Here is a 115,343-nt window from a genome sequence, read left to right as displayed (position 1 = left end):
CAGTGTAAGTATAACACCTATAAAGTGTGTAAAGGTAAGTATAGCATGTGTGTGTAAGTAGGTGAAACCGAGAAAATTGATATCATTGGAAACGTTGATACTATCAACATATCACGGCACGTGATATCAGTTTCCCTTATGCTCTTTTCTACCACAACACACCTAAAAAGGACCTTAGTCCCTCTGTGTGTGTTAGTGTGTTGAAAAACCGCAAAAATAGAACCGAATCGGTTCGTGATGTTGCGAGGTTGAAGTTTTCTTTTTTGCTTCTTTTTGCTTTTGCTTCGACAAAAGAAAAAAGAAGTCCTGCTTTTAGGACAATAAATAATAAGATGGAGGATACAGATGAACCTTCTCATTAGAGGATTAACACAGGAAGAGGTTAGCTATCTAAAAGCTCTTGCAAAAAAAAATAAAGCCAAATCATTAAATGATTTTCTGCTCTCAATCTGTCGTGAAAAAATTGAGTACGGAAAATTTAATCGTGCTCAAGATTTGTATGTGGCTCATTTAGAAAATATGAAATTAGCTTCTGACCATGTTCTGGAACAAATGAAAAAACAGACAAGGATACTATCTGAATTTGAAGAAAAAATGGATTGCTATGGTGATCATATTTCACGCTGGTTAGAGTATGAAGGAGAGGTGGAAAGTGATGACTAAAAATTTTTTAATTCGAAATGTTCCCGACGATATGTTTGAACAACTTCAGGCTATTTCAAAAAAATATAACTATCCAAGCTTTAATGAATTTATGTTGTCGCAAGTTCAAAATATCGTAATGAATGACGGATTGAATTTGTACGATAATCAATTTTCGGAAACATTGTCCGATATCAAAAAACAACAAAGTCAGATTTTAGAATTGATGTTGAAGAATGAAATTTCTCTTTCTGCTTTAAATGTTAAACAAGATATTGTAAATGAACTAACCACAAATTGGTTACATTTTATGGATGATGTATCTGCACTTGAAGCTGAACGACGGTCAGGTGGTGTTTGAAAATGAAGAAGAATAAATCTCTGTTCATCATTCTCATTTTTCTTGCCATCTTTATCGTACAACCCAACAATTTTAATGCTATCAAATCTGGCTTGACACAAAATGATATCCCGAATCAATTGAATATAGCCGATTCAGCTGAAGAAAAAAATCCCAACTCAAATTTGAATTCTACTCTGAAAAATGATGATTTGAAATCGAAGGAGTATGACGGAAAAAATCAAGTGATTATCGTCAATGAAAAATCACAATTTACAAAAAGCGAATTGAGTTTAGAAAGTGGCAGCTGGGAAAAATATTCTGATCTAGATTTTTTAAATCGTGTAGGAATTGCTGAAGCGATGTTGGGAAAAGATTTGATGCCAACTGAAGATAGAGAATCTATTTCGTCTATCACACCCACAGGATGGAAAAATAAAAAAATAATTTTCAACGGGAAAGAAGATTATTTATATAATCGTTCTCACTTAATCGGTTTTCAATTAAGTGGAGAGAATGCGAATGCTAAAAATTTATTTACAGGTACACGTGCTTTAAATGCAAATTTTGAAGACGAACAATTATCAATGGTTTACTATGAAAATAAAATTGCTAACTACATAAAAAATACGAACCACCATGTTCGCTATCGAGTAACTCCTATATTTAGAAATGTGGAATTAGTTGCTAGAGGAGTTCGTATGGAAGCACAGAGCATTGAAGATGATGAGATCTCATTTGATGTATATATCTTTAATATTCAACCAGGATATAAAATCAATTATTTGACAGGATCATCTCAGAAAAATTGAGGAGGGAAAAATGAATCCAAGACTTAGCTTATATTTTAGCGAAGAAACACATGAAAAATTTAAGGAAATAAAATCCTACTTGAAAGAATCGTCTGCTTTGCAGAAACAATATCGAAATAATTCAGCAACGCTTGTCACTTTGATTGAAGTTTTTTATAAACTCTTTATTGAATTAGGAGAAGGAAAAAATTTCTATGAGCGACTGACTCAGCTGGAAAAAAATTTGGGGGATGCCTTTGATTCTGGAAATGACAACAAGGCAATTCATCGTCAACTTGATCAAATTCTCTATTTAACACTAACCAACTTTCATGCTATTACGAAAGATGATTTTGATGTTCAAGATTTGGAATCTATTCATTCACGACTGGATCCTACACAGCATGAATTAATGGCACGGATTAACGATGTTATTCAAGAAGATGTTGCACGTGGTCAAACAATTAAACATTCTCATTGAGGTATAGTAAATGGTAGATGTTGTTAAGATCTATTTAGAAACAGGAGATTTTCATGAAGCGGTGAGACAGTCAGGGCTGCCTACTCATATAGCTCATTTGAAATTGATTAAGAGCGGTTGCCTGAAAATTCAAGATAAAATTCAATATGGTTCTAGGACAGCTAAACTCGGGGGAATGGCCGAGGAGCTTTTTCAAAAGTATGTTCCAGATGCAACGGATGCGAATAAGTATTTCAAGAAAAATAATCCAGTATATGATTTTTGGCTAGATGGTCTAACGATTGATGTAAAATATAGCTCATTATATAAAAGGAAAAATGGGAACTCCCATCACTGGCAATTTAGGACAAAAGGGAATCAAGATTTTATTGTCGCCTTTTTAGAACGAGAAAGTGGTTCAGAGTTAGAAAAACCAAATATTTTATTGATACCCATGCAATTTGTTGAAGAGCAAAAAGAATTACATATTTCTCAATCAGGACGGTGGATTAATGATTTTCAAGTTGAACCTGAAGAATTACAACCGTTATTAAAAGACTACGCTCTTTTAAGGAAAAATGGATTATTTTAATTCAAAGAGAGGAAAATAATGAACGTATCTTCTAGTCCAAGTATTACTTTCATGCTGCAATACACTGAAGCAAATAGTGGCTTTGTAGACTACACCAATAGAGACGAAGCTGTTGAGGTTGATAATGAATTAAATTTAGAAACACACAGACAAAATATTGAATCTCTAACTGAAGATGAACTACAAAAAATCCAAGCTGAGGTTCCAGAAACAAAACTTAATTTCCAGGAATACATCAATTATATGAATCGCTCTTATGCTACTGAAAATCAAAATGAAGAGATGACAGCTATTTTTACAAAAGAGGCCAATTACTTGCAGCGTAGCAAAGTAACTGAATTGAAAAGTAAGTTAGAACAGGCTTATCAAAATGGCTCTCTTCTATGGCAGGGTGTTATCTCTTTTGATAATGATTTTTTGGCTAAGGAGGGATTATATGATCTGGAAACTGGGAAAGTCGATCAGCAAGCTATCAAGTCTGTCATACGTGAAGCATTGCCAAGGTTGATTGAAAAAGAAGGCTTATCTGATTCATCATTTTGGTGGGCTAACATTCACTTGAACACGGACAATATTCATGTGCATTTTGGTTTATCTGAAGTTGAATCTGCAAGAGATAAATTTTTCTATCGACCTCGTGGAAGAATGGAATATAGAGGTAACTTTTCCCAGAAAACCATTGAGCGTTTTAAAAGTGATGTTTTTCATGGTCTGTTGAATGAACAGACTAGAGGAATAATTGTTCGACGAGAACAAATCTTGGCGAATATCAGAAGTGAGTTGATCAATTCTGTATTTAGAGATCAGAAGGTTCGTTCTTCGGCTGAAAAAAATTTTTTGGAGCAGGCTTACAACCATTTGCCTATGGATAAAAAATGGCGCTATGGCTCAAATGCAAGAGATTTTGCAGTCAGTAAATTCTTCATTGATCGCTATCTGGATTCCTATTTAGAAAATGATGGGAAAGAGCTCTATCAAGAATTCCTGAAAGAAACGAAGGACTTCCTAGAAACCTATAGAGGAGCTTATTCGGCTGGAAAAAAATCAACCTACGAAAAGATTCGGAAACTTGATGGTCGTGTTGAGAAAACACAACAGGAGGCTGCAGGCTATCATCTGCAGCAATTAATAGCGAGTCGAGAGAAGGAATTGAGAGAACGACTAGCAAATAAGATCTTGCACCTATTTCGTGAGAATGCTCCTGAAATAGCTGACGTTCGGCTGGAAAAAAATTTGGCCAATTTCTCAGTAAAGAATCAAAAATTAATTTTAGCCCAGGATCCTAACGCAAGTGTCATCAAAACACTAGATGCCTGGAAAAAACTGGGTTATGATTTGAAAGATGGAGCAAAACCTATTGAAATCACAAAACCAGTCTATACTGCTTATGATAAACACGGAACAGGTTTGGGACGTCCTGAATATGTTAGGGAATTAGTTTATGATGTGAGTCAAATGAAAGAAGACTTACTGGAGAAGCAACTTAGTTTAAGAGACTTGTCGCTATTTTCTTCAGCTGATTTGAAAGATCTTGTAGAAGCGGCTAAAAAGAAAAGTGATCGATCATTAAGAGAGCGGAATGAGTTAGGAACATTCCGCTATGCTTTAAAATTGAGCTTATTGGAGGAAAAACAGAGTAGTTTATTAGTTCGTAAAACTCTTTTTGATCAAATTCAACCACTTGAAACCGATAAGCCATTTGTTGAATTGAAAAAGCAGGAGATTCTTCAAAGACTGAAGCTGACTGAATTGCAACTGACTCCAAATTATAAACTAGGTGAAGCAGACCAATCTCTAAAACAATCTCTTGCTAACCAGTTAGAAGATAGTGTTTCATTTTCAGTAGAAAAGGCTGATTCATTAGCAATTCAAGCACCTATCAAACGTTTGAAGGGAGAATTAGCGGCAGTTCAACCTCTTCAAGATGAAGGAGTGCTGACTATTCTAAAGGGCTATCCTGTTACGAAAGATAGCTACATAGAAGAGCTACAGACCCATATCTCAATTTTTCAGCTGAAACATCAGATTTACAGTCGAAACAAAGAAATTTCACAAACGACTGATCAAGTGACTATTAAAAAATTAAAACAGGAGAATGCGAAAGGATTTTCTGAACTCAAATCACTCTATCAAAAATTATTGCCGGAGGAGGAAAGTAATCAGAAAAGTCAGTTGGCTCAAGCTGTTTCACATAAAATGCAAGAAAGGAAGAATCTGCAAAGAAAAAACGTCCAACAATCGCAAGGTAAAGCAATCATCAATACAGATTTTATGAGAAATTTGACCAATTCTCTTCAAAGGGCCCAACGTGCAAATAAAAAAGCCCTCATGGAACGTGAGAGAAGTGATGAGAGACAAGATCTGGAGGAGAAGGGGCACAGTATATAAGAGTCATTGTAAAAGCAATGACTTTTTTTGTTGAAAAATGGAATTATATTGTCCCTTTAACTGGGATTTTTTGGTTATTGAATAGAATAGAAGGATAAAAAGAGAAAGGAGAAGAAAAATGAAGCTATTATTTCCAGATGTTGCAGTTGAAGACTTTGATTTCTCAGCTGAATGGTTAATTACGGCAATGAATGCTGATAACAAGCAAGTGCATTTTGAGGGTCAAGGAAGAAATTCTGATTTAGAAATGGTTCTAGATTTTAAGGAAAATTCTGAGCTATTTGAATCTTTTTCAGTAGGGGAATTGGTTCACTTAGATCCAGAAACGTTTCTACAAGCAGAGAAAGAGCCGTATAAACCACAGTATGAAGGATTTTAAGGAGATTTTATATGACAGAACAAGAATCAAGACGTGGGAAAACTCGTAGAGAACGTGTTGAATTTGCACGTTCTAGAGATATTTTGGATGTTGCAAACGAGCTCCAGATGGAGCTGGTTCGATCTGGACGAGACTATCGATGGAAAGAACATGATAGCCTAGTTATTTCACCTGATAAAAATTTATGGAAATGGTTTTCTAGAAACACAGGTGGAGGTGTGATTTCTTTGGTTGAGACAATAAAGGAAGTAGGATTTAACCAAGCTGTAGATTTTCTAAACGATGGAAAATTTAAAGAATTTCAAATGGTTGAAAGACCTCAAGAAGATTTTAAATACTATCTTGAGAAATACGAGAAGCCGTTATCAGCTGGACGAGACTACTTACGAAATCAACGTGGTCTATCAGATGAAACGATTGATTATTTTTTGGAACAGGGTGTTTTAGCTCAAGCTAACGCCAAACTTGACTACTTTGCGGAAGGCACTGCTGGAGTTACGACAAATACGATTGAGCCAGTTATTGTATTCAAATCCCTTTCTTCTTCAGGTGAAGTTGTTGGAGCCTCTTTACAAGGAATCCAGGAGAATTGGGAGAAGTGGCCAAAACATGGATATGCTAAAGTGATTATGAAAAACTCCGATCCTATGACAGGTATTCATGTCGATATTGGCAGTCCAAAACGATTGATTTTTACTGAGAGTCCAATTGATTTAATGTCCTACTATGAATTGCACAAAGATAGTCTTCAGGACGTCAGATTAGTTTCTATGGATGGTTTGAAAGAATCGACTATTGGCCGTCATTTATCTCAAATTCAAGCTGAAATTTCAGGACAACCACTAAGATGGACACCTGAACAAATGGCAGATGGACTTCAAGTGGCTATTGATCATCACTTTTTTGAAGATGGGAAAAATGCGGATTTAATCACCCTAGCTTTAGATAATGATAAAGCAGGTAGAACATTCATTCAAGAATTGGAAGCAAAAGGAGCCGTTATCAATTCGGATCTACCAGAACTAAGACCAGGGCAAGATAAAACGGACTGGAATGATGTTCTCAAGAATCAACAGGAAGAAAAGCCTGACAACAGTCGTCTTGCCCAGGCACGTCGAAAATTGGAAAGACTAAGGGGTGAACAAGACGAGGCCATTTCAAGAGCTTATTCCCACCAAGCAGTGACAAATGGGCAACCTATGAATGATAAGCGAGGCGGTGCTAGCTTTATGCGTAGGCAAGAACAAATAGAAGGTCAAGTCTTCTCAAAGATGGATGAGATTAGGCAACAGGAAGAGCGAGTAGAGCGCCTGGAGCACCAACAACATTTGAAAGAAATGGGGTTGAATCGTCAGGGAAGTGGTCTGGAGATGAGTGTTCAAAATATACCTAGAATCCGTGAAGAGTTAGAAAAGGCTAAACGTGGGGAGTCGTTCTTTACCAAAGCTACTCTCAAACGCTATCAAGAAGAGTTGACTAGACTTGAGGCCATATCTGAACAAATGGGTAAAACGAGCATTCAACCAGCAACTCAAGCCTTAATTGATAAGGGGCTAGTGAACCAGTGGCAAAAACAACCAAATACGTATTTTGTAAAAGGGTTACGAAGAGTTGCTCTGGAGTTGACTGAAGAAGGAGAGTTTCAATTATCTTCACAAATCAAGTATCATCCGAAAACAGATGAGGAAAGACTGAAGGTGGATGAATTACTTGCCAAACAAAGGCAAGAAAATGTAGGATTAACGCCCTCGAATCAGGAAAAATCAATCTCACCACAACCAGAGCCTATTGAAAAAAATCAAGGCGAAGCAGGGTGGTTAGAAAAAAATTGGGACAATCTCACATTTTCGATAGAAAATAAAAAAACAGTCGTCATTGATTCGACTAGTATAGATAAGACGGTTGAAGAAAAACAAACTCCAGATAATCAAGAATCTATTACCACTACAGAGGAGAATGCTGGAAGATTGATGAGCTATGAAGAGGTAAAACGGGAAAATGAAGCATTAACAAAGAGTTTAAATAATCGGATTCAATCTGGAGAATTATCAATCGAATTTGCACCAGATTTCTATCTGTATGATGTCTTTGCAAAGTTAGGAAATAGCCATCCTACAAAATATCTCAGCGATAAAAAAATGGAAGTGTTGTCTCCCATTCATTCACTTTTGACCTCTATTGATGATCAAACGATTGATTTATACAAGAAAAAAGGGACTCCTGAGCAAGATTCCTTGTATCAAGCATTGAAACCTCATCAGAGAACTTTGGGAGTAGATATTTCAACCCGATTTATTGGTGAACTTGCTATAGCAGCCTACAGTACCAACAAGCAGATAGAAAGCCTCTCAAGTGACAGTTTCGGCGTTTATTTTGGTGAAAGAACCCTTGATAATCTATCACAATCGGTTGAGCGAATGCTGGAGTATCCATTGATTGAATCGGGAACAAGAGACTTTGCCCATGGTTTTGTGACAACACCAAACACATTGTTCCACTATTTGGAAGAACAAGAGGGAGAAGTGGTTTTAAATCGAGAATTATTGGATAACTTGATGTCACGTCTTGAGACTCATCCTATTAAGATAATGGAGGATTCAGAAGAAGTGGAGCCAGTTAGACCAGTGATTGTTCTAAAACAAGATGAGCTATACAGCGATTATTGGCGTGTTTATCAAAGCGACGGTGAGCTTGAATTCTATTTATTTGAGGATGGTCAGTTTGGCTATCGCCAATATGGTTCACTTAGCCAGAAAGAAGATAATATTGTTTTTAAATACCATTCAGAACCAGGTAAAACGGAGTTTCTAGCTACTCAAATGGGTTATGATAGTTTAAAATACATTGTTGTTAAAGATTGGGAGTCTCTTTTTGATGAAAATAAAGCGTTACTGCGAGAAAACTACGTTTTTGACGACTTAGAGAACTTCTTGAAAAAGTCGAATTATTTTGAACTAGATTACTGGACTTTCAATAGTGGATTGAAAGAAGATGAAGAGTTTTTAAACGAGATTACAAAAAAAGCTCATGATCAAAATCAAGAGCTTTCTAATAACACTGGGGGCGAACTATTGAATCGCAATTCCAGTTTTTTAGGAGTGGAAACTCCAGGGACAGCACCGCAGCCCGTTGAGAAAAATTCTCAACCTGATTTTCCTGCCAATGTTCATCTTCATTTTACCATCGATGAGGATCGAATGTCAAATAAAATATTCAGAAAAAACATGCGGACGTTAAATTTATACGCAAACGCAATGAGAGACTCGGCTCAATGGTATCTAAAAGAAATGTCAGGGACAAGTATCCATTATGTTTATAAGAATCCAGAAGAAAAGCAATTCCAAATTCTAAATGTTAAATTTGACAAGAAAAATTGGATGCACTTAACTGGAGTAACACCTGTATATAATGAGTGGGTAGAACATTTGTCTGAGTCATTTGTTGAAGATGTTGCAGCTGGAAAAGGGCATTTCAAAGATTTAAAATTTGCGCAGGGAATGTCGGATAAACTAAAAGTTTTGAACTTATTACCTGAGGTGATAGAGTCAGACTCCTTTGTGTTTAACGATCTTTCATCTGTAAAGAAATTTAATAATCTGGATCTTTCAAAAGCAATTAGACCAGAAGATACTGATTTGTTATTGTTATTCAAAGAAAAGGAATTTACTCATGTCCCTGCATCTTTAATGAGAGTGAAGGGTGATTTAAGTAAGCAACTGGAAGATATAGATACTGGCACAATTCTCGGTGTCTATAGAGAAAGAGATGGTCACATTGAGCAACTGTCAATTAATGAGGAATATGTTAAAGATGGTGGCGAGGAAATGTTATCTGTCTTAAAAAATAAACAGTATGAGGAGGTTTCTGAAGAACCTGAACCACCAGCTCCAGAGAATACACTGAATAAAACCTCACTTGATTCAGCTACCTTTACTCAAGTCTTAGATACTGTCTATAATTTAGGTGTGCCTAGTGATATCTCAAAAACGCCAGACGAATTTCATCAAGCCTGGAATCAATATCTTGACTATGCGAAGAAATACAATGATGAATTTGATCAGATTGTCACAGCAGCTGGAGAAGATCATCTCCTAGATACAAATTCAGATTTTTATAAAGAATGGCAACAAGACCATATTTATAAGGAAAACTACCATGTACGTCTCCAATGGTCTGAGGATCGCCCAGATGGGCCGAAATTGCCATTTAAAGAGACAGAGCTGATATCTTATCAAGATTTCGCTAGGGAGCTATATAAGGCCAATCAGGACTTTTATCCAATTCATCAAGAAGGAATGAAACAAGTAACTGCAGGCAATACTGAAGACTATATCCCTCCTACCAAAATTAAGTTTGATGTCTATGCTCCAGGTGGTGAAGTGATTAAGGAGGGAATTCGTTATGATATTGGAGATGAGACTACACCAATTTCTCAAATGCTAGGGTTAGGCTATCGTCGACTCAACGGTCAATCTGAACTAGCATCGATGGATGAAGAAATTCTTTCTCAGCTGGAAAATAGAGTGGTGAATAAGGAAATTTCCCAGGAAGCAAATGAATCATCTCGATTGATAGAAGAAGGAGAAGGTCAAACTCCTGACACTAGAAAAACGGTAGCTTTTCAATCTTCTAAGCAAGAAACTAAAACTAATTTGCTTCAGCGTGTAGAGGAGATTCTGAAAGAGGAACCTATTTCGGATTTGGAGACTCCTGAAGTAAATTCAAGTAGTATTGATTATGCTGCTTTAACGCCTCATGAATTGAGTGAGGTTGCTTTTCAAAAAGTGAGAGAGTACACAGAAACGCCAGAACGGTTAGAAGAGTATCTGAATTTTATGAGTAAGTTTCCAGAACTCTCACCTAGAAATGTCGCTTTGATTCAGGAACAGTGGCCAGGAGCGAATGCAGTCGCAACCTATAATCAATGGCAATCGATGGGGGAAGTTCTTGGAATTACTTCAGATCAGGTATTTGAAACTAGAAATACCTATACCAATAAAAAAACAGGTCGAACAAGAGAAGTTGTTCATAACAATCTTTCGGTTAAGACAGGAGAAAAATCGCATATTACCTTGTTTAGACCTATGATGGTTGAAATGATTCCTGTATTGGATGAAAATGGGAATCAGGTGAAAAATGGAAAAGGAAATCCAAAATATAAAAGACTTTCTGAAGCGACACCTGAAGAAAAGGCTTTGAAGAAGGAAGGAAAATTGAAATCTCGCTTTTTCCATGAAAGAGATTCAAATACTGGCTTAGCTAAATTCGCTACGTATAAGGTATTTGAGTTGTCTCAAACAACCTTGAAGCCTGAATTTTATCCAAAAGCGATGCCAAATCGTCATTATGATTTTAATATGGATCATGTTCGTACTAAAGAAGTGCTAGAAGGACTTTCCGATTATGCAAATAGTATCGGTGTAACCATCTATCAAGACGATGCAAAAGAGTTGAGGAGTGCGAAGGGAGCTTTTTATCCAGATGAACAAAAAATACTTTTGAATCCAGATAATACTCCTGGAGAAGTCGTTGCAACAACCATTCATGAGTTGGCGCATGCTAGTCTACATAATCCTAAACTTGCTAACTCGTATAAGGAGGATGTCTCAAAAGATCGTAGAGAACTTGAAGCTGAGATGACAAGTTATCTCGTTTCTAAGCATTTTGGGTTAGATACCTCTGAGAAAGCCATTCGCTATATGGCAATTTGGACTGATAATTTGACCTCTCTTGACGATCAACAACTAGCGCAATCTATGAAACGGATTCATGGAACAGTATCTAAGATTGTAAAAAGTGTTGAACAACATACAAAGCCTTACCAGTTAAACAGACAGGTGGTACAAAATCAAAATTTTATCCAAAGCCCAAATAAGGGGCTTAAAGTCTAGAAAGAGTGCTCTTTGTGAGCCTCTTTTTTGTGTAAAAAGTTATATAACTTTATGTGCTGTTTTTTGATACCAACTCGTTCTATTCTGTGTCAATGTCCCTTTACAAAATATTTTTTAATTATAGCTTACAATGACAGAAAATGAAGTAGAAGGAGAATGATATGGTTATAGTTATTCTGGCTGAAAAAGAGAAACAGGCAGAAGCTTATGCTACAGCTTTGGGAGAATTTAGTAAAAAGAAAGGTGTCTATGCCATCAGGCAGTCACTCTATTTTCCAGCTGAAGTACATGTGGTGGCTGCTGAAGGGCACCTATTTGAATACAGCGAACCAGACAACTGGTCACTTGATAAATTACCTCTTACAAATGTTTCATTTAAGCAACATCTGAAAGAGGACAAGGGTTCCAGAGAAAAATTTAAGAGAATCTATGATGAAGTGGTAGCAGCGGATCAAGTGATTATTGGGACGGATGCTGATAGAGAAGGAGAGCGGATTGCGTACTCTATTTTATCGCACATACCAGGAGGCAAGGAGAAAATTTGGAAACGGCTTTGGGCAAGCTCCATGACGAAGAAAGCTCTTCAAAAAGCTTTTCAGGAATTAAAGGAACCTTCAGAAACCTACAATTACTATTTAGAAGCTGAAGCACGTGCACAAAGTGATTGGTTGGTAGGAATGAACTTATCACCTCTTGCAACGATTGATCTTCAAGCAAGAGGACAACTCCCTCGAACAAAAGGTAGCCATCTATCGGTTGGTCGAGTTCAAACACCAGCGGTCAGACTAGTTTGTGAGAATGATTTAGAGATTCGCAACTTTACTCCAGAAAAATATTGGAAACTTCAGCTGGAGGATAAGGAAAATGGGGTATTCTTTACTACCAAAGATAAAACTAAAGATAGTGAAGCTATTTTAGCCTCTTCAAGGGGATTATCAGCCACCTCTATTATTTCTTCAGTTGAGGTAGAAAAACATCAGAAATCAGCTCCACAACTATTTACCTTGTCTGCATTACAAAGTTTTGCAGCAAGCGCCTGGAAATTTGACTCAAGTAAAACAGAGAGTATTGTAGAGGGACTGTATTTGAAAGGTTTTCTCTCCTATCCACGACCAGACTCAGAATACATCAGTCACTTTGAATTTGATGATTTAAAAGAAAATCTATCTGTCTATCAAAGGGCCATTAATTGTCATTTTCAGCCAGCGTTTTTGGAGCCTAGAGAAGATTATGTTAATGATGAAAAAGTATCTGGTACAAGCCACTCAGCCTTGATTCCGACTGAAAAAGTTCCAAACCTTTCAAATTTAAAAACTGACCAACGACTGATTTATGAAGCAGTTGTGAAGCAGGCAATCTTGATGTTTGCGGATGATTGTTATTATTCAACCAAAACAATTGAAGTAGAAAATAATGGTTTTGTTTTTAAAACAAAGGGTAGAACGCTTCATAAGTTGGGATGGGCTGAATGGAGTTCACGAAAGGTACGAGGTCCTGTTGAAGTTCCTGATTATCAAGTGGGAGATAAAATTGAGACGAAAGTTCAGATTATAGAGGGTGAAACAAAACCACCCAAAAGATTAACAGAAAGCCAATTGATTGGCCAAATATTTCCTAAATATGGCTTGGGAACACAAGCCACTAGAGGAGAAATCATTAAAAAAATTCAAAGTAAGGGTTATGTTGTTAAAGATAAAAAAACAGGTCAACTAACGCCTACCAACAAAGCCTATCTACTTATCAATTATCTCTATGACAATGAGTTTTCTGATCCAGGGACAACAGGAGGCTGGGAAATGTTTCTATCTCAGATAGGAGAAGGGAAAATTAATCCAAGAGAATTTGTGGATGCGATAAAAGATAAGCTCACTCTTCAAATCAAAGAAGTAAAAGAAAGAGGTGATTAAGTGTGACTACTGAAGAAAAGAAAAAAACACCCTATTTAGATCGTTATACAGATAATTTGACAGAAAAAGTTTCAAAAAAAGCAGAAGATTATCAGGTGTACGGACGTGATAAAGAAGTAGAAGCTGTTCAGACCTCTCTTCTCAGGAGAACCAAGAACAATCCAATTTTAGTGGGAGAAGCTGGAGTTGGTAAAACAGCCATTGTTGAAGGATTTGCTTTGGCCATTTTACGAAACCAGGTATCTCCAAAATTAAAAAACTTGACAGTGCGATCTTTGGAATTATCTAGTTTAATGTCAGATGAGGATGGAGGATTTATTGTTAAGTTTAAAAAAATTATTGAGGAGATGGTAGAAACCAAAGGAGAAAACCTTCTCTTTATTGATGAAATTCATACAATTGTTGGTGCTGGAGGTTCAGATAAAGGGGCTCTGGATGCTGGAAATATTATTAAGCCAGTTTTGTCACGTGGTGAGATTCAATTGATTGGCGCAACTACTTTAGATGAATTTCATGAATATATCGAAACGGACCGAGCGCTAGAGCGAAGGATGCAGCCAATTATGGTTTCTGAACCGACAACTACTCAAGCGATTGAAATTCTTGAACAAGCTAAAACTATTTATGAAAAATTTCACCAGGTGTCTATTAGTTCCGACGCTGTAAAACAAGCTGTACTTCTATCTGTTCGCTACATACCAGATCAATTTTTACCTGATAAAGCCTTCGACTTAATAGATGAAGCAGCGACAATTTGTTCTACAAATGAATTAGCCCATGTCGGGAAGCAAGAAATTGCAGAGGTGCTGAAAAATAAAACAGGTATTCCTGTCACGACGATTTTGAAAGGTGACAAGGAAAGGCTAGATGGTTTAAAAGAAAAGCTATCACGACGTGTTAAAGGCCAAGATGAGGCTGTAGATGCTGTTGTGAACGCTATAACTGTTGCACAAGCTGGTTTACAGGATCAAAGAAAGCCCCTATCTTCCTTCATGTTTCTAGGCACTTCAGGAGTTGGGAAAACAGAGCTTGCTTTGGCACTAGCAGAGGGAATGTTTGATGATGAAGAGGCAATCATTCGTTTTGATATGTCTGAGTATAAGCAAAAAGGAGATATTACAAAGCTGATTGGCGATCGTCAAACTAGAACGAAAGGTCAATTGACTGAGAAGGTTAAACAAAAACCTTATAGCGTTATCCTGATCGATGAAGTGGAGAAAGCACACTCAGAAGTTGTAGATTTATTTTTGCAGGTGCTTGATGCAGGACGTTTGACTGATTCAACTGGAAGGCAAGTGAGTTTTAAGAATACGATTATTATTATTACTACGAATATTGGTTCTCAAAAAATTATTAAGCAGTACGAATTAAAAGGGAATTTTAAAAAGCTAACCGACAGGGATAAAGTTCAGTTTGAAAAGAGCATGACGTTGGAGTTAGAAACTAGGTTCAGACCAGAATTTCTCAATCGAATTGAATATAAATTGATTTTCAACATGTTAGACGAGGAAGTGAATAAGGAAATTATTGTCAAACATCTATCAGAAATCGAAGAAAGAATGAAGAATCAAAGGTTGACTCTTTCTTATGAAGAAAGTTTGGTTACTTATTTATTGGATATAGGAACAAATATAAAAGATGGTGCACGACCACTGGAAAGAGTGATTAAACATAAGGTTCTCCCTTTAATTTCTAAAGAGTTTCTGAACTTATCTGATCACAACCAAGAGTATCATTTTCATCTTTGGGTAGAAGGTGATTCGCCAGATGAACACCATCGTGAAGATAAAAGAAAAATATTATTCGATGTCGAAGCTGAAAAAACGTCATTTGGTGAAGCATTATTTTCTTAAAATTCACCTTAAAAAAATGATTGTCCCTTTAAAAAATTTTTTTCAATTATCTATTATACTAACGTTGTCAAAAAAACAAAGGAGGATTTCTATGAAAAACTATTTGACAAGACAACTTCAGCAAGTAAAAACAAAATCACAGATGTTTTTATTGAGCCTTTCCCTATTCCTAACAGGATCTACAATCTATGCGGACGATCCATTTGCTAAGTCGGATAACTTGGCAAGACAAGGAATTACAAAAGTTCAGCTAGTCAGTGTTGCGCTATTTGGTCTAGCTGCCGTTGTCACTTCGCTCATTTATGCGTTTGGTGGACGGGAGTTAAAAGCCTCAATGAAAAAAAATTGGGTGTCTATTGCAATTGCAATTATTGGTGTTTCAGCGGGACCAAGTATTATTGAATGGATTTTTGATTTCGTGAAAAGTTAAGGGGTGGTGATTTATGGCTTTTTCACTCTTTAATAAAGGTTGCTGTACGATTACAGATGATCTATTTTTAGAAATCACCTGGGAAGATGGAAGAGGTCCAGAAGATGATAGTGAATTACTTGATATCATTGAGGGATTGGATCATCTTTCTGATTATTCTCAGCCGATTTCAAAAAGTTTACCCTACCTAACATTTCAACAGGCCGAGTTGTTATTTAGAGAGTTGAAACAGATGTATGGTCAGTTTCAGCTGAAAAAAGTGGCAATCGCCCATCTAGAAGGGAAAAGCGTGGTGACAGAAGGGGAGGTTTATGCTAGTCCATTTCTGATTACTGAAGACTATGAAAATCTCCTGCTTCCCCTCATTCAAGCGATACTTACTCGCTCTGAATTTGCAAATTACAGCTATCAAGAAAAAAGGGAGTATTTTGAGAACCAGATTTATCCTGTATATAAACAAAGTATGGGATTGTCCAATTCTTCTCTTCCTCTTTTCCCAGCTGAAGGTGAGACGATGGCTGTTTCACAACCAAATCGTCCATCACATGATCTAAAAGCAGGAGGTCAAATAACTGTTGCCCCTCCTATTGTTCAAAAGCAGTCAGTTTCCCTGAAGAAAATTTATCTATTTTTAGGTGGTTTGGGAGTGTTGTCAGTAATAAATATCATTTGCGTATTTTTTGCTTTCGCTCAACTATCAAGCCAGTCCGAAAAAGTAAATTTCTTATACCAGGAACAAAAAAATACCCAACTTATCATTTCAACGAAAAATGAGGTTGATGTATTTAGCCGTTATTTCTTACCTTCTTATTACTCGGGCAAAAAAGAAAACCTAGTAGATTTTCTTTCTGAAGGTGATGCAAAATTTACCAAACCGAAAGAAGGAATTTTACAGTCCGTTATTTTAGAGAAATTGAATTATGATTCAGAAACTCAAAGATATACGGTTTCCTATATCCTGTCTGTCAAAAGAGGGGATAAATCATCTAGCGTTAGATTAACTTTTGATGTAAAAGCTTCTGATTCTTCAAAATATGGATTTGTTGTAGAAACAGAACCAAAAGAATCAAATTATCTTAAAAATTAGAAAAGGAAAAATCACAATGAACAAGAAACAAGTATTAGCTACATTAGCACTTTCAACTATCGCACTTGCACAAGCTGGTGGATTTGCATCGGCAGACGAGCTTGCACCAATCGATTCTTCTGCTCCAACGACAGAAATCGTTTCTCCAACAAAGCCAACTACAACACAGACTGAAGGAACTGCAGATCAAGCAACGGCTCCTTCAGTTACTCCAGTTGATCCAACAGCTCCCTCAGACAAGGATAACGCAGGAAGTCTTGACGGAGTGCCAGCTGATAAACCAGCACCTTCAGATAAGCCACAAGACAAGGATAATGCAGGTAGTCTCGATGGTGTTCCAACACCATCAGATAAACCACAAGACAAAGACAACGCAGGTAGCCTTGACGGAGTGCCAGCTGATAAACCAGCACCTTCAGATAAGCCACAAGACAAGGATAATGCAGGTAGTTTAGATGGTGTTCCGGATGAAAAGCCAAAAACTACTGATCAAGCGAACCAGCAAGGGAAGTCACAAATTGGAACCACTTCAACCTCAACAGGTCAAGTAGTTCATGATGTGACAAAAGAGCCTGTTGAAACAAATACAGGTGCGTCAATTGTTAGCACCCAAGGCGGAAACGTAGTTCTTTCAGATGGTTCAGTGGTTGCTCCTGAAGAGGTCGGAGGTACTGTCAATGAAGATAAGACTATCTCTGTTACTGATAAAGATGGGAAGTTAAAAACACTTCCAAACACAGGAACGGCAGAAAGCATTCTGGGTGCTATTGGGGCTATGTTGTTGACGGCAGTCAGCTACGTCTACAAGAAGAAAATGTTTTAAGGTGAAATGGAAAGGGAAACAATTAAATGACAGAAAAAACAAAAGGACACGGATATTTCCGTAAGAAAAAATGGGCTAAAGGCTTAGTATCAGGAATTGCAGTTGCAGGTATTGTAGCCTTCTCTGCAGGTTCAGCATTTGCGGATGAAGCAGTACAGCCTGAAACTAAAAACGACAACAACGCATACGCTAAACAAGCTGGCAAAACAACAGGAAGCCAGTCTGTAGCGATTGATAATGGAGCAGTCACAAAGGCTGCTGACAAGGCCAAAAAAGCTGGAGTAGTTGTATCTGAAACATCAAGTGTTGATAAGGGAACAGATACCACTGCTCCCAAACTTGAACAGTCTAAGTCTGAGATTAAACAAGATCAGGACAAGCAAGTCAAGGAACTGGAAGAAACGACTACAAAACAAGTCAAAAACAATGAAGCCTTCCAGGAAGCACAGGAAGCTATTCACGCTAACAATCAATTTGTAGCTGATGAAAAAGCCAAGCATGAAGGGGCAACAACTGTCACAGTGACGAATGAAGGTTCGACTGCCACAGATGGTTCAGCAGACCAAAACAAGAAAGCTACTCAAACAGCTAAACAGGTCTTGTCAGATAACCAACAAGCAGTAACAAAATACCTGGGTGAAAAAGCTAAGTATGATGCTACTGTTGAACAAGCTACTGCTCTAAACAAAGCGGTAGAAAGCGTATCTGAACAGCTGAAGAAAGAAAAGGTTGACGTTAAAGTCGTTACACGTACGGTCTCTTCAGTCGCAGAAGTAGAAGCATTGAAGAAACAAAATGACCAGGCTATTGCGACTGCAAAAGGCAAAGTGGAGCTTAACAAAGCCCTGATGGCTGCCTACACAGAGAAGAAGAATGCTAGTGATCAAGTCAATCAAGATGCTGATCGTAAGTCAGCAGATTTGAAAAAATCTGGTGTACTTTTAACTTCTAAAACACAGGAAGTTTCTTCAGTAGATGAAGCCAACAAAATTGCCAAACAAAACCAAACGGCCTTTGATAAAGCTAAGCAGAACCAGGCTGAATGGCAGAAGAAATACAATGAACTTCAATCTAAAACAAGTACGGAAGGGTTCACAAAAGAGGTTGTCTTACAGGCTCTAAGTCTTGCAACAGCTAATCCTGAAGCAACAGTAGAATCCTCTGCTTCAGGAGCGCAGGTAACTACCAAAGATTACATCGCTTCATCAAATGGAACATCAGGCTATACTCGTGTTCTAGACTCAACCAAAGTCTTGAAATACAAAGATGTGGGCAATGGTTGGACAACAGAAATTGATTATACTGGGTTAAACGGCTTAACAGTCACAACCGAGGATGGGAAACAACACAATATTTCTCGTATCCATCGAAAATTTCAAATTGTAAACCAAGGTAAAACGGGCCTAAATGATGTCTATGTCTTAAATGATCCGACTGAGGGCTTTGTAGTAGCTCGAAACGATGGAACAGGTGGAGCTGCGGACTACATGAACTTCCTGGTTACAGATACCTACTACTACAACAATGAGGAAGGCCAAGAAGTAGCTTTCAAGGCTTCTGAAAAGACACCTGCAGCCTTAACCTACTCGTCTCTAAACCACAACCCTATCGGGTGGGAAGGTGCAAAAGCCATCAATGGGACACATGTTGAAATCAATGGCTCAACTGTTACTCAAAACAAGGATTATGGCTATGTTTATGCAGAAGACTATAATCGTGAGGAAGAGGTAGGTCATCTTTGGGATACTTCCTCTTCAGCATATCAGTACAAGGGTGCTGCTCTTGGAGTCTTTAAGGAAGGGACAGCCTTCACAACCGAATTCATTCAATGGGATGGACCAGAAAGTCCAAATGGCCAAACCTATTGGTTTGCTTTGAATACAAAGGTTGTAGCGCCAGTCGTTGAAGTTCCAGCTACTGCAACTATCACAAAAACAACCGTGAAGCCAGTTCAGACTGAACCTGTATCAGCTGAATTGGTTAAAGCGAAAAATCCAGCTAAGCCAACCTTGGCTCTTAAAACACTTTCTGAGACGAAAAATCAGAAGTTATCAGCAAACTATCACGGCTATAAATTGCAGTATAAGCCAGTTGTCAGCAAATCTGTAGCAGATACAGATAAGACCAACACAAACGGTCAAACAGTTGTTAAAAATGCTACTCAGACCTACACCTTGAATCATGACAATATCTATGCGAACCTGAAAAAAGGGGACAAGATTACCATCATTGATCCACTTGAAGCTGGAGCAGTTCCTGATGTAGCTGTTACAAAGGCAGCTGCAGAGAAAGCAGGGTGGGGCGTTATCTATGATGCAGTAAAGAATACGTATACCTTTACTGCGACTTACGAAGGGAAACGCTTAGAAGCTCCTGTGATTACCTGGAAGCCAATCTATGATAAAGGTTTCTATGATAACACCTATAAAGTGTTAGTGAATAACTACGAAGTTTTCTCAAACACTGTTACGAACTACACACCGAAGCCACCTAAACCAGTAAAATCGGTTCTGGATCGCTCTGGTAAGGATATCAATAATGCGACAACATTTGATCGTAACGTGACCTTCCGCTTAATGACAGATTACAGCCCATACACCAAAACTCTTGCTTCAGCGCAAGCACTTGGTAAGAAGTTTGCTATCCTGGATGATGTTCAAGACAATGCCTTCACAGTTGACCACAGCAATATCAAGATGACTGCTGCAGGACAAGATGTGAAAGATCTCTTTGAGATGCATCACGTCCTTTCAGACAAAGGACGTACAGATGCAATCAATAAGATTCTGAAAGAATTAAACTTTAACCCTAAAGGTGAGTTCTATCTTTGGACACCGAAGAACTCTCAGAGTTTCTACCAAAATTACGTGAAGCAAAATAAAAACGTGACGATTGATCTCCCAGCTAAGCTCCTGGTTAAAGCAGGGGATAAAGTTGAAAATAGCTTTAAGCAAATCGACTTTGGCAATAGCTATCAATCAAACCTTGTCACTGTCTCGGTTCCCGATGTGAAGCCAGAGAAACATGCCCTGGATCAAAAAGATAATAAAAAAGTCTTGGATGGCCAAGAAGTACAGATTGGCCAATACATCCGCTATCTACTTGACGGTGTAACCGTTCCAACCAAACATGATGGCCTCTTCCAATATGATGGTAGTGACCAGTTGGATGTGGTTCATGATCGATTCACAGGTAAGTGGTCAGGGATTTTCAAGGGGACAGAGTATACAGCTGCTAAAGACCTTATCTTGCCATATGATGTCATCCTGAAGGATGGCAAAGTAGTCAAGGCTGGTGACAAGATTGCCAAAGGTACAGCTTATGCCTTCTTGTTTGAAGTGAACCAGGATACAAATCCTGACTTCCTCAAGAAGATTGTAGCCGTCAAATGGGACGAGAAAGCAGGCAAATGGTCTTACGTTATCAACCAGGACTTCCTAAACTCTTTAGGAGTTAAGGGTAGCTTCGATGCGGACTTCACAATCGAAGTACAACGTATCTCGGCTGGAGAAGTTGAGAATACCTTTATCAATACAGTCAATTTACAAGAGATGACGGCGAAAGTGACAACCACAACGCCAGAGCCTCCAAAACCAGAGCCTAAAGAACCAGGCAAGCCACAACCGCAGCCATCACTTCCAAACACTGGAACAGCAGCAAGCATGCTTCCAGTTGTGGGAATGATTTTGGGATTGTTGAGTCTTGCAGGCTTTCGTAAGTCGAAAGAAAACTAATTTGACGAACTAAAATGAAATGATGACCACAAGTTGAATAAAGACTCTCTTGTGGTCTTTATTGAAAGGAGAAAAAATGCAAGTATTTATCGCTTCTGGACGTGTTGCATTCATCCCAAGTGATGCAGTAGGTCAAACTAAAAATGGTCATGCCAGTTTCAAATTTGAGTTTGTTTGTGATTCGAGTATGAATGATGATACAAATAAACCAATTTCTAGTTTCTTCCATGTGCAAGTATACGGAAAACAAGCAGAATTGATGGCTCAGAGCCTATCTAAAGGCTCTCCAATCCTCTTAAAAGGAGAAATTATCCAACGACCTTATAATGATGAACAAGGTCAACGTCGGACGTATCAGTTTATTTCCCCAAATCAACAAGGAGGAATTTCTTTCCTTGAAAATAGGGAAGCATCTAACCGACGTAAGCAGGACCAACAGGGCTTTTCTCAGCCGATACCAAGTTCTATTCCTCCATCTTATCCTGAACCAATGGATGTAGAATCCCCATTCTAAAGGGATTGAAAGCATACAAGAACACTTGTGTGCTTTTTTGTTGTACAAAAAGTTATATAACTTATGATATAACAATATCTTTTGTCCCTTTAACAAAGAATTTGATATTATCCCTTAGAATAGAGGGGAATTAAGAAATAATAAGAAAGGAGTGCAACAATGGCAAGACAAAAATACAATTATCTGTCTGATGAATTGATTGCAGAATCTCTTCAGGTGACCAATTACTTAGAACAAAGTCGATCTAGTCGATTGAATGTTCTACAGTTGGATGGGGAGAAATGGTTAGAAAATTACTTTAACCGTTATGAGAAAGCCTCTCCAAGGCTACAGTTTCACATATTTCTCTTTTCGAGCTTCTATACTCGAAAAATGGAATGGTTCTTGGAAGGTGTAAGGGGGTAGTCGCTTGTTTGAGTTATTTGAAGTAGTATTTTATACCCTTATCCAACTGATTCGAGCCAGTTGGCTCAATACCTTCCTTTTTCTAGGGGTAGCAGGTTATTACCTATTCAAACTCTTCCAGCCGTATTTTTTAAGAAGCTATCAAAGGTTATTAGCAGGAAAGAGTAGTCTAAGGCAAGCAATAAAAAGAGGTTGGAAAAATCGTAAAGGAATTGATTGGAAACAAGTATGGTTCAAATCAGTTAGAGGGCTGCTCAATGGAATGAAGTCATTCTTACCTAAAATCTTTGCGCTTGTCTCTCTCATTCTTTGGAATGTTTTCTTCAGGATATTCTATACCCTCCCTTTTGTTAAACGAGAACGGAAACGTTTTGATAAAGAAATGAAACCCATTCTTTATTTTAAAAGTTACCGCAGCTTCGTTTATATGGGATTAGGTTTTAGCTTTATTGCTTTTATCTTAACCAATTACCTGGTTACTGTTTTGAGAGCTACAATCCGCTTTCTCTATTTTAGTATTTGGTCGTTTAAAGATGCTAGTAAGGCCGTAAACTTTGACTTAAACAGCCTCTTATTTCAAAGTTTATTGAACGCTAAAGTCTTCTTGATAGCACCGATTTTAGCATTTCCAATCTTTCTATTGGGCTTAGTTATCGCCTGGAAATCTGCCTGGATAAACTTCGAGCAGTTTCGAGACTATAACAATAATGAAGAGGGAGATGACCGATTTGTGACGATTGATGAAATTCGTCGTCAATACAAAAAGATTCCGAATAAAGCTTTAACTTATCCAGGTGAAGGTGGGGCTCCAGTATTTCATGAGCTGACTCATGATTTAGCAGGGCAAACACTCAGAACCCAAATCTTATGGCAAAATAGGAAAATCAGTCGATATGTGACCAATGCGGAACGGATTTTAGGCATGTTAGCTTTTCCTTCAGGTTACTACTACATTGAAGATAAGCCAACGAATCTGTTAGGGATTGGGATGACTCGTTCAGGTAAGGGGGAAGGTCAGATCACTCCAGCCATTGAAATCAATAGTCGTGCGGAATTGCAGCCATCGATGGTTCTTGCAGATCCGAAAGGGGAGCATTATCAAGCCTCCTATAAACTCATGAGACAACGTGGCTATGAAGTTAATGTTCTTTCTTTCCAAAATATGGATTGGTCTATGTCTTACAATCCCCTAGCTTTGGCCATAGCAGCCGCAAAGAAGGGTTACTATGAGAAGACTCAAACCTATGTCAACGCAGTCGCAGAATCCATTTATCCCAAACAAAAGGGAGGAGAGAAGGGAAATGCGGAATACTTCCGTAAGTCTTCTATATCCCTGTTTAATGCTCTGACAATGGCTTTGATGGATCGAGCTAATGAAACCTATCAAAATGGTGAAGATGATGCCTGGGATACCATTACCATCCCTAACGTTGCGAAATTCTTGGCGACAATGGGATCTGAAGAAGTTTTTGTGGATGGTGCTGGAGAAATCGTCGAGAATCCAAGCAGAGAACAACAAGTGTCGAAGAAGTCAAAAATCACAGTCTATTTTGATAATTTGAGACAGGTCAATCAAAAACAATTCTCGAAATTTAGACAAATGGCGGATATTGAATTTCGTGCTTCAGATTTTGGTGGTGATGAGACTAAAGGTAATGTCTACTCTAGCATGATGACAGGGATCAACTTGTTCTTACAAGACAATGTGGCCAAACTGACTTCTAAAAACTCTATTGATTTAGAGTCTGTTGGCTTCCCACGTCGATTGTCTGTCAAGCTGAGATCAAGCACCAATAGCCAACTCAAAAACGAGTTCAAGCACAAGACTGCTAAAGTAACGATTACAGGATTGAAGAAATGGGGGAAAGTCGAAAAGAAAGTTGACTATGTGAAGCAAGCTACAGCTCTTGTTGATGGGGAAGGATATCTGACCTATGCCATCGAGCCTAAACTTCCAGATCAGTTTACGGTAACGATTGATTTCAATCATAAGAACAATGGTCAGTCTTCAGTTCGGGATCAAGTCTTTCAATTCTCAGCTGAGAAAGTCTATCGAAAAGATGGAGATAGTCTAGAACTAGATGAGTATACCAAGAAGCCGATTTTAGATCATATCGATATAACCGTCTTAAAGGATAAAGAAGATACCCAAAATCTTCTTCAGGAGTCGGATATTGAACTGGTCTATTCAGATAAACCCAAAGTCATCTACCTGGTAACACCGCCAAACCGAACAGAGTATAATGGGATTGTTTCTTTACTCTTAGATCAGCTATTCAATGCTAACTATGAGCTTGCCTTATCAAATGGTCGGAAATGTATCAATCGCATTCTCCATATCTTGGATGAGTTTACAAACATGCCAGCCATTCCTCACATGGATAAGAAAATCTCCATTGGATTGGGGCAAAACATTCTCTATTACCTATGGATTCAAAACCTGGAGCAACTATATGATGTCTATGGTCAAAATGTTGCTCAAACGATTATGGATAACTGTTCGTTGAAGGTTTACATCAAAACAACGTCTCCAGATACCAATAAGAAATTTAGTGCTGAGTTGGGTACACGTACCATCACCAGAAGACGGCGTTCCAGCAATATTCTGGACGAAGCCAATCCAAACGTAGCTGTCGAGAATCCAAAACAAGAATTGTTGACACCAACGCAATTGGCCAAGCTCCAGGAAGGAGAAGCGGTTATCTTACGTGGGGTCAAGGGACGGGATAATGTTGGACGTAAGGTCACAACGGATCCAATCTTCGCACATGATAAGAACAGCTTCCCTTACAAGTACATGTTCTTACAAGAGGAGTTTGATACATCGATGACTCTTGCGGATATTCCAGTCGAAAGTGCACACCGTGAGCTAGAGCTTCAGGAGATAGCAGTTGATGCTGGTACAGCCTTCAACAACATCATAGACTGGAGGCAACGTTTGACTATGCCTCTCCTCAGCAACAATGGCGAAACTCCTAAACTATCAGGTCGTCACAGTAAAGGACAAAAGGTACAATCCCAATCATTTACATCTACAGATGAATTATTCCAGGCAGCTGCAGCTAGTGTTATTCACGGTGACTATGATTATTATGATGACGGAGATGATTTCTTTGCAGATGAAGTTATCTAAAAAGATGTACAATAAGTTATATAAACACTTGCAAGAAAAAATGATGTTTGTTATAATGAGGTAAATAATGATTAGGAGAAAAAATGATGAAAGCAAAGCACTTTTTAAGAATTGTTTTAGTAGGGTTAGCCTTGATTTTACTAGGAGCATGTGGTCAAAAATCACCTGATTCTATTGCTAAAAATGTGCTAAAGGATAGCTATACAGGCTCTTCTCCAGAAGATGGTTATGAGAGCGGTGTTTTTACGGGTGGAGCAGGATCTACCGTAAAATTTGATAAAGAGAATAAGACAGTCTCAAATGGTGATGATAGAGACATTAAGTATAGTGTTCTTTCAGAAGAACAAGTGAAGAGGATTCCAGCCGCTTTCAGAGGGACTATTGTTAGTTTAGAGAGTCAGCTGAAAGGAAAGGATAACTTTACAATAGCTGTTGATTATAAAGATATAGATAAACCTGAAGAAGCTCGCTCTTATTATCAAGTGGTCTTGACCGAGGGTGGTAAAAAAATCCGAATCATTGAACTACGTCGTGGCTACAAAGAAGACAATGCTTTCTATGATTTCAATGGAATCGCAGATTAACTTACAAAAGTCTCAATTACTTGAGGCTTTTTTTCTTGTCAGAATTTCATTGTCCCTTTAAAAACGATTTTGCCATTATCGAATATGATAGGGGTATCTTAAAAAGAAAGAAGGTACCTTTAGTGCACTATCAAACCTTTTCAGATTTGGTGAATGAGGTCAAAGATCTCAATGGCAAGATTACTGGTGAGAATGCAAAAAAGCTGGCAGAGTTCTATTCCTATTGGAATAACTATTTAGAACCGACTCCTGCATTTATGGCATTTCTCACCTATTTACCAGGAGGGATTGCGAAGGCTCTTTATCAAATCACTTCCAGCCTAGAACATGTTTTTAATAATATGTTTAAGCTCTTTGGCCTCTTCGGTTATCTGGGCGACCAGAAGACGATTATAGGCCAGTTCTTTTACTGGTTTCAGCTATTGGGGACGTCCTTGTTTACTCTGATTTTGGTCGTGTCGGCCGTCGCAGGAGTTTTTACAAAGCCAGTCAAATACAAAGGAGTCATCACGAATTTCCTTTTGGTAACGGCTGTAACTGCTGTATTGCCACTAGCTTTGACCACTATCTCAACAGCAGTGGCACAGGATGCCATGTCTATCCAGACGGTCACTAGTGAAGCGCCATCTGGCAGTCAACCGACTTCCTCCTTGGCTCTTCAACCCATGAAAAATAATGTGGTAGACTTAAAAGTCTTGATCTACAAGGATTTTTCTACGGAGTTGTTTCCAATGGATGACTATGGCTATATCAAGCCTGTTCAAGAGGGCTCTACCCCTGTCAATAATATCACGGATAACCCTGAACAGCGGGACACGACTGATTTTGCGACCAAGATTGATTTTGGGGCAAACTATGGTACAACAAATCCAAAAATGTTGGAGGATATAGAGGGCGAAGACAAAATACCTGGTATTAAAGGCTTGTTCCTCCATAAGTTGAATTCCAATAATACTGGAGTTGAAAGCATCACAGAACATCGCCTCATTAATCAATTGAGTGCCTTTGAATCCGTTTATATGCGCTATAAAGTCAACTGGATAGGGATGTTTCTTCAGTACATTATCCTGATTGTTCTATTGGTCAGCATGATCATCAAGCTCGTCAAATCAGTTTTTGATATTCTGATTGAAGCAATGATTTCTCCGATTCTTGGTTATAGCTCCCTATCAAACTCAAAGAAATACAAAGAGCTGTTAAGAACGATTGGTGGTGCTTTAGCAGGAATTTTCTTTGAAGTTATCATTATGCGTGTAACACTTGAGATTTTCAGAGATTTACCAATCCTTTCTGTTTCAGCAGTATCTAAGCTTTCTGGCGGATTCTTTGATGGACTCAATATGTGGGAACAGTGTCTCGCCGCTGCCTTTGTCTATGTTGGAGTATTCTTTGCAGCAATGCAAGGAGTGGCCATGATCGAGCGCTGGCTTGGAGTTTCGACTGGTCATAGTGAAACAGCTCAACAATTGCTAGGTGCTATGATGATGGGGAATGCCTTTGCGGCTGGAGCAGGTGGTCTCTTTAATGGTGGTATGGCACTTGGCCAATTTGGTATGGATATGGCTAAAAAAGCTCCAGATGCCTTGTCTAAAGGAAGTCAGATTCTAGGAAATAGCCTTGCCAGAACTGGAGGTGGTATTCAAGGTGCTTTGAACTCTGTAAAAGACCAGGGCTTGATGAATGCGGCCAAAGGTGGTGTAAGTAATATGGTTGATTTGGCAGAATGGAAAGCTTTTGAAGCCATGCAAAATACGAAAGGGGCAGTTGGTAGCGCTTTAGATAAGCTGGATGATAAAGCTGCCTCTGCTCAAAATGCGACCTATAACGCTCTGAAAAATGATGCTGTTCCTGGAATTGATCAGCAGCCTGGACCAATTGATATTCCTGAGCCTCCAATTGATCCAGGAACAACAGATGCACCTATTGTCGATCCAACTCCTTCAGCTGAAGAAATGGAGTCCCCAATTCAAGATCCAAATCCACCTGCAGATGCACCAGTTTCAGAATCACAACCACCAGCACAGCCTGATTCTTCTCAACAAAAATTTCAACAGAGCATGAATCAAATGAATTACATGAACCAACAAATGCAACAAGCAGGACAGCGTATGCAGGGAGGACGTCATATAACAGGTGCTGAGAGTGACGATGAAGAAGAATAGGCTGAACTATGGATTTAACAGAAAAGAACATTGTTATCACAGGAAGCCTACGTCCTCTAACTCGAGAAGAAGCCATACGATTTTTAGAAAGTAAAGGAGCTGTCGTGCAAAGCTATGTATCTAATAAAACAGATATATTGGTTTTAGGACACAAGCAGTTGGATCTTTTTGATCCAGATAAACGGTCTAAAAAGCATGATGCAGCGCTTAGAAGAATATCAGAAGGTCAATCCATCACTTTCCTTTCTGAAGAATCATTCTTTGATTTAGTCAAGAAGTCTCAAGATTGAGGCTTCTTTTATTGTTCAAAAAAGTATATAACTTTTTGTACAATTCTTTCCTGAAGGATGATGGTGAAAATGCTATTGTCCCTTTAAAAGATATTTTCGATTATTCATTATAATGTGAGTGTCAAAACAAATATAAAGGAGAAATTAATGTACGATGAAAAATACGGTGTACCTAGAGACATCTACGCTAAAGTCAAGATTATAGGCCTTCTTATCCTGGATATTGCTTTTGTAGGAATTACTGGAGTAATCGCTTTGAGCGTTGGCTTAAAAATCTTTCCCAAAAGCCAGTGGATACAGATGTTCGCATTCATTTTTTTAACACCAGTTCTGAGTTTGTATCTGGTGTTACCAGCTAACGGTGGCAAAAAGAATTGGCACAGCATGTTTCTTTTCTTCAGACGAAGAAGAAAACGTTATATTAGCTTGAATTATATCAGAAGGAGAAAACCATAATGGCGATTAAACAAATTCAACCCTCAAAAAACGAGAAACGCCCTCTGGGACGTCTTCAAGAAACAAAGAAACAAACGCAGGAATATTTTGATTTACATTCTTGCGTTGAGTTGTTAGATGTAAAATCAATCATTCCGAACAGCCAGGCTTATATCCAGTTAGTTGATTATGGCTACTTGCAGCTGATGGAGATACCAGGTAAAGATTTAGGATCGATGTCTTATAACGAGGTTATGAGAACCATTGAAAATTTTGAAACCTGGTTGACTCGATTTGGATCGAATATCCAAGTGGAGACGACAACTTTACCAACAAATACAGATACGCAAATTTCTGACTTACGCCATCATTTGGATTTAGTGCGACAAGAAATGTCTAAGTTATCAATAAATGATAGACGTTTTTTACAACTCAAGGATCGTGAAATTTGGCTTCAAAGCCAAATTAAAGTTGAAGAAAGCATCCGACAAGAAGTCTATAATACAGAGTTCATACTGTGGCTATTTGCACCTACAACAACCGAATTGGACGAATTGGTTCGTAAGGCTAAAACCTATGGAAATAATGATTTTGTTCCACAAGATATCAGCTACAGGAAGAAAATTCAGATTATAAAGCAATACAACAATATGAATGAGAAAGTGTAGGAGAGATAGCATGCCTGATTTATCAAAACGTAGACAAAGACAATTAAAGAATGAAGGATATGACCTTGCTTTCCTTAGCCAGATTCAACCGCAAGGAAATATTGATTTTAAAAAGGATGATCGTTTCTGGATAAGTGGAGATGGATGCCATACGGTCTTACACTATTATGAGTATCCAACTGAAGGAATGGATCGTTTTTGGCTTTCTGAATTGTTGTTGCTTCCTGGAACACGTTCCTTCCTGTCACTGTACAAGGAGGATAATAGACAGCTTCAAAAAGAGATTGAGGACTCTATTGAAGAGAAGTCAACACGGATTACAAACAATAGCAAACTAACCAATAATCGGAAAGAACTAGATGAGATTGACAATCTTAATAAACTAAGCCGTGAAATTGATAAGCGGAATATAGCTATGTATGGGATGTATATTCGTGTCTTTGTGTTTGCATCAATCAAAGAAGAGTTATTCAAGAAGGTTGAAGAAGTCAAAGACAAAACGTCGAAATTCAAATCCACTATTCTGTCTGGAGAATTAGATTTTGAATACCATGCTCCATTTATTCCAGCCGAATATCAGATTGATTTGCCCAATCATCGAAGAGGGATACCGACTCCAGCTCACTCAATAGCTGGTGGATATTTCTTTAATCATACGAAGCTAGAAGATGAGAAAGGCTTCTATCTTGGATGGACTCCAACGAACGGAGCGGTAAATTTCAATTTTCTAGAACGTGACGAGAAAAGAACACGATCCTTTATGATCCTATCTGGAAATCCAAAGATGGGACAACGATCTTTTCTTATGAAACACACAGACGGTCTCTATGCGAAGGGGCATTATATTCGTAACTTTGATGCTACTGGCCAGTTTCTTGATCAGACACGAAAACAACATGGATTGATTCTTGATTTATCAGGTGAGGCTAACCGTATCAATATCTTCCAGGTATTTCCAACAGTGACCAATGAAGCAGGAACTGAAATCGATAAGAAGAAATCCTACAACCTTCATATCGAGAAACTGAAGAGTATCTATAAACTCCTGAATAATGAAGTGACAGGAGACGATTTAATCACATTTGGAACTCTCCTGAATGAGTTTTATATTGAGGGAAATATGTGGGCTCGAAATCCTTCATTGAATCCAGAAAAACTGAAAGCGACGGATATTGTGAAGGAAGAGTATCCTATTCTGTCTGATTTTATTTTGTTTGTTGATGCCTACAAACGTCGACTGGAACAAACTAGTACGGATAAAGCCGAACACAAGGCTGTTAAGCGTATTTACAACACGTTTAACGAACTATTGACAACAAACGCAGAAATTTTCGAGGGGACAACCAAATTTCAAGATATTTCTTCAGAGCAAGTTGTGACATTTGACTTCTCAGGTTTGAAGAATGCCCCTCATTTGTTAAATGTTCAAATATTCTCTGTTCTTTCACTTGTCTCGGCTGATATTGTCAATAACGGAAAACGCTGTAAGCAATTACTGAAGAGACGTCCTGACTTAACGGAGATGGATATGCAGCACTATATTGTCAATATTAGTGGGGCACAGACACTCATTGACCCTAAGCATGAAAGTAGTGTCAACCTTCTGGCTGATATGATTGATACAATGGGGGAAAACTTTGCTGGTGTTGTATTGTCTGTTAATTCACTGCGAGGGATTCTGTTTGAGACGGGGATTGGCACTCATAAGGATCCGTACGTAACGGCAGTCCAGAGGATTTTTGGTCTGATGCAATATAGAGTTTTTGCTCAGACGGACGAAACCAGTGTTCCTCTACTAGCTAACGCCTTATCTGGATCAATGAACCAGTCTGAACTAGAGACTTTGCCTCGTCTGAAGAAAGGACAGTTATTCATGAATATTGCAGGGGTAGGAAATCTGGTCTTTAACCAACAGCTGTTAGCCCCTGAAGTTGAGCGCTATGGCGGTATTGAGTAAGAAAGGAAGGTAAACCAGAATGGCCAAAAATAAACTAGGAATGATTGCCAGGACTAAGCAGAGATTTGATCAATACGTATTGATTCGTAAATATCGCATGCAACAAGAAAGAGATTATTTCGCTTCAGAGGGAGAATCTGATCCAAAACGACTGGAAGCACAAAAAGAACGAGATAAGGAGTTTTTGAACGGTCTCAAGAAGATTGGAATAGGATTTATTGTATTTTTAGTTTTTTATGGAATTTTGCGAACAATATTAGGATTGTGGTAAATAAGCGAGGTATCCATGAAAAAAATATTTAAACTGAAGATCCTCATTCCTTTTGTGGCTCTCCTATTAATTATCAATGTTGGGATAACCATGTTAGTTGGGATAATGGGAGCTGTAACTAATAATGGAAGAAATGATTGTGGTGCTGTAGAAACAACATCTTCAACTGGCGACTCCACAGTTTCTTCAGCTGATGGTTCCATCGATGAATTTGTAAAAAAGCACAAGGAAGCCTATATCCTGTCTTGGAAGGCAGGAGGTTTCCTACCTTCAGCTTCTATCACTCAAACAATGATAGAGAATGGCTTCAATTTTACGAATCCTAATGGTACTTCCTTCTGGAAAGCTCACAATATGGGAGGTGTTAAAACCTCTAGTAAAAGTAATTTTCCAGTTACTCTTGCGACGTATGGTGAAGATAGTGTTGATTTAAGTGGGACAAAGCCTGGAGCGAATGTCGGAGACGGTACAGGAGGAGCTTATACTTGGTTCTCTAGCTACGATGCAGGGATCGTAGGGAAAGCTGAGTTTATGGCTCACCAGACACTCTATAAAGGGGCTATAAACAATACAAATGGTATTGCTAGCCTATCTGCTATAGCAGATGGTGGATGGGCCACAGATGGCACTTATAAGAGCAAACTAACTGATATGTATCAAAAACTAGGTACGAAATATCAGTGGCTTGATAAGGAAGCCATTGCTGCTCATGGTGAGAAGCCCTATGAAGGATCCAGTACACAAGATGTTAGTTCTTCAGATAGTACGGTGTCTTCTTCAGCTGAAAAAAGTGGATGTGGTGAGTCAGGTAGCAGTGCCGATGGAACGGGAACTGTCCCTTCAGATGCGACTGCATGGGGGTATAAACCAGAAGACTTGCCAGATAGCTTGAAACCATTCATTATTGATCCTAAGAGCTTAGGCATGGATTATGCCAAGTCTACAGGATGGTATAATCCTGGAAGTGACGAGTATGCTGGACAATGTGTGAATCTTACAATTAGCATGGGAAATCACTTATGGGGTCATTCTGGCTCAGTACAGGGAGATGGGAAAGATCAAGCGGCGGCATGGGCTGCAATATTTGGAAATTCGGTTAAGACTACACCTAAAAGAGGCGCTATTTTCTCTTCACAGGTAGGAGGCGGAGGATATGGTCATACTGGAATTGTATGTCATGTTTTCGAGAATGGCTCTATCTTATTTGTAGAACAAAATACACCTCTGAGTGGTTGGGATCAGTTCAAAACTCCATATACATGGAATTATCGTATTTGGACTAAATCACAACAACAAGAACAGGTAATCTCTTTTGCTTATCCAGATGACAGAGAAGCTAAATTAAGTTCAAATTAAAAGGAGTATATAAGATGATTGATTGGATAAAGGAGAATATGGTTGCATCGATTGTAGTAGGTATTCTATTGGTTTTGGCAGGGATAGGGATTGTATCGAGTTTCAGGCCGTCTCAACAAACTAAAATAGAAGAAGCTGCCCAGGTGAGTTCTTCAGGAACCGCACAAAACGAGCCGTCTTCCAAAGAGGAAACAGCAGACGAGAAGCATTATCGGACAGCTAAGCTAAAACTAGAACGCCCCTATGCAGAGGCAAGCCCAGAAGACAAAAAAGAAGTGTTAAAAGCCTTTGAAGAAGCAGTAGCAGATATAAAAAAGACGAATTTTCTGCCAAATGTCAAGGGAACAATCGAAAATCATTTATCTATGACACAGAATGCGATGGTTCAAACTTTCGCGATGGCTCTTCTGACGAATCAGTATGATTTTCAACCTAAACAATTGGAAGTGATGCCAACTGAATCAGATGACGTGATTCAATTTTTAGTTGTTCTAACTAAAAATGGAGAAGAGAATAGCTATTTCGTTGGAAATTTCAATACTACGGTTCAACAAATCCAGCTAAAAGCCTATGTTGGCGGAAATATAGGTGGTACATACGGATAATAAGTTGCACAAAAAGTTATATAACTTTTTGTGCTTTTATATTGACAAACAAAGTTGTTTTAGATATAATTAAGTATATAAAAAGTTATATAACAAAATATACAATTATCTAAGGAGGGAATCATGAAGATTCAGACTACAAACTTAGGAAAAGGTGGCGGTGGTAAGACTACAGATACCTTTAATGAAGGGGATTGGTTGGCACGTGTTAAGGGGCTTAGAACACTACTCATTGATGGAGCTTGGGAATGTAATTTGACAAGAACATTTGATGTAAAATGTGAGAAAACCGTCTATGATATATTTACGACTGGAGAGTATGAGATTGTTCCGATATCAGAAAATCTCAGTTTGATTTGTGGTGATGAGCGTTTGACAGATGAGCAGTTAGATCTTGCTAGTCGAAACAACAAGTATCTCCAGTTGTTTATGTGGTTTAGCGAACATTACGAAGAGTTAGAAGCACAATTTGATGTCATTCTGATTGATACGCACAATGATGAGAGTTTAGTTACAGCAAATTTTATAGCTGTATCAGATATTGTCTTGGCTGTTTCTGATGCCTCTCTAAATGGTTTTCGTGCCTGGTTATCTTTGAAAAATTTTGTAGACTTCATTAAGAGCGAAGCTATCGAAGTTATTACCAAGAAAAGCTATGTTAAAGCAGAACCTTATCTTATTGGAAATAAGATTAAGTACGTTGGAAACAATGTAACAGACACCTGTAAACAATTTTTAGAAGTTGTTGAAGAAGATCAGGCTTACCTGGGATCTATCCAGGAGAAAGAGCTCATGGCCAAGAGCCTTGTGATCAGTCAGAGTGTCTTTGAGCAGCGTGAAGAGATGACAGCTAACCAACAAGAGACACATCAGAAGTTTTATGATAATATAAACTACGTATATGAAAATATTTTGAGTGTGTTAGAAGGAGAGGTAGCATGACAGAGAATCGATTCGCACAAGTAAAACAAACGTTCCAGAGTACACCAAAGAGAGAAAAGACTCCTTCGTCGAGAAAACAAAATCAGGAGGCTAGAAAGTCTCCTGAAAGCTATAACAAAAAGCAACGTTTCCCTTTCTCTCTGCATCATAATGTTCGATACGATATGCTAGATGCTTTAGTAGAGTATCACGGTGAAAAATCAGCTTCATCTTATCTCGAGAATCTGATTATAAGAGAATGGGAAAAGATGGAGCGAAAGAAAAAATAGCGTTCCATAAGAAAGGAAATGTAGCATGGTTTTTACAGGGATGCCGTATTCTAGTTGGAAAAGGCAATCACAATATAACGAAGAACAGGAGCGGATTTTTTGGGAAAAAGAGTCAATGAAGAGAAAGCGAGAAAATGATTTCATCCAAGAGCGTATAAAGTGTGATTTAGAGTTTGCAAAGAAACACTATCAGACAACTGGAAATACTACTTATAGTATTCCTGTTAATGATTTGCCAAAGGATTTCAATAATCTTGAAGTTAATCTTGAAGTTAATCTTTATAACCTCATTCATTATGTTTATTCTGATGATGAATTTAGATTTTTTTATAAGACATCTAAAATCAGCTTTATCTCAAATTTAACGGATGTTCTTAATATCTCTGAAGACATTGCATTACAGATCCATTCTTTATTGTCGGACGAAGAGTATATTTTTAAATCACTTCACGAAAGTTGGTTTAGATTATATGAATTATATGAGTATAACAAACTATTCAAATCCAAATATGGATCTTACGCCCCATTTTATAAGATGGCTAACAATTCCCTTTTGGGAGAAATTGAAAAGTTGAAATCAAAGAGTAATTTTATAAAAAGCTGGAGGAATAATCGTTTTTGGAAAAAGAAAGGATTATCGCGAAAAAGTATTTCAAAATTGTACTCGCTTGTAGGTTTTTTCTACTTAGAACATGATTGGGATAGAGTGTCTTATCAAAAATTATTTGGTATCCAGACACGAGGAGATAATAAATTTTAAAATATTACTGATGAAGTAGGAGGAATCTATGATGATTTTCATTGATATTAAAAGACTTGTTCAGCTGTTCTTTATTTTTATCGGAGCTATAGCAATCTATGTGTTCTATAAAACATTTGGACTTAGTACGGTGTTTATAATTGTTTTAGGGTTGGCCGTTTTGAAATTCGCTCCAGCTTTCCTTCCAGTTGTATTATTACTGTATTTGGGACTTCACTTTACAGGTGGTTTTTCCTTTATTGCAGATGGAATTGTGACGGTTTTATGGAGTATTATTTTGATTCCTATGGGGATAGCTACTATTGAAATGAGCAAATCCTATTTGAGTAAGAAAGAGAAACCCTGGTATGACAAGTAAGAGTTTATCTGAAAAGATAGGCTCTTTTTTTGTCAGAATAAAGGATTATTTGAACATTCAGGTCAAAATTTATTAAAATAAGCGTAATTTTAATAAGGGAGGATTCTGAATGGCTTTCTTTGATGAGAGAGAACTAAAAAATAAATTGCTGTTTCAAAATGCAAAAGAATTTTATAATTTTGTTTCTAGGTATGATGAGGAGATGGTTCCAGTCATGAAAGCAAAGGGCTATACCTGTATTCATTCAATGGAGCGAACCGTCGCTTTTACATTTGGTGAGTTTACTTTCAGAAGAAGACGTTGGAAAAAGGGAGATCATTGGGTCATTCCAGTAGATGAAAAGTTAGGGCTTCAAAAGAACGTCCGCTTCTCCTGGGAATTTATGTATCAGGTGGCCAAATTATCTACTTTAATGCCATATGATAAAGTAACTCAGGTGATCCAATTGACTTATCACATCTCTATCACAAAGCCAATTGTAGTAAAAGCTGTAAAAATCTGTGAGAAGTTATTGGAGGAAAGGGAAGGCTATCGATATTATGAGGAGAATAAAGAGGTTAGCAAAAGAAAAGCCCAGGTTATTTATATTGAGGGTGATGGTGTGATGGTTAAAGCACGTGACACACAGAAGGATAATAAACATTATGATTTATCCCATTTTGTAGTTCATACAGGAAGCCAGAAAGTTGGCAGCAATCGATTTGAACTCCAGGACAAAAAGGAATTTATTGGTCTTGACAATCGCTTAGTGAGGGAGCAGGTAATCGATTATCTATTCAATAATTACGAAGTTACGGATCAGACTTTATTGATTACGAACTCTGATGGGGGTCATGGATATACACCCTATGTTTTCAAAGAAATTGCGAAGGTTTTGCGAATTAAACGACACGAACATTTTTGGGATGAGTATCATGTAAATAAGGAGTTGAAGAATTATTTAAAATTTTACTCTGAAGATCTATTGGATAGAGCTTTCCAGGCGATTAAGCAGCATGATAAACAGTTAATGAGAACTGTCCTAGATACGACAGAAAGTTATATCGAGACAGAAGAAGAACAAGAGTTATTTGAGAAGTTCAAGAGTAAAATATTGAGAAATTTCCAATACACCAAACCAGCCGAACAAAGGGGATTCAGTCATGCAGGAATCGGGATAATGGAGAGTCAGCATCGTAAGGTCACTTATAGAATGAAAAAAAGAGGAATGTACTGGACACTTGCTGGAGCTGAGACGATGAGTAGGATAATTGTTTTGAATTATGAAGATTCTTTGAGGGAGCTATTCTTTGGCAACTGGAGAGAAGATTATGAAAAATTTATTTCTTTAGAGGAAGTTTCTGCTTATACCATTAAAAAAAGAATGAGTAAAACGGATAAAGAAAATACATCTAGATATCAATGTTACCCTGATAGTAAAAGATTATCTTACTTCCGAAAACAATAGAGGTACATAATAAAGTATATAAAAAGTTATATAACAAAAACCTTTGTAAAAAAAGGTCTTTTTGTGCTACAATCAAGCATAAAATGCTTGCACGGTATGTAAAAATGTGTTATAATTTACTTAAATTAATCGAATAAAAAAAGACGAAAAGTGCGCTAACACTTCTCGCCTTACCGAGTAAGAACTCGTCCTTCTTACTCAGTCTTTAATTAATGATACCTGATAAGTGTATCAATGTCAAGACTGAGCAAGAAATTTGTTCAGTCTTTTTTTGAAACTCGGTGATGTTCTCCTAAAAAATGTATGAATTTAGGCGTTCTAAAAAATTCTACCGCATACAATCTATCAAAATCACTTGAAAATATGGCTAAAATGTGGTAGAATGAACCTTGTCGTGTAAACGATAATACTCATTCTTGATGAATTGTGAAACTGTTGCCCTCGGGTCGTTTTGCAAGTTGAAATCGAGAAGAGGAAAAAAACAAAAAGGAGAAATACTCATGGCAGTAATTTCAATGAAACAACTTCTTGAGGCTGGTGTACACTTTGGTCACCAAACTCGTCGCTGGAACCCTAAGATGGCTAAGTACATCTTCACTGAACGTAACGGAATCCACGTTATCGACTTGCAACAAACTGTAAAATACGCTGACCAAGCATACGACTTCATGCGTGATGCTGCAGCTAACGATGCAGTTGTATTGTTTGTTGGTACTAAGAAACAAGCTGCTGATGCTGTTAAGGAAGAAGCAGAACGTTCAGGTCAATACTACATCAACCACCGTTGGTTGGGTGGAACTCTTACTAACTGGGGAACTATCCAAAAACGTATTGCTCGTTTGAAAGAAATCAAACGTATGGAAGAAGAAGGAATCTTCGACGTTCTTCCTAAGAAAGAAGTTGCACTTCTTAACAAACAACGTGCACGTCTTGAAAAATTCTTGGGTGGTATCGAAGACATGCCTCGTATCCCAGATGTAATGTACGTAGTTGACCCACATAAAGAGCAAATCGCTGTTAAAGAAGCTAAAAAATTGGGTATCCCAGTTGTAGCGATGGTTGACACAAACACTGATCCAGACGATATCGATGTAATCATCCCAGCTAACGATGACGCTATCCGCGCTGTTAAATTGATCACAGCTAAATTGGCTGACGCTATCATCGAAGGACGTCAAGGTGAGGATGCAGCAACAGTTGAAGCAGAATTTGCAGCTTCAGAAGCTCAAGCTGACTCAATCGAAGAAATCGTTGAAGTTGTAGAAGGCGACAACGCTTAATTCAAATAAGTAATCATTACCTAGGAGGGCGGGGCTTAGCCCGGCTCTCCTATTTTTAAAAAATATAGGAGAATCAAAATGGCAGAAATTACAGCTAAACTTGTTAAAGAGTTGCGTGAAAAATCTGGTGCTGGTGTTATGGACGCTAAGAAAGCATTGGTTGAAGTTGAAGGTGATATCGAAAAAGCAATCGAATTGCTTCGCGAAAAAGGTATGGCTAAGGCAGCTAAGAAAGCTGACCGTGTTGCAGCTGAAGGTTTGACTGGTGTATTTGTTAACGGTAACGTTGCAGCAGTAGTTGAAGTAAATGCTGAAACTGACTTCGTTGCAAAAAATGCTCAATTCGTTGACTTGGTAAATGCTACAGCTAAAGTAATTGCTGAAGGAAAACCAGCTAACAACGAAGAAGCTCTTGCTTTGACAATGCCTTCAGGTGAAACTCTTGAAGCAGCCTATGTATCTGCAACAGCTACAATCGGTGAAAAAATCTCATTCCGTCGTTTTGCTTTGCTTGAAAAAACAGATGCACAACACTTTGGAGCATACCAACACAATGGTGGACGTATCGGTGTTATCTCTGTCATCGAAGGTGGAGACGAAGCGCTTGCTAAACAAATCTCAATGCACATTGCTGCGATGAAACCAACAGTTCTTTCTTACAAAGAATTGGATGAGCAGTTCGTTAAAGATGAGTTGGCACAATTGAACCACGTGATTGACCAAGATAATGATAGCCGTGCAATGGTTGGTAAACCAGCTCTTCCACACTTGAAATATGGATCAAAAGCTCAATTGACTGATGAAGTGATTGCTCAAGCTGAAGAAGATATCAAAGCTGAATTGGTTGCAGAAGGCAAACCCGAAAAAATCTGGGACAAAATCATCCCAGGTAAAATGGATCGCTTCGTGCTTGACAACACTAAAGTTGACCAAGCATACACACTTCTTGCACAAGTCTACATCATGGATGACAGCAAGACAGTTGAAGCTTACCTTGAATCAGTAAATGCTTCAGTAGTTGGGTTCGCTCGCTTTGAAGTTGGTGAAGGTATCGAAAAAGCTGCAAATGATTTTGAAGCTGAAGTTGCAGCTACAATGGCAGCAGCTTTGAATAACTAATCAAATTATGTCTAATCATTTTATTCTTTGAGGAGTCTCTAAGAGACCATGTATGAGAGAAATGTGATACTTCTTCTTGCTGACATTGCTTGTTTTTCTTTTTGTGTTATAATCATTGCTATTTTAAATGTTTAAGAAGTAAGATTGCATTCTCTAAAAATCTCATTACACCTTTTCGCAGTATTGTAAACGTCAATAATCTGCTGTTTTCCCCCTCTATAGGGTTGTGACAAACTTTTTAGGCATATTTGTTATAGCTTTTATTTACTGTAAAATACATTATAAATTCTGTTTACTTGAGCGTAAATTACCCAATTATTAAAATCAGAAGGATATATAACCAAGGCATAGATATCCTAATTCTACAAGTTGAAAATCAGATATAAAAGAACCCTTACTAGGAAAAATGATAGAAGGCAGAAACTGTAGTAAAAGGACAAAGGTGGTTTATACGTTCTTTATGAATTGTGTCAAATCACTTTATTTTTGTTTATTTATATGTTGAATCAGAGAACACGCCACTTTAATGTACTAGAGAGCTAAAAAGTATATGTTTTTAAGTGTTTTCATGACATTTTTTACACAATCTTTAGATAGGGTACGTGTTTAATTTGACAAATTATAAAAATACTATTATTATTAAAGTAAGTGATATTTTATACTGTTACTGTAGTAATGTATATATCTATTCTTGAAAATAGGGGGGATGTTTTATGATGAGAAAAATGATTTTCTTCTAACCATGACAAGGGTTTTGATGTTTGCAGTGGGAGATAGTCCTCTATTGGCTCGTAATGTGGGGGACTCAAGCAATTTGGAAACAGTGAACAATGAGACGATCTCTGCGTTATCAAACAGTCAGAAAATGCCAGCGACCTAGTACAAACAGGTGTTGCGTCGATAAAACCAGCATACCTATAGAAGCTAATGCCGGTTCTTTCTGGTGAGAGAAAGACTTTCGGTTTTTATGTGTCAAGATTTCGATGTCATCGAAATCTATAAGGATTGTGCTACTGTCTAAAATTTGATGGTTCTAAATCAGTCGTTCTACTAGCACAAGTGGCTGGTTAAGTCGATAATGTTGGGGCTGTTAAGTTTATTGGTGAAAAATTTGTATTATTGCAAAAAAGAGTCGTTGGCTCGACAATCTCTTTTTTGCAATAATCGGTCTGTTCGTTTTATCATTATTAGGGTTAAATGAATCAATCCTTTGAGAGAACAATGAATAATACGTTAATTATAAAAATGAAGGAAGGAACGCGCATGTTCAATCACAATAGCGAGACAAAAGGTCACGGTTCTATTCGTAAAAATAAAGTATATGGCACAATTGGAGTCATTGCTCTTGGCGCCATTGCTATGTTTAGTAATAGCAAAACAGTATCGGCGGATGAAGCATCATCCTCTGATCCAACGGCTTCACAGCCTGCAGCGATAGATAGTAGGGTGGCAGAAGGAATTCAAGGCGCTTCAACTGTGACTATAGTCCCAGCTACCCCAACATCGGAAACGCCAGCAACTTATACTGCTCCAGCATCTGAAACAACTCCAGCTACAGTTGCTTCTTCGGCTAGTGATACAACTCCAGCTACAGCTGCTTCTTCGGCTAGTGACACAACCCCTGTAACTTACACTGCACCTGCAGCAGCACAGGCCGCTCCAGTTGCGTCGGCCGAAGCCACAGAACCAAAAGTTACTGTGGAAAATCAAAAGTTGAAAGACGCTGTGTCTGAAGCTAAGGGTTACAACATTGATATAAAACAAAATCCAACAGAAAATATTGGAACAGCAAATAACCAAATAGAGTCAGATGCTAAAAAGGATCTTGCCAACACTCTTGAGGAAACACAAGCAACTCGTATCAAGACAGGGGTAGATGCCTACAAACTTGATTTGAAAAAAGCTCAGGAGAACGTAGGTACTGACGGTTATCTGAGTGAAGTAGTTAGCCAAGGCTTGAAATTTGAAAGCGAACCTAATGGAAAACTATCTATTAGTGGTGCTACAGAATTTGGACAAAAGGATATGCCTTCAGCACAATCTTATGAAGAATATGTTCAAAAAGGTGGGACATTTGGTTCTAACCCAGTAGCACCATTTACGACGACGCTTTCAGGTGGTGGAAGTAATTTTGTTATTCCGAAAATTGAAAATGGTCAAACTATCACGGCTACCTATACTAATCTTCAAAATTCAACATACAATGGAAAGAAAATTTCTAAGGTAGTCTATGAAGTTACTAATATAAGTGGTAGTACTGGTATCGTGGGCTTTGCAGAAAAAGATCCAACAAAAGGAATTTATACTTTTTACAAAATTAATGCACCGTCTAGATACCGTGTAAATATTCGTTTTTACGATTCTGATGACAATCCAATTCAATTCACAAAGACGAATCCAGCTATTTTAGCTATGACGAGTCTAACAAAAACAGAGCCTACTTCTGGAGTGAGAGCTGGTCTAAAGCATGAAGAAAGTATAGCGGATTATAATTTCCGTCCAGTAAAGATTACCGGTTCTTTGGTTGAAAAACAAGCCGATGGACGTTTGGCGGCAACTAGTCCAACTCATGCCATTAAAGATAATTATGATGATCCAAATTTCTATAAGATGGGGATTGCTGGTGTAGCAGAAAGCGGAGATACCATCTCTTTTGTGATGCAACGGAAGTCTCAATGGGACAGAGGTTATTGGCTAGCTCTTACAAGTAAATTACCATCTCGCTTTACACTTGTAAAACCAGATCTTGAATACAATCTAGTTGAATATAATCTTGCAGGGAATGTCGTGCTGGATAACTATATTCAAGGGACAACTACTAAATTAACTAATACCCAAACAGTTAAACCTACAGGAACTCCTGTTGGTGAAGAGTACACAACAACACACCAAGACAGAATTACAACAGCGGATGGCAAAGTCTATAAATATGTGTCATCAACTAATAATACAACAGGTAAAGTTAAATTAGGTACGACAAACGTAGCAAACTACTATACCGAAGTAAAAGGAAATGTTGTTGTTGATTACCAAGATAAGCAAGGCAACACCATTTCTCCACGTATTGTGGATACACCTGACACATCAGTCGGAACGGCTTACGACACGACTGATCACAAACCGTCTACAATCACTACAGTCGATGGAGCAAGTTACCGTATTGACCCTACAGCTACACAAGGTCAAGAAAGTGGTAGAGTTGTTGAAGGGACAACCCGCGTTATCTACGTTTATGATAAACTTGAAAAACCAGTAGAGAAGTATGGTAATGTTGTCGTTGATTACCAAGATAAGCAAGGTAACACCATTTCTCCGCGTGTCGTAGATACACCAACTTCACGGGTTGGTACTTACTATGACACAACTGATCACAAACCAACTACCATTACGGCGGATGATGGCACAACTTATCGTATTGATACCAATGCTACACAAGGTCAAGAAAGTGGTCAGGTTGTTGAGGGAACAACCCGCGTTGTCTATGTTTATGACAAAGTTGAAAAGCCGGTAGAAAAAAAATATGGTGATGTCACAGTTGAGTACAAGAACAAAGATGGTGTGACGATTGCACCGAAAGTGACGGATACACCACGTTCTGAAGTGGGAACTGCTTACGATACTACGGATCAACGCAAGGACACTATTACTACTGTAGATGGTAAGAAGTACAAGCTGGATTCAACCGCAACTCAAGGAGCGGAAACTGGTAAAGTGGTAGAAGGCAATACCAATATCGTTTACTACTATGATCTTGTTCCAGACACACCAGCTAAGAAATATGGTGATGTCACAGTTGAGTACAAGAACAAAGATGGTGTGACGATTGCACCGAAAGTGACGGATACACCACGTTCTGAAGTGGGAACTGCTTACGATACTACGGATCAACGCAAGGACACTATTACTACTGTAGTAGATGGTAAGAAGTACAAGCTGGATCCAACCGCAACTCAAGGAGCGGAAACTGGTAAAGTGGTAGAAGGCAATACCAATATCGTTTACTACTATGATCTTGTTCCAGACACACCAGCTAAGAAATATGGTGATGTCACAGTTGAGTACAAGAACAAAGATGGTGTGACGATTGCACCGAAAGTGACGGATACACCACGTTCTGAAGTGGGAACTGCTTACGATACTACGGATCAACGCAAGGACACTATTACTACTGTAGATGGTAAGAAGTACAAGCTGGATTCAACCGCAACTCAAGGAGCGGAAACTGGTAAAGTGGTAGAAGGCAATACCAATATCGTTTACTACTATGATCTTGTTCCAGACACACCAGCTAAGAAATATGGTGATGTCACAGTTGAGTACAAGAACAAAGATGGTGTGACGATTGCACCGAAAGTGACGGATACACCACGTTCTGAAGTGGGAACTGCTTACGATACTACGGATCAACGCAAGGACACTATTACTACTGTAGTAGATGGTAAGAAGTACAAGCTAGATCCAACCGCAACTCAAGGAGCGGAAACTGGTAAAGTGGTAGAAGGCAATACCAATATCGTTTACTACTATGATCTTGTGAAATCACCAGAAGAATACGGTGATGTCGTTGTTCATTATGTGGATGAATCTGGTAAGAAGATCAAGGAAGATGTGACTGATACTTCTCGTGGTAAGGTTGGCAAAGACTATGACACAACAGATCATAAGAGCATCTCTATCAAGCATGGTAACACAGTTTACAACATTGTACCTGAAAAGACCAAAGGTCAAGAACGAGGTAAGGTTGTGAAGGGTGTAACAGAAGTTACCTATGTCTATAAGGCTGTTCAAGCAGAACCTAAGAAGCTAGGTACCAATGCTAAGGGTGAAGATGTTAATGGTAAGACGATGTTGGCTGGTTCAACAGAGGTTTACACAATTAACATTGACAACGACCAATACAAGGGCACAACAGGTCTGGTTGACCAAGACAAACAAGCCGGCTTGATGGTAGTTGAGAAATACGATAGCAAGTTTGTAACACCAAATCTTGATGCAGTTCGTATGACGACAGAAGATGGCAAGGTTGTCAGCGGCTTCACGACTAAGATTTACAAGTCTGTTGCAGAAGCTCCACAAAAGGTTCAAGATTATATCAAGGCTAAGGGCTTGACAATTGATGGTGAGTTTGCGGTAACAACTTCAGATGATCCAGCAGCCTACACGAATGACTATGCCTTGAAGGGAATCAACCTGAAATTGATCTTCCCAACAACTGTGAAGAAAGATATTAAGGAAGCGAGCAAGTACGAAAACAAGGCTTATCAAATTGACTTTGCCGGTATTGCAGAAACCAATGTCGTAACGAATAATATTCCGAAGATTAATCCGAAGAAAGATATTGTAGCGACAGTTGAAGATGGTCTGAAAGATCAAAACTCTTTGGATGGCAAGACGATTAAAGTTGGCGCTGTCTATAACTTCGAGTTGAACACTTCTTACTTGCCAGCGAAACGTGGCCAGTCTATTGATAAAATTGAAGTGAAGGACACTTATTCACCGCTTGTGGAATATAATGGTGTTCACAAATGGATTGCCAATACAGATATTCTCTTGAAAGATAACACGAAGATTGCCAAAGGAACTGATTTGACCCGCTATGTCAACCAAGATATTGATCATCAGGCTAGAACAGTTGTCTACAGCTTCTCTAGTGACTTCTTGAGCAAGATTTCTGATGACAGTGAATTCCAAGCGATTGGTTACATGCAAGTGAAACAGCTTGACTATGGTACAGTGAAGAATACCTTTACAGAAATCATCAATAATGTTGAACACGATTCGAATACGGTAACACTCGTATCTCCAGAAGAATACGGTGATGTCGTTGTTCATTATGTGGATGAATCTGGTAAGAAGATCAAGGAAGATGTGACTGATACTTCTCGTGGTAAGGTTGGCAAAGACTATGACACAACAGATCATAAGAGCATCTCTATCAAGCATGGTAACACAGTTTACAACATTGTACCTGAAAAGACCAAAGGTCAAGAACGAGGTAAGGTTGTGAAGGGTGTAACAGAAGTTACCTATGTCTATAAGGCTGTTCAAGCAGAACCTAAGAAGCTAGGTACCAATGCTAAGGGTGAAGATGTTAATGGTAAGACGATGTTGGCTGGTTCAACAGAGGTTTACACAATTAACATTGACAACGACCAATACAAGGGCACAACAGGTCTGGTTGACCAAGACAAACAAGCCGGCTTGATGGTAGTTGAGAAATACGATAGCAAGTTTGTAACACCAAATCTTGATGCAGTTCGTATGACGACAGAAGATGGCAAGGTTGTCAGCGGCTTCACGACTAAGATTTACAAGTCTGTTGCAGAAGCTCCACAAAAGGTTCAAGATTATATCAAGGCTAAGGGCTTGACAATTGATGGTGAGTTTGCGGTAACAACTTCAGATGATCCAGCAGCCTACACGAATGACTATGCCTTGAAGGGAATCAACCTGAAATTGATCTTCCCAACAACTGTGAAGAAAGATATTAAGGAAGCGAGCAAGTACGAAAACAAGGCTTATCAAATTGACTTTGCCGGTATTGCAGAAACCAATGTCGTAACGAATAATATTCCGAAGATTAATCCGAAGAAAGATATTGTAGCGACAGTTGAAGATGGTCTGAAAGATCAAAACTCTTTGGATGGCAAGACGATTAAAGTTGGCGCTGTCTATAACTTCGAGTTGAACACTTCTTACTTGCCAGCGAAACGTGGCCAGTCTATTGATAAAATTGAAGTGAAGGACACTTATTCACCGCTTGTGGAATATAATGGTGTTCACAAATGGATTGCCAATACAGATATTCTCTTGAAAGATAACACGAAGATTGCCAAAGGAACTGATTTGACCCGCTATGTCAACCAAGATATTGATCATCAGGCTAGAACAGTTGTCTACAGCTTCTCTAGTGACTTCTTGAGCAAGATTTCTGATGACAGTGAATTCCAAGCGATTGGTTACATGCAAGTGAAACAGCTTGACTATGGTACAGTGAAGAATACCTTTACAGAAATCATCAATAATGTTGAACACGATTCGAATACGGTAACTGTGGTAACACCTGAAAAACCTCAGACACCGCCTGAAAAACCTCAGACACCGCCTGAAAAACCTCAGACACCGCCTGAAAAACCTCAGACACCGCCAGTAGTTCCAACTACACCTCGAACTAATTTGCCTGAAACAGGTGAAAAAGACCATGGTGAAGCAACTGTTCTTGGTTTAGCGATGATGGTATCAGCAATGTCACTCCTTGGTTTCAGTAAGCGCAAAGAAGAGAAATAATCATAAAGTTTATTTCTCGCTTATACCTAGGAACGTTGACTTCGTAGGCTCCTTGTCAACTGTAGTGGGTTGAAGTCAGCTAAGATCGAGAAAGGACAAATTTTGTCCTTTCTTTTTTGATGTTCAGAGTGATGAAAATCCGTTTTTTGAAGTTTTCAAAATTCCGAAAACCAAAGGCATTTCGTTTGATGAGTTTAATGAGATTATTAGTCACTTCTAATTTTGCATTAGAATAGGGTAACTGAAGGGCGTTGACAATCTTCTCTTTGTTCTTGAGGAAGGTTTTAAAGACAGTCTGAAAAAGAGGATGAACCTGCTTTAGATTGTCCTCAATGAGTCCGAATAATTTGTTAGGCTCCTTATTCTGAAAGTGAAAAAGCAAGAGCTGATAGAGCTTATAGTGGTGTTTCAAGTTTTCTGAATAGCTCAAAAGCTTGTCTAGAATTTCTTTATTCGTCAAGTGCATGCGAAAAGTAGGGCGATAAAATCGTTTATCGCTGAGTTTACGACTATCCTGTTGAATGAGCTTCCAGTCGCGCTTGATAGCCTTGTATTCATGGGATTTTCTATCGAACTAATTCATGATTTGAACACGCATACGACTCATAGCTCGGCTGATATGTTGTACAATGTGAAAACGATCGAAGAAAAGAGTTTCTTAGTGATGACCGTCAAGTGAACTTTCTTGATTAATTTTTGAGTAATTTTCTGGTTAATAATAGATGAGATTTGAGGGCTCTTCTTGACTAAGGAAGTCCCAGCAATACTCACTTTTCTACAGGCTTTACAGTGGAAGCGCTGTTTTCTTAGGCGAATCAGAGCCTGGTATCCCGCACAGTCTAGATAGGGGGTTAGATTCTTTTTAGAAATCATATTTATCCATTTGTCCTTGGCAGTTGGGAACATTTAGAAGTAGGATAATCTAGTTTAGCGAAGATTTCTTTATGTGCATCCCTATTGATGATATCTAGAATTTTGATGTTTGGGTCTTTGATATCGAGTAGTTTTGTGATAAAATGTAATGGTTCCATATGATTCTTTCTAATGATGGTTTGGTCGCTTTTCATTATAGAACTTATGGGATTTTTTTCTACCTTGAATATACAATATAAGTGCACAATAAAAACTCATAAGATTTTCTAGTAAAATAGAATTGAACGAACTAGTTACGAAAGGAAATCTTATGAGCTACCATCATTTTACCATAGATGAGCGTGAGAGTATTCTCATTTACCGTATGCAAGGCCTAAATTTTTCTCAAATTGCTAAGTTGCTTCATCGTCATCCGTCTAGTATTAGTTGCGAGTGGAAACGATATCTAAGAGAAGGACGCTATTCTCTAAGGGTGATAGACTTGACCTGCTTACAGGCTTTCAAAAGGTATTTTAAAAAGTAATCCCGAGTGGATGTTTGACAGTAGTTATCTAGTTTTGTATAGTGAAGGTAAGGTCCTATCTTCTAAATTTAAACTCACCCCATGACGTTATCGTTGGCAAGCTATTAAAGTGGTTTTCTAATGTAAATTACAGTTCTCTGAAAACAGTGGAAGTAGAAACATAAAGTTTTTGAGCGGTATTCGTTAAGGAACGTTTTTAGTAAGTAGTTGAGTCATGTTTTGTTGAACAAGGTTTGAAATCTGGTAATTTTTCTTTACAATAGGAGTACAGATACAAGAACCTATTGTTAGGTGCGATCATTATAGTTCTTATGAGGTTTTGTCTACAACAAAACGGGCTCCATTATATCCGTTATCTGAGTTGATGCTCTTGCCGTGCCAGTGATGGTTGATCCCCCATATACTTAAAAAATTGATGAAAAGAAGCATGTTGATACTCTCATAGTGTTTCTCTGTAAATGGCTTCTCCAATACGCTCTTCTCTTGTTCGAAGTTCGGTAAATAAGAAAGATTATAGGAGATGATTTCATAGTTAAATTCTTCTAAATTTGTGCAGCATTTTTCCATTGTTTTTGACATCTTAAATTGGTGTTGAAATGGTCATTGCTTTCTTACTTAAGAGAGAAATACTGATGTCTGCGACGAATACGAGCTATTAGACACATAACTTTCATCTTTTCATTGTTCACTATAAAACTGCGATTTTTAATTCGAGAGTGGCTCTACAATAGCCGTAATTTCCTTTATGTTCGGTATAAATAGCTTGTATTTCAGTTTTGATCATTAATCTTATCAAGCTCCTTTAACTGGTAGCAATATGTCGAATGAGTACGTTTGATAATCTTTAGAAGAATATCAAAATGAAACTCCAAGCTTAATTCTGGAACAATTTCTGTCTTTTCTTCCTTCAATCAAAATAAAACTACATTCTTTTCTTGAAAATGTTCTAGAACTGCCATTCGGTTTCAACTAGCCCCGCTTTTTGTTCTTAGTTCATTGATTGGAGATTTATCTTCATAACTCAATTTCATAATAAAACACCCCAGAAAGTTAGATTTTTCTGTCTAACTTTTTGGGGTGTAGTTACCAATAAGGGCTAAGTGCATTTAGGAGGCTACACTTCAAATTCATAGAGTGCTGTAGACAAATAACGTTCGCCGTTATCTGGTGCTAAAGCAAGGACTTTCTTCCCTGTACCTAATTTCTTGGCAACCTCAATTGCCCCGTAAATTGCTGCAGCTGAAGAAATCCCAACAAGGAAGCCTTCTTTTCCACCAATTTCACGTCCAAGTGCTAGAGCATCATCTGACGTTACGCGGACGATACCATCATAGGCCTTTGTATCAAGTGTTTCAGGAATAAATCCAGCTGAGATACCTTGAATTTTGTGAGGTCCTGGTTTTTCACCAGATAAGATAGCTGACTCGTCTGCCTCAACCGCATAAACTTGAATGTTTGAATTTGCTGCTTTAAGAGCGTGAGAAACACCTGAGATCGTTCCACCAGTACCAACACCACCTACAAAAGCATCTAGTCCATCAGAACCGAAAGCAGCTAGTATTTCAGCTCCTGTTGTTCTTTCGTGCACTTCTGGATTAGCTGGATTATTAAATTGGAGTGGAAGGAAGCCATCACGTTCAGCAGCGATTTCCTGAGCTTTGGCAATAGCCCCTTTCATTCCTTCGCTACCAGGAGTGAGGACGAGTTCAGCACCATAGGCTTGGATAATCTTGCGTCGTTCCACACTCATCGTTTCAGGCATGACGATAACAACTTTATATCCTTTAGCAGCACCAACCCATGAAAGACCGATACCAGTGTTTCCACTTGTTGCTTCAACAATAGTAGCACCTGGTTTTAGAATACCATCTTGTTCTGCTTTTTCAATCATACTAAGGGCAATACGGTCTTTTACTGACGATCCAGGGTTAAAAGCTTCTAGTTTAACATAGACGTCTGCAGCACCCTCTGGAACAATGTTGTTAAGTTTAACAATCGGTGTTTGTCCGATTAGTTCAGTGATATTGTTATAAATAGTCATAGATGTACCTCTTTGTATAAGATGATACTAGTATAACGTGCTCTAGGCTATTTGTAAAATATAGAAATCCTATCGAAGTGATAGGATTTTTTTATATCAAAGGTTTAAGCCATTAATTTTCAATCGATTGTGATAAGCAAGTTCTAGTAAATAGGTGTAAAGGGGAAGAATATCCGTTTTCTTAGGAAATTCAAATTTGTGGTAACTAAAATGCTCATTATGTGCTTTTAGAAAGACATTCTCTAAATAAGTGATCGTAATCTCACTATCGTCTATACCTGCTCCCGCAGTTTCCATTTCAACGTTGACAATGTTCATCAAAAAGAGTGACTTAACAGACATCTTGCGACCAGTAGCGCCTTGCTTATCTGTAAAGATGATACGAATATTTGTAAAGATGATTGCGTCGCGAATGAGCTTATATCCACTTTGGATTTCTTCATTCTCTAGTAGGTATTGACCATATTCTTTGATAAGAGCTTCTTTGTTTTGCTCGCTGAAGTTACCAGCAAGTCCTTGAATAAATTTCCCAAACGCCATGTATTTCTCCTTTGTTTACACTAAGTTTACAGGAACTTCAACTTCTCGTAAACCTTGATCCGTTAAAGTAACCTTTCCATTAAAAAACTCTACAAGAGCAGACTTGATATTTTCTTTCTCTTCCTTATCAACATAAATTATGGTATTGATTTGATCTGTAAAGTTTGTCTCGATTTCCGTGAGTTTATGTTCTCTAAGAAAATTGCTATATTCTTGATACTGAGCGTAAGACATCTGAATGGCTATGCCAGCTTGCTCTTTGATTTCAATAATGCCTATTTCTTTGACAGCCAAGGCTACACTTCCTGCGTAAGCACGAATCAAACCTCCAGCGCCTAACTTAATCCCCCCAAAGTAGCGAGTAACTACTACGCAGACATTCGTAAGATTATGATTTTCTAAGACGCCAAGCATAGGGACTCCAGCAGTACCACTAGGCTCGCCATCATCACTCGTACGCTTGATCTCACTGCGTTCCCCTACAATAAAAGCAGAGCAGTTATGGGTGGCTTTGTAGTGTTCTTTTTTGATAGCAGTGATAAAGTCACGAGCTTCTTCTTCGCTATGGACACGCTTTGCATGACAGATAAAGCGGGATTTTTTGATTTCTTCTTGGACTTGGCCATCCTCTTTAATTGTTCTAAATTCCATGATTTAATTGTACTAAAAAAATACCTAAAGTGCGAGATTTTTACGAATATTAAAGTATGAAAGTAAATCCAAATTACCTCGGTCGCTTGTTTACTGAGAAAGAATTAACTGAAGAGGAACGACAGATGGCGGTGAAACTGCCGGCAATGAGAAAAGAGAAGGGAAAATTGCTTTGTCAACGTTGTAATAGTACGATTCTAGAGGAATGGTATTTGCCTATCGGTGCCTACTATTGCAGGGAGTGTTTACTGATGAAGCGAGTCAGGAGTGATCAAGCATTATACCATTTTCCGCAGGAAGATTTTCCTAAGCAAGATGTTCTCAAATGGCGTGGTCAGTTAACCCCTTTTCAGGAAAAGGTGTCAGAGGGATTGATCCGAGCAGTTAAAAAGAAGGAACCGACTTTAGTTCATGCTGTAACAGGAGCTGGAAAGACGGAGATGATTTATCAGGTTGTGGCCAAAGTGATTGATGAAGGTGGTGCAGTTTGTTTGGCCAGCCCTCGAATCGATGTGTGTTTGGAGCTGTATAAACGACTACAGAATGACTTTGCTTGTGAGATAGCACTACTTCATGGTGAGTCAGAACCCTATTTTCGAACACCACTAGTTGTTGCAACGACTCATCAGCTGTTAAAATTTTATCATGCTTTTGACTTGCTGATAGTGGATGAGGTAGATGCCTTTCCCTATATTGACAATACTATACTTTACTATGCTGTAAAGAATAGTGTAAAGGAGGATGGATTAAGGATATTCCTTACAGCAACTTCTACAGATGAGTTAGATAGGAAGGTTCGCACAGGAGAATTAAAACAATTAAGCTTGCCGAGACGGTTTCATGGAAATCCTTTGATTGTTCCCAAACCTGTCTGGTTATCAGATTTTAATCGCTGTTTAGAGAAAAGTCAGTTGTCATCCAAGTTAAAGACCTACATTGAGAAACAGAGAAGAACAGGTTACCCCTTACTGATTTTTGCATCAGAGATTAAGAAAGGCGAAAAACTAAAAGAAATACTACAGGTGCATTTCCCAGATGAGAATATCGGTTTTGTATCTTCTGTCACAGAAGACCGATTAGAGCAGGTGCAAGCTTTTCGAGATGGAGAACTGACAATACTGATTAGTACAACAATATTGGAACGCGGGGTTACCTTCCCTTGTGTGGATGTTTTCGTAGTAGAAGCTAATCATCAACTCATTACCAAGTCTAGTTTAATTCAGATTGGTGGTCGAGTTGGGCGTAGTATGGACAGACCAACTGGTGAGTTGCTCTTCTTTCATGATGGATTAAATACTTCCATCAAGAAGGCAATCAAGGAAATCAAGCAGATGAACAAGGAGGCGAGATTATGAACTGTTTACTATGTGGCCAGACTACAAAGAGTGAGCTGACTTTTAGTAGTCTTTTCTTTTTGAAGAATGAGAGCAGTTATCTTTGCTTAGCTTGTGATTCTACTTTTGAGAAGATTGGTGAAGATCATTGTCCAAACTGTATGAAAACAAGGTCGTCAACTAAGTGTCAAGATTGTAAATTTTGGTGTAAAGAAGGAGTTCGTGTTGATCATAAGGCAATCTTTACCTATAATCAAGCTATGAAAGACTTTTTCAGTCGCTATAAGTTTGATGGCGATTTTTTGCTTAGAAAAGTTTTTGCTTCTGTTCTTGCTGAGGAGCTGAAAAAGTATAAAGGTTATCAATTTGTTGTAATTCCCCTAAGTCCTGGAAGATTGCTTGAGAGGGGGTTCAACCAAGTCGAGGGTTTGGTTGAGGCAGCAGGCTTTTCTTTTAAAGATATATTAGGAAAAAGAGAAGAGAGCGCTAGTTCTTCTAAAAGCCGTTTGGAAAGGTTGGCTACTGAAATTCCATTTTTTATTAAAGATGGAATCTCACTTCCTAAGAAGATTTTGCTGATTGATGACATCTATACAACAGGGGCTACTGTCAATCGTGTGAAACGACTTTTGGAAGAAGCAGGTGCTTTGGATGTTAAAACTTTTTCCCTTGTAAGATGAGGAAAAAATTTGCAAAATGAAAATGAAAGCGTTATAATAAAGTTAGAAAAACAAAATTGTTTAGAAAGAAGGTACTTATATGATTAAATATAGTATCCGTGGTGAAAACCTAGAAGTAACAGAAGCAATTCGTGATTATGTAGTTTCTAAACTCGAAAAGATCGAAAAGTATTTCCAACCTGAGCAAGAGTTAGATGCACGTGTGAATTTGAAAGTTTACCGTGAGAAAACAGCAAAGGTTGAAGTAACGATTCCACTTGGATCTATTACTCTTCGTGCAGAAGATGTTTCTCAAGATATGTATGGTTCTATCGATCTTGTAACAGATAAAATTGAACGTCAGATTCGTAAAAATAAAACTAAAATCGAACGTAAGAATAAAAATAAAGTTGCGACAAGTCAACTCTTTACAGATGCTCTAGTTGAAGATGCAGATGTTGTGCAACCCAAAGTCGTTCGTTCAAAACAAATTGATTTGAAGCCAATGGATTTAGAAGAAGCGCTTCTTCAAATGGATTTATTGGGACATGATTTCTTTATCTATGTAGATGTAGAAGATCAAACAACAAATGTTTTGTATCGTCGTGAAGATGGTGAGGTTGGTTTGCTCGAAGTAAAAGAATCATAAAATTGAAATAACTAATAAGAGTGGTTTACTGATTTGTAAACCACTTTTTCTTGTGCCTATAAGTAAGTAGAAAAACGAGGAAATCCTTGATAAAACAGTCAGAATCGGCCCCTATAATCTGAACTTATAGGGGTGTTTATATTTATTAAGTAGACAAAATAATATCCTAAGGGATAGAATGGGGTTGTCAACAAATAGCGAATACAAAAATGTAAGCGCTCTTATAACAATTAAAGGAGTCATGACTATGGCAACAAAAGAAGAAATTTTACGCGAACTATATCCTGAGGACCTTTTTCACTATGCGGATGGTCTAACTTTGGGAGAAGCAGAGGTTTTACAAGAAACTCGCCGTTTGATTGAGAAATATCTCCGTCCAGTTATTAATGAATACTGGGAAAAACCTGATTTTCCTTTTGAAGAATTCTATGCTGTGGCTAAGGGCGCTCAAATTATGAACAATCCAAAATTGTTTGAGGGACGTGAAGGTAGCTGGAAACCATCTGAACTTTATATTGCCTTCTTGTATCTTGAACTTGCTCGCTTCGATGCTTCTATGGCAACATTCTACACCGTTCATGGCGGACTTTGCTACAACACAATTCTCTTGGGTGGTGATGAGCGTCAACAAAAAGAATTTCTTCCAAAACTAGCTGCATTTGATTGGCAAGGTTGCTTCGCTTTAACTGAACCTCTTTCAGGTTCTGATATTGCTGGAGGACTTGCAACTACTGCAGAACGTGTTGGAGACAAGTGGATTCTAAATGGTGAAAAACGCTGGATTGGTGGTTCAGACACTGCAGACGTTGTTCCTGTATTTGCTCGTGATGTTGCGGATGGCAAGGTGAAATGCTTTATCGTTCGTAAGGGAGCTCCTGGATATCATGCAGAACCAATCCCACATAAGATTGCTCTTCGTTGTGTCCGCAATGGCCATATTACTATGAAGAATGTAGAGGTTCCAGATTCAGACCGTTTGGTAAATATCAATGGTTTTGGTGATGTAGCCCGCATCTTGACCTTCACTCGTGCGGACGTTGCTCACATTGCTATGGGAGTGACTTGTGGATCTTATGTAGCAGCTCTTAAATATGCTAAAGATCGTGAACAGTTCAAACGTCCAATTGCCAAATTCCAAATTGTTCAAGAAAAATTGGCTCGTATGCAGGCAAATGCTGTAGCAGTTATTGCTTATTCAACTCGTATTGCTGAGATGCAAGAGAAAGGTAATGAATTGATGCTTAACTCGGCTCTTGCTAAGATGCACAATTCCTTGGTGATGCGTGAAACAGTTGCCCTTGCTCGTGAAACTTGCGGAGGTAATGGTATTACGCTTGAGACAGACGTTGCTCGTTTCTTTGCAGATGCTGAATCAATCTATACCTATGAAGGTTCACACGAAGTGAATGCCTTGATTGTTGGTCGTGAGATTACTGGACTAGGTGCCTTTGTTTAATGTCAGGAGGGCGATTGAAGGATTTTTGTTCAATCGTCCTTGCTTCATGCACTGGATTTTTGTAGAATAAGAAGGAGAAAATAATGATATCTAAGGTGATGATTATTGGTTCTGGTCAAATGGGAAGCGGAATTGCTCAAGTATTTGCTCAGGCTGGTTTTACAGTTTACTTAAACGATATTAAAGAAGAATTTGTTCAAAGAGGCTTGAATAATATCACAAAACAATTGGAACGTTCAGTTGAAAAAGGACGGATGTCTGCGGATGAGAAGGATCAGGTATTGGCCAATTTGCTTCCATCTGTTTCATATGAAGATGCGAAACAAGTCCAATTGGTGATTGAAGCTGCAACTGAGAACCGTGAGATTAAGTTGAATATTTTCAAACAATTGGATGAATTGACAGATCCTAAAACTATCTTAGCATCAAACACATCCTCTTTGTCAATCACGGATATAGCTGCTGCTACTAAACATCAGGAGCGCGTGATTGGAATGCACTTCTTTAATCCTGCCCCAATCATGAAACTTGTAGAGGTTATTAAGGCCTTGCAGACTTCAGAAGAAGTGGTTCAGGCGGTTCGTGAATTGACAGTGAAAATTGGTAAAACACCAGTTGATGTTAAAGATTCTTATGGTTTTGTTGTGAACAGAATTTTGATTCCTATGATCAATGAAGCCATTTACATTCTAGGTGAAGGAGTGGCTAGTGCCGAGGAAATCGATGAAGCGATGAAGCTTGGTGCAAATCATCCTATTGGACCTTTAGCTCTTGCTGACTTGATTGGATTGGATGTTTGTTTGGCTATTATGGGCGTCCTAAACCAAGGGTTTGGTGATCAAAAATACCGTCCTGCCCCTCTTCTTAAGAAAATGGTCGAAGCAGGAAAATTGGGACGGAAGACAAAAGAAGGCTTCTTTACTTACTAGACACTGATGGAGGTAGTCATGAAAGACGTAGTTATTGTTTCGGCAGTGCGAACACCTTTAGGTTCCTTTGGCGGGAGCTTGAAGAATGTTTCTGCTGTTGATTTGGGATCTTTGGTAATTAAGAGTGCTTTGGAAAAAGCGAATATTAAACCAGAGCAGGTAGATGAAGTGATTATGGGGAATGTCCTAGGCGCAGGTTTAGGTCAAAACGTGGCTCGCCAAATGAGTATTCATGCTGGGCTTCCTGAATTTACACCAGCCTTTACCATTAATAAGGTTTGTGGTTCCGGTTTGAAGGCAGTGCAGTTAGCTGCTCAAGCGATTCAGTGCGGAGATGCAGATATTGTCGTGGCTGGTGGTGCAGAAAACATGAGCCAAGCTCCATATGTTTTGCCAAGCTTCCGTTGGGGTGCCCGTATGGGAGATTCGAAAGTGGTAGATACCATGATTAAGGACGGTTTGTCTGATGCCTTTAACGAATACCATATGGGGATTACAGCTGAGAATGTGGCAGAAGAATATGGTATTAGCCGGGATGATCAAGATGCGCTTGCTTTGGAATCACAAAAACGAGCAGTGGCGGCTATAGAATCTGGACGCTTTAAGGAAGAGATTGTTCCGGTGGTCATTCCTCAACGTAAAGGCGATCCTATCGTCTTTGATACAGATGAATTTCCTAGAAAAGATGCTAGCTTGGAGAGTCTGTCTAAGCTGCGTCCTGTTTTCAAAAAAGACGGTTCTGTTACAGCGGGAAATGCCTCAGGTATCAATGACGGGGCGGCGGCTGTCTTGGTCATGAGTGCTGAAAAAGCTGAAGAATTAGGACTTCCAGTCATTGCGCGCATTCGTTCGTATGCAAGTGCAGGTTTGGATCCTAAGATTATGGGATGTGGACCGATTTATGCGACCCGTAAAGCTCTTGAAAAAGGTAATTTGACAGTTGATGATCTTGACTTGATCGAGTCAAATGAAGCCTTTGCTGCTCAGGCTTGTGCGGTCGGGAAAACACTTGGTTTCAATACCGATATTGTCAATGTCAATGGTGGCGCGATTGCTCTTGGTCACCCAATTGGGGCTTCAGGTTGCCGTATCCTAGTGACTCTGGTACATGAGATGATGAAACGTGATGCTAAAACTGGTTTAGCTACTCTCTGTATCGGAGGAGGGATGGGAACAGCCCTCATCGTTGAACGTTAGTTATTAGAAAACTGAACGTCATTTCCTCTTTTTCAATATTACGATTACAAAATGAGATTTTGATCCGATCTCATCGTTACATACCTTATCAAGTGTCTTTCTCTAAAAGGGCTTGATAAGGTATTTTTATTTTTCCTAAGACTTTAAGGATGGATTGGACGACAACATCCTATAAGTTGAACTTATAGGTCTATAAATAAAGATTAAGTAGACGGATGGAAAAAAAAAGTTTATGATGAAAATGTAAGCTCTTACATTTTGTGTTGGTATTTGTTGACGCTGTACTCTGTACTCAAAATAAATCAAGTAGGAGCAGAACAATGAGTAAAACTGTTTTATTAGAGGTTAAGAATGGTCTTGGCTATCTAACAATTAACCGTCCATCGGCTTTGAACGCTTTAAGTTCAGAAGTCTTAAAGGATTTGAATCTCGCTTTAGACCAAATTGAAGCAAGCGAGGATATTCGTGTTGTCATTGTGACTGGTCAAGGAGAGAAAGCATTTGTCGCGGGAGCAGACATTAAAGAGATGGACCAAATGTCTCCAATTCAGGCTCATGAATACATGACCTATGCGAACGACACCTTTACCCGCTTATCTGAATTGACTCAGCCAACTATTTCAGTATTGAATGGTTATGCTTTGGGAGGCGGTTTAGAATTAGCTCTTTCAACTGATATCCGAATCGGCTATGACAAGACAATGGTTGGCTTCCCTGAAGTCGGCTTGGGAATCATTCCTGGTTTTGCAGGTACCCAAAGAATGTCTCGTTTGATTGGTACTAGTAAAACAAAGGAATTAATCTTCACTGCTAGAATGGTTAAAGGGCAGGAAGCATATGATCTTGGAATTCTTAACAAGTTGGTAGCAGCAGAAGAACTATTGCCTGCGGCAGAAGAGCTAGCAGCAGCGATTATGAAAAATGCACCGCTAGCAGTTGAAAAAGCTAAACATATTATCCAAGTTGGCTCAGAACTCCCTCTGAAAAATGCTATTCGTTTGGAAACAGAAGCAGAAGCTCTACTCTTCTCAACAGAAGATAAGGTAGAAGGAATGCGCGCTTTTGTTGAAAAACGCAAAGCTGTCTTTCAACGTAAATAAGAGAGGAGATAGGTTATGAAAGTTGTAACATTGTCTGAAGCTATTTCCTTGATTCATTCAGGAGATAAAGTTGGTATTTCTGGATTTCTCGGAGTGGGAGAACCACTTGAGTTAATTGAGGGACTGGTTCGTCAAAATCAGCAAGATTTGACCTTGGTGTCTGTTGTAACTTCTCAACCCGGTAAGGAAGTTGGAGTTGGTCGTCTTTGTGAAAATCATCAAGTTACAAAGTATATTGCAGCCCATGTAGGAACATCTGCTGCTGCTCAGCATGATTATTTCTCAGGAACCATGAAAGTGGAGTTCACTCCGATGGGAACTGTCGTAGAACGCTTACATGCTGCAGGTGCAGGTCTTGGAGCAGTTTTAACGCCAACAGGTGTAGGAACAATTCTTGAAGATGAGCACGAAAAAGTAACTCGAAATGGAAAAGAATATTTGATTTATGATCCATTGAAGATTGATATTGCCTTGATTAAAGCTACTAAGGCTGATAAATATGGTAATCTTTATCTAGATGGGACTACTAAAAACATCTCTCTTCAACTCGCTCTAGCGGCTGATACAGTCATTGTTGAGACAAACGAGTTGGTTGAAGTCGGGGAAATTGATCCAAATGATATTTACATCCCTGGTATCCTAGTTGACTATGTCGTTCAAGGATTGACACCACAAGAGCATCATCAGATGATGGGAGACTTGTGGACAGAGACAAAAAAACTGGCGGGGGTGAAGTAAAATGAAAGCAAAAGAAATTATCGCAAGACGTGTAGCGCTTGAATTTAAAGATGGAGATGTGGTCAATCTTGGATTTGGGATTCCAAACGCTTCTGCTGATTATATTCCTGAAGGAGTAAATGTTATTTTGCAGGCAGAAAATGGCGCCCTTCGATTTGGAGAAACACCAACTAAAGACACCTATAATGCCAATTTAGCGAACTCTGGTGGAGCTCCTATCACATTGTTGCCCGGAGCAGCCTTGTTTGATCTACAAACTTCCTTTGCCATTATTCGTGGTGGACACGTGGATGCAACCGTTCTGGGAGCGCTAGAAGTCAGCCAAGATGGTAGCATTGCGAACTGGATTATCCCAGGGAAATTTGCTCCTGGTATGGGTGGCGCAATGGACTTATTGGTAGGTGCTAAGCGTGTAATCGGGGCTATTCAACACACAACTGCTGATGGGGAATCCAAGTTGTTGAAAGAATGTACCTTGCCACTTTCAGCTAAGGGAGTGTTAGATCTCGTTATTACTGATTTAGCTGTTTTTGGATTCAAAGATGGTAAATTCTTATTGAAAGAGTTGGCTCCTGGTGTGACATTAGAAGAAGTTCTTGAAAAAACAGCTGGGGAAGTCATTGTCGCAGAAGACCTAAAAACAATGCCGATTTAAGCAAAAAAAGAGCTATTTTCTACTTATTGTGTTATGATATAAACTAGATAGTATTGTAAGCGCTTTATATACAACGTTAAAATGAAGTATTCGAAATGTTATTTCGATAAAAAGTCAGTAGACAACTATCAAACACTAGAATAGTTGTCTAATTGACTTACTAAAATAGTGAAGGAAAGCTAGGTGATGGGTAAGTGGATATTATCCAAATGAACTATTTCATCAATATCATAGAATGCGGATGCAACCTTTCCATTGCTGCAAAGAAGATTCACATTAGTCAATCAGCCTTGAGTCAATTCGTGACAAATTTTGAAGCAGCTGAAGGGATTCAATTATTCAATCGCAAGAATGGAAGATTAGAAAGTTTAACAGATTCGGGACGCAAAATTTATCGTTATGCGACCGAGATTGTGAATCGACATGAAGAAATGCTTTCCATGATCCATATAGAAGCTCAAAAGCAAAAAGGCACCATTAATTTTGGTATTCCGTCCTTGATTTTACGAGTTTATTTTGCTAGTGCCTTGCCTCATTTTCTGAAAAATAATCCTCATATCCATATCCAGGTTACGGAAGGTGGAGGGAAGGAAATTCGTCAAAAAATGGTTGATGGAGATTTGAATCTCTCTATTCTGATAGAGCCTACGAGCCTGGATGCTAAAAAATATGAACAACATATCATTCAATTGGATGAATACGTTGCTTATATGGATAAGGATCATCCGCTGGCTCAGAAAAGCTTGTTGGAATGGTCTGATATTGCTGGTTATGAATTGGCAACCTTCAACAAAACATTTACGACTTATGATTTAGTGACAGAAAAACTTCGTTCACAACGAATTGAGGCTAAATTTGCTTATCTTTCCTCTACTTGGGACTTCCTAGTTGAATCAACTCATCAGACAGATTTGATTGCTCTTTTACCAAGGCCGGTTGAATATTTTGTGGACAAGAGTCGTTTTAAGGCAGTTAGATTCAAGGATCCTATTCCATTTAATATTTGGTTTTGTAGACCCTATAAAAACTCCTACAATGAAGTAGAGTCTTATATATATGAAGAATTGTTGAAAGATTATTACCAACCGTTTTCTGACAACTAAGCTGAGGTGAATGCGATGACCTATAATGACGTGCTGGCGCGAGAATTGAAGGCAGACGTGAAAGTGTTGATTCGGGACTATTTCAAGTCTCGTGAGGATGAACAACAGTTCCCTAGAGAATTGCTTTATCAGTTTATTGAGCGATTTGATATCTTTTCCTTGCTTTTAGATAGTCAAGATTCTGTTTTGAGAACCGAGTTTTTGACCTTTATTCGCTTGATTTCAAAAGATTTCCCTGCTTTTTCTGCTGTTCTGCTAACTCAGGCATGTTATGGTATCTATCCTATTTTACGATATGGAAGTCAGGAACAAAAATCGCGTTATGTAGAACCATTAGTAAGGGGAGAAATCTTAGCTGGCTTGGGATTTTCCGAAGGAAAATTGATGGAAAGCTTGGAGGTTATTGCAACAACCGCAAGGAAAACAGAGGCAGGTTGGTCTTTAACTGGGAAGAAGTCAATTGTATCAAATTGCCGCTATACAGATATTTTGTTAATCTTAGCCAAGGTTCAGGAAACTAACGGAGAAGATGGATATGGATTTTTCATTGTTGATACGACTCGACCGGGGGTTGCTTTTGGAGATGATATAGCAAAACCTGGTTTACAGGGTTTACCTGTGAATTCGGTAACTTTTGACCAGGTCATATTGCCAGAAGATAGTCTGCTAGGATTGACCTTAAATGGGGAAACTCAGTTAAATGATATTATCAAAAAATTACAGCTAGGATTAAGCGCAATATCTATTGGTATCTCTGAGGGAGCTTTTGAAAAAGGTCTGGCTTTTGTAAAGGTCAAAAGAGGATTTGGGAAACGATTAATCGATGCGACAGTCTATCAACATCAATTTGCAGACTTGTATACTAAGCTGTGTGCGGCTGAATCTTACTTTGCCTCCTACAAGGACAGGATGAAGGCGGATTCTCTCTTTGTATCTCAGATAAAACTTTATACGACAAAAGTAGCAATTGAGATTTCTGAGGAAATTATTAGATTAATTGGACCTCTTCAAACCTTGGATGACATCCCTATAGACCGTTATCTAAAGGATGCCAAAACGATTGAAATCTATGGAAAATCTGGGGATTCGATTCGTAAAAGAATAGCAGCCCAATGGATAAAGGAGTAAAGCATGGCAGAACTCACCTTACAGGAATATCAATTTCATGATATGAAACTGACATGGCTACGTGGAGCCGATAAATTGACGGATGCAGGGACTCTTTTTGGTCCGGTTCCGAAAGTTGTGTGGTCTCGTTACTACCCAACAAATGATGCTAATATGATGGCAGAATTGACGGATCCTATTTTGATCCAGTACAAGGGTAAAAATTACTTGATAGATGCAAGTTTTGATACAGCAAAATTATCCGATAAACAAAGGCGTAACTTAGGAATCTTGTCTGAAAGTCGGGTAGAAGAAAGTTTAGATCTTTTAGGACTATCGCCTGAAGACATTGACATCGTGCTGATGACACATATGCACCACGATCATTCTGGTGGCTTGACGTATGTGAATGATCAAGGGAAGCTGGTTTCCAAGTATCCAAACGCCAAGATTATTGTGAATGATGTCGAGTGGTATGAGATGAGAAACCCTAATGATCGAACGCGGGGAACTTATCTGAGAGAAAATTGGGAACCGATTCAAGATCAGGTGACGACTTTCTCAGAGTATATCAATGTCATTCCAGAAATCCAAATGATTCACACAAGTGGTCACAGCAATGGCCACAGTATTATCTTGCTCAAACAGGGGAAAGATACGATGATCCATATGGGGGACTTGATGTTATCACATGTTCATCGAAATCCTCTCTGGGTTCCAGCAGTTGATGATTATCCTATGAAATCAATTTTAGCCAAAAAGAAGTGGTTGCGTCAGGCTTTTGAGAATCATTATAAGTTTTTCTTTTACCATGATCAATTTTTCGCGGTGGTAGAGTTTGACAAGGATGGGAAGGAATTTGTAGATTATGTTCTACGTTCTCGCCCCCCACTTATTCCTTTTACAGATCAGCAGGATCGTAAGCCAGATTTTTTAGGATAGCAGAATATGAGGAGACAAATGTAACATTTTCTTGTTGACGGGGATATTGGTGCACCATGCATCCATTTGCCAACAAGAATCAACAGAAAATAAAAGGAGGACTCATATGTCAATTACAAAACTTTTACAGATTCAATATCCAATTTTTCAAGGGGCTATGGCTCAAATCTCGCACTATCAACTAGCAGCAGCTGTTTCTGAGGCTGGAGGTCTGGGAATTATCGCTTCAGGTGGTATGACCGGAGAGCAGTTGCGAGAAGAAATTCGTGAACTGAAAAAGTTGACAGATAAGCCTTTTGGTGTCAACATCATGTTGATGATGAAAAACATCAAGGATATTGTGACCGTTATCATTGAAGAAAAGGTTCCAGTGGTAACTACAGGTGCAGGAACTCCTAAGCATATCATGCCTTACTTGAAAGAAGCAGGAATCAAGGTTATTCCAGTTATTGCCAGTGTCAAGCATGCTCAAAAAATGCAAGAATTGGGAGTTGATGCTGTAATCGCTGAAGGTTCAGAAGCTGGTGGGCATATTGGAGAAACCAATACAATGGCTCTTATCCCACAAATCGTTGATGCGGTAACGATTCCAGTCATTGCTGCAGGAGGTGTGGCAGATGGTCGTGGACTTGCTGCTGCGATTGCACTAGGTGCACAAGGAGTTCAAATGGGAACAGTTTTTCTTGCTTCAGAAGAATGTCCAATTTCTCCAGCCTATAAAGAAGCTATTTTGGCGGCAAGTGATACAGCGACTGCGGTTACAGGCCGCATTGCGGGAGCGCCAGTTCGTTGTATTCGCAATGAGATGACGGATCACTACATTGAATTAGAGCAGAAAGGTACAAACCGAGAGGAACTGGAAGAAATTACGATCGGTTCCCTATCTAAGGCTGTCTATGAAGGTGATACAGTTCATGGTTCAATGATGAGCGGACAAATTGCGGGTTTGGTGAAAGACATCAAACCATGTAAGACTATTTTAGAATCAATTGTGAAACAGGCGCAAGAGTGCCTACAAGACATTCGACTAGAATTAGGTGAATAATGTAATCTAGGCGGAAGATTCTGCACTGATGTGGAAAAAGGAGAGCGAGGCATTTGCTATCCTTTTTTATATATGGTTTCTTTAAGAGCATCTTGCTATAATAAAAGCAGTGCTTTCTCTTTAAAGGTCGCTTTTTAAGGGCTTTTGTGATATAATAATGCGCAAGAGGTTTAGAATGAAAAAAAATAATTTAATCCCGTTTTCTGCAGTCTTGCTAGGACTTGCAACTTTCGGAATCTTAACTTTGCTGATTATTTTTTCACATAATCTTGCTGTAACAATCACTGTTTTATTTTTATTTGTACTGCTTTATCTGCTTTTATTTGTATGGCAAAAAAAACAGTATGAAAAGAGCGAAATTGAACAAATCCAATATGTAAATCACCAAGCCGAAAATAGCTTGAGTACTTTGCTTGATCAAATGCCGGTGGGAGTCCTGAAATTAGACTTATCAAGTGGAGAAGTGGAATGGTTTAATCCCTATGCTGAGCTGATTTTGACTACTGAAGAAGGCGAAATTGATGTTGAGTTAATTCAAACCATCATCAAGGCTTCTGTTGGGAATCCAGGTTCCTATGCTACCTTGGGCGAAACACGGTATGCTGTTCATATGGACAAGGCTTCAGGCGTTTTGTATTTTTTTGATGTTTCTGGGGAGTACGAAGCAACTGTCGAATTGGTAACTAGCCGTCCAGTCATTGGGGTCATCTCAGTGGATAATTACGATGATTTGGAGGATGCGACGTCTGACTCTGATATCAGCCATATCAATAGCTTTGTAGCTAATTTTGTTTCAGAATTTGCTAGTAAGTATGCTATGTTTTCTCGCCGTGTGGGGATGGATCGTTTTTATGTATTCACAGATTACACAGTACTCGAGGAATTGATGAATGATAAATTCTCTGTTATTGATACTTTCCGAGAAGAATCAAAACAGAGGCAGCTACCCCTAACTTTAAGTATGGGATTTTCTTATGGTGATGGAAATCATGAAGAGATAGGGAAAATTGCCTTGCTCAACTTGAACTTAGCAGAAGTTCGCGGTGGTGACCAGGTGGTGGTCAAGGAAAATGACGAAACCAAGAATCCAGTCTACTTTGGTGGAGGAACTGCTGCGTCTATCAAACGTACTCGTACACGTACGAGAGCCATGATGACAGCCATTTCTGATAAGATTCGAAGTGTTGACCAGGTTTTTGTAGTCGGTCATAAAAATCTAGATATGGATGCCTTGGGATCTTCGGTTGGTATGCAATTGTTTGCAAGTAATATTATTGAGAACAGTTATGCTGTCTACGATGCAGATAAAATGTCAGCAGATATCGAGCGTGCTATCCAGTTCTTAAAGAAGGAAGATACTACGAAACTTTTATCTCTTACTGATGCGATGAAGCTAGTTACAAGCCGTTCGTTATTGATTTTAGTGGATCACTCAAAGACGGCTTTGACCTTATCGAAAGATTTTTATGATTTGTTTGCTCAAACTATTGTTATTGACCATCATAGACGTGATCAGGATTTCCCTGAGAATGCAGTCATCACCTATATTGAAAGTGGAGCAAGTAGTGCGAGTGAGCTGGTCACAGAATTGATTCAGTTCCAAAATTCTAAGAAAAATCGTTTGAGTCGTATGCAGGCTAGCGTACTGATGGCTGGAATGATGTTGGATACCAAGAACTTTACATCTCGCGTAACGAGTCGAACCTTTGATGTGGCTAGCTACCTCAGAACACGTGGAAGCGATAGTATTGCTATCCAGGAGATTGCTGCGACAGATTTTGAAGAGTACCGTGAGGTAAATGAACTCATTTTACAAGGTCGTAAGCTAGCTTCAGATATCTTGATTGCCCAAGCTAAGGACTCAACCACTTATGACACCGTTGTTATCAGTAAGGCTGCCGATGCTATGCTGGCTATGTCCGGTATTGAGGCTAGTTTCGTTCTGGCAAAAAATACACAAGGATTTATCTCTATCTCGGCTCGAAGCCGTAGTAAAATCAATGTGCAACGTATTATGGAAGAGCTAGGTGGCGGAGGCCATTTTAATCTAGCGGCTGCGCAAATCGAGAATATGAGTCTGTCAGAAGCAGGAGAGAAATTGACTAAACTAATCTTGGATGAACTAAAGGAAAAGGAGAAAGAAGAATGAAAGTAATCTTTTTAGCAGATGTTAAAGGAAAAGGAAAAAAGGGCGAAATCAAGGAAGTGCCAACTGGCTATGCTCAAAACTTCCTGATTAAAAAGAATTTGGCCAAGGAAGCGACTGCTCAAGCAGTGGGTGAGTTGCGTGGAAAACAAAAATCAGAAGAAAAGGCTCATGCTGAAATGATTGCTGAAGCAAAAGCCATCAAGGCTAAGCTTGAAGCAGAAGAAACGGTTGTAGAGTTTGTTGAAAAGGTTGGACCAGATGGCCGTACATTTGGCTCCATCACTAACAAGAAAATTGCAGAAGAATTGCAAAAGCAATTTGGTATCAAGATTGACAAACGCAATATTCAAGTGCAAGCACCAATTCGAGCAGTAGGTTTGATTGATGTACCAGTGAAAATCTATCAAGATGTTACAAGTGTCATCAATCTTCGTGTAAAAGAAGGTTAAGTTTACAATTTCTTGACAAGATTGTAAAAGGAAGGAAAGTCGGATGGCAGAAGTAGAGGAACTGCGAGTTCAACCTCAGGATATTTTGGCAGAACAATCTGTTCTGGGGGCTATTTTTATAGATGAGAGTAAGCTCGTTTTTGTCCGAGAATACATTGATTCTCGTGACTTCTTTAAATATGCTCATCGGTTGATCTTCCAAGCGATGGTAGATTTGTCGGATCGTGGGGAAGCAATTGATGCGACGACAGTTCGGACGATTTTGGATAGCCAAGGGGATCTCCAAAATATTGGTGGCTTGTCTTACCTTGTCGAAATTGTCAACTCTGTACCAACTTCAGCCAATGCAGAATATTATGCTAAAATCGTAGCCGAAAAGGCTATGCTACGTCGCTTGATTTCCAAGTTGACAGAGTCTGTCAACCAAGCCTATGAGGCTTCTAAGCCTGCAGATGAAATCATCGCTCAAGCTGAAAAGGGACTCATTGATGTTAGCGAAAATGCCAATCGTAGTGGGTTCAAGAATATTCGCGATATTTTAAATATCAACTTTGGGAACTTAGAAGTTCGGTCACAACAAACAACGGATATCACTGGTATTGCAACGGGTTACCGTGATTTGGACCATATGACGACAGGTCTCCACGAGGAGGAGCTAATTATCCTAGCGGCGCGACCAGCGGTTGGTAAGACAGCTTTTGCCTTGAATATTGCTCAGAACATTGGGACTAAGTTGGATAAGACGGTTGCTATCTTTTCGCTGGAAATGGGTGCGGAAAGTCTAGTAGACCGGATGCTAGCGGCCGAAGGATTAGTGGAGTCCCATTCTATCCGTACAGGTCAATTGACTGATGAGGAATGGCAAAAGTATACCATTGCTCAAGGGAACCTAGCCAACGCGAGTATCTATATCGATGATACACCAGGGATTCGGATCACGGAAATTCGTTCGCGCTCACGCAAACTGGCTCAAGAAACTGGAAATCTTGGTTTGATTTTGATTGACTACCTACAGCTTATCACAGGAACTGGTCGTGAGAACCGCCAACAAGAAGTCTCTGAAATTTCTCGTCAGTTGAAAATTCTAGCTAAGGAGCTAAAAGTTCCAGTCATTGCTCTTAGTCAGTTATCTCGTGGAGTGGAACAGCGTCAGGATAAGAGACCAGTCTTGTCTGATATTCGTGAATCGGGTTCTATCGAGCAGGATGCGGATATCGTAGCCTTTCTATACCGTGACGACTACTATGATCGTGCGGGTGAAGAAGAGGAAGGAATTCCAAATAACAAGGTAGAGGTTATCATCGAGAAAAACCGTAGTGGAGCTCGCGGTACGGTGGAATTGATTTTCCAAAAAGAATACAATAAATTTTCAAGTATCTCAAAGAGGGAGGCATAAGATGTCAGATGCATTTACAGATGTAGCCAAGATGAAAAAAATCAAAGAAGAGATCAAGGCGCATGAGGGACAAGTCGTTGAAATGACTTTGGAGAATGGCCGTAAGCGCCAAAAAAACAGACTGGGTAAGTTAATTGAGGTTTATCCATCTCTGTTTATCGTTGAATTTGGGGATGTTGAAGGAGATAAACAAGCCAATGTCTATGTTGAATCCTTCACCTACTCAGATATCTTGACAGAAAAGAACTTGATTCGCTATCTAGACCAAGAATCATAAAATGAAGTGAGCTTTGCTCACTTTTTTCTTTTTCTCCCGAATAGTATAAACGAGGGTAACCTCGGAAATTTATATCACTAAGGAGAATGAATGACGTTTTTTAAATCAGGAGTTAAGAAGAGTAGATGTACTCAGTTGAGTGTAGGGTTGGCTACTTTGTTCGTTACGAGTACCTTTTTGTTTGGTGGGGAATCGGTTCAGGCCGACAGTGTAGCGCGTGGTGATGACTATCCGCTTCACTACAAAAATGGTAGTGTTGAAATCGATCAATGGCGGATGTATTCTCGCCAGTGTACCTCTTTTGCGGCCTTTCGTTTGAGTAGTGTAAATGGCTTTGAGATTCCTCCTGCCTACGGAAATGCGAATGAATGGGGGCATCGTGCTAGTCGTGAAGGTTATCGTGTGGATACTAAGCCAGAAGTTGGGGCTATTGCTTGGTCGACAGAAGGTTATTATGGGCACGTGGCCTGGGTATCAAATGTATCAGGGGATACGATTGAGATCGAAGAGTATAATTATGGGGTTAGGGAGAAATACAATCGTCGCAGCGTAAAAGCTAGTTCTATGACAGGCTTTATTCATTTCAAGGATTTATCCGCTAGCCATGGTGCGAGTGAGGGTGCTCGTAACTCAGAGCTTCCGTCCAGTGGGACAATAGTGTTCACGGGAAAATTGCCGATTATGGAGCAACCATCAAGCACAGGACAAGTTATTGACTACTATTATGCTGGTGAAAGTGTGAGTTATGACCAAGTGCTTGAAAAAGATGGTTATAAGTGGCTCAGTTATTTGTCTTATAGCGGTTCTAGAAGATATGTGCAGTATGCAGAGTTAAGCAATACAGAAAAAGGCTGGAAAAAAGAAGGAGGGAGTTGGTATTACCGAGAGAATGGTAAGCTAGCGACAGGATGGAAAAAAGTTAACGGCAGTTGGTATCACTTTAAAGACAATGGAAGCATGTCAACAGGTTGGGTGAAGGATAGTTCGCATTGGTACTATCTAAAGGCATCAGGGGAGATGCAGACAGGATGGCTCAAGGAAAATGGAACATGGTATTATTTGGAGAGTTCAGGTGCTATGAAGTCTAGCCAGTGGTTCCAGGTAGGAGGAAAGTCTTATTACGTCAATGCTTCAGGGGCTTTAGCAGTGAATACTACTGTAGATGGCTATCGAGTGGATAGTAATGGAGCTAGAATCTAGAAAGAATATAAAAAAGAGGGCTTCACTACCATTTGCCTATTCTTTCCGATGGTATTTTTCCCCGCTTTCCTTTATAATGGGTGTATGGACAAGAAAAAATTATTATTAATTGATGGATCTTCAGTTGCTTTTCGAGCTTTTTTTGCGCTTTATCAGCAGTTGGATCGGTTTAAAAATGCTAATGGCCTTCATACCAATGCAATCTACGGTTTTCAACTCATGTTGAATCATGTCTTAGAGCGGGTTGAGCCTAGTCATGTTTTGGTAGCCTTTGATGCAGGTAAGACGACTTTCAGAACAGAGATGTATGCAGACTACAAGGGTGGCCGTGCTAAAACTCCAGATGAGTTTCGTGAGCAATTTCCCTTCATTCGTGAGTTGTTAGACCATCTTGGGATTCGCCATTATGAGTTGGCCCAGTATGAAGCTGATGATATCATCGGGACCCTAGGTCGTTTGGCTGAGAAGGATTCTTTTGATGTGACAATCGTTAGCGGAGACAAGGACTTGATCCAGTTGACGGATGAGCATACGGTTGTCGAGATTTCTAAGAAAGGTGTGGCTGAGTTTGAGGCCTTTACGCCAGACTATCTTATGGAAAAAATGGGCCTCACACCAGCTCAGTTTATAGATCTCAAGGCTCTTATGGGGGATAAGTCTGATAATATCCCTGGCGTCACTAAGATCGGTGAAAAGACGGGTATCAAGCTCTTGCTAGAACACGGTTCGTTAGAGGGTATTTATGAAAATATCGATGGGATGAAGGCTTCTAAGATGAAGGAAAATCTCATCAATGACAAGGAACAAGCCTTTTTGTCTAAAACCTTGGCGACCATTGAGACAAATGCACCGATTGAGATTGGCCTTGATGATTTGCTTTATAGTGGACCAGATGTGGAAAATCTCGGGAAATTCTACGATGAGATGGGCTTCAAACAGCTCAAGCAAGCTTTAAATGTGTCATCAACGGATGCGCCTGAAAGTTTGGATTTCACTATCGTTGACCAAGTCAGTCAAGACATGCTGAGCGCCAACTCTATCTTCCACTTTGAGCTTTTTGGTGAGAATTACCATACAGATGACTTGGTTGGTTTTGCCTGGTCCTGTGGGGATAAACTTTACGCTACAGACAAACTTGAGCTCTTGCAGGAGCCGATTCTCAAGAATTTTCTAGAAAAAACACCTCTGAAAGTGTATGACTTTAAGAAAGCGAAGGTTCTTTTAAATCGTTTGGGCTTGAATTTGCAGGCCCCTGCTTTTGACAGTCGTTTGGCCAAATACCTCCTCTCTACTGTCGAGAACAATGAAATTTCAACCATTGCGAATCTCTATGGCCAAACTTATTTGGCTGATGATGAGATTTTCTACGGTAAGGGAGTCAAGAAAGCCATTCCTGAGAGAGAGAAATTCTTGGAGCATTTGGCTCGCAAGGTTGCTGTATTGGTTGAGACTGAGCCGGTTTTACTTGAAAAACTCAGTGAACATGGGCAGTTAGATCTCCTCTATGACATGGAGCAACCTCTGGCTTTTGTCCTTGCCAAGATGGAAATTGCTGGTATCAAGGTCAAAAAAGAAACCCTGCTTGAGATGCAAGCTGAAAATGAGGTCGTCATTGAGCAACTCACTCAAGAGATTTACGAACTGGCTGGTGAGGAGTTTAATATCAACTCACCCAAGCAGTTGGGCGTGCTTCTCTTTGAAAAGCTCGGCCTTCCTCTAGAATACACCAAGAAAACCAAGACAGGTTACTCGACAGCAGTGGATGTGCTGGAGCGTCTGGCTCCTATTGCACCGATTGTCAAAAAAATTCTAGACTACCGTCAGATTGCTAAGATTCAGTCCACCTATGTGGTTGGCTTGCAGGATTGGATTTTAGATGATGGCAAGATCCATACGCGCTATGTGCAAGATTTGACTCAGACTGGGCGTTTGTCTAGTGTAGATCCAAACCTCCAAAATATCCCTGTTCGCTTGGAACAAGGCCGTCTCATTCGTAAGGCTTTTGTACCAGAGTGGGAGGATAGTGTCCTTCTTAGCTCCGACTATTCACAGATTGAGTTGCGCGTTTTGGCGCATATCTCTAAGGATGAGCACTTAATCAAAGCCTTCCAAGAGGGAGCAGATATCCATACTTCGACAGCTATGCGTGTCTTTGAAATTGAACGTCCTGAGGATGTGACGCCAAACGACCGTCGCAATGCCAAGGCTGTCAACTTTGGAGTGGTTTACGGGATTTCAGATTTTGGTTTGGCGAACAATCTTGGTATTAGTCGTAAGAAGGCCAAAGCCTACATTGATACCTACTTTGAGCGTTTTCCTGGGATTAAAAACTATATGGAAGAAGTGGTACGTGAAGCGCGTGATAAGGGATATGTAGAGACCCTCTTCAAGCGTCGTCGAGAGCTACCAGATATCAATTCGCGCAGCTTTAACATTCGTGGTTTTGCAGAGCGAACTGCCATTAACTCCCCTATTCAGGGTTCGGCAGCAGATATCCTCAAGATTGCTATGATCCAGCTAGACAAAGCTCTAGTTGAGGGTGGTTATCAGACCAAGATGCTCTTGCAAGTGCATGATGAAATCGTCCTTGAGGTTCCGAAATCAGAACTAGCAGCCGTTAAAGCTCTAGTGAAACAAACCATGGAAGAAGCCATCCAACTCAGTGTTCCACTCATTGCTGATGAGAATGAAGGAGCAACTTGGTACGAAGCTAAATAAGAAAGTTATGAAAGAGTTTGAAGCATTTGCCTTCAAACTCTTTTTCATAGTTTTCTGTAAGCAGTTTCCTTGACTTTTCCTAGTATTTGCGTTACTATATTTCCATATAAGATATGGGAGTCTGTGTACAGTCTGAGAGGAAGTGTTAAACTTCGACCGCACCTGATCTGGGTAATGCCAGCGTAGGGAAGGATACTTAACCGAATTCTGCACCTTTTCCATATATGGCAAAGGTTTTTCTTTTTGTCAAAAAGAAAAACTGAGAAGAGGAGGTTTTTATGAAAGCAAGCATTGCCTTGCAAGTCTTGCCCCTATCACAGGGGATTGATCGAATTGCTATTATCGATCAAGTGATTGCTTATCTGCAAGCTCAGTCCGTGACCATGGTGGTGACACCCTTTGAAACGGTCTTGGAAGGGGAGTTGGATGAGCTTATGCGCATTCTCAAAGAAGCGCTTGAAGTGGCCGGGCAGGAGGCAGATAATGTCTTTGCCAATGTCAAAATAAATGTAGGAGAGATTTTAAGTATTGATGACAAACTTGAAAAGTATACTGAGACGACACATTAGTCTATTGGGTTTTCTAGGAGTCTTGTCAATCTGGCAGTTAGCGGGAGTATTCAAACTTTTACCCAAGTTTATCTTGCCAACTCCTCTTGAGATTCTCCAGTCCTTTGTTCGTGACAGAGAATTTCTCTGGTACCATAGCTGGGCGACCTTGAGAGTGGCTTTGCTAGGTCTAGTCTTAGGAGTCTTGATTGCCTGTCTTATGGCGGTGCTCATGGATAGTCTCTCTTGGCTCAATGACTTGATTTATCCTATGATGGTGGTTGTTCAGACCATTCCGACCATTGCCATAGCGCCTATCTTGGTCTTGTGGCTAGGCTATGGGATTTTGCCCAAGATTGTCTTGATTATCCTGACAACAACCTTCCCTATCATCGTCAGTATTTTGGATGGATTTAGGCATTGTGACAAGGATATGCTGACCTTGTTTAGTCTGATGCGAGCAAACCCTTGGCAAATCCTTTGGCATTTTAAAATACCAGTCAGCCTGCCCTACTTTTATGCGGGATTGAGGGTCAGTGTCTCCTACGCCTTTATCACAACCGTGGTGTCCGAGTGGCTAGGAGGCTTTGAAGGACTAGGTGTCTACATGATTCAGTCCAAGAAACTGTTTCAATATGATACTATGTTTGCGATTATTATTTTAGTGTCGATTATCAGTCTTTTGGGTATGAAGCTGGTTGATGTTAGTGAAAAATATGTGATTAAATGGAAACGTTCATAGGACAAGAACGTTTGAGAAAAAGAAAAGAGGAAATGAAAATGAAGAAAACATGGAAAGTGTTTTTAACGCTTGTAACGGCTCTTGTAGCTGTCGTACTGGTGGCCTGTGGCCAAGGAACTGCTTCTAAGGACAACAAAGAGGCAGAAGTTAAGAAGATTGACTTTATCCTAGACTGGACGCCAAATACCAACCACACAGGGCTGTATGTTGCCAAGGAAAAAGGTTATTTCAAAGAAGCTGGAGTGGATGTTGATTTGAAATTGCCACCTGAAGAAAGCTCGTCTGACTTGGTGATCAATGGCAAGGCGCCATTTGCTATCTATTTCCAAGACTACATGGCTAAGAAATTGGAAAAAGGTGCAGGAATCACTGCCGTTGCCGCTATCGTTGAGCACAACACATCAGGAATCATCTCACGTAAATCGGACAATGTCAGCAGTCCAAAGGACTTGGTTGGGAAGAAATACGGAACTTGGAATGACCCGACTGAACTTGCTATGTTGAAAACCTTGGTGGAATCTCAAGGTGGAGACTTCGAAAAGGTCGAAAAAGTACCAAACAACGACTCAAACTCCATCACACCAATTGCCAATGGCGTCTTTGACACTGCTTGGATCTACTATGGGTGGGACGGTATCCTTGCCAAATCTCAAGGTGTAGACGCCAACTTCATGTACTTGAAAGACTATGTCAAGGAATTTGACTACTACTCACCAGTTATTATCGCAAACAACGACTATCTCAAAGACAACAAGGAAGAAGCTCGTAAAGTCATCCAAGCCATCAAAAAAGGCTACCAATATGCTATGGAACACCCAGAAGAAGCTGCGGATATTCTCATCAAGAATGCACCTGAACTCAAGGAAAAACGTGACTTTGTCATCGAATCGCAAAAATACTTGTCAAAAGAATACGCAAGCGACAAGGAAAAATGGGGACAATTTGACGCAGCTCGCTGGAATGCCTTCTACAAATGGGACAAAGAAAATGGTATCCTTAAAGAAGACTTGACAGACAAAGGCTTCACTAATGAATTTGTAAAATAATGACAGAAATTAGACTAGAACACGTAAGCTATGCCTATGGCGATGAAAAGATTTTAGAGGACATCAACCTGCAGGTGACTTCGGGTGAAGTGGTTTCTATCCTAGGTCCAAGTGGTGTTGGAAAGACCACTCTCTTTAACCTAATCGCTGGGATTTTAGAAGTCCAGTCTGGGCGAATTGTCCTTGATGGCGAGGAAAATCCTAAGGGGCGCGTGAGTTATATGTTGCAAAAGGATCTCCTCTTGGAGCACAAGACGGTGCTTGGCAATATCATCCTGCCCCTCTTGATTCAAAAGGTGGATAAGGCGGAAGCTATTGCCCGAGCAGATGAAATCCTTGCGACCTTCCAGCTGACAGCCGTACGGGATAAGTATCCTCATGAACTTAGTGGTGGAATGCGCCAGCGTGTGGCCTTGCTCCGGACCTATCTTTTTGGCCACAAGCTCTTTCTTCTTGACGAGGCTTTTAGCGCTTTGGATGAGATGACCAAGATGGAACTCCACGCTTGGTATCTGGAGATTCATAAGCAGTTGCAGCTAACGACCTTGATCATCACACATAGTATTGAAGAGGCCCTCAATCTCAGCGATCGAATCTATATTTTGAATAATCGCCCTGGGCAGATTGTTTCAGAAATTAAACTAGATTGGTCTGAAGATGAGGACAAGGAAGTCCAAAAAATTGCCTACAAACGACAAATATTAGCAGAATTGGGATTAAATACTTAGAAAAATTGGGAGTTAGTGAAGATTATCCTTTACCAGCGCCCTTTTTGTCTATAAATGGAAATTCTTATAGATAAAAATTGATATGATTGACGTATGGTGATGTGATGAAAAAAGAAGAAATTAAAACATATTTAGATACAGATCTTGAATTTAATGTTAATGGCCGAGGTGCTTGTTTCTTATCCAGCATTTGTGTAGTTGGATATGATTATGAAGGTCATCAATTTAATACGATTGATGAAGCTATGGAAGCTAAGGTTTTTGATGGTAAAAGTTTAGTGGATATATGGGATGAAGTTTTTCCACAAGTATTTTAAAATAAAAATATGGTCACATTATTGACTAAGATGATAGAAAGAGCCTGAATGATGTTAAATAACAACTTAATGGAATGCGATAAACCAAGTTCATCCGATGGAATAGATGAACTCATTATTTCGGAGTCCAATCTTGAAGGGTACAGTGATTTTTACAAAGAAAGTGAAGAGTCAAAAGTTTGGTGGATTGATAAGATAGATGTTGGAGGAGAGCTATTGTTCAGTTTTGATCAGCAAAAAATTTATAATCTTTTTCTTGATTATCCTCACAATATGACGGAAGAAGAAGTTAGAATTTTTGATATCGAAAATCCATTTTGGAGAGATTTTTTCTCGGATAGAAAGTCATAAACTATACATTTATTTGTAAGAATTGAATGATATGACTGAAAGAGATTATATACAATAGTAAACATGCTTAGATACAACTAGACTATTTTTTATGTTCAGTCACCTCCCTCATAATTCATTTTTGATGGATACTGTGATATAATTAAGATGCGAAGGATAGAGGTTGAGAATCTGTCACCAACGCGCCATTTAGCTAGTGGGTCGAGAAATGCAGGAACCTCGACAGTCCTGCCTATCCTTGTAAATAAATCAGCCCTTAGAAACAAATCTAAGGGCTTTTTGACTGGTCGATTTTATCAGCAATTTCAACTTTTAAAATTTCATTTTCAAACAATCTTATCCACCGTAAACCTGTTTTAACAGATAAAGCATTATACTCTTCATCAAAAGTATGCTTATCTTCAAAAAGACAAATTCCCTCAAAGGTCTGGTTATCAACGTCTGTAATCGTTACAACTTTATCGTTAAACTTTCTAAGTTCCATTTTTATTTTCCTGATTTTGTAGTACTATAGTTTGTTATATTATTGGAATCCCTTTAACGTAAGCTTCCTTAGCTTTTGCTAGTGTCATCTTGTTTGGGCCTCCATCAATGTTGGTTTCCCCTGTATTTTGCCAATTACAATGATCACAAATGTCATAAACAGCGGTCAATGTTCCGCAAACTGGACAATGTACGTATTCTTCATCATTGATCATTACTAAGTTTTCTTTACCAGTCTTATTCATAGTTATTTACTCCTAATTATTGTTTTTAAAATAGTGAAACCAGAAATATTAATTGGCTAGAACTAAATGTTTTTATATTAAATTCTCTTATCTTTCTAAACTTTCCTGAGATAGGCTTTCTTAGCTTCTGCAAGAGTTATAGTATCATTATACTTCAATATTGAAACTATTGCTAATGATTGAGAGAGTTTTCTGGATATGCTATAATATTAGCAGATAATAAAAAAGCACGTTTGACCGTGCTAGTTTCTTGCCTGCTGAACTCGTCAATATTACGCCCTTTTTAGGGCTTTTTTTGTGGACTTTTTTAGGGACTTTCAAGAAAAACTAAGGAGAATTAATGCCAAAGTGTTTTTAAAGAAAGTCAGTATTTTCAAGGGCTGAGCCCTAAAAATTTGACTTATAGAGCGTTAAATGATAGTATAGTCAAAGATAGTCAAGGTTCAAAGAAGGAGTTTGATTTACTATGAGATTTAAAAATACATCAGATCATATCGAAGCCTATATCAAGGCGATTTTAGACCAGTCTGGTATCGTGGAATTGCAGCGGAGCCAGTTAGCAGATACCTTTCAGGTTGTGCCAAGTCAGATCAACTATGTCATCAAGACACGTTTTACTGAAAGCAGAGGTTACTTGGTTGAGAGCAAGCGTGGTGGCGGAGGCTACATTCGCATTGGACGGATTGAGTTTTCCAATCATCATGAAATGCTCCGCGATTTGCTTTACTCGATTGGTGAGCGAGTTAGTCAGGAGATTTATGAGGATATTCTGCAACTTTTGGTGGAGCAGGACTTGATGACCAAGCAGGAGATGACCTTGCTGACTTCTGTAGCAACAGATCGTGTCCTAGGGGAAGAATCCTCAGTTGTTCGTGCCAATATGCTCCGACAGCTATTACAAGAGGTAGATAGAAAAGAGAAGTAAGATGAACTATTCAAAAGCATTGAATGAATGTATCGAAAGTGCCTACATGATTGCCAGCCATTTTGGAGCTCGATATCTAGAGTCTTGGCATTTATTGATTGCCATGTCCAATCACAGTTATAGTGTGGCAGGTGCCACTCTAAATGATTATCCTTATGAAATGGACCGTTTAGAAGAGGTTGCGTTGGAACTGACTGAAACGGACTATAGCCAAGACGAAACCTTTACGGAATTGCCTTTTTCCCATCGTTTGGAGGTTCTCTTTGCAGAAGCAGAGTATGTGGCCTCAGTGGTCCATGCAAAGGTGCTAGGGACAGAGCATGTCCTCTATGCGATTTTGCATGATGGCAATGCTTTGGCAACTCGCATCTTGGAGAGAGCAGGCTTTTCTTATGAAGACCAGAAAGATCAGGTCAGAATTGCTGCCCTTCGTCGCAACTTAGAGGAACGTGCAGGTTGGACAAGAGAAGACCTTAAGGCTTTGCGTCAGCGCCACCGTACCGTGGCAGATAAGCAAAATTCTATGGCCAATATGATGGGCATGCCTCAGAATCCAAGTGGCGGTCTAGAGGACTACACGCATGACCTGACGGAGCAAGCGCGCTCTGGCAAGTTAGAGCCAGTTATCGGTCGGGACAAGGAAATCTCACGTATGATTCAAATCTTGAGCCGGAAGACCAAGAACAATCCTGTCTTGGTTGGAGATGCTGGTGTCGGGAAAACAGCTCTGGCACTTGGACTTGCCCAGCGTATTGCTAGCGGGAATGTACCAGCTGAAATGGCCAAGATGCGCGTGTTAGAGCTTGATTTGATGAATGTTGTTGCGGGGACACGTTTCCGTGGAGATTTTGAAGAGCGTATGAACAATATCATCAAGGATATCGAGGAAGATGGCAAAGTGATCCTCTTTATCGATGAACTCCACACCATCATGGGTTCTGGTAGCGGTATTGATTCGACTCTGGATGCGGCCAATATCTTGAAGCCAGCCTTGGCACGTGGAACTTTGAGAACGGTTGGTGCAACCACTCAGGAAGAATACCAAAAACACATCGAAAAAGATGCAGCCCTTTCTCGTCGTTTTGCTAAAGTGACTATTGAAGAGCCAAGTTTAGCTGACAGCATGACCATTTTGCAAGGTTTGAAGGCTACCTATGAGAAACACCACCGTGTGAAAATCACAGATGAAGCTGTCGAAACAGCCGTTAAGATGGCGCATCGTTACTTGACTAGTCGTCACTTGCCAGACTCTGCTATCGACCTCTTGGATGAGGCGGCAGCAACAGTGCAAAATAAATCCAAGCATGTGAGAATGGCCGAATCCGACTTGAGTCCAGCTGACAAGGCCTTGATGGATGGCAAGTGGAAACAAGCAGGTCAGTTAATCGCAAAAGAACAAGAATTGCCTGTCTATAAAGACTTGGTAACAGAGTCTGATATTTTGACCACCTTGAGTCGTTTGTCAGGTATCCCAGTCCAAAAACTAACGCAAACAGATGCTAAGAAATACCTGAACTTGGAAGCTGAACTACACAAACGTGTTATCGGCCAAGATCAAGCTGTTTCAAGTATTAGTCGTGCCATTCGTCGCAACCAGTCAGGTATTCGCAGTCACAAGCGTCCGATTGGTTCCTTTATGTTTTTAGGACCGACGGGTGTCGGGAAGACCGAATTGGCTAAGGCTTTGGCAGAAGTCCTCTTTGATGACGAATCAGCCCTTATCCGCTTTGATATGAGTGAGTATATGGAGAAATTTGCGGCTAGCCGTCTCAACGGAGCTCCTCCGGGTTATGTAGGCTACGAAGAAGGTGGGGAGTTGACCGAGAAGGTTCGCAATAAACCTTACTCAGTGCTTCTCTTTGACGAGGTTGAAAAAGCCCACCCAGATATCTTTAATGTCCTCTTGCAAGTCTTGGACGATGGAGTTCTAACAGACAGCAAGGGTCGCAAGGTTGATTTTTCAAATACCATCATTATCATGACTTCAAACCTTGGTGTGACAGCCCTTCGTGATGACAAGACTGTCGGTTTTGGGGCCAAGGACATTCGTTTTGACCAGGAAAATATGGAAAAACGAATCTTCGAAGAGTTGAAAAAAGCTTATCGACCTGAGTTTATCAACCGTATTGATGAAAAGGTGGTCTTCCACAGCTTGGATAGCGAACACATGCAGGAAATTGTCAAGATCATGGTTAAACCATTGATTGCTAGCCTAGCAGAGAAAGGCATCGACTTGAAACTACAAGCTTCGGCACTGAAGTTACTAGCTAGTCACGGTTACAATCCAGAAATGGGAGCTCGTCCACTTCGTAGAACACTGCAAACAGAGGTGGAAGACAAGTTGGCAGAACTCCTCCTCAAGGGAGAGTTGGTAGCAGGCAAGTCCCTCAAAATCGGCGTCAAAGCTGGTCAATTAAAATTTGATATTGCTTAAAAATAGAGAATCAGGAGTAATCCTGATTCTTTTTATCACTTTTTTATAAAAAATAATAAAAAACCCTTGACAAAACAAAAATATAAGATATAATAAAAACATAGAAAAACAAAAATATAGAAAACTATAAAAAGGCGAGCGTATATGAAAAAGAAAACAGCAGTAGTATTTGGGACCTTTGCCCCTCTCCATCAGGGGCATATCGATTTAATCCAGCGAGCGAAGCGTCAGTGTGATCAGGTCTGGGTAGTCGTTTCAGGCTATGAGGGAGACCGAGGGGAGCAGATAGGCTTAACTCTTCAAAAACGATTTCGCTATATCCGAGAAGCTTTTCGTGACGATGAGTTGACCTCTGTCTGTAAGCTGGATGAGACCAACCTTCCCCGTTACCCTATGGGCTGGCAGGAGTGGTTGGACCAGATGTTAGCGGAGATTTCCTACGATGAAAACCAGCAAGAGCTGATCTTCTTTGTAGGAGAAGCAGACTACCAGCAAGAGCTATCTAAACGTGGATTTGGCACTGTCTTGCAAGAAAGAAAGTTTGGTATCTCATCGACTATGATTCGAGAAAATCCAAGCAAATATTGGAAATACATCGCTCAACCCTTCCGTCGTCAGTTTACAAAGAAAGTATTGATTATGGGAAGTGCCAGCAATGGGAAGACCACTCTGGCCAAGGATTTGGCAAGGTATTACGATGCGCCAGTCAGCCTGGAATACGCACGTGAGTACCAGATCAAAAACAATGTCCGCGACGATGAATTGACTCCAAAGGATTACTACTATCTCCTTTTAGGGCAGTATGACCAGACCTCCAAGCTAATCGATAGCAATGCTAATCGAGGACTGGTGATAGCTGACACAAACTCTTTAGTAACCAAGGGCTACTATGACTATTACATGGAGACTGAGGATCAAGGGGACTTATCAGGAGAAACCTTTGACAATCTCTTTGTTTCAATCTTGGCTAAGGAAAAATGGGACTTGATTCTCTTCGTGCAACCTGTCGGCTCCTATGTCAATGACGGGTTTAGAGATATGACCATGGCGGAAGACCACATTCGTCGCAGTTTTTCCCAGCATTTAGATCAGATGAGGGAGAGATACTTAACGATCATTCCTTTAGTTTATCTGGCTGAGGATTATCTAGGCAATTATGAAGCAGCAAAAGTGGCTATCGATGCCATTTACCAAGCAGATTAGAAGAAAATTATGAAAACAGTAACTAAAAAAATCACACAATTTATCGAAAACTTTAAAAATGTCCATGCCGAAGCCCATAAGATCGGTTTTGCAGGAATCATGCGCTTGCTATGGAAAGATCTCTTTGTCGGCCGTAGCCTTTTCCAGTGGTTGTATCTCATCGCCTTGTCAAGTGTTCCCTTGATCTTAGAGTTCACGCAAAATACGGAAAGTCATGACTGGCTGAGCTTGTTTGCATCCTGGACTGGGATTGTCTGTGTTATCTTGGTAGCAGAAGGTCGTGCAAGCAATTATCTCTTTGGGGCTATTAACTCGGCTATCTATTTGATCTTGGCCATGAATGCGACTTTTTACGGAGAAGTTTTGACGACTGTTTACTTCTTTGTCATGCAGCCGATTGGTCTCTATGCTTGGCTGTCCAATCGTATCAATGACCAAGGAAAACCAGAAGAATCCCACTTTGAAGCTAAGAAATTATCTGTTCTTGACTGGCTCAAGTACTTGGTCTTGACTGCCATTATCTGGATTGGTATGGGCTTTGCTTACCAAAGTATCCATAGTGCTCGCCCTTTCCGTGATAGTGTTACCGATGCGACCAATGGTGTTGGTCAGCTCTTGATGACACGTCTTTACCGCGAGCAATGGATTTTCTGGATTGCAACCAATCTCTTTAGTATCTACCTCTGGTGGGGTGAAAATATCCACATTCAAGGGATGTACTGGGTTTACACACTGAACAGTCTAGTGGGATGGTACCAATGGACCAAGGCAGTTCGAAAGGAGGCATAAGATGGCAGACATAAAGATTCCAGAAGGAATGACGGAAAAAGAATATTATGAAATCCATGCCAGTCAGGAGGAGTTTTTAGACTGGTACTACAGGCAGGAACTCCCTCAATATGAAAAACCAAGTGTGACAGTGGATATGGTGGCTTACTGCTTTGTCGAAGGAAAGATCAAGCTCTTACTGATCCGTCGCAAGGCCCACCCTTATCAAAACTGTTTGGCTCTGGTTGGAGGCTTTATGGACAAGGGAGAAGATGCTGCACATGCCTGTCAGCGCGAGGTGAGAGAAGAAGTCAATCTGGATCTTCCTTTAGAAAAAATCGAGCAATTGATGACCGTATCGACCCCCGGTCGTGATCCACGGGGGTGGACAGTGACCATAGCCCACTTGGTGTACCTACCTAGTCGTGCCCTAGACCTCGTTCAGGCAGGTGACGATGCTAAGGATGTGGTTTTTGTAGATGTCGACTTTCAGACAGGCAAATGTTTCCTAGAGGGAGTGGAGCTGGACGAGCAAGCCTTCGCCTTTGACCATTATGCAATTATCCAAGAATCCATCAAACGGATCCAAGGCCGTCTCGACTGGAATCCGACCTTCCTTTATCTGCTGGAGGAGGAGTTCACTGTCTACGAAGGAACTGAACTGGTCAATCTCATCAACCCCGGTCGGCCCATCGTCAGCAATAACTTTCTCGTAAAATACGGCGAATATGTAGAAGAGGTTGGGCTCAAACGAGTGCCTAAAAAGAAACCAAGAAAAACCTATCGATTGAAATAAAAGTGAGGCCGGGACAAAGTTCCCGCCCTCTTTATTTATTATCATTTTTTATGAATGGCTATCTTTCTTAGAATTACACAAGAGCGATGCAAAAAATAGGACTCTAATATAAAAAATTTTCTATTTTTTCGTTTCGATTACGAATTGAAATAGTGGAGGGAACAATTTTTAAAATAGTTTATCTAAATAATTGACAGATTCAAGGTCTAATGTTACAATTATATTACAAAAAGATTTCTTAATATTTCAAAAATGTTACAAAGGAGTAGAAAAATGAAAAAGAAAACCTATATCAAATTGATGGCAGCGACTGTATTGGCTTCTACCTTGCTACTGGGAGCTTGTGGAAATAAAAACGAAACCGCTCAAACCAGTAGCTCTGCCAAGACAAGTCAATCATCAAGTTCCAAAGCAGCTTCTTCTAGCAAAGAAAGCAAGACTCAAAAATCTTCAAGCTCAGCTTCATCTGAAAAGGCTCAGGCATCTTCTGGTCAGTCTTCTACAACAGCAGATCAGTCACAAGCGAAACCAGCGCCTGAATCAAGACAAGAACAAGCAGCTCCTAGTCAACAAGCTCCAGCTCAGGCTCCATCAACTCAGCAAGGTTCTCAAGCCCAGTCTAACCAGTCAGGCTATGATCCAACAACTGACCGCAAACTTCAAGACAAGCAAGCAGAACACAACAAACGCTACAAGGGTGTTTTAACCATGGTCGATGGTGATTTCTCAGCAGCTGCAGGCAACTGGAAGGGAGCGAATGGCGAAACTATTACGGTTTCATCAGGGGGCCAATTTACAGTAGAAACTGCAGAAGGAAATAAAGAAAACTACTCTATTAGAGGCTACTCTTACACTCTTGATGATGGCAAGTATAATGCTAAAATCGGAGGAGGAAAAATCATCCAAATTACAACAGGTGCGGATGGTAAAGTTTCAAGCGTTGCCTTGATTCAATAATAAAATTTTGTGTTTTAACTCTTACTAGAAATCGTTCTGTAAAAGAGTGAATCAACTGTTTTTCACTTAGTTTCTCCAAGAGAAAGTGGTATAATAAAAAAATCAAAGGAAAACGAGTGATAATACATGGCGGATAAATTAATCTTACCTCAAAACACACGATTGATGGGAGTATTTCTTGGGTTTGTAGGTGGTTCTTTGGATGTGTTTTGCCATATTCAATACCATAGTTTGGTAGCGACACAGACAGGGAATATTCTCCTACTGATATCTGATTGGCACGACTCAAATGTTATCAATACGATGCTACGATTCTGCTCCATTATTTTCTTTTCTCTAGGATTTCTGTTTGCATTGCACATGAAAGAATACCGCAAAACGGCCTACTGGCGGGTTAAGATGTTGCTCCCTTTATTTATTGGAACTCTTATTCTACCTTTCTTTTCACGATTTCCTCTATTAGAAGTTCCTTTCATCGCTTTTGGAACAGGAATGATGATGCTAACATTTACGGGCAGTTTGATTGAAGATCATCCCTATGTCATTTTTATGACGTCTGGAAATTACCGAAAGATGCTGACTGCTTTGTATCGCATTGCTAGAAGAGAAGGAAATGTCCAAGAATACCGTCGTCAGGCCTTAAATTATGGGATTGTTGTGGGAAGTTTTGTAGTGGGCGCAATCAGCTTGGCTGTATTGATGCATTTTCTTCATGAATGGTCTATATGGATTGTCAGCCTCAATTTGTTTTTGATTATGTCCTATTATATAGCTAGAGTGAAGCAATTAGATTTACAAGATGAAAATATATAAAAACGGCAAGACTCATTTTTGAGCTTTGCCGTTTTTGTGAGTTGTAGATGTGAGACTATGCTTTGTCTAATTGCAAGAGGGCTTCAATCTCAGCAAGAGTGCTAGCTTGTGAAATGGCTCCACGAAGTTTAGCAGCGCCAGATGTTCCCCGGAGGTAGTGAGGAGCGAGGCCACGGAATTCACGGACTGCAATTTTTTCTCCTTTGAGGCTGATCAAGCGTTTCAAGTGTTCGTAAGCGATTTTCATCTTATCCTCAAAGGTCAAATCAGGAAGGATTTCTCCTGTTTCAAAGTAGTGGTTGATTTGATTGAAGAGGTAGGGATTTCCCATGGCTGCGCGACCAATCATAACAGCGTCAGCCCCAACTTCTTCGATGCGTTGTTTAGCATCTTGAACCGTACGGATGTCACCGTTGGCGATAAATGGAATCTTGGTTAGGGCTTGGGCTACGTCATGCAAGGTCTCAAGATCAGCGTGGCCAGTGTACATTTGCTCACGGGTACGACCGTGCATAGCAAGGGCAGAGACACCAGCAGCCTCAGCGGCGAGAGCATTTTCTACTGCCAGAGATGGGTCAGCCCAGCCGGTACGCATTTTGACAGTAAGGGGGATATCAAGGACAGATTGGACCTTGTTGATAATAGAGTAGATTTTGTCTGGATCCTTGAGCCACATAGCGCCAGCTTCGTTTTTCACGATTTTGTTAACTGGGCAGCCCATGTTGATATCGACGATATCAGTCTTGGTATTTTCTTGGATGAATTCTGCTGCGCGTGCGAGGCTGTCTTCATCACTACCAAAGAGTTGGATAGAAACGGGATTTTCGCCTTCATCGATGTGAAGCATATGCAAGGTTTTTTCATTGTTGTATTGGATTCCCTTGTCAGAGACCATTTCCATCACAACGAGTCCAGCTCCAAGCTCTTTTGCGATGGTACGAAAGGCTGAGTTGGTGACACCAGCCATGGGCGCTAAAACAGTACGATTGGGAATCTCAACATTGCCAATCATAAAAGGTGTATTAAGATTTGTCACGAATGAGTTCCTCCAGGTCGTTTTCATCAAAATTATAAGTTGTTTGGCAGAATTGACAAGTGATTTCTGCCCCGTGGTCTTCCTCTTTCATTTCCTCTAAGTCTGAGCTTGGAAGGCTGGCAAGAGCATCCATAAAGCGGTCTTTGCTGCAGTCACATTGGAAACGGATTTCTTCTTCAGATAGACGTTTGTATGATTCGTCGCCGTAGATAGCCTTGAGAAGGGCTTCGATATGGTCGTCGCTTTCTAGAAGAGTTGAAATGGCTGGCATTTCTTGGATGCGTTTCTCAAAGCGAGCAATCTCCTCGTCCTTGGCTCCTGGCAACACTTGGAGAAGGAAGCCACCTGCGACTTTGACCTTGTCGTCTTTATCCAAAAGAACATTGAGGCCGACGGCTGAAGGGGTTTGTTGGCTTTCTGTCAGGTAATAGGCCAAGTCTTCACCGATCTCCCCAGAGATGAGAGGAGTCATGGAGTTGTAGGGATTTCCAGTACCGTAGTCTGTGATAACGAGAAATTGACCATTTCCGACAAAAGGTCCGACTAGGACTTCACCTGTTGCGGTCTTTTTGATGTCAACACCTGGATTTTGAACGTAGCCTTTGACATTTCCCTTGGTATCTGCGACCGTGATGATGGCACCGAGAGAGCTCGTTCCAAGAACTTTTACAGTAATCTTGGTATTTCCTTTTTCATTGGCTGCGAGAATTTGGCTAGCGATAAGGGCACGACCAAGTGCAACAGTCGAACTGGCTTGAGTTTGATGTTTTTCTTGGGCAGTGCGGACGGTTTCTGTGCTGTCAAGGACAAAAGCACGAAAGGCTCCGCTTTCTGATATAGTTTTAATAATTTTATCCATAGCTACTATTTTAGCATAAAAATGCCCAAAGAGGGAGCCGTGTGTTTGTTGTTATTCTTTAAACTGTTTAATTTCTGATGACTGGTATAGGAGATTTATAGAAATGAAAATTTTTGTTCACATTTACTGTTAACATTTTAATTTATCTTAAAATAACCTAAAACGAACTTTTAAGTTATGGTAAACAGTTGAAAAAAAGGTTGATAAAGTGGTAAAATGTTAGGAAGATAAGTTACTAATAGTGCGTATTTGTAGTCGATAGAAATGATATATTAATGGATAGCTTATGAAAAAACAACGAAACCTACATGTATTTTTAGGCCGGACGGCCCTATATTTTGTAATCTTACTTGGCTTGCTTTATTTTTTTAGTTACCTTGGGCAGGGACAAGGTGGCTTTATTTATAATGAGTTCTAGTTTAAAGGAGAAAAAGAACTGTGTCTAATAAACCGATAAAAGATATGATTGAAACGATTGAGCACTTTGCTCAAACACAGCCAACATATCCTGTCTACAATGTTTTAGGTCAAGAGCATACTTATGGCGATCTGAAGGCTGATTCAGATAGTTTAGCAGCAGCTATCGATCGACTTGACTTGCCTGAGAAATCTCCAGTCGTCGTTTTTGGTGGTCAGGAATATGAGATGTTGGCTACCTTTGTAGCGCTGACTAAGTCGGGTCATGCCTACATTCCAATTGACAGCCATTCAGCCTTGGAACGAGTTTCTGCTATCGTAGAAGTTGCAGAGCCAAGTTTGATTATTGCCATCTCAGATTTTCCATTGGAGCAAGTCTCTACGCCAATGATGACTCTAGCTCAGGTTCAAGAAGCCTTTTCTCAAGGGACTAGCTATGAAATCACGCATCCAGTCAAGGGTGATGATAACTACTACATTATCTTTACTTCTGGTACGACTGGTAAGCCAAAGGGGGTGCAGATTTCCCATGACAATCTCCTCAGCTTTACCAACTGGATGATTACAGATAAGGAATTTGCGACGCCAAGTCGTCCACAAATGCTGGCTCAGCCCCCTTATTCTTTTGACCTATCTGTCATGTACTGGGCACCGACCTTGGCACTTGGTGGCACGCTTTTCGCTCTTCCTTCAGCCATTACTCAGGACTTCAAAAAACTCTTTGCGACGATCTTTTCCTTGCCAATCGCTATCTGGACCTCAACACCGTCCTTTGCAGATATGGCCATGTTATCAGAAGACTTTAACAGTGAGAAAATGCCAGGAATCACGCATTTCTACTTTGATGGTGAAGAATTGACGGTCAAAACAGCTCAAAAACTGCGCGAGCGATTCCCAAATGCTCGTATTATCAATGCCTACGGTCCAACAGAAGCGACAGTAGCTTTGTCAGCAGTTGCCGTCACTGATGAGATGTTGGCGACTCTCAAACGCCTGCCAATCGGCTATACCAAGGCGGATTCTCCAACCTTTATCATTGACGAGGAAGGGAAGAAAGTTCCAAATGGTGAACAGGGAGAAATCATCGTTTCTGGGCCAGCTGTTTCAAAAGGCTATATGAATAATCCTGAAAAAACGGCAGAAGCTTTCTTTGAATTCGAAGGTCTTCCAGCCTACCACACAGGGGATGTAGGAACCATGACAGATGAGGGCTTGCTTCTCTATGGTGGACGCATGGATTTCCAGATTAAGTTTAATGGTTATCGCATTGAACTTGAAGATGTCTCTCAAAACCTCAACAAGTCTCGCTATATCGAGTCGGCTGTTGCTGTCCCACGTTATAACAAGGACCACAAGGTACAAAATCTACTGGCCTATGTCATCCTAAAGGACGGCGTTCGTGAACAGTTTGAACGTGATATCGATATTACCAAGGCTATCAAAGAAGACCTAGCAGATATCATGATGTCTTATATGATGCCGTCTAAGTTTCTCTATCGAGATAGTTTGCCGCTAACGCCTAATGGTAAAATTGATATCAAGGGCTTGATTAACGAGGTAAACAGTAGATGATGGAGCTTTATAAACAGCTACCTCATTTGGAACCTTATGGTGATCTTCAGTACTTTTTATACGTAATTGCTGCGACTTTACCTATCTTTATTGGTCTTTTTTTCAAGAAACGTTTTGCCTTGTACGAGGTGCTCGTTAGTCTCTTCTTTATCGTCACCATGTTGGTAGGTGGAAAGACGAATCAAATAAGCGCTCTTATCCTTTATGTTATCTGGCAAGTACTTCTTGTATCTTTTTACAAAAGGTATAGGAAACAACGGGATAGTAAATGGATATTTTACCTAGTTAGCTTTTTATCTCTATTGCCTATCGTCTTTGTGAAAGTATCTCCTGCTATTCATGGACCTCAATCTTTGTTTGGATTTTTAGGGATTTCTTACCTAACCTTTCGTGCTGTTGGGGTTATCGTTGAGTTAAGAGACGGTGTCATTAAGGATTTAACGATTTGGCAATTCTTACGTTTTCTTCTCTTTATGCCGACTTTCTCAAGTGGTCCCATTGATCGTTTTAAACGCTTCAATGAAAATTATGAGACCATTCCTGAGCGGGATGAGTTGATGGACATGCTAGAAGAGGCTGTCAAGTATATCATGCTTGGCTTCCTTTACAAGTTTATCTTGGCCCATGTTTTAGGAGAGATATTACTGCCTCCGCTGAAAAATTTGGCCTTACAGACAGGTGGCTTCTTTAATCATTATGCTCTGGCGGTGATGTATACTTTTGGTCTAGACTTATTCTTTGACTTTGCGGGCTACTCTATGTTTGCCTTAGCCATTTCAAACTTGATGGGTATTCATAGTCCTATCAACTTTAACAAGCCCTTTTTGTCAAGGGATTTAAAAGAGTTTTGGAATCGCTGGCACATGAGTCTGTCTTTCTGGTTCCGTGACTTTGTCTTTATGCGGATGGTCATGGTGTTGACCAGAAAGAAGGTCTTTAAAAATCGCAATGTCACTTCAAGTGTAGCCTACATTCTCAATATGCTGATTATGGGATTTTGGCATGGTGTGACCTGGTACTACATCGCCTATGGACTTTTCCATGGGATTGGGCTAGTCATCAATGATGCATGGGTTCGTAAGAAAAAAGCGCTCAATAAAGAACGGAAAAAAGCTGGAAAGGGTTCCTTACCTGAGAATCGCTGGATTCAGTTGCTTGGCATGGTTGTCACCTTCCATGTCGTGATGGTTTCATTCTTAATCTTTTCTGGATTTTTGAATGATTTATGGTTTAAAAAATAAAAGGATATAAAAAATGGATATCAAATCAGAAGTTATTGAAATTATTGATGAGTTGTTTATGGAAGATGTTTCTGACATGATGGATGAAGATCTTTTTGATGCTGGTGTCTTGGATAGCATGGGAACGGTTGAATTGATCGTTGAGATTGAAAACCGTTTTGACATTCGTGTTCCAGTGACGGAGTTCGGTCGTGATGACTGGAATACGGCTAATAAAATCGTAGCAGGTATCACGGAGTTGAAGAATGCTTAAACGCTTGTGGCTGATCTTCGGTCCTATCTTCATTGCTGGCCTTTTGATTCTTTTACTCATCTTTTTTTATCCAAGTACAACAAGTCATAATCTGACGGAGGAGAAGTACTCAGCGGCTTCTGTTAGTATAGAGAGTTTTAAAGAGAGAAGCCAAAAAGTAAGGGCCCTTACGGATCCAAATATGCGTTTTATTCCTTTTCTAGGGTCCAGTGAATGGATTCGATTTGATAGTGTCCATCCAGCTGTTTTAGCAGAGAAATACCATCGTCCCTATCGTCCTTACTTTTTAGGTCAAGCAGGAGCAGCCTCTCTAAATCAATATTTTGGTCTACAGCAAATTTTGCCAGAAATAGAGAATAAGCAGGCGGTATTTGTGATTTCGCCTCAGTGGTTTACGGAGACAGATTATGAACCCGCAGCGTTTCAGAGATTTTTTAACAGTGACCAATTGACAGCTTTTTTGGGAAATCAATCTGGTGACATTGCTGCAAAGCATGCGGCTATTCGATTGTTAAAGCAGAATCCTAATGTTGCATTAAAAGGCATTGTTCAAAAACTGTCAAAGGGTGAAGAATTATCAGAGGTTGATCAAGTTGCTATTGATATTTTTGCGCGATTCAATGAAAAGCAATCCGCTCTCTTTGGACAATTCTCCATTCGAGGAAAACTCAAGTACAAGGAACACGTGGAGAACTATTTAAAAGATCTTCCAGATCAATTTTCTTATGATGAGTTAGAAAAAATTGTTCGTAAGGACGCAGAGGCAAATACGACCAATAACGATATGGGGATGGAAAATCATTTCTATACGAGAGAGGTTAAAAAGGATTTAAAAAAATGGGAAGGGTATCAAAAAAATTACAACTTCCTCAAGTCCTCTGAATACAATGATTTGCAGCTGGTCCTCAATCAATTTGCTAAGTCGAATGTCAATGTGCTCTTTGTCATTCAGCCGGTTAACAAGAAGTGGATGGAGTACACAGGGCTCAGCGAAGAGATGTACCAGCATGCAGTGGAGAAAATTCGTTACCAATTAGAAAGTCAGGGTTTTACCAATATTGCTGATTTTTCAAAAAATGGAGGGGATCCATATTTTGTTAAGGATACCATTCATCTAGGATGGTTGGGTTGGCTGGCTTTTGATAAGGTTGTCAATCCTTTCTTGACGGATCCGAAACCAGCTCCAGACTACAAGATGAATGACCGCTTCTTTAGCAAGGACTGGGCGACCTATGATGGGAAGATCAAAGATTTCCAATAAAATGAGCTAAAAGTTTGGGATTTGAACCCAAGCTTTTTTGTTTAAATAGCGAATGTTTTAGATGAAAATAAGTCAAAGGTTTCAAATTTTCTAGAAATATCGTATAATATAAAGGAAAAACGAAAAGAAAAGGATTTTAAAATGAACAAACGTTCTTTGTTACCTGTCTTGTCGACAGCCCTGTTAGCTCCAGCCTTCTTAGCTGGACAAGTATACGCTGAAGAAGCAACAACACCTGCAGAAAGTTCAGCTGTTGTAGCGACTCCTGCTACGTCGGCGACTCCAGCTCCTGTTGAGAGCCCTGCGGTACCGGAAACTTCGGCAACATCAGAAGCAGTTGTACCTGCAGAAGCTCCGTCAGCTCCTGCTGAATCTCCTAAAAGCGAAGAAAAGGACACCGTTATCTTACACACCAATGATGTCCATGGTCGTATTGTAGAGGAAAAGGGAGTAATTGGTGATGCCAAGTTGGCGACTGTCATTGAGCAGGAACGCGCGAAATCAAATCAAACGACTCTCGTCGTAGATGCGGGAGACGCCTTCCAAGGTTTACCGATTTCCAACTCTACAAAGGGTGAAGCGCGTGCTGAAATTCTTAATAAGATGCAGTATGATGCCATGGCAGTAGGAAACCATGAGTTTGACTTTGGTCTTGATGAAGTTAAAAAATACAAGGAAATCTTGAAATTCCCATTACTTAGCTCCAATACTTATGTCAATGGAGCTCGTCTTTTTGAAGCTTCTACAATCGTTGATAAAGATAAGACTGTGGAAGGTGATGAGTTTGTTGTAATCGGCGTGACAACACCTGAAACAGCTACCAAAACTCACCCTAAAAATGTCAAAGGGGTAACTTTTACAGATCCAATCTCTGAAGTCAATAAGGTCATCGAAGAAGTTCAAGCCAAGGCTCGTGCAGAAGGTAAGGACTACAAACACTATGTTGTGCTGGCTCACTTGGGTGTGGATACCACAACCCCAGTCGAATGGCGTGGTTCAACTTTGGCAGAAGCCTTGTCTAAAAATCCTCGTTTGAAAGGGAAACGCGTAACAGTAATCGACGGTCACTCTCATACAGTAGAATCAACGACTTATGGAGACAATGTTACCTATAACCAGACAGGAAGCTACCTTCATAATGTAGGGAAAATCACCTACAAATCACGTCAGCTTTTGGGCAATCCAACTCAGATTCCGGCTGCTGATGCTAAAAAATTACCAGCTAATCCAACAGTTGAAAAACTAGTCAAAGACATTAAACAAAAATACGATGCTAAAAATGCTGTTGAAGTCGTTTCAAACAGCCCTGTAGAACTCAATGGAGATCGTGAAAACGTTCGGGTTCGTGAAACCAACCTCGGAAACGTTGTAGCAGATTCTCTCTATCAGTATGGTCAGACAGGATTTAGCCATCCGACTGACATCGCTGTGACAAATGGTGGTGGCTTGCGTGAAACTATTGCAAAAGGCAAACCGATTACGAAAGGCAATGTCATTGCGGTTCTTCCATTTGGAAATACCATCTCACAAATCCAAGTGACGGGGCAACAAGTATTGGATATGTTTGAAAAGTCACTCGGATCTATCTTGCAGGTCGATAAGGATGGCAAGAAGGTCTTGGATGAGAACGGCCAACCATTGTTAGAGCCAAGTGGTGGCTTCTTGCAAGTTTCGGGTGTGAAGGTCTACTATGATACCAACCTACCATCAGGTAAACGTGTCTTGGCTATTCAGGTTAAAAACCGCACAACTGGTCGTTATGATCTCCTAGACCTCGCAAAAACCTACTATCTTGCAACTAATGATTTTCTAGCTGCGGGTGGCGATGGCTACACTATGTTAGGTGGCGCGCGTGAAGAAGGCCCATCTATGGATGCAGCTTTTGAAGAATATTTGAAAACTGCTGATTTGACCCAGTATGAAAAGATCAATCCAAACTCGCGGACGATTTCTGTGGATTCTACAATCTTTAGTCTGCCGGTAGAAACGCCTCAAACGAATGCAGCTGCTAGCGATGCGACTACGAATGTGCCATTGACTTATGAGGTGGCAGGTCAATTTAGCAAGAAGGCAGTTGTCTCAGAAAAAGCTCTCCCAAATACAGGAAGTGAACAATCCATCTTCTTGCTCTTGATGGGAATGGTAGCTGGTCTGGCAGGTATCTTATCGAGCAGAAAACCAAAGCTAAAATAGGTTAAATTTCACATCTAGAAGAGTCTAGGGAAACGTTTTTACTCCTTTTTCCCTTGACTCTTTTTTGGTTTATGATATAATTAACCAGTAAAGAATCGGTGGTTATCTAAGTTTTTTTACGGAAAAGATAGCTAGGGAAGGAGTAACACATGAGACAGCTTGCACAGGAAATCGATAACTTTTTAAACGAGGTGATCTTGAGATCTGAGAACCAGCATGAAATTCTAATTGGGCATTGCACGAGTGACGTAGCCTTGACCAACACTCAGGAACACATCCTCATGCTCTTGTCGGAAGAATCCTTAACCAACTCGGAGCTGGCCCGTCGCCTTAATGTCAGTCAGGCGGCAGTGACCAAGGCTATCAAGTCTTTGGTCAAAGAGGGCATGTTAGAGACATCGAGAGATCCAAAGGATGCGCGTGTGATTTTTTATCAACTGACAGAGCTGGCTCGACCAGTGGCAGAGGAACACCACCATCATCATGAACACACGCTCTTAGCCTATGAACAAGTGGCAAGTCAGTTTACTCCAAATGAACAAGAAGTTATCCAGCGGTTTTTAACTGCTTTAGTAGGAGAAATCAAATAATGCGGTATATTACAGTAGAGGACTTGTCTTTCTATTATGACAAGGAACCTGTCCTCGAGCATATCAACTATAGTGTTGATAGTGGGGAGTTTGTCACCCTGACTGGTGAAAATGGGGCTGCCAAGACGACGCTTATCAAGGCGAGTCTGGGCATCTTGCAGCCGAGACTTGGCAAGGTAACCATCTCAAAGACAAACACTCATGGTAAAAAGCTTAGGATAGCTTATCTTCCTCAGCAGATTGCCAGTTTTAATGCTGGTTTTCCAAGTACAGTTTATGAATTTGTCAAGTCGGGTCGCTATCCGCGAAAGGGCTGGTTCCGTCGTTTGAATGCCCACGATGAGGAGCATATCAAGGCCAGTCTAGACTCAGTTGGTATGTGGGAACACCGTGATAAACGAATTGGCTCCCTCTCTGGTGGGCAAAAGCAACGGGCGGTTATTGCACGGATGTTTGCTTCTGACCCAGATATCTTTGTCTTGGATGAGCCGACGACAGGGATGGATGCTGGAAGCAAAAATGAATTTTACGAACTCATGCACCATAGTGCCCATCATCATGGCAAGGCTGTTTTGATGATTACCCATGACCCTGAGGAGGTCAAGGACTATGCGGATCGCAATATTCATCTAGTCCGTAACCAAGACTCGCCGTGGCGTTGTTTCAACGTTCACGAAAGCGACCAGGAGGTGGAACATGCTTAGTTTGTTATCTTATGACTTCATGCAGCGTGCCTTCTTGGCGGTCATTGCCATGAGTCTCTTTTCTCCAGTTCTTGGAACCTTCCTTATCTTGCGTCGTCAGAGTCTCATGAGTGATACACTCAGTCACGTCTCACTTTCAGGTGTAGCCTTTGGTCTGGTTCTGGGGATTTCTCCAACGATTTCAACCATTGCTATCGTCCTGATCGCTGCGGTCTTTCTAGAGTATCTCCGTACGGTTTACAAGAACTTTATGGAAATCGGAACTGCCATCCTCATGTCTACAGGGCTTGCAGTCTCCCTTATCGTGATGAGTAAGGGAAAAAGTTCGAGTTCCATGAGTTTGGACCAATATCTCTTTGGGTCTATTGTGACCATTAGTCAGGAGCAGGTCATTGCCCTCTTTGTTATTGCTGCGGTCGTTTTACTCTTGACTTTCTTGTTCTTGCGACCAATGTATATCCTGACTTTTGATGAGGATACGGCCTTTGTGGATGGCTTACCAGTTCGTACTATGTCTATCCTCTTTAACATGGTGACAGGGGTGGCCATTGCCCTTATGATTCCAGCTGCAGGAGCCCTTTTGGTGTCGACCATTATGGTCTTGCCAGCTAGTATTGCCCTTCGTCTGGGGAAAAACTTTAAATCCGTTATGTTGCTAGCTAGTGCTATTGGCTTTTTGGGAATGGTGGCAGGTCTCTATATTTCCTACTATGCGGAAACCCCTGCCAGCGCTAGTATTACCATTATCTTTGTAGCTGTCTTTTTGTTAGTCAGTCTACTGAAACGCTTTATCAAATAGGAGAATGAAATGAAAAAAATTAGCTTACTACTAGCTAGTCTATGTGCCTTGTTTTTAGTGGCTTGTTCCAATCAAAAGCAGGCAGAGGGGAAGCTAAATATCGTGACAACCTTTTACCCTGTCTACGAATTTACCAAGCAAGTCGCGGGAGATACTGCAAATGTAGAACTTCTAATCGGTGCTGGTACAGAACCTCACGAATACGAACCGTCTGCCAAGGCAGTTGCCAAAATCCAAGACGCAGATACCTTTGTCTATGAAAATGAAAATATGGAAACTTGGGTTCCTAAATTGCTAGAATCCTTGGATAAGAAAAAAGTGAAAACCATCAAGGCGACAGGTGATATGCTCCTCTTGCCAGGTGGTGAGGAAGAAGAGGAAGGACATGACCATGGCGGTGAGGGTCACCATCACGACTACGATCCCCACGTTTGGCTTTCACCAGCACGCGCCATCAAACTGGTAGAGCATATCCGTGACAGCTTGTCAGCAGATTATCCTGATAAAAAAGAGACTTTTGAGAAGAATGCAGCTGCCTATATCGAAAAATTGCAAGCATTGGACAAGGCCTACACAGATGGCTTGTCTCAAGCCAAACAAAAGAGCTTTGTGACCCAGCACGCTGCCTTTAACTACCTTGCCTTGGACTACGGTCTCAAGCAAGTATCCATCTCAGGTCTCTCACCAGATGCAGAACCATCGGCAGCACGTTTGGCAGAATTGACAGAGTATATCAAGAAAAACAAGATTTCTTATATCTACTTTGAAGAAAATGCCTCACAAGCCCTCGCCAATACCCTCTCAAAAGAAACGGGCGTCAAACTAGATGTGCTCAATCCGCTAGAAAGCCTGACAGAAGAAGCAACCAAGGCTGGTGAGAACTATATCTCTATCATGGAGAAAAACCTCAAGGCTTTGAAGCAGACAACAGATCAAGAAGGACCGGAAATCGAGCCAGAAAAGGAAGAAAACACCAAGACAGTTCACAATGGTTACTTTGAGGATGCAGATGTCAAAGACCGCACCTTAAGTGACTATACTGGTAACTGGCAGTCTGTCTATCCTTTCCTTGAGGATGGAACTTTTGATCAAGTCTTTGACTACAAGGCTAAGTTGACTGGCAAGATGACAAAGGATGAGTACAAGGCCTACTATAGAAAAGGCTATCAGACAGATGTGACTAAGATCAACATTACGGATAATACTATGGAATTTGTTCAAGGTGGCCAAAGCAAGAAATTCACCTACAAGTATGTCGGTAAGAAAATCTTGACTTATAAGAAAGGCAATCGTGGCGTGCGCTTCCTCTTTGAAGCGACAGATGCGGACGCTGGACAGTTCAAGTATGTTCAGTTTAGTGACCACAATATCGCCCCAGTTAAGGCAGAACATTTCCATATCTTCTTTGGAGGTACCAGCCAAGAAGCCCTCTTTGAAGAGATGGATAACTGGCCAACCTACTACCCAGATAACCTATCTGGACAAGAAATCGCCCAAGAAATGTTGGCGCATTGATGCAAGAGAAGATCCCGCAAATCTGCGGGATTTTTTGCTGGAAATGATTAGGTTGTTAGGTATTATAGTACCACAGCTGTGCTGTTCACAATGTGATAAAGCAGTCATTTTCTACTGGCTGATTCTTACTAGCTGACGAATGCAAAAGCTACGATTGTACAAATTATAGAATCTTTTCAGGGGATTTAGGAAGAAATCTTAGTCATATTGACGCTACTATCGCTTTTTGTTATAGTCAAGGAGAGAGCAGTCTGGAATAATAGTTTATTCACAGTCTGTGGATAAGTCTAGGAGGAAATGACATACAACTCATGGTGTTGAAGTATCCTGATAATAGTTCCGTATATTAGTGACTTTCTAGAAAGCTAGTAGAAACCCTAGTATAAAGCTATTTGACAAAGTTTTGTTTAGGGTGAAAGCTTCCAGGTCTAAAAGCTGGAGTCTGAAAAGACTAGTTTTTAGGTATGTTTTCTTATCCACAAGTTGTGGATAACTTTGTGAACAAGAGAAAGAGATATGAGATGATGACGAACATAAAACCACATGGACCATTACCAAGTCAGGCCCAGCTGGATTATTTAGAGGATGAACTAGCTGCCTTTATCCATTTTGGCCCCAATACCTTTTATGACCAGGAATGGGGAAGTGGGCAAGAGGATCCCAAGCGTTTTAACCCGACCAAGTTGGATGCGCGTGAATGGGTTCGGGTACTCAAAGAAACAGGTTTTAAAAAACTGATTTTGGTGGTTAAGCACCACGATGGTTTTGTCCTCTACCCGACAGCACATACAGATTATTCGGTCAAGGCTAGCCCTTGGAGGGATGGAAAGGGGGACTTGCTCCTTGAGGTTTCCAAAGCTGCGACTGAGTTTGACATGGACATGGGAGTGTATTTGTCTCCTTGGGATGCTCACAGTCCCCTCTATCACGTGGACCGAGAAGCGGAATACAATGGCTACTATCTGGCTCAGTTGAAGGAAATCTTGTCAAATTCTGCCTATGGCAATGCCGGGAAGTTCTCTGAGGTGTGGATGGATGGTGCTCGAGGCGAAGGGGCCCAGAAAGTCAACTATGAGTTTAAGACCTGGTTTGAAACCATTCGTGATTTGCAGGATGATTGTTTGATTTTCTCAACTGAAGGGACTAGTATCCGCTGGATTGGGAATGAACGAGGCTATGCAGGGGATCCCTTGTGGCAAAAAGTCAAACCAGACCAGTTGGGGACAGAAGCTGCATTAGATTATCTACAGCACGGAGACCCCTTGGGGACGCTGTTTTCAATCGGCGAGGCAGATGTTTCCCTCCGGCCGGGTTGGTTTTACCATGAGGATCAGGATCCCAAGTCTCTTGAGGAATTGGTCGAAATCTACTTTCACTCAGTGGGGCGGGGAACCCCTCTCTTGCTCAATATTCCGCCTAATAAAGATGGCCTCTTTGACGAAAAGGATATCCAGAGACTGTATGAATTTAGAGCTTACTGTGATGAGCTCTACAAAGAAGATTTGGCTTTGGGAGCCAAGGTATCTGGTCCGGCTCTATCACCAGACTTTGCCTGTTCTAACCTGACAGATGGACGGAAGACCAGTTCATGGGCAAGTGATGCAGAGTTGCCAGTCCATTTAGAGCTCGATTTAGAGTCACCTAAAACTTTTGATGTGATCGAGCTGAGGGAAGATTTGAAGCTAGGACAACGCATCGTTGCTTTCCATGTTCAGGTAGAGTTGGATGGTGTCTGGCAGGAGTTTGGATCAGGATTTACAGTGGGCTATAAACGCCTTTTGCGAGGATCCATGGTAGAGGCTCAGAAGGTGCGTGTAATCATCACAGAGGCACAGGATTTGCCAGTATTAACTATGATTTCACTTTATAAAACACCTAGCTTGTCAAAAAAAGAAGCTGTTCAGCAGCTAGAGTTTTCAGAAAAAAGTCTAGCTGTGACCAAGGGAGAAAATGCCTATTTTACAGTCAAGCGCAGAGAATGTAGTGGTCCTTTGGAAGCTAAGATTTCGATTCAACCAGGGACGGGTGTGCATGGTGTCGCTTATCAGGATGAGATTCAAGCTATTGAGTTTCAAGTTGGCGAGACTGAAAAAAGATTGACGCTTCCAACCTTGTATTATACAGGAGATAAAACCTTGGATTTCTATCTGAACCTAACGGTGGGTGGTCAGCTTGTTGACCAGCTTCAGGTCCAAGTTTCATAAAAAAAGAACCTTTGCGCGATGCAAAGGTTCTTTTGGTTAATAGTGATTTGGTAGCCAGCTGAGGGTGAAGATCAGTTGCTCAGCTTTCAAGAGGTCTTGGTGTTGGATGCTAGATACAGAGGTCTTGTCTAATCGACACTCTTTGACAAAGTTAAAATGGCTGTAGTTTTGCTCAGCATGGATATCTAGCCATTTATTTTCCTTAGCTAGGTAGACACGCAGATGGTCAAAGAGAGGGATTCCGAGGTCGTAGCTGGGTTTGCCTGGACAGGTCGGGTAGAATCCAAGAGCCGACCAGATGTACCAAGCAGAGAGACTACCGTTGTCCTCATCGCCAGGATAGGCTTGCCAACTTGGGTGAAAGGCTTTCTGACGTATCGACTTGATGAGAAGAGCAGTGTAGTCAGGGTAGTCACTGTAGCGGAAGAGATAAGGGATGTGGAAACTAGGTTGGTTGGAAATGGCGACTTGTCCAAAGGGAGCAGTAGCCATCTCGCTCATCTCGTGAATCTCATAACCATAGCCAGTCGTTTCAAAGAGAGGAGCATCCTGACAGGCTTTCAAAAGGTAGTGGCTAAAGGTTTCTTTTCCACCCATCAGTTGGATTAAGCCAGGGATGTCGTGTAGAATGCCTAAAGTCGCTTGAATGGCAGAGCATTCGGCATAATCGCGTCCCCAACTATAAGGGGAGAAGTCAGGGCGGAAGTTTCCTTGACTATCACGCGCTCGCATGTAACCTGTCTCAGCGTCAAATAGATGGCGGTAATTTTGTGATGCAGTTCTATAAGTTTCCGCGATGTCATTCTGACCAAGCTTTTCGGCGCAACTGGCGATACAAAAATCGCTATAGGCATAATCAAGCGTGTGGCTGACACTTTCGTGGTGGTCGGTAGAGAGATAACCTAATTCTTGGTATTGTGCCAAACCGTGACGACCATTGATGCCGAGAGGGTCGGACTTAGTGGCTGTCTCCAACATGGCTTGGAGGAGTTCTTCTTCCAAGTCAGGAGCCATGTCCTTGCAGGCACTATCTGCGATCATACCGTCCAATAGAGTCCCTGGCATCATGTCACGTTCATCTGGGGCTAGCCATTTAGGCAGAAAACCAGTATCGCGGTAGCTATTGAGGAAACCTTCTAGAAAGCGGTGATAGTGCTCCGGTATGATAAGGGCAAAGAGGGGGAAGGTGGTGCGGAAGGTATCCCAGAAACCATTGTTGCTAAAGAGGACGCCGGGTTTGACAGTACCAGTAGCCAGATCCATGTGGATGGTTTGCCCTGATTCATCAATCTCATAAAAAGTCTGAGGAAATAGGAAGAGTCTGTAAAGACAGTGATCAAAGAAGGTTCGGTCAACCTCTCCTGTCTCGATAACGTCAAAATGATGGAGGAGATTTTCCCAGTTCGCTTGTGCATTTTCTTTACAGCTATCAAAATCTTCTTGAGGTAGATTGATTAGAGCTTGAGAAGGGGAGATGAAAGAAGTTGCTAGTTGAATCTCAGCATGACTGTTTGCTAAGTCAATTCGCCAGTCTCCACTTTCTTGGCTGACAGCAAGAATATCCGTATTCATTTGTAGAGCAGTAAAGAGTATCAGAGGACTTTTATTGGTCTCTGTTTTTCCGTCTTGTCTTAGGGCAAGATTCCTCTTATCTACTTGCTCTACGGTCAGTTCATCTGCTGCATGAAGATAGAGGGAGAGGGCTTTGCCTTGCTTTTGCTCCAAACGAATAGAAGCGCCATAGCAAGTCGGTGTCAGTTGGCTTTCAATCTGATAGCGCAGGGAGAAAATCTTCATATAATGAGGCTGGAAGGAGGCCTTGTCTAGGTCATAGGAAGACTGACGATGGAAGAGGCTGTCTCCACCTAGCTGGCCTGTAACAGGTGTCAGAAGCAGCCAAGAGTAGTCGCCAATCCAAGGACTGGGCTGATGGGTTAATCGAATTCCCTGAAATATGGGCAGATGCGGATCGAAAAACCAAGAACCCTCCTGGTCACTGGTCTGAAGCACAAAATAATTCATTCCGAAAGGGACGCCTGTGTAGGGCAGGGTATTTCCCCGAGAAAAGGCATGCTTGCTAGCAGTACCAAAGCGGGTATCGATGGTTTCAAGTAGTGGTTTCATGATTATCTCTTTGTAAACGTTTTATATTTTATATAGTATAACATGAAATGAACAAAAAAGCTTCAGATCAATATAAATTCCTTAAAGCTTGATCATCTATGATATGAATGGTACGACGAACTTTTCGAATATAGTGATGTTCTTCAAAAATCTTAAATTTTCGCGAAATGGTTTCGGGTCTCGTTCCAAGGTAACTGGCAAGTTCCTTTTCTGAAATTGGCAAAGTGAAGGTGAGTTTAGGATTGTCACTTTTTTCGGTAAGATGAATAAGATAGCAAGCTAGGCGTTGTTCTATTTTTTCAAGGGCCAATAAGGTGACTTGTTCTTCCGTCTGAATTGCTTTTCTGGCATTGAGACGTAGAAGTTGCCAACTAAAATGTGGAAAGCTCTGGAGAAGGTATTGAAAATCCTTTTTATAAATGACACAGACTTCTGTAGAGACCAAGGCTTCTCCGTAGAGATCCTGATTATTCTCTTCAAAGAGATAGTTTTCTCCTTCGTAATTTCCTTTGCCAACGATACGGATGCATTGCTCGGTTCCATCATTAGTCAGACGATAGACCTTAAATTGTCCTCTATTAACAATGATTAAGGTTTCCTCATCAAAGGGTGAGAAAATTAACTCGCCCTTTTTAAATTTCTTATGGTGAAACAGACTTTGGATACCCTGAAGTTCATCACGGGAGAGGGAGCTAAAAAGGGGAACGGTATAAAAGCATGGTTGGGACATAGAAACTCCTAATTTTGAAGAAATTTATAGAAACTTGACGAATATCAATTTTTTTATCATTTAGATACAGTAAAATAAAAAACACAATATATAGCGTAGATGTATTCGACAAACACAATATATTGTACCAAAAAAGGAGGAGTCATGCAAAAAATTAGATTTTATTATATTAGTTTAAGTGGGAATACAAGTTCTTTTGTACAACGGGTCAGTCAATATATAAAGACGACGCATCATAGAGAAGTTGAGTCTTTGAATATAAAAGATTTAAAGGGAAAAGCGATTACGGTAGATGGTCCCTTTGTCAGTTTTTTACCAACTTATCTAGAGGGGGGAAATGGAATTGATACTGGATTCCAAGAAATTCTAACGGGAAACCTTCGAAAATTTTTGGAGTATCAAGGAAATTTTCGTTATTGCTTAGGAATTATAGGAAGCGGTAATCGAAATTTCAATAAGCAATTCTGTCTAACGGCTTTTCAATATGCAGAGCAGTTTGGCTTTCCTGTTATAGATGTTTTTGAATTACGTGGGACAGATGAAGATGTAGAGAGGATCTCCAAACATATTTTAGCTAGTTTTGAGAAAGTGGAGGAAAAAATAGATGTCAGCTACTAAGAATTATTTTGTTTTGAACAATATGGTGAACATTCCAATTGATGGTGAAATTCCTCTTTACTATGATAGAGAAGCCTTAACGGACTATTTAAAGAATGAAATTGAACCTCATACGATGCATTTTTCAAGTTTGAAAGAACGTCTCCAGTATTTAATTCGAGAGAATTATGTGGATGAAGAGGTTGTGGGCTTGTATCGTGGGGAGTCTGGTGAGATTGATAGTAATTTTTTAGAGGATTTATATCAAAAGATCAAGGAACATGGTTTTGCCTTTAAGAGTTTTATGGGAGCTTATAAATTTTATAATCAATATGCACTAAAGACTGATGATTCCAAGACCTATTTGGAATCGTTCGAGGACCGGGTGTTCCTTAATGCCCTCTATCTAGGAAATGGCGATCAGAACTTAGCAACAAAAATTGCGGAGGAAATGATCACCCAACGGTACCAACCTGCGACCCCCACATTCTTAAATGCAGGGAAAAAACGGCGTGGTGAGATGGTTTCTTGTTTTCTGATAGATCTTGATGATTCTATGTTATCTATCGGACGTGGGGTCAATTCTGCTTTGCAACTTTCTAGACTTGGTGGTGGGGTTGGAGTGAATTTATCGAACCTACGTGCCAGTGGTTCTCCTATAAAAGGAATTGAACATGCTTCTTCGGGAGTGCTTCCTGTAATGAAACTACTAGAAGACTCTTTTAGCTATAGCAATCAACTAGGACAGAGAAATGGGGCAGGGGTCGTTTACTTAAACGTTTTTCATCTGGATATTCTCGCCTTTTTATCGACAAAGAAGGAAAATGCAGATGAAAAAATTCGTGTTAAAACCCTCTCCCTGGGGTTGGTCGTTCCGGATAAGTATTACGAGCTGATTAAAACAAATCAACCCATGTATCTGTTTAATCCTTATCATGTTGAAAAAGTCTATGGGAAACCTTTTTCGTATGTAGATATCACGGCTGAATACGACCGATTGGTTGTAAATCCAGCTATCGAAAAGACGGTTGTTCAAGCGAGAGAATTGGAACAGGAAATTTCCCGTTTGCAACAAGAGTCTGGCTATCCTTATATTTTAAATATTGATGTCGCTAATCGTGCGAATCCCGTCAAAGGGAAAATCATTATGAGTAACCTTTGCTCGGAGATTTTGCAACCACAGACTCCATCTGTATTGAATGATGATTTGTCCTATCATGAGGTAGGAACGGATATTAGTTGTAACCTTGGATCAACTAATATTGTTAATTTACTAAAATCTGAAGATTTTGCTGCCTCTGTTGATGCAATGGTTCGTGCCTTAACGACTGTTACGGATCTAGAGTCTGTCGAAGAGGTGCCTACAGTAAATAAGGGAAATCGTCTCTACCATACGATAGGACTCGGAGCGATGGGATTACACACAGCCCTCGCCTTGCACCAAATCAAGTATGGTTCAAAAGAGTCTTTAGAATTTACAGAAGCTTATTTCTTAGCATTGAATTATTATTCTTTAGTATCTAGCAATAGAATCGCAAGAGAGCGACATGAGACATTCTATGAATTTGCGGATTCACGCTATGCCGATGGAAGTTACTTTTCACCATATGTAGAGCAGGATTTTGTATTTAGATTTCCTAAGATAGCAGCCATTTTTAAGAATATGCCTATTCCAACGAAAGAAGATTGGAAGGTGCTAAGGGAGAAGGTCATGAAAGATGGTCTCTACCATCGAAATCGTTTAGCAGTAGCGCCTAATGGTTCTATTTCTTATATCAATGAAACGAGCGCTTCTCTTCATCCGATTACTCAGTTGGTAGAAAATCGGCAGGAAAAGAAGGTGGGATCGATCTTTTATCCCGCTCCGTATCTGTCCAATGATACCTTACCATTTTATGAGACTGCTTATAACATGGATCAGCGTAAAATTATTGATGTATATGCAGTCGCACAAAAACATATTGATCAGGGAATGAGTCTGACTCTCTTTATGCGTTCTCAATTACCTGAAGGACTGTATGAATGGAAAACTAAGGGAAATACAATGCTAACGACACGTGACTTGAATCGCCTTCGGAATTACGCATGGCGAAAAGGGATAAAATCACTTTATTATGTCAGAACCTATACAGAGGATGACGAATTTAACAGTGTAAATAGCTGTGAATCTTGTATGATTTAAGGAGAGAAGATGTCAAAAAAATTTCTATATTACAAAGCAATCAACTGGAATGAGATTGAGGATGAATTAGATAACGCTACGTGGGAGAGAGCGACATCGTTATTTTGGCTAGACAATCGAATTCCAATTGAAAATGACAAACCTGCTTTTAATCGTTTGTCGGCAGAGGAAAAGCAGGAATTAAATCGCTCGCTGATCTTTCTTGCAAATTTATCAACTTATCAGTCGTTAGAGGCGGAGGAGTTTATACGGCATAGTGAACGCTCGCAACAGGAGGTTGCTATTGTAAACAATCTACAGTTCACTGAAATGGTAAATACCAAGGCCTATAATACTATTTTATACTCCTTTAATGAGGACGAGCGGGAGGTGGCCTCCTTATTTGAGTGGGTAGATCAACATAAATTGGTAGTGGAGCGACTAGAAAGAGTCGATACGGTATATCATAGTAAAAATGCGATTCAGAAGCGCTTTATGGCTACTTGTGTGGAAGGAATTATGACTTATAGTCAACTTGCTTTTTTGATGAAATTGTGGATTCAAAAGGGCTTTACTAATCTTGGCGAAATGGTGAAAATGATTCTCTTGAATGAGTCATTGCATTGTGACTATCTGATACATAAAGTCAATCTTCTTTTGGCAAGAATGGATAGAGCTGACCAAATCTCATTTCAAACCTGGGCTGTTGAAATGATTGATAGAATCTTAGAAACAGAGGGGAAGATTATTTGTGAACTTTATGTAGATGCTGACATTCAAAAATTGGCGCGGAACCTTGTACAAAGAGAAGCCAATCGTTTGTTAGAGATTATCGGGGTCAAAGAGAGGTACCCGGTTGATAGGGAGATTCTCTCTGCGCTTGATCGAGTATTGAACAGATTGAGAAAGCACGAGCTTCTCGGGCAGCTGTCTATCCATAGGATAGAAGAATCACGTGATGATGACTATGATTTTTGAGGAGGATTTATATGTTACATCGGACATTAAATTGGAAAGAAGTTGAGGATGAGTTAGACGACTATGTTTGGGATAAAGCCACGGCACAGTTTTGGATTGATACTCGTGTTCCAGTATCAAATGACTTGCTTGATTGGAAGCAACTATCAGATCCGGAAAAAGAGGTTGTCAAGAAAGCGGTAGGGGGCTTGGCTTTGCTTGATACGCTTCAATCTGAAGAGGGGTTGTATTCTATTAAACAGCACGTTCGAACTCGCAAGGAGAGAGCGGTTCTGAGTGATTTTACATTTATGGAATCTATCCATGCTAAGACATACGGTACCATATTGATTTCGTTAAATACTTTTAAGGAAATTGAGAAAATATATGATTGGATGAATCAGGATCCTAAAATGCAGTATAAAGCCCAAAAGATAAATGAGATGTATCAGCATGGAACCCCTCTACAGGTGATGGTTGCGAGTGTCTTTTTAGAAGGAATCCTATACTATAGCAACTTTTTCATACCGCTTTGGTATCGTGGACAAAATAAACTAGCTAATCTAGCAGAGTTAATTAAATTAGTAATTAGGGACGAATCTGTACATGGGACTTATCTGGGATATAAGTTTCGCTTAACTTTTGATGAGCTCTCAGAGGCAGAACAACATGAGTTCATAACTTGGATGTATCGTTTTTTAGATGATCTTTTAGAAAATGAGTTTGCATATACGGATGAGGTCTATGCGCCTATTGGTTTGGCAGAAGAAATAAAGGTATTTGTTAAATACAATGCCAATAAAGCGCTACAAAATATGGGTTTTCAAAGTTATTTTTCGAATATCACAGCGTCTGATGTGAATCCAATTGTCATGAATGGTATTTCGATTGAAACTGCTAATCACGATTTCTTTTCTCAAGTGGGTGCGGGGTATCTAATGGGAAATGCAGAAGCAATGCTAGATGATGACTATGATTTTTAGAATAAACGAAACAATAGGAATCTCTACTTAATTTTTTGCATAAGTTTGTTTCAAAACGCCTTTAGTTTGTGTATATCTTTTGGAGGCGTTTTTTTTTATACTGAACATGAAACTTGTTTGAAAGAGGAAACTGCACGATGATTTATTTGAAAGAAATTGTTAGAAAATGGCTAGATGAAGTAGCGGAGCGGGCCAAGGACCATCCGGAGTGGGTGGATGTTTTTGAGCGTTGCTACACCGACACCTTGGACAACACGGTCGAGATTCTAGAAGATGGTTCAACTTTTGTACTCACAGGGGATATTCCTGCCATGTGGCTTCGGGATTCAACAGCCCAACTCAGACCCTACTTGCATGTGGCTAAAAAAGATCCTCTCTTACGTCAGACCATTGCAGGTTTGGTCAAGCGTCAGATGACCTTGGTGCTCAAGGATCCCTATGCCAACTCCTTTAATATTGAGGAGAACTGGAAGGGTCACCATGAGACTGATCACACAGACCTTAACGGCTGGATTTGGGAACGCAAGTATGAGGTGGACTCGCTTTGCTATCCATTACAGTTGGCTTATCTTCTTTGGAAAGAGACTGGTGAAACCAGTCAGTTTGATGAAACTTTTGTTACAGCAACCAAGGAAATCCTTCATCTCTGGACGGTGGAGCAGGACCACAACAACTCTCCATATCGCTTTGTTCGGGATACAGACCGAAAGGAAGACACACTGGTAAATGATGGTTTTGGACCTGACTTTGCAGTGACAGGTATGACCTGGTCAGCCTTTCGTCCGAGTGATGACTGCTGTCAGTATAGCTATTTGATTCCGTCCAATATGTTTGCCGTAGTTGTCTTGGGTTATGTGCAAGAAATCTTTGCAGAACTAGACCTAACAGATAGCCAAAACATCATCGCAGACGCTAAACGCCTGCAAGCAGAGATCCAAGAAGGTATTGAAAACTATGCCTACACCACCAACAGCAAGGGTGAAAAGATTTACGCCTTTGAAGTGGATGGCCTAGGAAATGCTAGCATCATGGATGATCCAAACGTACCGAGTCTACTGGCTGCTCCCTATCTTGGTTACTGCGATATTGACGATGAAGTTTACCAAGCTACTCGTCGCACCATTCTGAGTCCTGAAAATCCATACTTCTACCAAGGAGCATACGCTAGCGGTCTCGGAAGTTCTCATACCTTCTATCGCTATATCTGGCCAATCGCCCTTTCTATCCAAGGTTTGACAACAAGAGATAAGGCGGAGAAGAAATTTTTGCTCGATCAGCTCGTTGCCTGCGATGGTGGGACAGGTGTCATGCATGAAAGCTTCCACGTAGATGATCCAACGCTCTACTCTCGCGAATGGTTCTCCTGGGCCAACATGATGTTCTGTGAGTTAGTCTTGGATTACTTGGATATTCGATAATGAGTTTTAGCTCGATAGATTCTGGTAAAGAATCACAAATATATTTTTAAATTTAAGTTAGAATGAGGTTTTACTTCATGGAAAATGTTGTTGTACATATTATCTCTCACAGTCACTGGGACCGTGAGTGGTACTTACCTTTTGAAAGCCACCGCATGCAGTTGGTGGAGTTGTTTGACAATCTCTTTGACCTCTTTGAAAATGATCCTGAGTTCAAGAGCTTCCATTTGGATGGTCAAACCATTGTCCTCGATGACTACTTGGAAATTCGTCCTGAAAATCGCGACAAAGTCCAAGATTACATCGACCAAGGCAAACTCAAAATTGGTCCCTTTTACATCCTGCAGGATGACTACTTGATCTCAAGTGAAGCCAACGTCCGCAATACCTTGATTGGCCAAGCAGAATGTGCAAAATGGGGCAAATCAACCCAGATTGGTTACTTCCCAGATACTTTTGGAAATATGGGACAAGCTCCTCAAATCCTTCAAAAATCAGGCATTCACGTGGCAGCCTTTGGACGTGGTGTGAAGCCGATTGGCTTTGACAACCAAGTCCTCGAAGATGAGCAGTTCACTTCCCAGTTTTCAGAAATGTACTGGCAGGGTGCGGACGGAAGTCGTGTCCTCGGAATCCTCTTTGCCAACTGGTACAGTAACGGGAATGAAATTCCAGTGGATAAGGACCAAGCCTTGACTTTCTGGAAACAAAAATTGGCAGATGTGCGTGACTACGCTTCGACCAACCAATGGTTGATGATGAACGGCTGTGATCACCAGCCTGTACAGCGAAATCTGAGCGAAGCCATTCGTGTGGCAAATGAACTCTTCCCAGATGTGACCTTTGTGCATAGTTCATTTGATGACTATATCCACGCAGTAGAAAGTGCCCTACCGGAGCAACTATCAACGGTTACAGGTGAGTTGACCAGTCAAGAAACAGACGGTTGGTACACACTTGCCAACACTTCTTCTTCCCGCATTTACCTCAAACAAGCCTTCCAAGAGAACAGTAACTTGCTGGAGCAAGTAGTGGAACCATTGACTGTCATCACTGGCGGGCATAACCACAAGGACCAGTTGACCTATGCTTGGAAAGTCCTTCTACAAAATGCGCCCCATGATAGTATCTGTGGCTGTAGCGTGGACGAAGTTCACCGCGAGATGGAGACACGTTTTGCCAAGGTCAACCAAGTAGGAAACTTCGTTAAGACCAATCTTCTCAACGAGTGGAAGGGTAAAATTGCAACCCACGAAGCCCAAAGCGACCATCTCTTTACGGTTATCAATACAGGCTTGCATGACAAGGTTGATACGGTCAGCACAGTGATTGATGTGGCGATTTGTGATTTCAAGGAATTGCACCCAACAGAAGGTTATAAGAAAATGGCAGCCTTGACCTTGCCAAACTACCGTGTCGAAGACTTGGAAGGACATGCTATAGAAGCGAAAATCGAAGATCTGGGAGCTAATTTTGAGTATGATTTGCCAAAAGACAAGTTCCGTCAGGCTCGTATCGCTCGACAAGTGCGCGTAACAGTCCCTGTTCATCTAGCACCTCTCTCTTGGACAACCTTCCAATTGCTTGAAGGAGAACAAGAACACCGTGATGGTATTTACCAAAATGGAGTGATTGATACGCCATTTGTGACAGTCAGTGTGGATGACAACATCACAGTTTATGACAAGACAACTCATGAAGCTTATGAAGATGTTATTCGCTTTGAAGACCGTGGTGACATTGGAAATGAGTACATCTACTTCCAACCAAAAGGAACAGAGCCTATCTACGCAGAACTCAAAGGCTGTGAAGTCTTGGAAAATACAGCTCGTTTTGCCAAGATCTTGCTCAAGCATGAATTGACAATTCCAGTAAGTGCAGACGAAAAACTGGATGCGGAGCAGAGAGGTATCATCGAGTTTATGAAGCGTGAGGCTGGACGTTCAGAAGAGTTGACAACCCTTCCTCTGGAAACAGAGATGACCGTCTTTGTTGACAATCCACAAATACGCTTCAAGACTCGCTTTACTAACACAGCCAAGGACCACCGTATCCGTCTCTTGGTTAAGACTCATAACACTCGTCCAAGCAATGACTCTGAAAGCATCTATGAGGTGGTGACACGACCAAATAAACCAGCGGCTTCTTGGGAAAATCCTGAAAATCCACAACACCAACAAGCCTTTGTCAGTCTGTATGATGATGAAAAAGGGGTGACGGTGGCTAATAAAGGACTGCACGAGTATGAAATCCTTGGCGACGATACCATTGCAGTGACCATCCTTCGTGCCTCAGGTGAGCTAGGTGACTGGGGTTACTTTCCGACACCAGAGGCTCAGTGCTTGCGTGAGTTTGAAGTCGAGTTTGCGCTTGAATGCCACCAAGCAGGGGAACGCTTCTCAGCCTTCCGTCGTGCCAAAGCCTTCCAAACACCATTCACTAGTCTTCAAGTTGCTAAACAAGAAGGAAGTGTTGCTGCGACTGGTAGCCTCTTGAGTCATGCGGCACTCAGCTTACCACAAGTTTGCCCAACAGCCTTTAAAGTGGCGGAAAATGAAGAAGGATATGTACTCCGTTACTACAATATGAGTCAAGAAAATGTGCGCATTTCAGAACACCAACAAACCATTTTGGACTTACTTGAACGACCATATCCAGTTCATTCAGGACTATTGGCTCCACAAGAAATTCGTACAGAATTGATTAAAAAAGAAGAAATTTAACAGTTTTAAAGTGTTCTATAACTAATACTATGAGATAGAAAGGAGGGGCGAAAGAGTAAGGACTAACTACTGATTCGCCCCTTTTTTGGTGAAAATATGACGATTGCAACCATTGATATCGGAGGGACTGGGATTAAGTTTGCCAGTCTGACTCCTGATGGGAAAATACTAGATAAGACAAGTACTCCGACGCCAGAAAACTTGGAGGATTTACTGGCTTGGCTAGACCAACGTCTGTCAGAGCAAGACTATAACGGCATTGCCATGAGTGTACCAGGCGCGGTCAATCAAGAAACAGGAGTGATTGAGGGGATTAGTGCTATTCCATATATTCATGGTTTTTCATGGTACCAGACCCTTGCTCATCACCAACTACCTGTCCATCTAGAAAATGATGCCAACTGTGTTGGACTTAGTGAACTGCTGGCTCACTCAGAGATTGAAAATGCAGCCTGTGTCGTGATTGGGACAGGAATCGGTGGAGCCATGATTATCAATGGCAAACTTCACCGAGGTCGCCACGGCTTGGGAGGAGAGTTTGGCTACATGACAACTATCGAGCCTGCGGAAAAGCTCAACAACTGGTCGCACCTAGCGTCAACTGGAAATATGGTGCGCTACGTAATTAAGAAGTCTGGTCAGACTGACTGGGACGGACGCAAGATTTACCAAGAGGCCGCAGCTGGCAATGCTCTTTGTCAAGAAGCTATTTTGCGCATGAACCGTAATCTGGCGCAAGGTTTGCTCAATATTCAGTATCTGATTGATCCAGATGTTATTAGTCTGGGTGGCTCTATCAGCCAAAACCCTGATTTTATCCAAGGCGTCAGGAAGGCTGTTGATAACTTTGTCGATACCTATGAAGAATACACGGTCGCACCTGTCATCCAAGCCTGCACCTATCATGCAGATGCCAATCTTTACGGTGCCCTTGTCAACTGGTTACAGGAGGAAAACCAATGGTAAGATTTACAGGACTTAGTCCCAAACAAACTCAGGCAATCGACTTGCTGACAAAACATATCTCTTTACCAGATGTGGAAGTTGCAGTCACTCAGTCTGACCAAGCCTCTATCTCTCTCAAGGGTGAGGGTGGACACTATCACCTGACTTATCGCAAACCCCATCAACTCTACCGCGCCTTGTCCTTATTGGCAACAGCTCTGGAAGAAGGGGATAAGGTCGAGATTGAGGAGCAGGCAGCTTACGAAGAGTTGGCCTACATGGCAGACTGTTCCCGAAATGCAGTGTTAAATGTCGCTTCTGCCAAACAGATGATTGAGGTCTTGGCTCTCATGGGTTATTCAACCTTTGAGCTTTACATGGAAGACACCTATCAGATTGAGGGGCAGGCATACTTTGGTTACTTCCGTGGCGCCTACTCAGCTGAAGAGTTGCAGGAAATCGAATCCTATGCCCAGCAGTTTGATATGACCTTTGTGCCCTGCATCCAGACCTTGGCTCACTTGTCAGCCTTTGTCAAATGGGGCGTTAAGGAAGTGCAAGAACTCCGTGATGTGGAGGACATTCTCCTTATTGGCGAAGAAAAGGTTTATGACCTGATTAATGGCATGTTTGCGACTCTGTCTAAACTGCAGACTCGTAAGGTCAATATCGGGATGGATGAAGCTCATTTGGTTGGTTTGGGGCGCTACCTCGTTTTGAACGGTGTTGTGGACCGTAGTCTCCTCATGTGTCAACACTTGGAGCGCGTGCTGGATATTGCAGACAAGTATGGTTTCCACTGCCAAATGTGGAGCGATATGTTCTTCAAACTCATGTCAGCAGATGGCCAGTACGACCGTGATGTGGAAATTCCAGAGGAAACTCGCTTGTACCTAGACCGTCTCAAAGACCGTGTAACCTTGGTTTACTGGGATTATTACCAAGACAGCGAAGAAAAATACAACCGTAACTTCCGCAATCACCATAAGATTAGCCAAGATATCGCCTTTGCAGGTGGTGCTTGGAAGTGGATTGGTTTTACGCCTCACAACCATTTCAGCCGTCTCATTGCTGTTGAGGCCAATAAAGCCTGTCGTGCCAATCAGATCAAAGAAGTCATTGTGACTGGTTGGGGGGACAATGGTGGCGAAACAGCCCAGTTCTCTATCCTACCAAGCTTGCAAATCTGGGCAGAACTCAGCTACCGTAATGACCTAGACCGTCTGTCTGCTCACTTCAAGACCAATACAGGTCTTTCGGTTGAAGACTTTATGCAGATTGACCTAGCCAATCTCTTGCCAGATCTACCAGGCAATCTCAGTGGTATCAATCCCAACCGCTACGTCTTTTATCAGGATGTTCTCTGCCCTATTCTTGACCGACACATGACACCTGAACAGGACAAACCTCACTTTGCTCAAGCGGCTGAAACTCTTGCTTCTATCAAAGATAAAGCAGGCCTCTACGCCTATCTCTTTGAAACTCAGGCCCAGTTGAACCAGATTTTAAGCAGTAAAGTGGATGTGGGACGACGCATCCGTCAGGCCTACCAAGTAAACGATAAAGAAAGTCTGCAAGAAATCGCAAGACAAGAATTACCAAAACTTAGAAGCCAAATCGAACACTTTCACAAACTCTTTAGCCACCAATGGCTGAAAGAAAACAAGGTCTTTGGTTTGGATACAGTAGATATCCGTATGGGCGGACTCTTGCAAAGGATCAAGCGAGCAGAAAGTCGCATCGAGGCTTATTTAGCAGGTCAGCTTGACCGTATCGAAGAATTAGAAGTCGAAATCCTACCATTCAACGATTTTTATGGAGACAAAGACTTTGCAGCCACAACAGCCAACCAGTGGCACACCATTGCGACCGCATCGACGATTTATACGACCTAAGAGTAGAATATTGACAAACACCTTCTTTTTATAAAGAAGATGTTTTTGCTTAAATACCATCTTGAAGATATAATAAACAGGGAGATTCAATAAGATAACATATTCAATGCGATATTCGCTTAAATCGCTTATAGATTAAGATTTTCACTGAATTGGATAGGGGGATTTTAACCGTATCAGTTGAATTATCAGAAGTCAAAATGTATAATGTAAAATAGAGGTTTTCTATGCGTAGAGGTTGTAAAAGTCTATCTCTAATAAAATAATCATATGTCAAACTTAGAAAGGAATATAGAAAGTGAAAAGTTTTAAAATTTACAAGGGAAGACATGAAAAATTTTCTCTACGAAAGAAAAATGTTGGACTTGTTTCGATTGCAATCGCTAGCTTGGCGATATATGGAGTAGCGCTTGGCACACCAACTGTACAAGCAGATGAAAACAACAATCTGAGCAGTCTAGTAGAGACTAGCTCGACAACTGATGTGAAATCAGAAAATAATAGTGATCAATCAGCAGTGGTGGAGTCAGAGAAAGTATCTTCAACCACAGAAGTTAAGGAAACAGAAAAAGCTACTGGTCCAGCACCAACTGTTGAACAAGCAGAAAAGGAAGTGTCAGTTTCAAAAAATGCACCTAAAGTGGAAGGGGCAGACAAAAGATCCGTAGCTCCTTCAAACTCGACAGCAGTCGCGAAAGAAACTCCAGCACCTGTTGAGTCTAAGCTGGTTGAAAAGTCTACTGATGGGCAAACAGCAGCTACTCCTCGTTCGACTGCTCCGGTACGTACGCGCAGAAGTTTGCAACAAAACCCAACTCAAATCTCGAATTTTTCAGTAACGGTTACGACTAAAGATGGAACTGTTATGCGTTCAGGTGATACAAAACCTTTGCCTGCTCAAGAAGTTCCCTTTGACAAGG

Annotated in this window: 97 protein-coding genes and 3 pseudogenes (1 of these 100 only partly in view); 88 read left to right on the top strand and 12 right to left on the bottom strand. The window is 40.3% G+C overall.

The annotated features are described in order from the left end of the window. The first annotated feature begins 345 nt into the window (after positions 1–345). The 35 genes from M9H69_RS10065 (at position 346) to M9H69_RS09895 (ending at position 47,159) form a co-directional block, all read left to right on the top strand. Positions 346–663 carry a hypothetical protein gene (locus M9H69_RS10065; protein WP_044021400.1) on the top strand — a complete coding sequence of 106 codons (318 nt, stop codon included), beginning with the start codon at positions 346–348 and terminating at the stop codon, positions 661–663. Next, positions 656–1,003, top strand: a complete 348-nt coding sequence (locus tag M9H69_RS10060; RefSeq protein ID WP_250315550.1) for a hypothetical protein — start codon at positions 656–658, stop codon at positions 1,001–1,003. The genes M9H69_RS10065 and M9H69_RS10060 overlap by 8 nt, the downstream gene beginning before the upstream one ends. A gap of 2 nt (positions 1,004–1,005) precedes the next feature. Beyond that, entirely contained in the window at positions 1,006–1,794 is a 789-nt protein-coding gene (locus M9H69_RS10055) for a DNA/RNA non-specific endonuclease (RefSeq protein WP_250315549.1), read from the top strand. Positions 1,795–1,804: 10 nt separating this feature from the next. Next, positions 1,805–2,254, top strand: a complete 450-nt coding sequence (locus M9H69_RS10050; protein ID WP_001069605.1) for a hypothetical protein — start codon at positions 1,805–1,807, stop codon at positions 2,252–2,254. A gap of 10 nt (positions 2,255–2,264) precedes the next feature. Beyond that, positions 2,265–2,825 (top strand): hypothetical protein, encoded by a 561-nt coding sequence (locus M9H69_RS10045; RefSeq protein WP_250315548.1) that lies wholly within the window; start codon positions 2,265–2,267, stop codon positions 2,823–2,825. Between the two features lie 18 nt (positions 2,826–2,843). Next, positions 2,844–5,213, top strand: a complete 2,370-nt coding sequence (gene mobP2 / locus M9H69_RS10040) for a MobP2 family relaxase (RefSeq protein WP_250315547.1) — start codon at positions 2,844–2,846, stop codon at positions 5,211–5,213. Positions 5,214–5,331: 118 nt separating this feature from the next. Continuing rightward, positions 5,332–5,592: a hypothetical protein gene (locus M9H69_RS10035; protein WP_006155102.1), complete on the top strand. Its 261-nt coding sequence runs from the start codon at positions 5,332–5,334 to the stop codon at positions 5,590–5,592. A gap of 11 nt (positions 5,593–5,603) precedes the next feature. After that, positions 5,604–11,483 (top strand): PBECR4 domain-containing protein, encoded by a 5,880-nt coding sequence (locus M9H69_RS10030; protein WP_250315546.1) that lies wholly within the window; start codon positions 5,604–5,606, stop codon positions 11,481–11,483. 161 nt (positions 11,484–11,644) lie between these two features. Next, the gene (locus M9H69_RS10025) at positions 11,645–13,390 is read left to right on the top strand and encodes a type IA DNA topoisomerase (protein WP_250315545.1); all 1,746 of its coding nucleotides are present in this window, start codon (positions 11,645–11,647) and stop codon (positions 13,388–13,390) included. Positions 13,391–13,392: 2 nt separating this feature from the next. Next, a complete protein-coding gene (locus tag M9H69_RS10020) occupies positions 13,393–15,243 on the top strand; it encodes an AAA family ATPase (RefSeq protein ID WP_250315544.1) in 1,851 nt (616 codons plus the stop codon). A gap of 91 nt (positions 15,244–15,334) precedes the next feature. Continuing rightward, a complete protein-coding gene (locus M9H69_RS10015; RefSeq protein ID WP_250315543.1) occupies positions 15,335–15,673 on the top strand; it encodes a conjugal transfer protein TrbC in 339 nt (112 codons plus the stop codon). A 13-nt stretch (positions 15,674–15,686) separates the two neighbouring features. After that, entirely contained in the window at positions 15,687–16,760 is a 1,074-nt protein-coding gene (locus M9H69_RS10010) for a hypothetical protein (protein WP_250315542.1), read from the top strand. 16 nt (positions 16,761–16,776) lie between these two features. Beyond that, the gene (locus M9H69_RS10005) at positions 16,777–17,583 is read left to right on the top strand and encodes an LPXTG cell wall anchor domain-containing protein (protein ID WP_250315541.1); all 807 of its coding nucleotides are present in this window, start codon (positions 16,777–16,779) and stop codon (positions 17,581–17,583) included. A 26-nt stretch (positions 17,584–17,609) separates the two neighbouring features. Beyond that, positions 17,610–21,317 (top strand): SspB-related isopeptide-forming adhesin, encoded by a 3,708-nt coding sequence (locus tag M9H69_RS10000; protein ID WP_250315540.1) that lies wholly within the window; start codon positions 17,610–17,612, stop codon positions 21,315–21,317. 76 nt (positions 21,318–21,393) lie between these two features. Continuing rightward, the gene (locus M9H69_RS09995; protein ID WP_250315539.1) at positions 21,394–21,831 is read left to right on the top strand and encodes a single-stranded DNA-binding protein; all 438 of its coding nucleotides are present in this window, start codon (positions 21,394–21,396) and stop codon (positions 21,829–21,831) included. Between the two features lie 159 nt (positions 21,832–21,990). Continuing rightward, entirely contained in the window at positions 21,991–22,236 is a 246-nt protein-coding gene (locus M9H69_RS09990; RefSeq protein WP_000113750.1) for a hypothetical protein, read from the top strand. A gap of 4 nt (positions 22,237–22,240) precedes the next feature. Next, positions 22,241–25,369: a VirD4-like conjugal transfer protein, CD1115 family gene (locus tag M9H69_RS09985; RefSeq protein ID WP_250315538.1), complete on the top strand. Its 3,129-nt coding sequence runs from the start codon at positions 22,241–22,243 to the stop codon at positions 25,367–25,369. Positions 25,370–25,452: 83 nt separating this feature from the next. Continuing rightward, entirely contained in the window at positions 25,453–25,953 is a 501-nt protein-coding gene (locus M9H69_RS09980; protein WP_250315537.1) for a hypothetical protein, read from the top strand. A 122-nt stretch (positions 25,954–26,075) separates the two neighbouring features. Continuing rightward, complete coding sequence (locus M9H69_RS09975) at positions 26,076–28,115, top strand: pLS20_p028 family conjugation system transmembrane protein (protein WP_250315536.1); 2,040 nt, start codon at positions 26,076–26,078, stop codon at positions 28,113–28,115. Positions 28,116–28,123: 8 nt separating this feature from the next. After that, positions 28,124–28,405 (top strand): BRCT domain-containing protein, encoded by a 282-nt coding sequence (locus M9H69_RS09970; RefSeq protein ID WP_049510588.1) that lies wholly within the window; start codon positions 28,124–28,126, stop codon positions 28,403–28,405. Between the two features lie 147 nt (positions 28,406–28,552). Then, on the top strand, positions 28,553–28,861 hold the full coding sequence (locus M9H69_RS09965; protein WP_250315535.1) for a DUF5592 family protein: 309 nt from the start codon (positions 28,553–28,555) through the stop codon (positions 28,859–28,861). Further along, the gene (locus tag M9H69_RS09960) at positions 28,861–29,508 is read left to right on the top strand and encodes a hypothetical protein (RefSeq protein ID WP_000985686.1); all 648 of its coding nucleotides are present in this window, start codon (positions 28,861–28,863) and stop codon (positions 29,506–29,508) included. The genes M9H69_RS09965 and M9H69_RS09960 overlap by 1 nt, the downstream gene beginning before the upstream one ends. A 10-nt stretch (positions 29,509–29,518) precedes the next feature. Then, positions 29,519–31,465 (top strand): hypothetical protein, encoded by a 1,947-nt coding sequence (locus tag M9H69_RS09955; RefSeq protein WP_001113074.1) that lies wholly within the window; start codon positions 29,519–29,521, stop codon positions 31,463–31,465. 19 nt (positions 31,466–31,484) lie between these two features. Continuing rightward, complete coding sequence (locus M9H69_RS09950) at positions 31,485–31,736, top strand: hypothetical protein (protein WP_001107251.1); 252 nt, start codon at positions 31,485–31,487, stop codon at positions 31,734–31,736. 15 nt (positions 31,737–31,751) lie between these two features. Further along, positions 31,752–33,092 (top strand): CHAP domain-containing protein, encoded by a 1,341-nt coding sequence (locus M9H69_RS09945; protein ID WP_250315534.1) that lies wholly within the window; start codon positions 31,752–31,754, stop codon positions 33,090–33,092. 14 nt (positions 33,093–33,106) lie between these two features. Beyond that, positions 33,107–33,697, top strand: coding sequence for a hypothetical protein (locus M9H69_RS09940; RefSeq protein WP_250315533.1), 591 nt, complete (start codon positions 33,107–33,109; stop codon positions 33,695–33,697). Between the two features lie 123 nt (positions 33,698–33,820). Further along, positions 33,821–34,639 (top strand): ParA family protein, encoded by an 819-nt coding sequence (locus M9H69_RS09935; protein ID WP_125457463.1) that lies wholly within the window; start codon positions 33,821–33,823, stop codon positions 34,637–34,639. Then, positions 34,636–34,908 carry a hypothetical protein gene (locus M9H69_RS09930; RefSeq protein ID WP_000138498.1) on the top strand — a complete coding sequence of 91 codons (273 nt, stop codon included), beginning with the start codon at positions 34,636–34,638 and terminating at the stop codon, positions 34,906–34,908. The genes M9H69_RS09935 and M9H69_RS09930 overlap by 4 nt, the downstream gene beginning before the upstream one ends. Before the next feature lie 25 nt (positions 34,909–34,933). Further along, positions 34,934–35,668: a hypothetical protein gene (locus M9H69_RS09925; protein ID WP_250315532.1), complete on the top strand. Its 735-nt coding sequence runs from the start codon at positions 34,934–34,936 to the stop codon at positions 35,666–35,668. A gap of 28 nt (positions 35,669–35,696) precedes the next feature. Beyond that, a complete protein-coding gene (locus M9H69_RS09920) occupies positions 35,697–36,026 on the top strand; it encodes a hypothetical protein (protein WP_006152272.1) in 330 nt (109 codons plus the stop codon). A 109-nt stretch (positions 36,027–36,135) separates the two neighbouring features. Further along, complete coding sequence (locus M9H69_RS09915; RefSeq protein WP_250315531.1) at positions 36,136–37,473, top strand: ISLre2 family transposase; 1,338 nt, start codon at positions 36,136–36,138, stop codon at positions 37,471–37,473. 500 nt (positions 37,474–37,973) lie between these two features. Continuing rightward, complete coding sequence (gene rpsB, locus M9H69_RS09910; RefSeq protein ID WP_049537932.1) at positions 37,974–38,753, top strand: 30S ribosomal protein S2; 780 nt, start codon at positions 37,974–37,976, stop codon at positions 38,751–38,753. Between the two features lie 78 nt (positions 38,754–38,831). Next, positions 38,832–39,872 (top strand): translation elongation factor Ts, encoded by a 1,041-nt coding sequence (tsf, locus tag M9H69_RS09905; protein WP_250315530.1) that lies wholly within the window; start codon positions 38,832–38,834, stop codon positions 39,870–39,872. A gap of 706 nt (positions 39,873–40,578) precedes the next feature. Further along, entirely contained in the window at positions 40,579–40,752 is a 174-nt protein-coding gene (locus M9H69_RS09900) for a hypothetical protein (protein ID WP_250315529.1), read from the top strand. Positions 40,753–41,093: 341 nt separating this feature from the next. Then, on the top strand, positions 41,094–47,159 hold the full coding sequence (locus M9H69_RS09895; RefSeq protein ID WP_250315528.1) for an SspB-related isopeptide-forming adhesin: 6,066 nt from the start codon (positions 41,094–41,096) through the stop codon (positions 47,157–47,159). A gap of 79 nt (positions 47,160–47,238) precedes the next feature. Here M9H69_RS09895 and M9H69_RS09890 read toward each other — a convergent pair. Further along, positions 47,239–48,190, bottom strand: a pseudogene (locus tag M9H69_RS09890) (transposase). Between the two features lie 152 nt (positions 48,191–48,342). Between M9H69_RS09890 and M9H69_RS09885 the strand changes: the two are divergent. Then, positions 48,343–48,498, top strand: a pseudogene (locus M9H69_RS09885) (helix-turn-helix domain-containing protein); the annotation flags it as partial. Between the two features lie 366 nt (positions 48,499–48,864). Here the strand turns inward: M9H69_RS09885 and M9H69_RS10425 are convergent. The 5 genes and pseudogenes from M9H69_RS10425 to M9H69_RS09865 all read right to left on the bottom strand — a co-directional run bounded on the left by M9H69_RS10425 (position 48,865) and on the right by M9H69_RS09865 (position 51,787). Then, positions 48,865–49,134, bottom strand: coding sequence for a hypothetical protein (locus tag M9H69_RS10425; protein ID WP_434481176.1), 270 nt, complete (start codon positions 49,132–49,134; stop codon positions 48,865–48,867). A 41-nt stretch (positions 49,135–49,175) separates the two neighbouring features. Next, positions 49,176–49,454, bottom strand: a pseudogene (locus M9H69_RS10420) (transposase); the annotation flags it as partial. A gap of 215 nt (positions 49,455–49,669) precedes the next feature. Beyond that, positions 49,670–50,596 (bottom strand): cysteine synthase A, encoded by a 927-nt coding sequence (gene cysK, locus M9H69_RS09875; RefSeq protein ID WP_000158480.1) that lies wholly within the window; start codon positions 50,594–50,596, stop codon positions 49,670–49,672. A 96-nt stretch (positions 50,597–50,692) separates the two neighbouring features. Further along, positions 50,693–51,136: a PH domain-containing protein gene (locus M9H69_RS09870; RefSeq protein ID WP_250315527.1), complete on the bottom strand. Its 444-nt coding sequence runs from the start codon at positions 51,134–51,136 to the stop codon at positions 50,693–50,695. A gap of 15 nt (positions 51,137–51,151) precedes the next feature. Further along, the gene (locus tag M9H69_RS09865) at positions 51,152–51,787 is read right to left on the bottom strand and encodes a YigZ family protein (protein WP_250315526.1); all 636 of its coding nucleotides are present in this window, start codon (positions 51,785–51,787) and stop codon (positions 51,152–51,154) included. 56 nt (positions 51,788–51,843) lie between these two features. Between M9H69_RS09865 and M9H69_RS09860 the strand changes: the two genes are divergently transcribed. The 25 genes from M9H69_RS09860 (at position 51,844) to M9H69_RS09740 (ending at position 76,622) form a co-directional block, all read left to right on the top strand. Beyond that, positions 51,844–53,142 (top strand): DEAD/DEAH box helicase, encoded by a 1,299-nt coding sequence (locus M9H69_RS09860; RefSeq protein ID WP_250315525.1) that lies wholly within the window; start codon positions 51,844–51,846, stop codon positions 53,140–53,142. After that, a complete protein-coding gene (locus M9H69_RS09855) occupies positions 53,139–53,801 on the top strand; it encodes a ComF family protein (RefSeq protein WP_250315524.1) in 663 nt (220 codons plus the stop codon). The genes M9H69_RS09860 and M9H69_RS09855 overlap by 4 nt, the downstream gene beginning before the upstream one ends. Positions 53,802–53,880: 79 nt before the next feature. Further along, entirely contained in the window at positions 53,881–54,429 is a 549-nt protein-coding gene (gene hpf, locus M9H69_RS09850) for a ribosome hibernation-promoting factor, HPF/YfiA family (RefSeq protein WP_000599116.1), read from the top strand. Positions 54,430–54,676: 247 nt separating this feature from the next. Continuing rightward, a complete protein-coding gene (locus M9H69_RS09845; RefSeq protein ID WP_000201481.1) occupies positions 54,677–55,885 on the top strand; it encodes an acyl-CoA dehydrogenase family protein in 1,209 nt (402 codons plus the stop codon). 80 nt (positions 55,886–55,965) lie between these two features. After that, positions 55,966–56,814 carry a 3-hydroxybutyryl-CoA dehydrogenase gene (locus M9H69_RS09840; protein WP_025172369.1) on the top strand — a complete coding sequence of 283 codons (849 nt, stop codon included), beginning with the start codon at positions 55,966–55,968 and terminating at the stop codon, positions 56,812–56,814. A gap of 18 nt (positions 56,815–56,832) precedes the next feature. Next, entirely contained in the window at positions 56,833–58,011 is a 1,179-nt protein-coding gene (locus M9H69_RS09835) for an acetyl-CoA C-acetyltransferase (RefSeq protein ID WP_250315523.1), read from the top strand. Positions 58,012–58,331: 320 nt separating this feature from the next. After that, a complete protein-coding gene (locus tag M9H69_RS09830; protein ID WP_000048041.1) occupies positions 58,332–59,111 on the top strand; it encodes an enoyl-CoA hydratase-related protein in 780 nt (259 codons plus the stop codon). Positions 59,112–59,126: 15 nt separating this feature from the next. Then, complete coding sequence (locus M9H69_RS09825) at positions 59,127–59,849, top strand: CoA transferase subunit A (protein WP_250315522.1); 723 nt, start codon at positions 59,127–59,129, stop codon at positions 59,847–59,849. 1 nt (position 59,850) lies between these two features. Beyond that, entirely contained in the window at positions 59,851–60,504 is a 654-nt protein-coding gene (locus M9H69_RS09820) for a 3-oxoacid CoA-transferase subunit B (RefSeq protein WP_000644732.1), read from the top strand. A gap of 194 nt (positions 60,505–60,698) precedes the next feature. Then, the gene (locus M9H69_RS09815; protein ID WP_250315521.1) at positions 60,699–61,607 is read left to right on the top strand and encodes a LysR family transcriptional regulator; all 909 of its coding nucleotides are present in this window, start codon (positions 60,699–60,701) and stop codon (positions 61,605–61,607) included. A gap of 15 nt (positions 61,608–61,622) precedes the next feature. Then, positions 61,623–62,735: an acyl-CoA dehydrogenase family protein gene (locus M9H69_RS09810; protein WP_000221882.1), complete on the top strand. Its 1,113-nt coding sequence runs from the start codon at positions 61,623–61,625 to the stop codon at positions 62,733–62,735. Between the two features lie 3 nt (positions 62,736–62,738). After that, positions 62,739–63,656: an MBL fold metallo-hydrolase gene (locus tag M9H69_RS09805; RefSeq protein ID WP_250315520.1), complete on the top strand. Its 918-nt coding sequence runs from the start codon at positions 62,739–62,741 to the stop codon at positions 63,654–63,656. 64 nt (positions 63,657–63,720) lie between these two features. After that, a complete protein-coding gene (locus M9H69_RS09800; RefSeq protein WP_284453905.1) occupies positions 63,721–64,701 on the top strand; it encodes a nitronate monooxygenase in 981 nt (326 codons plus the stop codon). Between the two features lie 175 nt (positions 64,702–64,876). Beyond that, positions 64,877–66,850 carry a DHH family phosphoesterase gene (locus M9H69_RS09795; protein WP_250315518.1) on the top strand — a complete coding sequence of 658 codons (1,974 nt, stop codon included), beginning with the start codon at positions 64,877–64,879 and terminating at the stop codon, positions 66,848–66,850. Beyond that, positions 66,847–67,299 carry a 50S ribosomal protein L9 gene (gene rplI, locus M9H69_RS09790; RefSeq protein ID WP_000864211.1) on the top strand — a complete coding sequence of 151 codons (453 nt, stop codon included), beginning with the start codon at positions 66,847–66,849 and terminating at the stop codon, positions 67,297–67,299. Before M9H69_RS09795 ends, rplI begins: the two co-directional genes overlap by 4 nt. A 43-nt stretch (positions 67,300–67,342) precedes the next feature. After that, positions 67,343–68,695: a replicative DNA helicase gene (dnaB, locus tag M9H69_RS09785; RefSeq protein WP_000852476.1), complete on the top strand. Its 1,353-nt coding sequence runs from the start codon at positions 67,343–67,345 to the stop codon at positions 68,693–68,695. Position 68,696: 1 nt separating this feature from the next. Beyond that, entirely contained in the window at positions 68,697–68,972 is a 276-nt protein-coding gene (locus M9H69_RS09780; RefSeq protein ID WP_001278166.1) for a Veg family protein, read from the top strand. 90 nt (positions 68,973–69,062) lie between these two features. Then, complete coding sequence (locus tag M9H69_RS09775) at positions 69,063–70,172, top strand: N-acetylmuramoyl-L-alanine amidase family protein (RefSeq protein WP_250315517.1); 1,110 nt, start codon at positions 69,063–69,065, stop codon at positions 70,170–70,172. 84 nt (positions 70,173–70,256) lie between these two features. Further along, positions 70,257–72,890: a DNA polymerase I gene (polA, locus tag M9H69_RS09770; protein WP_250315516.1), complete on the top strand. Its 2,634-nt coding sequence runs from the start codon at positions 70,257–70,259 to the stop codon at positions 72,888–72,890. Between the two features lie 278 nt (positions 72,891–73,168). Next, positions 73,169–73,459 (top strand): thiamine-binding protein, encoded by a 291-nt coding sequence (locus M9H69_RS09765; RefSeq protein ID WP_002880743.1) that lies wholly within the window; start codon positions 73,169–73,171, stop codon positions 73,457–73,459. Beyond that, a complete protein-coding gene (locus M9H69_RS09760) occupies positions 73,422–74,180 on the top strand; it encodes an ABC transporter permease (protein WP_250315515.1) in 759 nt (252 codons plus the stop codon). Before M9H69_RS09765 ends, M9H69_RS09760 begins: the two co-directional genes overlap by 38 nt. A 38-nt stretch (positions 74,181–74,218) precedes the next feature. Continuing rightward, positions 74,219–75,226, top strand: a complete 1,008-nt coding sequence (locus M9H69_RS09755) for an ABC transporter substrate-binding protein (RefSeq protein WP_250315514.1) — start codon at positions 74,219–74,221, stop codon at positions 75,224–75,226. Next, the gene (locus M9H69_RS09750) at positions 75,226–75,954 is read left to right on the top strand and encodes an ABC transporter ATP-binding protein (protein WP_250315513.1); all 729 of its coding nucleotides are present in this window, start codon (positions 75,226–75,228) and stop codon (positions 75,952–75,954) included. Before M9H69_RS09755 ends, M9H69_RS09750 begins: the two co-directional genes overlap by 1 nt. 104 nt (positions 75,955–76,058) lie before the next feature. Then, positions 76,059–76,271, top strand: a complete 213-nt coding sequence (locus M9H69_RS09745; protein ID WP_250315512.1) for a hypothetical protein — start codon at positions 76,059–76,061, stop codon at positions 76,269–76,271. A gap of 48 nt (positions 76,272–76,319) precedes the next feature. Next, complete coding sequence (locus M9H69_RS09740) at positions 76,320–76,622, top strand: DUF7675 family protein (protein WP_250315511.1); 303 nt, start codon at positions 76,320–76,322, stop codon at positions 76,620–76,622. 268 nt (positions 76,623–76,890) lie between these two features. Here the strand turns inward: M9H69_RS09740 and M9H69_RS09735 are convergent, their stop codons facing one another. Together M9H69_RS09735 and M9H69_RS09730 are read right to left on the bottom strand one after the other, a co-directional pair. Continuing rightward, positions 76,891–77,106 (bottom strand): hypothetical protein, encoded by a 216-nt coding sequence (locus tag M9H69_RS09735; protein WP_250315510.1) that lies wholly within the window; start codon positions 77,104–77,106, stop codon positions 76,891–76,893. Positions 77,107–77,140: 34 nt separating this feature from the next. Next, the gene (locus M9H69_RS09730; RefSeq protein WP_001044018.1) at positions 77,141–77,350 is read right to left on the bottom strand and encodes a CPCC family cysteine-rich protein; all 210 of its coding nucleotides are present in this window, start codon (positions 77,348–77,350) and stop codon (positions 77,141–77,143) included. Positions 77,351–77,816: 466 nt separating this feature from the next. Between M9H69_RS09730 and M9H69_RS09725 the strand changes: the two genes are divergently transcribed. The 7 genes from M9H69_RS09725 (at position 77,817) to M9H69_RS09695 (ending at position 85,246) form a co-directional block, all read left to right on the top strand. Continuing rightward, positions 77,817–78,275, top strand: coding sequence for a CtsR family transcriptional regulator (locus M9H69_RS09725; RefSeq protein ID WP_001211258.1), 459 nt, complete (start codon positions 77,817–77,819; stop codon positions 78,273–78,275). 1 nt (position 78,276) lies between these two features. Next, a complete protein-coding gene (locus tag M9H69_RS09720) occupies positions 78,277–80,709 on the top strand; it encodes an ATP-dependent Clp protease ATP-binding subunit (protein WP_250315509.1) in 2,433 nt (810 codons plus the stop codon). 144 nt (positions 80,710–80,853) lie between these two features. Beyond that, positions 80,854–81,912: an AAA family ATPase gene (locus tag M9H69_RS09715; protein ID WP_250315508.1), complete on the top strand. Its 1,059-nt coding sequence runs from the start codon at positions 80,854–80,856 to the stop codon at positions 81,910–81,912. A gap of 9 nt (positions 81,913–81,921) precedes the next feature. Beyond that, a complete protein-coding gene (pnuC, locus tag M9H69_RS09710) occupies positions 81,922–82,701 on the top strand; it encodes a nicotinamide riboside transporter PnuC (RefSeq protein WP_250315507.1) in 780 nt (259 codons plus the stop codon). 1 nt (position 82,702) lies between these two features. Next, entirely contained in the window at positions 82,703–83,476 is a 774-nt protein-coding gene (locus M9H69_RS09705; RefSeq protein WP_250315506.1) for an NUDIX domain-containing protein, read from the top strand. A gap of 273 nt (positions 83,477–83,749) precedes the next feature. After that, positions 83,750–84,433, top strand: coding sequence for a hypothetical protein (locus M9H69_RS09700; protein WP_096421485.1), 684 nt, complete (start codon positions 83,750–83,752; stop codon positions 84,431–84,433). A gap of 126 nt (positions 84,434–84,559) precedes the next feature. After that, complete coding sequence (locus M9H69_RS09695) at positions 84,560–85,246, top strand: YoaK family protein (RefSeq protein WP_250315505.1); 687 nt, start codon at positions 84,560–84,562, stop codon at positions 85,244–85,246. Positions 85,247–85,301: 55 nt separating this feature from the next. Here the strand turns inward: M9H69_RS09695 and dusB are convergent, their stop codons facing one another. Both dusB and hslO read right to left on the bottom strand, forming a co-directional pair. Continuing rightward, positions 85,302–86,282, bottom strand: a complete 981-nt coding sequence (gene dusB / locus M9H69_RS09690; protein WP_250315504.1) for a tRNA dihydrouridine synthase DusB — start codon at positions 86,280–86,282, stop codon at positions 85,302–85,304. Further along, complete coding sequence (gene hslO, locus M9H69_RS09685) at positions 86,269–87,141, bottom strand: Hsp33 family molecular chaperone HslO (RefSeq protein ID WP_250315503.1); 873 nt, start codon at positions 87,139–87,141, stop codon at positions 86,269–86,271. Before hslO ends, dusB begins: the two co-directional genes overlap by 14 nt. A 286-nt stretch (positions 87,142–87,427) precedes the next feature. Between hslO and M9H69_RS09680 the strand changes: the two genes are divergently transcribed. The 11 genes from M9H69_RS09680 (at position 87,428) to M9H69_RS09630 (ending at position 99,890) form a co-directional block, all read left to right on the top strand. Then, a complete protein-coding gene (locus tag M9H69_RS09680; RefSeq protein WP_007518064.1) occupies positions 87,428–87,559 on the top strand; it encodes a teichoic acid D-Ala incorporation-associated protein DltX in 132 nt (43 codons plus the stop codon). 20 nt (positions 87,560–87,579) lie between these two features. Then, positions 87,580–89,130 (top strand): D-alanine--poly(phosphoribitol) ligase subunit DltA, encoded by a 1,551-nt coding sequence (gene dltA, locus M9H69_RS09675; RefSeq protein ID WP_250315502.1) that lies wholly within the window; start codon positions 87,580–87,582, stop codon positions 89,128–89,130. After that, complete coding sequence (gene dltB / locus M9H69_RS09670; protein ID WP_084939466.1) at positions 89,127–90,371, top strand: D-alanyl-lipoteichoic acid biosynthesis protein DltB; 1,245 nt, start codon at positions 89,127–89,129, stop codon at positions 90,369–90,371. Before dltA ends, dltB begins: the two co-directional genes overlap by 4 nt. A gap of 13 nt (positions 90,372–90,384) precedes the next feature. Further along, complete coding sequence (dltC, locus tag M9H69_RS09665) at positions 90,385–90,624, top strand: D-alanine--poly(phosphoribitol) ligase subunit DltC (RefSeq protein ID WP_000351968.1); 240 nt, start codon at positions 90,385–90,387, stop codon at positions 90,622–90,624. Beyond that, positions 90,617–91,885, top strand: a complete 1,269-nt coding sequence (gene dltD / locus M9H69_RS09660; protein ID WP_250315501.1) for a D-alanyl-lipoteichoic acid biosynthesis protein DltD — start codon at positions 90,617–90,619, stop codon at positions 91,883–91,885. Before dltC ends, dltD begins: the two co-directional genes overlap by 8 nt. Before the next feature lie 141 nt (positions 91,886–92,026). Continuing rightward, the gene (nt5e, locus tag M9H69_RS09655; protein WP_250315500.1) at positions 92,027–94,078 is read left to right on the top strand and encodes a cell surface ecto-5'-nucleotidase Nt5e; all 2,052 of its coding nucleotides are present in this window, start codon (positions 92,027–92,029) and stop codon (positions 94,076–94,078) included. Between the two features lie 149 nt (positions 94,079–94,227). Next, positions 94,228–94,668, top strand: a complete 441-nt coding sequence (gene adcR, locus M9H69_RS09650) for a zinc-dependent transcriptional regulator AdcR (protein WP_001249328.1) — start codon at positions 94,228–94,230, stop codon at positions 94,666–94,668. After that, positions 94,668–95,372, top strand: coding sequence for a metal ABC transporter ATP-binding protein (locus M9H69_RS09645; RefSeq protein ID WP_084911160.1), 705 nt, complete (start codon positions 94,668–94,670; stop codon positions 95,370–95,372). The genes adcR and M9H69_RS09645 overlap by 1 nt, the downstream gene beginning before the upstream one ends. Continuing rightward, positions 95,365–96,171 (top strand): metal ABC transporter permease, encoded by an 807-nt coding sequence (locus M9H69_RS09640; protein ID WP_250315499.1) that lies wholly within the window; start codon positions 95,365–95,367, stop codon positions 96,169–96,171. Before M9H69_RS09645 ends, M9H69_RS09640 begins: the two co-directional genes overlap by 8 nt. 9 nt (positions 96,172–96,180) lie before the next feature. Then, entirely contained in the window at positions 96,181–97,686 is a 1,506-nt protein-coding gene (adcA, locus tag M9H69_RS09635; protein WP_250315498.1) for a zinc ABC transporter substrate-binding lipoprotein AdcA, read from the top strand. A 524-nt stretch (positions 97,687–98,210) separates the two neighbouring features. Next, a complete protein-coding gene (locus M9H69_RS09630) occupies positions 98,211–99,890 on the top strand; it encodes an alpha-L-fucosidase (protein WP_250316180.1) in 1,680 nt (559 codons plus the stop codon). A 36-nt stretch (positions 99,891–99,926) separates the two neighbouring features. Here the strand turns inward: M9H69_RS09630 and M9H69_RS09625 are convergent, their stop codons facing one another. Both M9H69_RS09625 and M9H69_RS09620 read right to left on the bottom strand, forming a co-directional pair. Beyond that, a complete protein-coding gene (locus M9H69_RS09625) occupies positions 99,927–102,014 on the bottom strand; it encodes a GH92 family glycosyl hydrolase (protein ID WP_250315497.1) in 2,088 nt (695 codons plus the stop codon). Positions 102,015–102,081: 67 nt separating this feature from the next. After that, positions 102,082–102,744, bottom strand: a complete 663-nt coding sequence (locus tag M9H69_RS09620) for a Crp/Fnr family transcriptional regulator (protein WP_084911165.1) — start codon at positions 102,742–102,744, stop codon at positions 102,082–102,084. 144 nt (positions 102,745–102,888) lie between these two features. Here M9H69_RS09620 and nrdI point away from each other — a divergent pair, with 144 nt between their 5' ends. The 9 genes from nrdI to M9H69_RS09575 all read left to right on the top strand — a co-directional run. Continuing rightward, the gene (gene nrdI / locus M9H69_RS09615; protein ID WP_001169622.1) at positions 102,889–103,362 is read left to right on the top strand and encodes a class Ib ribonucleoside-diphosphate reductase assembly flavoprotein NrdI; all 474 of its coding nucleotides are present in this window, start codon (positions 102,889–102,891) and stop codon (positions 103,360–103,362) included. Next, positions 103,349–105,523: a class 1b ribonucleoside-diphosphate reductase subunit alpha gene (gene nrdE / locus M9H69_RS09610; RefSeq protein WP_250315496.1), complete on the top strand. Its 2,175-nt coding sequence runs from the start codon at positions 103,349–103,351 to the stop codon at positions 105,521–105,523. Before nrdI ends, nrdE begins: the two co-directional genes overlap by 14 nt. 9 nt (positions 105,524–105,532) lie before the next feature. Next, positions 105,533–106,480, top strand: coding sequence for a ribonucleotide-diphosphate reductase subunit beta (locus M9H69_RS09605; protein WP_250315495.1), 948 nt, complete (start codon positions 105,533–105,535; stop codon positions 106,478–106,480). An 11-nt stretch (positions 106,481–106,491) separates the two neighbouring features. Then, positions 106,492–107,442 (top strand): class 1b ribonucleoside-diphosphate reductase subunit beta, encoded by a 951-nt coding sequence (gene nrdF, locus M9H69_RS09600; protein ID WP_084911169.1) that lies wholly within the window; start codon positions 106,492–106,494, stop codon positions 107,440–107,442. A 137-nt stretch (positions 107,443–107,579) separates the two neighbouring features. Continuing rightward, a complete protein-coding gene (locus tag M9H69_RS09595) occupies positions 107,580–108,860 on the top strand; it encodes a glycoside hydrolase family 125 protein (protein ID WP_250315494.1) in 1,281 nt (426 codons plus the stop codon). Between the two features lie 77 nt (positions 108,861–108,937). Next, positions 108,938–111,583 carry an alpha-mannosidase gene (locus tag M9H69_RS09590; protein WP_250315493.1) on the top strand — a complete coding sequence of 882 codons (2,646 nt, stop codon included), beginning with the start codon at positions 108,938–108,940 and terminating at the stop codon, positions 111,581–111,583. 96 nt (positions 111,584–111,679) lie between these two features. Further along, positions 111,680–112,549 carry an ROK family protein gene (locus M9H69_RS09585; protein WP_250315492.1) on the top strand — a complete coding sequence of 290 codons (870 nt, stop codon included), beginning with the start codon at positions 111,680–111,682 and terminating at the stop codon, positions 112,547–112,549. Continuing rightward, entirely contained in the window at positions 112,543–114,423 is a 1,881-nt protein-coding gene (locus tag M9H69_RS09580) for a beta-N-acetylhexosaminidase (RefSeq protein ID WP_250315491.1), read from the top strand. Before M9H69_RS09585 ends, M9H69_RS09580 begins: the two co-directional genes overlap by 7 nt. 298 nt (positions 114,424–114,721) lie before the next feature. Further along, on the top strand, positions 114,722–115,343 hold the 5' end (the start) of the coding sequence (locus tag M9H69_RS09575) for a mucin-binding protein (protein ID WP_250315490.1). The gene runs 5,330 nt beyond the window's last position; the window shows 622 of its 5,952 coding nt (coding positions 1–622); its start codon is at positions 114,722–114,724; the stop codon falls past the right edge of the window.

This window comes from Streptococcus oralis (assembly GCF_023611505.1).
Classification (GTDB): Bacteria; Bacillota; Bacilli; order Lactobacillales; family Streptococcaceae; genus Streptococcus; species Streptococcus oralis_CT.
This window is presented reverse-complemented; position numbering and strand designations above follow the sequence as displayed.

What these genes read in the sequence shown, in the direction of transcription:
- M9H69_RS09995 (WP_250315539.1), top strand. Translation starts at nt 21,394, where the DNA reads ATGCAAGTATTTATCGCTTCTGGACGTGTTGCATTCATCCCAAGTGAT.
- M9H69_RS09925 (WP_250315532.1), top strand. Translation starts at nt 34,934, where the DNA reads ATGGTTTTTACAGGGATGCCGTATTCTAGTTGGAAAAGGCAATCACAA.
- hpf (WP_000599116.1), top strand. Translation starts at nt 53,881, where the DNA reads ATGATTAAATATAGTATCCGTGGTGAAAACCTAGAAGTAACAGAAGCA.
- M9H69_RS10055 (WP_250315549.1), top strand. Translation starts at nt 1,006, where the DNA reads ATGAAGAAGAATAAATCTCTGTTCATCATTCTCATTTTTCTTGCCATC.
- M9H69_RS09820 (WP_000644732.1), top strand. Translation starts at nt 59,851, where the DNA reads ATGAAAGCAAAAGAAATTATCGCAAGACGTGTAGCGCTTGAATTTAAA.
- M9H69_RS09680 (WP_007518064.1), top strand. Translation starts at nt 87,428, where the DNA reads ATGAAAAAACAACGAAACCTACATGTATTTTTAGGCCGGACGGCCCTA.
- M9H69_RS09955 (WP_001113074.1), top strand. Translation starts at nt 29,519, where the DNA reads ATGCCTGATTTATCAAAACGTAGACAAAGACAATTAAAGAATGAAGGA.
- polA (WP_250315516.1), top strand. Translation starts at nt 70,257, where the DNA reads ATGGACAAGAAAAAATTATTATTAATTGATGGATCTTCAGTTGCTTTT.
- M9H69_RS10025 (WP_250315545.1), top strand. Translation starts at nt 11,645, where the DNA reads ATGGTTATAGTTATTCTGGCTGAAAAAGAGAAACAGGCAGAAGCTTAT.
- M9H69_RS09780 (WP_001278166.1), top strand. Translation starts at nt 68,697, where the DNA reads ATGTCAGATGCATTTACAGATGTAGCCAAGATGAAAAAAATCAAAGAA.
- M9H69_RS09620 (WP_084911165.1), bottom strand. Translation starts at nt 102,744, where the DNA reads ATGTCCCAACCATGCTTTTATACCGTTCCCCTTTTTAGCTCCCTCTCC.
- M9H69_RS09965 (WP_250315535.1), top strand. Translation starts at nt 28,553, where the DNA reads ATGTACGATGAAAAATACGGTGTACCTAGAGACATCTACGCTAAAGTC.
- M9H69_RS09695 (WP_250315505.1), top strand. Translation starts at nt 84,560, where the DNA reads ATGGCGGATAAATTAATCTTACCTCAAAACACACGATTGATGGGAGTA.
- M9H69_RS10050 (WP_001069605.1), top strand. Translation starts at nt 1,805, where the DNA reads ATGAATCCAAGACTTAGCTTATATTTTAGCGAAGAAACACATGAAAAA.
- tsf (WP_250315530.1), top strand. Translation starts at nt 38,832, where the DNA reads ATGGCAGAAATTACAGCTAAACTTGTTAAAGAGTTGCGTGAAAAATCT.
- M9H69_RS09605 (WP_250315495.1), top strand. Translation starts at nt 105,533, where the DNA reads ATGTCAAAAAAATTTCTATATTACAAAGCAATCAACTGGAATGAGATT.
- M9H69_RS09900 (WP_250315529.1), top strand. Translation starts at nt 40,579, where the DNA reads ATGTTTTATGATGAGAAAAATGATTTTCTTCTAACCATGACAAGGGTT.
- M9H69_RS09950 (WP_001107251.1), top strand. Translation starts at nt 31,485, where the DNA reads ATGGCCAAAAATAAACTAGGAATGATTGCCAGGACTAAGCAGAGATTT.
- M9H69_RS09865 (WP_250315526.1), bottom strand. Translation starts at nt 51,787, where the DNA reads ATGGAATTTAGAACAATTAAAGAGGATGGCCAAGTCCAAGAAGAAATC.
- M9H69_RS10425 (WP_434481176.1), bottom strand. Translation starts at nt 49,134, where the DNA reads ATGTCAAAAACAATGGAAAAATGCTGCACAAATTTAGAAGAATTTAAC.
- M9H69_RS09595 (WP_250315494.1), top strand. Translation starts at nt 107,580, where the DNA reads ATGATTTATTTGAAAGAAATTGTTAGAAAATGGCTAGATGAAGTAGCG.
- M9H69_RS10045 (WP_250315548.1), top strand. Translation starts at nt 2,265, where the DNA reads ATGGTAGATGTTGTTAAGATCTATTTAGAAACAGGAGATTTTCATGAA.
- M9H69_RS09765 (WP_002880743.1), top strand. Translation starts at nt 73,169, where the DNA reads ATGAAAGCAAGCATTGCCTTGCAAGTCTTGCCCCTATCACAGGGGATT.
- M9H69_RS09930 (WP_000138498.1), top strand. Translation starts at nt 34,636, where the DNA reads ATGACAGAGAATCGATTCGCACAAGTAAAACAAACGTTCCAGAGTACA.
- nrdI (WP_001169622.1), top strand. Translation starts at nt 102,889, where the DNA reads ATGCAAAAAATTAGATTTTATTATATTAGTTTAAGTGGGAATACAAGT.
- nrdE (WP_250315496.1), top strand. Translation starts at nt 103,349, where the DNA reads ATGTCAGCTACTAAGAATTATTTTGTTTTGAACAATATGGTGAACATT.
- M9H69_RS10060 (WP_250315550.1), top strand. Translation starts at nt 656, where the DNA reads ATGACTAAAAATTTTTTAATTCGAAATGTTCCCGACGATATGTTTGAA.
- M9H69_RS09740 (WP_250315511.1), top strand. Translation starts at nt 76,320, where the DNA reads ATGATGTTAAATAACAACTTAATGGAATGCGATAAACCAAGTTCATCC.
- M9H69_RS09700 (WP_096421485.1), top strand. Translation starts at nt 83,750, where the DNA reads ATGAAAAAGAAAACCTATATCAAATTGATGGCAGCGACTGTATTGGCT.
- nt5e (WP_250315500.1), top strand. Translation starts at nt 92,027, where the DNA reads ATGAACAAACGTTCTTTGTTACCTGTCTTGTCGACAGCCCTGTTAGCT.
- M9H69_RS10010 (WP_250315542.1), top strand. Translation starts at nt 15,687, where the DNA reads ATGGCTTTTTCACTCTTTAATAAAGGTTGCTGTACGATTACAGATGAT.
- M9H69_RS09715 (WP_250315508.1), top strand. Translation starts at nt 80,854, where the DNA reads ATGAAAAAGAAAACAGCAGTAGTATTTGGGACCTTTGCCCCTCTCCAT.
- pnuC (WP_250315507.1), top strand. Translation starts at nt 81,922, where the DNA reads ATGAAAACAGTAACTAAAAAAATCACACAATTTATCGAAAACTTTAAA.
- M9H69_RS09915 (WP_250315531.1), top strand. Translation starts at nt 36,136, where the DNA reads ATGGCTTTCTTTGATGAGAGAGAACTAAAAAATAAATTGCTGTTTCAA.
- M9H69_RS09805 (WP_250315520.1), top strand. Translation starts at nt 62,739, where the DNA reads ATGGCAGAACTCACCTTACAGGAATATCAATTTCATGATATGAAACTG.
- M9H69_RS09585 (WP_250315492.1), top strand. Translation starts at nt 111,680, where the DNA reads ATGACGATTGCAACCATTGATATCGGAGGGACTGGGATTAAGTTTGCC.
- rpsB (WP_049537932.1), top strand. Translation starts at nt 37,974, where the DNA reads ATGGCAGTAATTTCAATGAAACAACTTCTTGAGGCTGGTGTACACTTT.
- M9H69_RS09970 (WP_049510588.1), top strand. Translation starts at nt 28,124, where the DNA reads ATGGATTTAACAGAAAAGAACATTGTTATCACAGGAAGCCTACGTCCT.
- M9H69_RS09590 (WP_250315493.1), top strand. Translation starts at nt 108,938, where the DNA reads ATGGAAAATGTTGTTGTACATATTATCTCTCACAGTCACTGGGACCGT.
- M9H69_RS09755 (WP_250315514.1), top strand. Translation starts at nt 74,219, where the DNA reads ATGAAGAAAACATGGAAAGTGTTTTTAACGCTTGTAACGGCTCTTGTA.
- M9H69_RS09980 (WP_250315537.1), top strand. Translation starts at nt 25,453, where the DNA reads ATGATGAAAGCAAAGCACTTTTTAAGAATTGTTTTAGTAGGGTTAGCC.
- M9H69_RS09725 (WP_001211258.1), top strand. Translation starts at nt 77,817, where the DNA reads ATGAGATTTAAAAATACATCAGATCATATCGAAGCCTATATCAAGGCG.
- dltD (WP_250315501.1), top strand. Translation starts at nt 90,617, where the DNA reads ATGCTTAAACGCTTGTGGCTGATCTTCGGTCCTATCTTCATTGCTGGC.
- M9H69_RS09940 (WP_250315533.1), top strand. Translation starts at nt 33,107, where the DNA reads ATGATTGATTGGATAAAGGAGAATATGGTTGCATCGATTGTAGTAGGT.
- M9H69_RS10030 (WP_250315546.1), top strand. Translation starts at nt 5,604, where the DNA reads ATGACAGAACAAGAATCAAGACGTGGGAAAACTCGTAGAGAACGTGTT.
- M9H69_RS09760 (WP_250315515.1), top strand. Translation starts at nt 73,422, where the DNA reads ATGACAAACTTGAAAAGTATACTGAGACGACACATTAGTCTATTGGGT.
- mobP2 (WP_250315547.1), top strand. Translation starts at nt 2,844, where the DNA reads ATGAACGTATCTTCTAGTCCAAGTATTACTTTCATGCTGCAATACACT.
- M9H69_RS09640 (WP_250315499.1), top strand. Translation starts at nt 95,365, where the DNA reads ATGCTTAGTTTGTTATCTTATGACTTCATGCAGCGTGCCTTCTTGGCG.
- M9H69_RS09935 (WP_125457463.1), top strand. Translation starts at nt 33,821, where the DNA reads ATGAAGATTCAGACTACAAACTTAGGAAAAGGTGGCGGTGGTAAGACT.
- M9H69_RS09845 (WP_000201481.1), top strand. Translation starts at nt 54,677, where the DNA reads ATGGCAACAAAAGAAGAAATTTTACGCGAACTATATCCTGAGGACCTT.
- M9H69_RS09625 (WP_250315497.1), bottom strand. Translation starts at nt 102,014, where the DNA reads ATGAAACCACTACTTGAAACCATCGATACCCGCTTTGGTACTGCTAGC.
- M9H69_RS10005 (WP_250315541.1), top strand. Translation starts at nt 16,777, where the DNA reads ATGAACAAGAAACAAGTATTAGCTACATTAGCACTTTCAACTATCGCA.
- dnaB (WP_000852476.1), top strand. Translation starts at nt 67,343, where the DNA reads ATGGCAGAAGTAGAGGAACTGCGAGTTCAACCTCAGGATATTTTGGCA.
- adcA (WP_250315498.1), top strand. Translation starts at nt 96,181, where the DNA reads ATGAAAAAAATTAGCTTACTACTAGCTAGTCTATGTGCCTTGTTTTTA.
- M9H69_RS09895 (WP_250315528.1), top strand. Translation starts at nt 41,094, where the DNA reads ATGAATAATACGTTAATTATAAAAATGAAGGAAGGAACGCGCATGTTC.
- M9H69_RS09835 (WP_250315523.1), top strand. Translation starts at nt 56,833, where the DNA reads ATGAAAGACGTAGTTATTGTTTCGGCAGTGCGAACACCTTTAGGTTCC.
- M9H69_RS09645 (WP_084911160.1), top strand. Translation starts at nt 94,668, where the DNA reads ATGCGGTATATTACAGTAGAGGACTTGTCTTTCTATTATGACAAGGAA.
- dltB (WP_084939466.1), top strand. Translation starts at nt 89,127, where the DNA reads ATGATGGAGCTTTATAAACAGCTACCTCATTTGGAACCTTATGGTGAT.
- M9H69_RS09825 (WP_250315522.1), top strand. Translation starts at nt 59,127, where the DNA reads ATGAAAGTTGTAACATTGTCTGAAGCTATTTCCTTGATTCATTCAGGA.
- M9H69_RS09860 (WP_250315525.1), top strand. Translation starts at nt 51,844, where the DNA reads ATGAAAGTAAATCCAAATTACCTCGGTCGCTTGTTTACTGAGAAAGAA.
- M9H69_RS09720 (WP_250315509.1), top strand. Translation starts at nt 78,277, where the DNA reads ATGAACTATTCAAAAGCATTGAATGAATGTATCGAAAGTGCCTACATG.
- M9H69_RS09580 (WP_250315491.1), top strand. Translation starts at nt 112,543, where the DNA reads ATGGTAAGATTTACAGGACTTAGTCCCAAACAAACTCAGGCAATCGAC.
- adcR (WP_001249328.1), top strand. Translation starts at nt 94,228, where the DNA reads ATGAGACAGCTTGCACAGGAAATCGATAACTTTTTAAACGAGGTGATC.
- M9H69_RS10015 (WP_250315543.1), top strand. Translation starts at nt 15,335, where the DNA reads ATGAAAAACTATTTGACAAGACAACTTCAGCAAGTAAAAACAAAATCA.
- M9H69_RS09830 (WP_000048041.1), top strand. Translation starts at nt 58,332, where the DNA reads ATGAGTAAAACTGTTTTATTAGAGGTTAAGAATGGTCTTGGCTATCTA.
- M9H69_RS10065 (WP_044021400.1), top strand. Translation starts at nt 346, where the DNA reads ATGAACCTTCTCATTAGAGGATTAACACAGGAAGAGGTTAGCTATCTA.
- M9H69_RS09960 (WP_000985686.1), top strand. Translation starts at nt 28,861, where the DNA reads ATGGCGATTAAACAAATTCAACCCTCAAAAAACGAGAAACGCCCTCTG.
- M9H69_RS09855 (WP_250315524.1), top strand. Translation starts at nt 53,139, where the DNA reads ATGAACTGTTTACTATGTGGCCAGACTACAAAGAGTGAGCTGACTTTT.
- M9H69_RS09750 (WP_250315513.1), top strand. Translation starts at nt 75,226, where the DNA reads ATGACAGAAATTAGACTAGAACACGTAAGCTATGCCTATGGCGATGAA.
- M9H69_RS10035 (WP_006155102.1), top strand. Translation starts at nt 5,332, where the DNA reads ATGAAGCTATTATTTCCAGATGTTGCAGTTGAAGACTTTGATTTCTCA.
- cysK (WP_000158480.1), bottom strand. Translation starts at nt 50,596, where the DNA reads ATGACTATTTATAACAATATCACTGAACTAATCGGACAAACACCGATT.
- M9H69_RS09775 (WP_250315517.1), top strand. Translation starts at nt 69,063, where the DNA reads ATGACGTTTTTTAAATCAGGAGTTAAGAAGAGTAGATGTACTCAGTTG.
- nrdF (WP_084911169.1), top strand. Translation starts at nt 106,492, where the DNA reads ATGTTACATCGGACATTAAATTGGAAAGAAGTTGAGGATGAGTTAGAC.
- M9H69_RS09745 (WP_250315512.1), top strand. Translation starts at nt 76,059, where the DNA reads ATGAAAAAAGAAGAAATTAAAACATATTTAGATACAGATCTTGAATTT.
- M9H69_RS10000 (WP_250315540.1), top strand. Translation starts at nt 17,610, where the DNA reads ATGACAGAAAAAACAAAAGGACACGGATATTTCCGTAAGAAAAAATGG.
- rplI (WP_000864211.1), top strand. Translation starts at nt 66,847, where the DNA reads ATGAAAGTAATCTTTTTAGCAGATGTTAAAGGAAAAGGAAAAAAGGGC.
- M9H69_RS09920 (WP_006152272.1), top strand. Translation starts at nt 35,697, where the DNA reads ATGATGATTTTCATTGATATTAAAAGACTTGTTCAGCTGTTCTTTATT.
- M9H69_RS09990 (WP_000113750.1), top strand. Translation starts at nt 21,991, where the DNA reads ATGGCAAGACAAAAATACAATTATCTGTCTGATGAATTGATTGCAGAA.
- M9H69_RS09705 (WP_250315506.1), top strand. Translation starts at nt 82,703, where the DNA reads ATGGCAGACATAAAGATTCCAGAAGGAATGACGGAAAAAGAATATTAT.
- M9H69_RS09735 (WP_250315510.1), bottom strand. Translation starts at nt 77,106, where the DNA reads ATGGAACTTAGAAAGTTTAACGATAAAGTTGTAACGATTACAGACGTT.
- M9H69_RS09870 (WP_250315527.1), bottom strand. Translation starts at nt 51,136, where the DNA reads ATGGCGTTTGGGAAATTTATTCAAGGACTTGCTGGTAACTTCAGCGAG.
- M9H69_RS09945 (WP_250315534.1), top strand. Translation starts at nt 31,752, where the DNA reads ATGAAAAAAATATTTAAACTGAAGATCCTCATTCCTTTTGTGGCTCTC.
- hslO (WP_250315503.1), bottom strand. Translation starts at nt 87,141, where the DNA reads ATGGATAAAATTATTAAAACTATATCAGAAAGCGGAGCCTTTCGTGCT.
- dltC (WP_000351968.1), top strand. Translation starts at nt 90,385, where the DNA reads ATGGATATCAAATCAGAAGTTATTGAAATTATTGATGAGTTGTTTATG.
- M9H69_RS09810 (WP_000221882.1), top strand. Translation starts at nt 61,623, where the DNA reads ATGACCTATAATGACGTGCTGGCGCGAGAATTGAAGGCAGACGTGAAA.
- M9H69_RS09630 (WP_250316180.1), top strand. Translation starts at nt 98,211, where the DNA reads ATGACGAACATAAAACCACATGGACCATTACCAAGTCAGGCCCAGCTG.
- M9H69_RS09730 (WP_001044018.1), bottom strand. Translation starts at nt 77,350, where the DNA reads ATGAATAAGACTGGTAAAGAAAACTTAGTAATGATCAATGATGAAGAA.
- M9H69_RS09795 (WP_250315518.1), top strand. Translation starts at nt 64,877, where the DNA reads ATGAAAAAAAATAATTTAATCCCGTTTTCTGCAGTCTTGCTAGGACTT.